At 71.0% G+C, this 111,513-nt stretch carries 109 protein-coding genes and 5 pseudogenes (2 of these 114 cut by a window edge); 64 read left to right on the top strand and 50 right to left on the bottom strand.

Annotated elements, in window-relative coordinates:
- A protein-coding gene (locus tag ACR68M_RS34840; protein ID WP_441248172.1) for an AfsR/SARP family transcriptional regulator crosses the window boundary here: on the bottom strand, positions 1-1,141 show its beginning. The gene continues 2,105 nt to the left of window position 1, outside the view; the window shows 1,141 of its 3,246 coding nt (coding positions 1-1,141); the start codon lies at positions 1,139-1,141; its stop codon lies off the left edge, out of view.
- Positions 1,142-1,286: 145 nt separating this feature from the next.
- Here ACR68M_RS34840 and ACR68M_RS34835 point away from each other — a divergent pair, with 145 nt between their 5' ends.
- From ACR68M_RS34835 to ACR68M_RS34795, 9 genes are all read left to right on the top strand, one after another.
- On the top strand, positions 1,287-2,003 hold the full coding sequence (locus tag ACR68M_RS34835) for a LuxR C-terminal-related transcriptional regulator (protein WP_441248171.1): 717 nt from the start codon (positions 1,287-1,289) through the stop codon (positions 2,001-2,003).
- A gap of 217 nt (positions 2,004-2,220) precedes the next feature.
- Positions 2,221-3,063: a tyrosine-type recombinase/integrase gene (locus ACR68M_RS34830; RefSeq protein WP_441248170.1), complete on the top strand. Its 843-nt coding sequence runs from the start codon at positions 2,221-2,223 to the stop codon at positions 3,061-3,063.
- 64 nt (positions 3,064-3,127) lie between these two features.
- Positions 3,128-4,261 carry a tyrosine-type recombinase/integrase gene (locus tag ACR68M_RS34825; RefSeq protein WP_441248169.1) on the top strand — a complete coding sequence of 378 codons (1,134 nt, stop codon included), beginning with the start codon at positions 3,128-3,130 and terminating at the stop codon, positions 4,259-4,261.
- Between the two features lie 62 nt (positions 4,262-4,323).
- On the top strand, positions 4,324-5,454 hold the full coding sequence (locus ACR68M_RS34820) for a tyrosine-type recombinase/integrase (protein WP_441248168.1): 1,131 nt from the start codon (positions 4,324-4,326) through the stop codon (positions 5,452-5,454).
- Positions 5,451-5,780 carry a helix-turn-helix domain-containing protein gene (locus ACR68M_RS34815; protein ID WP_363589644.1) on the top strand — a complete coding sequence of 110 codons (330 nt, stop codon included), beginning with the start codon at positions 5,451-5,453 and terminating at the stop codon, positions 5,778-5,780. The genes ACR68M_RS34820 and ACR68M_RS34815 overlap by 4 nt, the downstream gene beginning before the upstream one ends.
- A complete protein-coding gene (locus ACR68M_RS34810; protein ID WP_441248167.1) occupies positions 5,777-8,188 on the top strand; it encodes a site-specific integrase in 2,412 nt (803 codons plus the stop codon). The genes ACR68M_RS34815 and ACR68M_RS34810 overlap by 4 nt, the downstream gene beginning before the upstream one ends.
- Before the next feature lie 148 nt (positions 8,189-8,336).
- On the top strand, positions 8,337-8,906 hold the full coding sequence (locus ACR68M_RS34805; RefSeq protein ID WP_441248166.1) for an SMI1/KNR4 family protein: 570 nt from the start codon (positions 8,337-8,339) through the stop codon (positions 8,904-8,906).
- Between the two features lie 102 nt (positions 8,907-9,008).
- Complete coding sequence (locus ACR68M_RS34800; RefSeq protein WP_441248165.1) at positions 9,009-9,530, top strand: hypothetical protein; 522 nt, start codon at positions 9,009-9,011, stop codon at positions 9,528-9,530.
- 153 nt (positions 9,531-9,683) lie between these two features.
- Positions 9,684-10,025, top strand: coding sequence for a helix-turn-helix domain-containing protein (locus tag ACR68M_RS34795; protein WP_441248164.1), 342 nt, complete (start codon positions 9,684-9,686; stop codon positions 10,023-10,025).
- 392 nt (positions 10,026-10,417) lie between these two features.
- Here ACR68M_RS34795 and ACR68M_RS34790 read toward each other — a convergent pair whose 3' ends face one another.
- A complete protein-coding gene (locus ACR68M_RS34790) occupies positions 10,418-10,684 on the bottom strand; it encodes a hypothetical protein (protein ID WP_441248163.1) in 267 nt (88 codons plus the stop codon).
- Between the two features lie 213 nt (positions 10,685-10,897).
- Here ACR68M_RS34790 and ACR68M_RS34785 point away from each other — a divergent pair, with 213 nt between their 5' ends.
- The 9 genes from ACR68M_RS34785 (at position 10,898) to ACR68M_RS34745 (ending at position 19,782) form a co-directional block, all read left to right on the top strand.
- Complete coding sequence (locus ACR68M_RS34785) at positions 10,898-12,337, top strand: hypothetical protein (RefSeq protein WP_441248162.1); 1,440 nt, start codon at positions 10,898-10,900, stop codon at positions 12,335-12,337.
- Positions 12,334-13,170 carry an HAD family hydrolase gene (locus tag ACR68M_RS34780; RefSeq protein ID WP_441248161.1) on the top strand — a complete coding sequence of 279 codons (837 nt, stop codon included), beginning with the start codon at positions 12,334-12,336 and terminating at the stop codon, positions 13,168-13,170. The genes ACR68M_RS34785 and ACR68M_RS34780 overlap by 4 nt, the downstream gene beginning before the upstream one ends.
- 124 nt (positions 13,171-13,294) lie before the next feature.
- On the top strand, positions 13,295-14,164 hold the full coding sequence (locus ACR68M_RS34775) for an IS5 family transposase (RefSeq protein ID WP_441248160.1): 870 nt from the start codon (positions 13,295-13,297) through the stop codon (positions 14,162-14,164).
- Positions 14,165-14,379: 215 nt separating this feature from the next.
- Positions 14,380-16,107, top strand: coding sequence for an IS1634 family transposase (locus tag ACR68M_RS34770; RefSeq protein ID WP_441248159.1), 1,728 nt, complete (start codon positions 14,380-14,382; stop codon positions 16,105-16,107).
- Between the two features lie 702 nt (positions 16,108-16,809).
- The gene (locus ACR68M_RS34765; RefSeq protein WP_441248158.1) at positions 16,810-17,493 is read left to right on the top strand and encodes a hypothetical protein; all 684 of its coding nucleotides are present in this window, start codon (positions 16,810-16,812) and stop codon (positions 17,491-17,493) included.
- A gap of 241 nt (positions 17,494-17,734) precedes the next feature.
- Positions 17,735-18,025 (top strand): transposase, encoded by a 291-nt coding sequence (locus ACR68M_RS34760; protein WP_441251792.1) that lies wholly within the window; start codon positions 17,735-17,737, stop codon positions 18,023-18,025.
- Positions 18,018-18,425 (top strand): hypothetical protein, encoded by a 408-nt coding sequence (locus ACR68M_RS34755; protein WP_441248157.1) that lies wholly within the window; start codon positions 18,018-18,020, stop codon positions 18,423-18,425. The genes ACR68M_RS34760 and ACR68M_RS34755 overlap by 8 nt, the downstream gene beginning before the upstream one ends.
- Entirely contained in the window at positions 18,328-19,185 is an 858-nt protein-coding gene (locus ACR68M_RS34750) for a hypothetical protein (protein ID WP_441248156.1), read from the top strand. The genes ACR68M_RS34755 and ACR68M_RS34750 overlap by 98 nt, the downstream gene beginning before the upstream one ends.
- 219 nt (positions 19,186-19,404) lie before the next feature.
- A complete protein-coding gene (locus tag ACR68M_RS34745; RefSeq protein WP_441248155.1) occupies positions 19,405-19,782 on the top strand; it encodes a luciferase domain-containing protein in 378 nt (125 codons plus the stop codon).
- A 77-nt stretch (positions 19,783-19,859) separates the two neighbouring features.
- Here ACR68M_RS34745 and ACR68M_RS34740 read toward each other — a convergent pair.
- Positions 19,860-20,522, bottom strand: a pseudogene (locus ACR68M_RS34740) (alpha/beta fold hydrolase); the annotation flags it as partial.
- A gap of 222 nt (positions 20,523-20,744) precedes the next feature.
- Positions 20,745-21,194, bottom strand: a pseudogene (locus ACR68M_RS34735) (cupin domain-containing protein); the annotation flags it as partial.
- Between the two features lie 102 nt (positions 21,195-21,296).
- Between ACR68M_RS34735 and ACR68M_RS34730 the strand changes: the two are divergent.
- Complete coding sequence (locus ACR68M_RS34730; RefSeq protein ID WP_441248154.1) at positions 21,297-21,920, top strand: TetR/AcrR family transcriptional regulator; 624 nt, start codon at positions 21,297-21,299, stop codon at positions 21,918-21,920.
- Here the strand turns inward: ACR68M_RS34730 and ACR68M_RS34725 are convergent.
- From ACR68M_RS34725 to ACR68M_RS34710, 4 genes are all read right to left on the bottom strand, one after another.
- Positions 21,883-22,092, bottom strand: coding sequence for a hypothetical protein (locus ACR68M_RS34725; RefSeq protein ID WP_441248153.1), 210 nt, complete (start codon positions 22,090-22,092; stop codon positions 21,883-21,885). The genes ACR68M_RS34730 and ACR68M_RS34725 overlap by 38 nt on opposite strands.
- A 230-nt stretch (positions 22,093-22,322) precedes the next feature.
- Positions 22,323-22,595, bottom strand: a complete 273-nt coding sequence (locus tag ACR68M_RS34720; protein WP_441248152.1) for a hypothetical protein — start codon at positions 22,593-22,595, stop codon at positions 22,323-22,325.
- 76 nt (positions 22,596-22,671) lie between these two features.
- Positions 22,672-22,998: a hypothetical protein gene (locus tag ACR68M_RS34715; protein WP_441248151.1), complete on the bottom strand. Its 327-nt coding sequence runs from the start codon at positions 22,996-22,998 to the stop codon at positions 22,672-22,674.
- Between the two features lie 38 nt (positions 22,999-23,036).
- Positions 23,037-24,251: an RNA-guided endonuclease InsQ/TnpB family protein gene (locus ACR68M_RS34710; protein WP_441248150.1), complete on the bottom strand. Its 1,215-nt coding sequence runs from the start codon at positions 24,249-24,251 to the stop codon at positions 23,037-23,039.
- A 51-nt stretch (positions 24,252-24,302) separates the two neighbouring features.
- Between ACR68M_RS34710 and tnpA the strand changes: the two genes are divergently transcribed.
- Positions 24,303-24,731 carry an IS200/IS605 family transposase gene (gene tnpA, locus ACR68M_RS34705; RefSeq protein WP_441248149.1) on the top strand — a complete coding sequence of 143 codons (429 nt, stop codon included), beginning with the start codon at positions 24,303-24,305 and terminating at the stop codon, positions 24,729-24,731.
- Between the two features lie 97 nt (positions 24,732-24,828).
- Here tnpA and ACR68M_RS34700 read toward each other — a convergent pair whose 3' ends face one another.
- On the bottom strand, positions 24,829-25,218 hold the full coding sequence (locus tag ACR68M_RS34700; protein ID WP_441248148.1) for a hypothetical protein: 390 nt from the start codon (positions 25,216-25,218) through the stop codon (positions 24,829-24,831).
- Positions 25,219-25,615: 397 nt separating this feature from the next.
- Here ACR68M_RS34700 and ACR68M_RS34695 point away from each other — a divergent pair, with 397 nt between their 5' ends.
- Positions 25,616-25,852, top strand: a complete 237-nt coding sequence (locus ACR68M_RS34695; RefSeq protein ID WP_441248147.1) for a hypothetical protein — start codon at positions 25,616-25,618, stop codon at positions 25,850-25,852.
- A 320-nt stretch (positions 25,853-26,172) separates the two neighbouring features.
- Here ACR68M_RS34695 and dacB read toward each other — a convergent pair whose 3' ends face one another.
- The 4 genes from dacB to ACR68M_RS34675 all read right to left on the bottom strand — a co-directional run bounded on the left by dacB (position 26,173) and on the right by ACR68M_RS34675 (position 32,018).
- Positions 26,173-27,774 carry a D-alanyl-D-alanine carboxypeptidase/D-alanyl-D-alanine endopeptidase gene (gene dacB / locus ACR68M_RS34690; RefSeq protein WP_441248146.1) on the bottom strand — a complete coding sequence of 534 codons (1,602 nt, stop codon included), beginning with the start codon at positions 27,772-27,774 and terminating at the stop codon, positions 26,173-26,175.
- Positions 27,775-28,250: 476 nt separating this feature from the next.
- Complete coding sequence (locus tag ACR68M_RS34685; protein ID WP_441248145.1) at positions 28,251-29,420, bottom strand: hypothetical protein; 1,170 nt, start codon at positions 29,418-29,420, stop codon at positions 28,251-28,253.
- Between the two features lie 285 nt (positions 29,421-29,705).
- A complete protein-coding gene (locus ACR68M_RS34680; RefSeq protein WP_441248144.1) occupies positions 29,706-29,972 on the bottom strand; it encodes a hypothetical protein in 267 nt (88 codons plus the stop codon).
- Positions 29,973-30,551: 579 nt separating this feature from the next.
- A complete protein-coding gene (locus tag ACR68M_RS34675; RefSeq protein WP_441248143.1) occupies positions 30,552-32,018 on the bottom strand; it encodes an MFS transporter in 1,467 nt (488 codons plus the stop codon).
- Between the two features lie 194 nt (positions 32,019-32,212).
- Here ACR68M_RS34675 and ACR68M_RS34670 point away from each other — a divergent pair, with 194 nt between their 5' ends.
- The 3 genes from ACR68M_RS34670 (at position 32,213) to ACR68M_RS34660 (ending at position 34,120) form a co-directional block, all read left to right on the top strand.
- Positions 32,213-32,938, top strand: coding sequence for a TetR/AcrR family transcriptional regulator C-terminal domain-containing protein (locus ACR68M_RS34670; RefSeq protein ID WP_441248142.1), 726 nt, complete (start codon positions 32,213-32,215; stop codon positions 32,936-32,938).
- Positions 32,939-32,997: 59 nt separating this feature from the next.
- Positions 32,998-33,519: a class I SAM-dependent methyltransferase gene (locus ACR68M_RS34665; protein WP_441248141.1), complete on the top strand. Its 522-nt coding sequence runs from the start codon at positions 32,998-33,000 to the stop codon at positions 33,517-33,519.
- A gap of 172 nt (positions 33,520-33,691) precedes the next feature.
- Positions 33,692-34,120, top strand: coding sequence for an SUKH-4 family immunity protein (locus tag ACR68M_RS34660; protein ID WP_441248140.1), 429 nt, complete (start codon positions 33,692-33,694; stop codon positions 34,118-34,120).
- Between the two features lie 67 nt (positions 34,121-34,187).
- Here the strand turns inward: ACR68M_RS34660 and ACR68M_RS34655 are convergent.
- A protein-coding gene (locus ACR68M_RS34655; RefSeq protein WP_441248139.1) for an IS630 family transposase occupies positions 34,188-35,251 on the bottom strand; the annotation gives its coding sequence in 2 pieces (ribosomal slippage) (positions 34,188-34,795 and positions 34,795-35,251; 1,065 coding nt in all).
- A gap of 76 nt (positions 35,252-35,327) precedes the next feature.
- Between ACR68M_RS34655 and ACR68M_RS34650 the strand changes: the two genes are divergently transcribed.
- Entirely contained in the window at positions 35,328-35,495 is a 168-nt protein-coding gene (locus tag ACR68M_RS34650; RefSeq protein WP_441248138.1) for a hypothetical protein, read from the top strand.
- 61 nt (positions 35,496-35,556) lie between these two features.
- Here ACR68M_RS34650 and ACR68M_RS34645 read toward each other — a convergent pair whose 3' ends face one another.
- A complete protein-coding gene (locus tag ACR68M_RS34645; protein ID WP_441248137.1) occupies positions 35,557-36,666 on the bottom strand; it encodes a DNA gyrase subunit B in 1,110 nt (369 codons plus the stop codon).
- A 421-nt stretch (positions 36,667-37,087) separates the two neighbouring features.
- Between ACR68M_RS34645 and ACR68M_RS34640 the strand changes: the two genes are divergently transcribed.
- Positions 37,088-38,803 carry a hydroxysqualene dehydroxylase gene (locus ACR68M_RS34640; RefSeq protein ID WP_441248136.1) on the top strand — a complete coding sequence of 572 codons (1,716 nt, stop codon included), beginning with the start codon at positions 37,088-37,090 and terminating at the stop codon, positions 38,801-38,803.
- Between the two features lie 25 nt (positions 38,804-38,828).
- Here the strand turns inward: ACR68M_RS34640 and ACR68M_RS34635 are convergent, their stop codons facing one another.
- Both ACR68M_RS34635 and ACR68M_RS34630 read right to left on the bottom strand, forming a co-directional pair.
- Positions 38,829-39,887, bottom strand: a complete 1,059-nt coding sequence (locus ACR68M_RS34635; RefSeq protein WP_441248135.1) for a polyprenyl synthetase family protein — start codon at positions 39,885-39,887, stop codon at positions 38,829-38,831.
- A gap of 238 nt (positions 39,888-40,125) precedes the next feature.
- Complete coding sequence (locus ACR68M_RS34630; protein WP_441248134.1) at positions 40,126-40,989, bottom strand: alpha/beta fold hydrolase; 864 nt, start codon at positions 40,987-40,989, stop codon at positions 40,126-40,128.
- Between the two features lie 59 nt (positions 40,990-41,048).
- Between ACR68M_RS34630 and ACR68M_RS34625 the strand changes: the two genes are divergently transcribed.
- Positions 41,049-41,654 carry a TetR/AcrR family transcriptional regulator gene (locus ACR68M_RS34625; protein WP_441248133.1) on the top strand — a complete coding sequence of 202 codons (606 nt, stop codon included), beginning with the start codon at positions 41,049-41,051 and terminating at the stop codon, positions 41,652-41,654.
- Between the two features lie 39 nt (positions 41,655-41,693).
- Here ACR68M_RS34625 and ACR68M_RS34620 read toward each other — a convergent pair.
- Positions 41,694-41,966, bottom strand: a pseudogene (locus ACR68M_RS34620) (glyoxalase); the annotation flags it as partial.
- Between the two features lie 141 nt (positions 41,967-42,107).
- Between ACR68M_RS34620 and ACR68M_RS34615 the strand changes: the two are divergent.
- Complete coding sequence (locus ACR68M_RS34615) at positions 42,108-43,322, top strand: RNA-guided endonuclease InsQ/TnpB family protein (protein WP_441248132.1); 1,215 nt, start codon at positions 42,108-42,110, stop codon at positions 43,320-43,322.
- A gap of 114 nt (positions 43,323-43,436) precedes the next feature.
- Here the strand turns inward: ACR68M_RS34615 and ACR68M_RS34610 are convergent, their stop codons facing one another.
- From ACR68M_RS34610 to bla, 4 genes are all read right to left on the bottom strand, one after another.
- Positions 43,437-43,844 carry an SMI1/KNR4 family protein gene (locus tag ACR68M_RS34610; protein WP_441248131.1) on the bottom strand — a complete coding sequence of 136 codons (408 nt, stop codon included), beginning with the start codon at positions 43,842-43,844 and terminating at the stop codon, positions 43,437-43,439.
- 201 nt (positions 43,845-44,045) lie between these two features.
- Positions 44,046-45,044 carry a hypothetical protein gene (locus ACR68M_RS34605; RefSeq protein WP_441248130.1) on the bottom strand — a complete coding sequence of 333 codons (999 nt, stop codon included), beginning with the start codon at positions 45,042-45,044 and terminating at the stop codon, positions 44,046-44,048.
- A 28-nt stretch (positions 45,045-45,072) separates the two neighbouring features.
- On the bottom strand, positions 45,073-46,320 hold the full coding sequence (locus tag ACR68M_RS34600) for an RNA-guided endonuclease InsQ/TnpB family protein (protein ID WP_441248129.1): 1,248 nt from the start codon (positions 46,318-46,320) through the stop codon (positions 45,073-45,075).
- Positions 46,321-46,511: 191 nt separating this feature from the next.
- A complete protein-coding gene (bla, locus tag ACR68M_RS34595) occupies positions 46,512-47,405 on the bottom strand; it encodes a class A beta-lactamase (RefSeq protein WP_441248128.1) in 894 nt (297 codons plus the stop codon).
- A 130-nt stretch (positions 47,406-47,535) separates the two neighbouring features.
- On the opposite strand from bla, the gene ACR68M_RS34590 reads away from it, so the two are divergent.
- Positions 47,536-47,715 (top strand): hypothetical protein, encoded by a 180-nt coding sequence (locus ACR68M_RS34590; protein WP_441248127.1) that lies wholly within the window; start codon positions 47,536-47,538, stop codon positions 47,713-47,715.
- A 67-nt stretch (positions 47,716-47,782) separates the two neighbouring features.
- Here the strand turns inward: ACR68M_RS34590 and ACR68M_RS34585 are convergent, their stop codons facing one another.
- Positions 47,783-47,953 (bottom strand): hydrophobic protein, encoded by a 171-nt coding sequence (locus ACR68M_RS34585; protein WP_441248126.1) that lies wholly within the window; start codon positions 47,951-47,953, stop codon positions 47,783-47,785.
- A 250-nt stretch (positions 47,954-48,203) separates the two neighbouring features.
- On the opposite strand from ACR68M_RS34585, the gene ACR68M_RS34580 reads away from it, so the two are divergent.
- From ACR68M_RS34580 to ACR68M_RS34560, 5 genes are all read left to right on the top strand, one after another.
- Positions 48,204-48,650 carry an ATP-binding protein gene (locus ACR68M_RS34580; RefSeq protein WP_441248125.1) on the top strand — a complete coding sequence of 149 codons (447 nt, stop codon included), beginning with the start codon at positions 48,204-48,206 and terminating at the stop codon, positions 48,648-48,650.
- Positions 48,651-48,765: 115 nt separating this feature from the next.
- Positions 48,766-49,065, top strand: a complete 300-nt coding sequence (locus ACR68M_RS34575; protein ID WP_441248124.1) for a WhiB family transcriptional regulator — start codon at positions 48,766-48,768, stop codon at positions 49,063-49,065.
- Positions 49,066-49,338: 273 nt separating this feature from the next.
- Positions 49,339-53,958, top strand: a complete 4,620-nt coding sequence (locus ACR68M_RS34570; RefSeq protein ID WP_441248123.1) for a HAMP domain-containing protein — start codon at positions 49,339-49,341, stop codon at positions 53,956-53,958.
- Between the two features lie 42 nt (positions 53,959-54,000).
- The gene (locus ACR68M_RS34565; protein ID WP_441248122.1) at positions 54,001-56,379 is read left to right on the top strand and encodes a SpoIIE family protein phosphatase; all 2,379 of its coding nucleotides are present in this window, start codon (positions 54,001-54,003) and stop codon (positions 56,377-56,379) included.
- A 96-nt stretch (positions 56,380-56,475) separates the two neighbouring features.
- Entirely contained in the window at positions 56,476-56,697 is a 222-nt protein-coding gene (locus ACR68M_RS34560) for a DUF6458 family protein (protein WP_441248121.1), read from the top strand.
- 121 nt (positions 56,698-56,818) lie between these two features.
- Here ACR68M_RS34560 and ACR68M_RS34555 read toward each other — a convergent pair whose 3' ends face one another.
- Positions 56,819-57,757, bottom strand: coding sequence for an RNA polymerase sigma factor SigF (locus ACR68M_RS34555; protein WP_441248120.1), 939 nt, complete (start codon positions 57,755-57,757; stop codon positions 56,819-56,821).
- Between the two features lie 256 nt (positions 57,758-58,013).
- Between ACR68M_RS34555 and ACR68M_RS34550 the strand changes: the two genes are divergently transcribed.
- Positions 58,014-58,451: an STAS domain-containing protein gene (locus ACR68M_RS34550; protein ID WP_441248119.1), complete on the top strand. Its 438-nt coding sequence runs from the start codon at positions 58,014-58,016 to the stop codon at positions 58,449-58,451.
- A gap of 111 nt (positions 58,452-58,562) precedes the next feature.
- The gene (locus tag ACR68M_RS34545) at positions 58,563-59,033 is read left to right on the top strand and encodes an ATP-binding protein (protein WP_441248118.1); all 471 of its coding nucleotides are present in this window, start codon (positions 58,563-58,565) and stop codon (positions 59,031-59,033) included.
- A gap of 130 nt (positions 59,034-59,163) precedes the next feature.
- Here the strand turns inward: ACR68M_RS34545 and ACR68M_RS34540 are convergent, their stop codons facing one another.
- Positions 59,164-60,378, bottom strand: a complete 1,215-nt coding sequence (locus tag ACR68M_RS34540; RefSeq protein WP_441248117.1) for an RNA-guided endonuclease InsQ/TnpB family protein — start codon at positions 60,376-60,378, stop codon at positions 59,164-59,166.
- A 360-nt stretch (positions 60,379-60,738) separates the two neighbouring features.
- Between ACR68M_RS34540 and ACR68M_RS34535 the strand changes: the two genes are divergently transcribed.
- Positions 60,739-61,404 (top strand): hypothetical protein, encoded by a 666-nt coding sequence (locus ACR68M_RS34535; protein ID WP_441248116.1) that lies wholly within the window; start codon positions 60,739-60,741, stop codon positions 61,402-61,404.
- A 242-nt stretch (positions 61,405-61,646) separates the two neighbouring features.
- Entirely contained in the window at positions 61,647-62,621 is a 975-nt protein-coding gene (locus ACR68M_RS34530) for a YihY/virulence factor BrkB family protein (protein ID WP_441248115.1), read from the top strand.
- A 39-nt stretch (positions 62,622-62,660) separates the two neighbouring features.
- Here ACR68M_RS34530 and ACR68M_RS34525 read toward each other — a convergent pair whose 3' ends face one another.
- From ACR68M_RS34525 to ACR68M_RS34515, 3 genes are all read right to left on the bottom strand, one after another.
- Positions 62,661-63,698 carry a mechanosensitive ion channel family protein gene (locus ACR68M_RS34525; RefSeq protein ID WP_441248114.1) on the bottom strand — a complete coding sequence of 346 codons (1,038 nt, stop codon included), beginning with the start codon at positions 63,696-63,698 and terminating at the stop codon, positions 62,661-62,663.
- Positions 63,699-63,753: 55 nt separating this feature from the next.
- Complete coding sequence (locus ACR68M_RS34520; RefSeq protein WP_441248113.1) at positions 63,754-64,182, bottom strand: SsgA family sporulation/cell division regulator; 429 nt, start codon at positions 64,180-64,182, stop codon at positions 63,754-63,756.
- Positions 64,183-64,298: 116 nt separating this feature from the next.
- Complete coding sequence (locus ACR68M_RS34515) at positions 64,299-65,519, bottom strand: alpha/beta hydrolase family protein (RefSeq protein ID WP_441248112.1); 1,221 nt, start codon at positions 65,517-65,519, stop codon at positions 64,299-64,301.
- Positions 65,520-65,704: 185 nt separating this feature from the next.
- On the opposite strand from ACR68M_RS34515, the gene ACR68M_RS34510 reads away from it, so the two are divergent.
- Positions 65,705-67,282: a phytoene desaturase family protein gene (locus tag ACR68M_RS34510; RefSeq protein ID WP_441248111.1), complete on the top strand. Its 1,578-nt coding sequence runs from the start codon at positions 65,705-65,707 to the stop codon at positions 67,280-67,282.
- Between the two features lie 101 nt (positions 67,283-67,383).
- Positions 67,384-68,991 carry a ricin-type beta-trefoil lectin domain protein gene (locus ACR68M_RS34505; RefSeq protein WP_441248110.1) on the top strand — a complete coding sequence of 536 codons (1,608 nt, stop codon included), beginning with the start codon at positions 67,384-67,386 and terminating at the stop codon, positions 68,989-68,991.
- Positions 68,992-69,054: 63 nt separating this feature from the next.
- Here ACR68M_RS34505 and ACR68M_RS34500 read toward each other — a convergent pair whose 3' ends face one another.
- Positions 69,055-69,465 carry a VOC family protein gene (locus ACR68M_RS34500; protein ID WP_441248109.1) on the bottom strand — a complete coding sequence of 137 codons (411 nt, stop codon included), beginning with the start codon at positions 69,463-69,465 and terminating at the stop codon, positions 69,055-69,057.
- A 7-nt stretch (positions 69,466-69,472) separates the two neighbouring features.
- The gene (locus ACR68M_RS34495) at positions 69,473-70,210 is read right to left on the bottom strand and encodes an NUDIX domain-containing protein (RefSeq protein WP_441248108.1); all 738 of its coding nucleotides are present in this window, start codon (positions 70,208-70,210) and stop codon (positions 69,473-69,475) included.
- Positions 70,211-70,259: 49 nt separating this feature from the next.
- Between ACR68M_RS34495 and ACR68M_RS34490 the strand changes: the two genes are divergently transcribed.
- Both ACR68M_RS34490 and ACR68M_RS34485 read left to right on the top strand, forming a co-directional pair.
- Positions 70,260-71,018 carry a DeoR/GlpR family DNA-binding transcription regulator gene (locus ACR68M_RS34490; protein WP_441248107.1) on the top strand — a complete coding sequence of 253 codons (759 nt, stop codon included), beginning with the start codon at positions 70,260-70,262 and terminating at the stop codon, positions 71,016-71,018.
- Positions 71,019-71,072: 54 nt separating this feature from the next.
- Positions 71,073-71,543, top strand: coding sequence for a hypothetical protein (locus ACR68M_RS34485; RefSeq protein WP_441248106.1), 471 nt, complete (start codon positions 71,073-71,075; stop codon positions 71,541-71,543).
- Between the two features lie 47 nt (positions 71,544-71,590).
- Here the strand turns inward: ACR68M_RS34485 and ACR68M_RS34480 are convergent, their stop codons facing one another.
- The 3 genes from ACR68M_RS34480 to ACR68M_RS34470 form a co-directional block, all read right to left on the bottom strand.
- Entirely contained in the window at positions 71,591-72,790 is a 1,200-nt protein-coding gene (locus ACR68M_RS34480; RefSeq protein WP_441248105.1) for an RNA polymerase sigma factor, read from the bottom strand.
- A 69-nt stretch (positions 72,791-72,859) separates the two neighbouring features.
- On the bottom strand, positions 72,860-73,252 hold the full coding sequence (locus ACR68M_RS34475; protein ID WP_441251791.1) for a YciI family protein: 393 nt from the start codon (positions 73,250-73,252) through the stop codon (positions 72,860-72,862).
- Between the two features lie 199 nt (positions 73,253-73,451).
- Positions 73,452-74,105, bottom strand: a complete 654-nt coding sequence (locus ACR68M_RS34470; RefSeq protein WP_441248104.1) for a YbhB/YbcL family Raf kinase inhibitor-like protein — start codon at positions 74,103-74,105, stop codon at positions 73,452-73,454.
- Positions 74,106-74,251: 146 nt separating this feature from the next.
- Between ACR68M_RS34470 and ACR68M_RS34465 the strand changes: the two genes are divergently transcribed.
- The 5 genes from ACR68M_RS34465 to ACR68M_RS34445 all read left to right on the top strand — a co-directional run bounded on the left by ACR68M_RS34465 (position 74,252) and on the right by ACR68M_RS34445 (position 80,591).
- Entirely contained in the window at positions 74,252-75,199 is a 948-nt protein-coding gene (locus ACR68M_RS34465) for a helix-turn-helix transcriptional regulator (RefSeq protein WP_441248103.1), read from the top strand.
- 236 nt (positions 75,200-75,435) lie between these two features.
- Complete coding sequence (locus ACR68M_RS34460; RefSeq protein WP_441248102.1) at positions 75,436-76,626, top strand: N-acetylmuramoyl-L-alanine amidase; 1,191 nt, start codon at positions 75,436-75,438, stop codon at positions 76,624-76,626.
- Positions 76,627-76,783: 157 nt separating this feature from the next.
- Complete coding sequence (locus ACR68M_RS34455) at positions 76,784-77,608, top strand: SDR family oxidoreductase (protein ID WP_441248101.1); 825 nt, start codon at positions 76,784-76,786, stop codon at positions 77,606-77,608.
- Between the two features lie 133 nt (positions 77,609-77,741).
- Positions 77,742-78,404 carry an NADPH-dependent F420 reductase gene (locus tag ACR68M_RS34450; protein ID WP_441248100.1) on the top strand — a complete coding sequence of 221 codons (663 nt, stop codon included), beginning with the start codon at positions 77,742-77,744 and terminating at the stop codon, positions 78,402-78,404.
- A 144-nt stretch (positions 78,405-78,548) separates the two neighbouring features.
- Entirely contained in the window at positions 78,549-80,591 is a 2,043-nt protein-coding gene (locus tag ACR68M_RS34445) for a protein kinase domain-containing protein (protein WP_441248099.1), read from the top strand.
- Between the two features lie 87 nt (positions 80,592-80,678).
- On the opposite strand, the gene ACR68M_RS34440 is transcribed toward ACR68M_RS34445, so the two are convergent.
- Positions 80,679-81,260 carry a S1 RNA-binding domain-containing protein gene (locus ACR68M_RS34440; protein ID WP_441248098.1) on the bottom strand — a complete coding sequence of 194 codons (582 nt, stop codon included), beginning with the start codon at positions 81,258-81,260 and terminating at the stop codon, positions 80,679-80,681.
- A gap of 345 nt (positions 81,261-81,605) precedes the next feature.
- Between ACR68M_RS34440 and ACR68M_RS34435 the strand changes: the two genes are divergently transcribed.
- The 6 genes from ACR68M_RS34435 (at position 81,606) to ACR68M_RS34410 (ending at position 84,408) form a co-directional block, all read left to right on the top strand.
- Positions 81,606-82,043 (top strand): VOC family protein, encoded by a 438-nt coding sequence (locus tag ACR68M_RS34435; protein WP_441248097.1) that lies wholly within the window; start codon positions 81,606-81,608, stop codon positions 82,041-82,043.
- A gap of 412 nt (positions 82,044-82,455) precedes the next feature.
- Complete coding sequence (locus ACR68M_RS34430) at positions 82,456-82,902, top strand: nitroreductase family deazaflavin-dependent oxidoreductase (protein WP_441248096.1); 447 nt, start codon at positions 82,456-82,458, stop codon at positions 82,900-82,902.
- Positions 82,903-83,103: 201 nt separating this feature from the next.
- On the top strand, positions 83,104-83,460 hold the full coding sequence (locus ACR68M_RS34425; protein ID WP_441248095.1) for a cyclic-phosphate processing receiver domain-containing protein: 357 nt from the start codon (positions 83,104-83,106) through the stop codon (positions 83,458-83,460).
- 24 nt (positions 83,461-83,484) lie between these two features.
- On the top strand, positions 83,485-84,054 hold the full coding sequence (locus ACR68M_RS34420; protein WP_441248094.1) for a hypothetical protein: 570 nt from the start codon (positions 83,485-83,487) through the stop codon (positions 84,052-84,054).
- A 41-nt stretch (positions 84,055-84,095) separates the two neighbouring features.
- Positions 84,096-84,257 (top strand): hypothetical protein, encoded by a 162-nt coding sequence (locus ACR68M_RS34415; RefSeq protein ID WP_441248093.1) that lies wholly within the window; start codon positions 84,096-84,098, stop codon positions 84,255-84,257.
- A 25-nt stretch (positions 84,258-84,282) separates the two neighbouring features.
- On the top strand, positions 84,283-84,408 hold the full coding sequence (locus ACR68M_RS34410) for a hypothetical protein (protein ID WP_441248092.1): 126 nt from the start codon (positions 84,283-84,285) through the stop codon (positions 84,406-84,408).
- Between the two features lie 30 nt (positions 84,409-84,438).
- Here the strand turns inward: ACR68M_RS34410 and ACR68M_RS34405 are convergent, their stop codons facing one another.
- Entirely contained in the window at positions 84,439-85,449 is a 1,011-nt protein-coding gene (locus tag ACR68M_RS34405; RefSeq protein ID WP_441248091.1) for an NADP-dependent oxidoreductase, read from the bottom strand.
- On the opposite strand from ACR68M_RS34405, the pseudogene ACR68M_RS34400 reads away from it, so the two are divergent.
- The 10 genes and pseudogenes from ACR68M_RS34400 to ACR68M_RS34355 form a co-directional block, all read left to right on the top strand.
- Positions 85,448-86,287 (top strand): annotated as a pseudogene (locus ACR68M_RS34400) (hypothetical protein); the annotation flags it as partial. The gene ACR68M_RS34405 and the pseudogene ACR68M_RS34400 sit on opposite strands and share 2 nt — an antisense overlap.
- A gap of 258 nt (positions 86,288-86,545) precedes the next feature.
- Positions 86,546-87,262, top strand: a pseudogene (locus tag ACR68M_RS34395) (putative Ig domain-containing protein); the annotation flags it as partial.
- Between the two features lie 247 nt (positions 87,263-87,509).
- Positions 87,510-88,667 carry a hypothetical protein gene (locus ACR68M_RS34390; protein WP_441248090.1) on the top strand — a complete coding sequence of 386 codons (1,158 nt, stop codon included), beginning with the start codon at positions 87,510-87,512 and terminating at the stop codon, positions 88,665-88,667.
- Between the two features lie 43 nt (positions 88,668-88,710).
- The gene (locus tag ACR68M_RS34385; RefSeq protein WP_441248089.1) at positions 88,711-89,064 is read left to right on the top strand and encodes a cupin domain-containing protein; all 354 of its coding nucleotides are present in this window, start codon (positions 88,711-88,713) and stop codon (positions 89,062-89,064) included.
- 71 nt (positions 89,065-89,135) lie between these two features.
- Positions 89,136-90,791, top strand: coding sequence for a methionine--tRNA ligase (locus ACR68M_RS34380; protein WP_441248088.1), 1,656 nt, complete (start codon positions 89,136-89,138; stop codon positions 90,789-90,791).
- A 1-nt stretch (position 90,792) separates the two neighbouring features.
- Entirely contained in the window at positions 90,793-91,989 is a 1,197-nt protein-coding gene (locus tag ACR68M_RS34375; RefSeq protein WP_441248087.1) for an NAD(P)/FAD-dependent oxidoreductase, read from the top strand.
- Positions 91,986-93,284 (top strand): DUF4178 domain-containing protein, encoded by a 1,299-nt coding sequence (locus tag ACR68M_RS34370; protein WP_441248086.1) that lies wholly within the window; start codon positions 91,986-91,988, stop codon positions 93,282-93,284. Before ACR68M_RS34375 ends, ACR68M_RS34370 begins: the two co-directional genes overlap by 4 nt.
- Before the next feature lie 43 nt (positions 93,285-93,327).
- Positions 93,328-94,335 (top strand): SIS domain-containing protein, encoded by a 1,008-nt coding sequence (locus tag ACR68M_RS34365; RefSeq protein ID WP_441248085.1) that lies wholly within the window; start codon positions 93,328-93,330, stop codon positions 94,333-94,335.
- A gap of 56 nt (positions 94,336-94,391) precedes the next feature.
- Entirely contained in the window at positions 94,392-95,318 is a 927-nt protein-coding gene (locus tag ACR68M_RS34360; protein ID WP_441248084.1) for a DMT family transporter, read from the top strand.
- 136 nt (positions 95,319-95,454) lie between these two features.
- The gene (locus ACR68M_RS34355) at positions 95,455-96,669 is read left to right on the top strand and encodes an FAD-dependent oxidoreductase (RefSeq protein ID WP_441248083.1); all 1,215 of its coding nucleotides are present in this window, start codon (positions 95,455-95,457) and stop codon (positions 96,667-96,669) included.
- A gap of 6 nt (positions 96,670-96,675) precedes the next feature.
- Here the strand turns inward: ACR68M_RS34355 and ACR68M_RS34350 are convergent, their stop codons facing one another.
- Positions 96,676-97,611 (bottom strand): NADP-dependent oxidoreductase, encoded by a 936-nt coding sequence (locus ACR68M_RS34350; protein WP_441248082.1) that lies wholly within the window; start codon positions 97,609-97,611, stop codon positions 96,676-96,678.
- 192 nt (positions 97,612-97,803) lie between these two features.
- Here ACR68M_RS34350 and ACR68M_RS34345 point away from each other — a divergent pair, with 192 nt between their 5' ends.
- Positions 97,804-99,027 carry an FUSC family protein gene (locus ACR68M_RS34345; protein WP_441248081.1) on the top strand — a complete coding sequence of 408 codons (1,224 nt, stop codon included), beginning with the start codon at positions 97,804-97,806 and terminating at the stop codon, positions 99,025-99,027.
- Between the two features lie 27 nt (positions 99,028-99,054).
- Here ACR68M_RS34345 and hypE read toward each other — a convergent pair whose 3' ends face one another.
- The 14 genes from hypE to ACR68M_RS34275 all read right to left on the bottom strand — a co-directional run.
- Positions 99,055-100,149, bottom strand: coding sequence for a hydrogenase expression/formation protein HypE (gene hypE, locus ACR68M_RS34340; protein WP_441248080.1), 1,095 nt, complete (start codon positions 100,147-100,149; stop codon positions 99,055-99,057).
- A complete protein-coding gene (gene hypD / locus ACR68M_RS34335) occupies positions 100,142-101,266 on the bottom strand; it encodes a hydrogenase formation protein HypD (RefSeq protein ID WP_441248079.1) in 1,125 nt (374 codons plus the stop codon). Before hypD ends, hypE begins: the two co-directional genes overlap by 8 nt.
- The gene (locus ACR68M_RS34330) at positions 101,263-101,568 is read right to left on the bottom strand and encodes a HypC/HybG/HupF family hydrogenase formation chaperone (protein WP_441248078.1); all 306 of its coding nucleotides are present in this window, start codon (positions 101,566-101,568) and stop codon (positions 101,263-101,265) included. Before ACR68M_RS34330 ends, hypD begins: the two co-directional genes overlap by 4 nt.
- 54 nt (positions 101,569-101,622) lie before the next feature.
- Positions 101,623-103,968, bottom strand: a complete 2,346-nt coding sequence (hypF, locus tag ACR68M_RS34325; protein WP_441248077.1) for a carbamoyltransferase HypF — start codon at positions 103,966-103,968, stop codon at positions 101,623-101,625.
- Positions 103,965-104,777: a hydrogenase nickel incorporation protein HypB gene (gene hypB, locus ACR68M_RS34320; protein ID WP_441248076.1), complete on the bottom strand. Its 813-nt coding sequence runs from the start codon at positions 104,775-104,777 to the stop codon at positions 103,965-103,967. The genes hypF and hypB overlap by 4 nt, the downstream gene beginning before the upstream one ends.
- A gap of 3 nt (positions 104,778-104,780) precedes the next feature.
- On the bottom strand, positions 104,781-105,179 hold the full coding sequence (gene hypA / locus ACR68M_RS34315) for a hydrogenase maturation nickel metallochaperone HypA (protein WP_441248075.1): 399 nt from the start codon (positions 105,177-105,179) through the stop codon (positions 104,781-104,783).
- A 173-nt stretch (positions 105,180-105,352) separates the two neighbouring features.
- Positions 105,353-105,454, bottom strand: coding sequence for a DUF6893 family small protein (locus tag ACR68M_RS34310; RefSeq protein ID WP_441248074.1), 102 nt, complete (start codon positions 105,452-105,454; stop codon positions 105,353-105,355).
- Positions 105,439-106,023 (bottom strand): hydrogenase maturation protease, encoded by a 585-nt coding sequence (locus tag ACR68M_RS34305; protein ID WP_441248073.1) that lies wholly within the window; start codon positions 106,021-106,023, stop codon positions 105,439-105,441. Before ACR68M_RS34305 ends, ACR68M_RS34310 begins: the two co-directional genes overlap by 16 nt.
- Positions 106,020-107,438: a hypothetical protein gene (locus ACR68M_RS34300; protein WP_441248072.1), complete on the bottom strand. Its 1,419-nt coding sequence runs from the start codon at positions 107,436-107,438 to the stop codon at positions 106,020-106,022. The genes ACR68M_RS34305 and ACR68M_RS34300 overlap by 4 nt, the downstream gene beginning before the upstream one ends.
- Complete coding sequence (locus ACR68M_RS34295; protein WP_441248071.1) at positions 107,435-108,121, bottom strand: DUF6084 family protein; 687 nt, start codon at positions 108,119-108,121, stop codon at positions 107,435-107,437. The genes ACR68M_RS34300 and ACR68M_RS34295 overlap by 4 nt, the downstream gene beginning before the upstream one ends.
- Positions 108,118-108,750, bottom strand: coding sequence for a DUF5947 family protein (locus tag ACR68M_RS34290; RefSeq protein ID WP_441248070.1), 633 nt, complete (start codon positions 108,748-108,750; stop codon positions 108,118-108,120). The genes ACR68M_RS34295 and ACR68M_RS34290 overlap by 4 nt, the downstream gene beginning before the upstream one ends.
- Entirely contained in the window at positions 108,747-109,313 is a 567-nt protein-coding gene (locus ACR68M_RS34285; RefSeq protein ID WP_441248069.1) for a hypothetical protein, read from the bottom strand. The genes ACR68M_RS34290 and ACR68M_RS34285 overlap by 4 nt, the downstream gene beginning before the upstream one ends.
- Positions 109,310-111,088: a nickel-dependent hydrogenase large subunit gene (locus tag ACR68M_RS34280; RefSeq protein ID WP_441248068.1), complete on the bottom strand. Its 1,779-nt coding sequence runs from the start codon at positions 111,086-111,088 to the stop codon at positions 109,310-109,312. The genes ACR68M_RS34285 and ACR68M_RS34280 overlap by 4 nt, the downstream gene beginning before the upstream one ends.
- 76 nt (positions 111,089-111,164) lie before the next feature.
- A protein-coding gene (locus ACR68M_RS34275; RefSeq protein WP_441248067.1) for a hydrogenase expression protein HypE crosses the window boundary here: on the bottom strand, positions 111,165-111,513 show its final stretch. Its footprint extends 740 nt past the window's final position; the window shows 349 of its 1,089 coding nt (coding positions 741-1,089); its start codon lies beyond the right edge, outside the window — the gene reads right to left on this strand; it ends in the stop codon at positions 111,165-111,167.

The following is a 111,513-nucleotide window of genomic DNA, read 5'->3' as shown; positions in this document are numbered from 1 at the left end:
AGAGGCCTACGGCGCGGTCGAGGACGCCCGGGATGCTGTCGTAGGGCACGCCCAGGGCGTAGAGAAAAGCTGTGAGGGCTTCGAGGGGAGCGACCGGCCGAGAGGTCGAGTATCCGCGCAGATCGATGTAGAGCTGACCGTCCGGAAACCTCGCGCGGGCCGCATGCCCCCAGTGCACCGCGAGCGCGGTCTTGCCCACGCCTCCGCGCCCGTCGATCGCCGTGATGACCACCGGAGCGCTGACACCGTGGTCGTCGGCCCACTCGTCCAGCATCCGCAGCTGGTCTCGGCGGCCAGTGAAGTGCTGGGAGTCAGCCGGGAGTTGTCTGGGTACGAGCACCCGCTCGGCACCGTCCACCAGTGCACCGTCCTCGACCGCGGCCACCGCGGGCGCCCTGAGGTCCGGGCTGTCCGCGAGGATCGCACGTTCCATCTCCCCGAGTTCCGGACCCGGTTCCAGACCGAGCTCGCGCACGAAGACGCGGCGCCCCTGCCGGTAGACATCGAGCGCGTCGGCACGCCGGTTGGCACGGTAGAGCGCCAGCATGTACTGCGCCCGCAGCCGCTCCCTGAGCGGCTCGCGTTCGAGCTCTCGCCGCATCTCACCCAACAGGGCGGCGTGACGGCCCAGCCGGAGATCGACGTCCATCAGCCCCTCGAAGGCCGAGCGCCGCGCCTCGTCGAGGCGGGGTGCCTCCACCTCCGCGAGATAGCGGGAGGCCGTCCCCTCCAGCGCCCTGCCGCGCCAGAGCTGCAGGGCCCGGCGCAGCAGGTCGGAGGCGGCCTCCAGGTCCCCCGCCGTCTGCGCGCCGTCGGCCCGCTTCACCAGTTCCTCGAAGATGTGGACGTCGAGCCGGTGCGACTCCAGCAGCAGCGAGTACCCGCCGGGCCTGGTGCGCAGGATGTCGGCCCCACGTTCCCCGAGGATCCTCCGCAGCCGGCGGATGTAGTTGTGCAGCGTGGTCCTGGCGGTCTTAGGGGGGGTCGTCCCCCAGAGTCCGTCGATCAGGTCCTCGGTCGAGACGACCCAGTCGGACCGCAGGAGGAGCATGCTCAACACGGCTCGGTGCTTGGCCGCCGATATCGGGACGACCTGCTCCCCGCACAGCACTTCCTCCGGTCCGAGCAGCCGGAACTCCAACGGTCCTCCCCTCGCGGCACCAGCCGGGTTCCCCGCCGCCACCGGCGCTAGTCGCGCGATAGCGCTTCGCGATCATGCTAGGTCAAGACACCGGACAAGCCTAAGGGGATAACCAGTGACGCCGACGCCGAGCAAGCCGGTCCGGGTGTTCCTCGTCGAGGGCAACCCGCTCATACGGATCGGCATCGCCACGGTGTTGACGGACAGCGCGGTTCTCCTGGTGGGCGAGGCCGCGGACGGCGAGGCGTGCCTGGAACGGATCGGAGACACCGGCCCGGACGTCGTGCTCCTGGATCTCGACAGGCCGTGGGAGGCCGGACTCGCCGCGATCCGGTCCCTGGTGCGCCGCTTCCCCGCCGTGGGCGTCGTGGCGACCTGGTCGGACCGGAACGGGGATAGCGAGTTCGCACTGGCAGCCCTGGCGGCCGGCGCCCGGGGACTCCTGCGGAAGGACCTGGAGCCGGCCATGATCCTCGACGCCGTCCGACTCGTCCAGGGCGGCGGAGTGGTGCTCAGCCCCGGTGTCAGCGGCGTGCTCTCGTCACTCCTCGCCTCGGCGGCCGAGGCCCCGAGCAGATGCGCTCTCACCGCCCTGACTGCCCGTGAGCACGATGTGCTCCGTCTCATCGCCTGCGGCTTCGACAACCGGCGGATCGCCAGGGAGCTGATCCTCTCGGACAAGACCGTGCGCAACTACGTCTCGGCCGTGTTGACCAAACTGGGAGCCGGCAGCCGCAGTGAGGCCATCGTGACCGCACGTACGGCGGGGATCGGGCATACCCCACGGAGTGGAAGCCCGATCCGGCCGGCTTCCCGCTCCACACGGCATATCCAGTCGCCGCCACGCCACCGGCCTGCTTGAAGGGGCACTACCGCGCGATGCCGCCCACACCGGTGACTCCACCCCTCTCAGCGGCATTCCTGATCACGTCGCACCGAGCTGGGCCGGGTACCTGGGGAGCGGGGATGAATCGCAGGGTGAGCTGAGATCGGGTGACCCTTCTGGTTCTCGCGTCGTTCGGCTGAGTCACCTTGGTGCCGACGCAGATCAGCGGGTTCTGGCTCAACTTCCGGGCCCTGTGGTCTTCGGCAAGTTGCGCCTGGAGGAGCTCGCCCACGACCACATCGCCGCCTACACCCACCAGCCACTCGAAGCCGGCCGCGGACGCCAGGCCGTCTACCACTGCCTCGCTACGCTCTCCAGCGCCCTCGGCACCGCCGTCCGCACCCACCACCTCCCCTTCAACGCCGCCCAGCCCCTGCCCATGCGCAGGCCCCGCCCCGACGAACGCGTCCCCTGGAGCGCGGAGCAGGCCGTCACCTTCCTCGCCCACTGCCGCGAAGTCGACCCCGCCTTCGCCGACCTCTTCGAGGTCATCATCGGCACCGGCCTGCGCAAAGGCGAGGCACTCGGCCTCCAGCGCCCGTGCGTGCGGCTGGACGACCGCGTCATGTACATCCGCCACACCCTCTCCGCGATCGACAACCACGAACTCGTCCTCACCGCACCGAAGACCAAGAAGAGCCGCAACTGGGTGCCCCTGTCCGACCGCGTCGCCGCCGCCCTCCAGCGCGCCATGACCCGAAGCACCCCCACCATCAACAACCACATCTTCCAAGGCCCTGACGGCAAGCCCCTCCACCCCGCCGCCGTCCGTAAACGCTTCCACGAACTGCGCGAACAGGCCGGGCTCCCCCACGTCACCATCCACGACCTGCGCCACCTCGCCGCCACCCTCGCCCTGGAGGGCAACGTGCCCATGGCCGTCATCTCCAAGACCCTGCGGCACTCCACCCTGTCGACCACCGCGAACATCTACAGCAACCCTCGGGAATTGCATCTGATGGGCGAGAAGCCGCAGGTCACGAGGTCAGGACAGCGTCCGGCAAGGTCTCCATCCTCCTACAATTTGGCGGCCTGAGCTGGGAGTTTGGCGACAAGATCCCATCTGATGCAAGATTTGCCCTCTGGAAGGGAGGGCGGAAGTGGGTCTACAGCGACGTGCCGACCTGGCTGGGGCAGCTCATCTGGAGCTGGTTTCCGGGGTGGTCCAGCTGCGTCCGCAGGACGCGATGGTCGAGGCGATGCTGCGGGGCCGGCGGGCTCAGCAGGCAGCTCGTGGGCTCCGCGAGGACACGGTCACTCCTCGGGAACGGCTCGTGCGCCGGTTTCTGGAGTACACCAACGAGTACCCGTGGGCCTGGACGCCCGGCCATGTGGATGAGTGGTCGCTGTGGCTGACCAGTGAGAAGCACCTCGCCCCGTCCACGATCCGCAGTTATCAGGGCGGCCTACGCTTGTTCAGCGAGTTCCTGATCGACGGCCGTTACGGCTGGACGGTGGCCTGCGAGGACGCCTTCGGCACCCACCCGGTGGCCATCTGCCATGAGTGGAACACCATCGCCCACCTCAACGACTATGAGGGTCGTCCCGAGGCGAGGCCGTTCACCCGCGAGGAGATCCAGCGCTTCCTCGACTACGCCGACGACCAGGTCGAACGGGCGGTCCGGGCCAAGCGCAAGGGAGCCCTCGCCGCCTACCGCGACGCCACGCTCTTCAAGGTCATCTACGGGTGGGGGCTCCGCCGCACCGAGACGTCGAAGCTGGATGTGGTCGACTTCGGTCGGAATCCGAAGGCTCCGCAGTTCGGCCGGTACGGCACGCTCAACGTCCGCTATGGCAAGGCGAAAAAGGGTCAGCCTCCACGTCGTCGGAACGTGCTGTCGGTGATGGACTGGGCGGTGGAGGCGGTCGCCGACTATGTGGAGAACGTACGTCCCCGGTTCGGCTGCGAGGACCACCCCGCGTTGTGGGTGACCGAGCGGGGCGGCCGGGTCAAGCCGGCGGAGATCAACGCCCGGTTCGTCGCCTACCGCGACGCCCTGAAGCTCCCGAAGGAGCTGACCGTCCACTCCGTTCGCCACGCCTACGTCACACACCTCACCGAGGACGGGGTTGACCGGCGGTTTCTGCAGCAGCAAGTCGGTCACGAGAATGACAGCTCCACTGCCATCTACACCAACTCTCAGGAATTGCATCAGATGGGTGCGAAGCTGCAGGTCGCGAGGTCACGGCGGGGGTCCACCAGCGTCCGGCGAGATGTCATGTTGACTGCCTGAACTGGGAGTTTGTCGTCATCATCCCGTCTGATGCATGATTTGCCCTTCGAGAGGGAGGGCGAGTGGGGCAGCAGAGGCGGGTAGATCTGGCTGGCGCGGCTCATCTGGAGCTGGTTTCCGGGGTGGCCCAGTTGCGCCCGGAGGACGCGATGGTCGAGGCGATGCTGCGGGGGTGGCGAGCCCAGCAGGCCGCCCGAGGGCTGCAGGAGGACACGATCACCGCGCGCGAACGACTGGTCCGGCGGTTCGTGGACTTCACCAACGAGTACCCGTGGACCTGGGGGCCGGGCCATGTCGATGAGTGGTCGCTGTCGCTGACCGGCGAGACGCACCTGGCGCCGTCCACGATCCGCAGCTACCAGGGCGGACTACGGCTGTTCAGCGAGTTCCTGATCGACGGGCCTTACGGCTGGTCGGTGGCCTGTGAGGATGCCTTCGGGACGCATCCGGTGGCGATCTGCCATGAGTGGAACACCATCGCGCACCTCAACGATTACGAGGGCAGTCCCGAGGCGAGGCCGTTCACCCGCGAGGAGATCCAGCAATTCCTGGACTACGCCGACGATCAGGTCGACCGCGCGGTGCGGGCCAAGCGCAAGGGCGCCCTGGCTGCCTACCGGGACGCCACCTTGTTCAAGGTCATCTACGGATGGGGCCTGCGCCGCACCGAGACCTCCAAGCTCGACCTTGTGGACTTCGGCCGCAACGCGTCGGCTCCGCAGTTCGGCCGGTACGGCACGCTCAACGTCCGCTACGGCAAGGCAAAGAGAGGCCAGCCACCACGGCGCCGGAACGTGCTGTCGGTGATGGACTGGGCGGTGGAGGCGGTCGCTGACTACGTCGAGAACGTCCGACCGCGCTTTGGCTGCGAGAACCACCCCGCGCTGTGGGTGACCGAGCGCGGCGGCCGGATCAAGCCGGCGGAGATCAACGCCCGGTTCGTCGCCTACCGGGACGCGCTGAAGCTGCCGAGGGAGCTCGTCGTCCATTCCGTCCGCCACAGCTATGTCACGCATCTGACCGAGGACGGGGTCGACCGACGCTTCATCCAATCCCAAGTAGGACACGAATGTGACAGCTCAACGGCCGTATACACCCATGTCAGCAGCGACTTCATGAACACGGCCCTGCTCAAGGCGCTCACTCCCGCGCTCGCCGCGGAGCCCGCGACGACCAGGAGGGACCGCCGATGACAGGCAAGCTCGACTACCAGTGGCATCTGCGGCAGGTCATGGCGACGCGCGGCATGTTCTCGACCACTGACATCACCCCGCTGCTGGCCGAGCGTGGCATCGAACTGTCCTCCAGTCAGGTCTACCGGCTCGTCGTTGAACGCCCTGAACGTCTGAGCCTGAAGATCCTCATGGCCCTGCTGGACATCCTGGACTGCACCATGGACGACCTCATCGAGCCGACGGCCGTGGCCGGAACCACCATGAAGCGGAAGGCGGTCGGCTCTGACACGGGCGTCGGAACATTGCGTCCGAAGCGGGCCCGCATCACCCCGGTCGACGAATGACGCCGCTACCGGACCCCATCCGCGATCCGGCCGGCACCGTCGTGGACCTGGTCATGACGGCCGATCCCGATCTCGACCGGAACACCGTCCTGCGGATCGTCGAGCAGACCGGCGGCGGACGCGCCAAGCGCCGCAGGCTCGCGGCGGCCCTGGTCGAGAACCCCTCGGTCCTCACCTCAGGCCGGTCGCCCGCACCGAAGAGCGTCGGTGACCTCCTCCTCGCGTTGCGGCAGTCCGGGGCAGCCGGGATCGCTCTGCCGCGGTGCGCGGAGTGCGACCGCGAGGTCACCTCAATACAGCGACGCTCGGAACACTGGTACTGCCCACCGTGCTTCGTCCGACCCCAGCAGTGCTCCGCCTGCGGCCACGAACGGCAGGTCGCCTTCCGCGACCGCCTCGGCCGGCCGCGCTGCGGCCAGTGCCCGAACCAGGACGACCCCGACCCGGCATCCACCCTGGTCGCCCTGATCACCGGGATCGACCCGGAGCTGTCGGCCCACACGGTCTCGGTGTCGCTGGACACTATGGTCACCAAGCGCGCCCACCTGCACAAACTCGCCTGGATCCTGCGCGATGCCCCGGAACTGCTGACCGGCGATGGAGCGAAGGCCCCCGTCCCCATGCTGCTGAGGCTCATCGACACCCTGGTCGACGCGGGCACCACCGCGATCCGGCGGCCGCCGTGCCCCCACTGCCGCCGCATCGTGCCGCTCACGAAACAACGCGACGGAATGAGGGTCTGCCGCACCTGCTACGCGCGCGCCCGCACGGTCGCCTGCTTCCGCTGCGGAACGCTCCGCGAACCGGCGGCCCGTGACGCGCAGGGTCGACCACTGTGTCCATTCTGCCTGATCAGCGACCCGGACAACCTCGAAGACTGCCTCCAGTACGGGCGCCGCCAACGCGTCAGCACCCGCACAACCGACGGCCCGTTGTGTCCGACCTGCCGACCGCAGCGCATCTTGACCTGCACCATCTGCGCGAGAACCGTCCCCTGCCTCATCGCCAAGGTCACCGGCCAGCCCTGGTGTCCGGCCTGCGCTCGTCTTCGCACGACGTGCTCAGCCTGCGGGCGCATGGACATCGTCCGCGGCGGGACGCGCCAGGCACCGCTGTGCGGCACCTGCCTCGTCCCGGACGCCGCCTTCTGGAAGACCTGCCCCCACTGCGGCGCCGGCGGACGGCTCACCTCCGGCGCCTGCGCCCGCTGCCACCTCCACGAAAAGCTCCGCAGCATGCTGCACCACAGCACTGACGCCCTGCGGCCCGAACTGGAGCCACTGCACCAGGCCCTGGCCGACACCGACCGGCCGGCAACCGCGCTCGGCTGGCTGTCCCGCCCAGCCGTCGCGGACCTCCTGACCAGCCTTGTCGCCACCGGCGGCCCCCTGACGCACGCCGCGCTCGATGACCTTGAACCGAGCAAGACCCTGACCCACCTACGAAGCGCCCTGGTCGCCACCGGCGGCCTGCCCCGACGGGACGAGCACCTCGCTCAGCTCGAACGATGGACGACCCGGAAGATCGCCGCACGCCCCGACCCGGAGGAACGGAAGATCCTTCACCAGTACGGCACCTGGCACGTGGTGCGTCGCCTGCGCCAACGGTCCCGCGAGGCGACGACCGCGAACCAGGCAGCCGTCGCCCGTCGCCACCTCAGTGCGGCGACGAGCTTCCTGGACTGGCTCACCGCGCACGACCTCACCCTCGCGACAGCCGGACAAGGTGACCTGGACCGGTGGGCCGCCGAGGCGACCACCAGTAACCTCTCCAACACCGGGCACTTCCTCCGCTGGGCCAGGGGCCAGAAGCTGACCCGGCTCGACCTGCCCGCACTGCGCTGGACCGGCCCGATGGGCGCCATCGACACCGAGACCCGGTGGGAACAGGCACGCCGGCTCCTCGGCGACAGCACCCTCAAACCCGAGGACCGACTCGCCGGCCTCCTGGTCCTCCTCTACGCCCAGCGTCCCGCCGCGATCAGCCGACTCACCCTGGACCACGTGCACCGCGAAGACCAGCGCGTTCGGCTCCAGCTCGGGAGCGTGCCGGTCGTGCTGCCCGACCCCCTGGCCGACCTCGTCCTCCACGTGGTTGCAGACCGCCGGGGGCACGCGTCACTCGGTGCCCCCGACACGTCGCCGTGGCTGTTCCCCGGCGGACGACCAGGGCACCCGATCAGTTCCTTCCGGCTCGCCGAGCGGCTCCGCGCCATCGGCGTCCTCCCGGGCCAATCTCGCACTGCGGCGCTGTTCCAGCTCGCCGAGGAACTCCCGGCCGCACTGCTCGCACGCATGCTCGGAATCCACATCAGCGTCGCCGTCCAATGGCAGCGAGCCGCAGCCGGAGACTGGGCCACCTACGCCGCGGACGTCAGCCGTCGCACCAACCGACCTGACCCGACCTGACGAGGAGGGGCAGCTCAGACGCTTCTTCGGCTACTTGCGAATCACGCTCAGCCCACCTGGGCGAGGCGTCATGTCGGAGCCGCTCAGTATGATCGCGCCGCTCCTCTGATCCCCCTGCGACTGCTGCCTCCAAGAAAGGTCCGACCCCATGTCCGACCACCTTCTGACCGTCTTCGCCATGCTGGGACCGGGGGGCCGCCGCTTCGCTGACCCGCAAAGCTGGGCACGCCTTGAAGCGGAGATCGGAACGCAACTTCCGCCCGAGTACAAGGAGTTCATCGACGAGTACGCGCCGATCCGAGTCAACAGCCACCTCTCCTTCGATCACCCAGCGACAGAACGATGGAACCTCCTGGAAGCGATCCGGCAGACCGAGCAGGCCTTCCGTGACGCCGACTGGGACGGCCTTCCGCATCCCGACACCGGAGCCGACGGAGTCCTGATCCCCGCGCTGTCGACCGACTTCGGCTTCCACGTCTTCCTCCGCCGTAGCCCGGGGACGCCCGACTGGAGCGTGGTGGTACACGACCGGGACGAGGGCGGGTACTGGGAGCACGCCATGGGCTTCGCAGAGTGGCTCCACCGGCATCTCATCGGCGAGGAAGTCATCCACCCGAACGGAACGTACTTCTATCCCGGGCCGGTCAAGCTCGAACACCTCCCCATGAGCCCGAGCGAACGCCCAGTCCCCTGGCACGGCCCCGAGCGCGGGATGTGACACCCAGCCAGGTACCTACGCCAATGAAGAGTGTCAGCGCCAACCCGGCAAGCTGACCGCCGGACCCGCAGACGACGCAGACGACGCAGACCAGGACACCTGATGACCGTCTCCACCGTTTCCGCGGGCCGGCTCTTGGCCTGGCACCGCGAGATCACCAGCGCACTGGACGAAACTCTCAGCCTCTTCGAGAGTACCTACGGTTACCCGCCAGGCAGCAATGACGTTCTTCTAGCCAGCGAAGAAAGCCGGTCCGAAGCCGCACAGTTGGAGGGGACCACCGAGATCCCGCCAGCTCTGATCGTTTTCTACACCACGATCGCTGAGCTTCGCCTGCCTGACGTCGACCACGGGTACTTCATCCACTCGCCCGTCCACGTGCTCAACGATCTCGCCGCTTACGGACCCGTCCACGTCACTGAGCACGCCACCGGCATCGTGTTCGGCAGCGATGGCGGAGGCATCCTGTTTGCTCTCGGTCATGACGGGAGAGTCCACCGGTCCACCACAGCATCCTGGTTCGTTGACTTCGAGATGGCTGCCCCGAGCCTGGGTCACTTCCTTGATCACCTGCACCGCGCGGTCGCGGACTTCGCAGCCAACGGCCGTGCCGAGCATCTCTGATTCGTCCCACCATCGGTCACCGCATCAGCAGGCATTCAGACAGTTCCAATACCCGACGTCACCATTACACGTCAGCGACGACTTCATGAACACCATGCTCCACCAGGCACTTGCTCCCGCGCTCGCCCCGACCTCCGCAGACAAGGACCGCTGATGACCGCCAAGCTCGACTACCAATGGCACCTGCGCAAGGTCATGGCCGACCGCGGGATGTTCTCCACTACCGACCTCATCCCATTGCTGGACGAACGCGGCATCACCTTGTCGTCCAGCCAGATCTACCGGCTCGTCGTCGAGCGCCCCGAACGGCTCAGCCTGAAGATCCTCATGGCCCTGCTCGACATCCTCGACTGCACCATGGACGACCTCATCGAGCCCGTCGCCGCAACCGGCGCCGCATCAACTACCCGCACGAGGATGGCTGTTGGTGCTGACTCCGGTGTCGGTGACCTGCGTCCCAAGCGGGCCCGCATCCGCGGTCTCGAGCGGTCGTGACCGCACCTGGGCATCCCGAGCAGTCCGTCTCCGAACCGATCGGGATGATCGTGGACCTGGTTATGGCCGTCGAACACCGACTGGAGCCCGACCGGATCCGCGCCGTGGTCGTCAGCGTCGCGGGCGGCCGCGCGAAGTCACGCCGCCTCGCGACGCATCTGGCCGAGCATCACAGCGTGCTGAGCGACGGCCGCTCGCCGGCACCCAGGGCCGTCGGAGACCTTCTCATCGCCCTGCGTGAGGCCGGAGCCCAGGCCATCTCACCGCCGTGTTGCGCCGAGTGCGGCAGAGAAATGCGAACCCTTCAGCGCCGTGGTCAGGACTGGTACTGCTCGGTCTGTGGACCACAACCCGAGACGTGTGCTGCCTGCGGGAACACCCGCCGGGTCGCGTCACGAGACCGGGCCGGGCAGCCACGATGCGGCAAGTGCCCCGACACCGACGGACGCGACCCCGTCGCGGTGATCGGCGCCCTGATCGCCGAACTGGATCAGCAGGCCGGGCAGGAAGTGATCGCTGACGCGGTCCGCCGATCGGCACCCCGTCCCTCTTACCAGCAGAAACTCGCCTGGGCTTTGGAATCCAACCCCGCCTTGCTGACCGGCGACGGCCACCTCGCGCCCCACCGCGCGATCCTCCGGTTGATCGACCTGCTGCACGAGGCTGGCGTCGCCGGGATCGTCCGGCCGTCCTGTCCGGGCTGTCGCAGAGTCGTACGCATCGACAAGCCCCTGGACGGACAGCGGGTCTGCCGCACCTGCATCTCCCACTCCCGCATCGAGGAGTGCTCGGGGTGCGGAGCCCGCCGAGAGCCGGCCACCCGCGACGACCAGGGCCGACCGCTCTGCCCGAGCTGCCCATCCCTCCCCACTATGACTTGCAGTATCTGCGGCGAGAAGGAGCCCTGCGGCACCTCCCGGACCACGGGTCGACCGTGGTGCCCGGACTGTCAGCGCCGCTCAGCCTCGTGCTCAGCCTGCGGAGACATCGCCTCGATCGTCTCCGGCACCCTCGACCAGCCCCTTTGCGCTGGCTGCACCGCCCCTGAGGTCTGGCACATCTGCCCCACCTGCACCGACCCCGACTACCCGCACCCCGGTCAGTGCGCTCGCTGCCTCATCAACCGGCGCCTCAACGAGCTGCTGGGCCCTCCGTCCGATGCCCTCCACCCCGGCCTCGAAGTCCTCCGGCACAACATCGCCACCACCGAGCACCCCATCACCGCCAGGCGGTGGCTGAACAAACCGTCCGTCTCCCCGGTCCTGTCTGACCTCGCGGCCGGCCGACGGGCCCTGACCCACGAGGCCCTCGATGAACTGCCCGACAGCCCGCCCCTCGCCCATCTCCGCCAAGTCCTAGTCGGCGTCGGCGCCCTGCCCGAGCGGGACGAATACATGGTCCGACTCGAACGCTTCCTCACCGGCCTCCTCGCCTCCCAGCAGGACCCCGAACAACGCAAGGTCCTGCACCAGTATGCGATTTGGCACCTGGTCCGGCGGCTTCGCCAGCGCAACAACGGCCGCCCGCTTACCCCGCAGCAGTTCATATCCGCACGTCAACGCACCCACGCGGCCGTCGCCTTCCTGAACTGGCTGACGGCCCACCACCTCATCCTGGAGACCTTTCAGCAGGCCGACCTCGACCGGTGGCTCACCGACGACTCCGCCACCTACCGCCAGACGGCCGGGCACTTCATCCGCTGGGCCCGCACCAACAAGCTCACCACCGTCCACGTCCCCGCCGTCCGCTGGAACGGCCCCACTCAGCCACTCAACGACGAAAATCGCTGGAATGTCGCACGTCGGCTCCTGCACGACGACACCCTCAAACCCGAAGACCGCCTGGCTGGGCTCCTTCTCGTCCTCTATGCCCAAGGGCCGTCGGCGATCCACCGGTTGACCACCAAGGACGTCGAGGTTGGCGCTCAGGAAGTACGTCTCCACCTCGGCAATGCACCCGTCCAGCTGCCCGAGCCCGTCGCCGAACTGGCCCGCACTGTCGCCGCGAACCGCAAGGGGCATGCGACCATCGGCGCCCTGGCGCCGTCTCCATGGCTCTTCCCCGGCGGCCAGCCCGGACGGCCGATCAGCACCACACAGCTGACACAGCGACTGAACAAACTCGGCATCCGCCCCAACCAGGCCCGCAGCACCGCGCTCTTCCAGCTCGCCACCGAGATCCCCGCCGCGATCCTCGCCCGCACCCTCGGCATCCACACCGACGTCGCCGTCGCCTGGCAACGGCTCTCCGCGGGCGACTGGACCACCTACGCCGCCGATGTTAGCCGCCGCACCACCTCACAAAGGACATGAGCAACGTGCCATCTCTCCCCATTGAAGCTGTGCTGTTCGATCTGGACGGAACGCTTGTCGACCATGACGCCGCTGCCGAAGAAGCAGTTGCCGCCAGCTTCCTCTCCCCCTTCGCCCCGTCTTCTCTCGAACGAGATCGAGTCGTCCGCCGCTGGCGGGAGCTGGAAGCATGGGCGATGGACCGTTACCTGGCTGGTGAACTGACCTTCCACGAGCAACGTCGCCTGCGCATCACACGTCTCGCCGACGAGTTCGGCCTCGGCGCATGGTCAGACGAGAAGGCGGATGACTGGTTCGCTCAGTACCTGAGTCGCTACGAGGCCGCCTGGCAGACCTACAACGACGTGACCCCAGCCCTGGCCGTCCTGACGGCCGAGCCCCGACAGCTTCGGCTCGGCGTCATCACCAACGGAGACGCTGACCAGCAACGCCGCAAGCTCCAACACGTCGGTCTCACCAGCCTGCTGCAGCATGCCACCATCTCCAGCGAGGCAGGCGCCGCCAAACCCGACGCGAAGATCTTCCGGACCGCATGCAGCGAGCTTCAGCTCCAACCTTCACAGGTGGTCTACGTCGGAGACCGACTCCAGACGGACGCAGAAGCGGCCATCGCCGCCGGGCTGCACGGGATCTGGCTCGACCGGCGCGACATCGCCTCCGTCACATCGGTCCCACGCATCAGGACACTGACCGAACTCGCCCCCCTTCTCACACAGCTTATGAGAGGTCGTTTTCATCTGTTCCACCCGCATATAGGTCAATTCTCGGAGAGCGTGGGCGTGGTGCGGAAGAGGCGGCAGGTGTGGCTGGGGTATGGGGGTCGGACGGGGTGACAGTTGGGGCAGAACGCGGTTTGCGCCTGTCTCATCCCAAGACGTCCGGCCTTCGTGACTGCGTGCTTCTGGTGCCATCGACGCACGCCTGGGCGCACTCGGTCCGCGGCGGTACGCCGAAAGCATGCCGACGCGACGCCCGTATCCGAGTGATCTGTCCGATGCCCGCTGGGAGTTGATCGAGCCGGTCCTGTCCGCCTGGCGCTTCGAGCGCCGCGGCCGGGCACTGGACTTCGGCCGGCCACCGGAGCACGACCTGCGCGACATCATGGACGCGATCCTGTACGTGGACCGCACCGGCGTCCAGTGGCGCTACCTCCCACACGACTTCCCGCACTGGAACACGGTCTACGGCTACTTCGCGAAGTGGCAGCAGGAAGGCGTGTTCACCCAGCTCAACGGCCTGCTCAGGCAACTGTTGCGACAGAAGGAGGGCCGGGACGGCGAACCGTCGGCCTGCGTGATCGACGCCCAGAGCGTCAAGACCTCCACCAGCGTCCACGCCTCCACCCAGGGCATCGACGCCGGAAAGAAGATCGTGGGCAGGAAACGCAGCATCGTCGTCGACACACTCGGCCTCCTGCTCGCGGTACGGGTCACCGCGGCCAGCGTCCAGGACTCCGTCGCCGGCACCCGGCTCCTCGACCAGGTCGCGGCCGAACACCCCGGCATCCGCAAGGTGTGGGTCGACGGCGGCTACCGCCAATACCTCGTCGAACATGCCGCCACCCTTGGCATCGACCTGGAAATCACCACACGCACCCCGGGGACCAGGGGATTCACCCCGATACCGAAGCGTTGGGCAGTAGAGCGAACCTACGGATGGCTCATGCTCCACCGCCGCCTGGCCCGCGACTACGAAACCCTCCCAGCCCGCTCCGAAGCCATGATCCACCTCGCCATGACCGACCTCATGGCCCGCCGCCTCACCGGCGAGAACACCATCTCCTGGCGCGACCCGACACCACAGACCAAACAGCTGATACCGGGATAAAACATGGGGAGAAAACGACCTCTGAGCGTCCGGGGCAAGGCATTCGGACAGTTCCAATAGCCCGGGTTCGACAGTCTGCGGGCACACGACCGGGTCTGATCGATTGTCTTCGCTGGTCAGCGTGATCTGAGTGGTCTAGAGCAGATCTGGGGTGCGGACATGCGGGTTTGCTGATTTAGCTGCCGTGAGCTGGGGTTCTGTCGCATCCTGCGGGCATGTACGTGCGGAAGACCCAGCGCCGGAACCGGGACGGCAGTGTGGTGCGCTATGTGCAGCTGGCGACGAACCGGCGCGTCGGCGGCACGACACAGGCCGATGTGCTGCTCAACCTGGGTCGGGAGGACAGGCTCGACCTGGACTCCCTGCGGCGGCTGGTCGACTCTCTCAACCGCTATCTCGGCGACGGGGACGCGGATGTGGCCGCGCCGCTGGGCCTGGAAGGCGGCCCGCTCGCGGTGGAGTCATCCCGGCCGATCGGGACGGTGTGGCTGCTGGACGGCCTGTGGAAGCTGCTGGGCATCGACCAGGCGCTCGCGAAGGTACTGGACGCGCGGCAGTTCCGCACCGATGTGGAACGCGCTCTGTTCGCACTGGTCGCCAACCGCGCCGTCGCCCCGAGCTCCAAGCGGGCCGCCGCTGAGTGGGCCGGCAAGGACGCGGTCGTGCCCGGCATCGAGGAACTCGCCGAGCAACACGCCTACCGAGCCATGGACCTGCTGGTCGACGAACACACCCAAGCCGCTGTCCAGGAAGCGGTGTTCTTCGCCGCCGCGAACCTCCTCGACCTCGAAGTCGACCTGATCTTCTTCGACACCACCAGCACCTACTTCGAACGGGACGAGGCCGACGACAGCGACGACGCGCTTCGCCGCTACGGACACTCCAAGGACCACCGCAAGGACCTGCCGCAGATCGTGATCGGACTGGCCGTCACCCGCGAAGGCATCCCGGTGCGGATCTGGACCTGGCCCGGCAACACCAACGACCAGACGGTCATCACCCAGGTCAAGGCCGACCTGCGGGCCTGGCGGCTGGGGCGGGTGGTGACCGTCACCGACTCCGGCTTCTCCGGCGAATCCAACCTCGCCTGCCTCAAGAAGGCCGGCGGCCACTACATCACCGGCGTCAAGATGCGTGAGGGATCGACGAAGGCCACCGAGGCCCTCGCCCGACAGGGCCGCTACCAGCAGGTCCGCGACAACCTGCGGGTCAGGGAGGTCCGCCTGGACTCCGACCCCGGCCGACGCTGGATCATCTGCCACAACCCCGCCGAAGCCGAACGAGACGCCCGACGCCGCGAGGAACAACTCACCGCGATCACCGAAGAGCTGGCACGCATCGCCACCGCCCGCGCCCAGGACGCGAAGAGGGCGAAGGACAAGGCCGCCAAGGCGGGCCTCAAGCGCGCCGTCCCACCGCCGGACACCGTGCACCGCAAGGCCGAGTGCGCACTTCGCGACCATCCCTCGCTCGGCCGATGGCTCAAGCAGTCCCAGACCGGCCGGCTCTCCATCGACCGCGCCAAGGTCAAGACCGAGGCCAACCTCGACGGCAAGTACCTCCTGGCGACCTCCGACCCGGACCTGACCGCCGAGGACGTCGCCCTCGGCTACAAGAACCTCCTGGAAGCCGAACGGGCCTTCCGCACCATGAAGTCGACCTTGTATCTGCGACCGGTCTACCACCGCGTGGACGACCGGATCCGCGCCCACGTGCTGCTGTGCTGGCTGGCCCTGCTGCTGATCCGCGTGGCCGAACGCCGCACCGACACCACCTGGCGGTCCATCAGAACCGAACTCCAGAGGCTCCACCAGGTCACCCTCGCCGGGCCCGCCGGACGCCTCCGGCAGACCACCGACACCACCGAGGCCCAGGCCCGGATCTTCCGGGACTGCGGCGTCCCGATGCCACCAAAGATGAGCGGCCTCACGCCTGCCGAATAGCCCCTGAACTGGGCAAACATCCACTGGAGCCGTGGACACACGACCCCGGCGCGCTGTCATGCCGGAACCCGCAGGTCACCCCCGATATCCGGCCCAGTTATGTGCCCACACACTGTCGAACTCGGGAATAGCCGACGTCACCATTACACCTGACCTGGGACGTCGCCAGGGCCGCCGTGAACACCATCGAAACCAGGCTCCACCTCGCCCAGTCCCGCACCCACTGCGGCACCGACGCCCTCGCCAGCCCCTTGCCAAACCCGCTGTTCAGTCACGCGGCCTGACACAACCGCACAGCTACAGCCACCCCGGTCCACTAGGCCGCCCAGAACGCGGCAAGGACCAGCCAAACGGTCGGCCCCTGCCGGTCCATCACTGACACCCGCTCAGCCCCGGAGCCACCACCACACCTGACGCCGCGGGCTCCACAGGCACGCCCACTTCCGGGAAACCACGCCCGCTTCGACACCGGGGAGAAGCCCATTCGAAGACCGGCTACGCGGCCTGTGTCGAACGCGACCTCATCCCAGCCTTCGGTCGCCTACGGCTGCTCGACCTTCGGCCCAAGCACATCGACGAGTGGATCGTCGCCCAGCTGGAAGCCGGGCAGGGCCGGGTCACCGTCTACAAGGCCGCATCCACCCTGCGCAACGCGCTGAACGCCGCCGTCCGTCCGGCCTGGTGTTCAAGATCCAGGCGAACATGGACCCCGCCCATCGCGACCGGATCGCCTTCGTCCGAGTCTGCTCCGGCGTCTTCGAGCGCAGCATGCACGTCACCCGGGCGGCCAGCGGCCGCTCGTTCGCAACCAAGTACGCGCACACCGTCTTCGGAGCCGAGCGCACCGTGGTCGACACCGCGTACCCCGGCGATGTGGTCGGCCTGATCAACGCGAGCGCGCTGCGGGTCGGCGACACCCTCTTCACCGGCAAGAAGACCGAGTTTCCCCCGCTGCCCGCCTTCGCCCCCGAGTACTTCGCGGTGGCACGGCCCAAGGACATCAGCCGGTCCAAGCAGTTCCGCAAGGGCGTCGCCCAACTCGATGAGGAAGGCGTGATCCAGGTGCTCGTCTCCGACCGGCGTGGCGACCAGGCGCCGGTCATGGCCGCAGTCGGCCCGATGCAGTTCGATGTGATCCTGCACCGGATGGAGCACGAGTTCTCTTCCCCAATCGCCCTCGACCAGCTCTCCTACCGCGTGGCCCGGATCACTGACGCCGACGGCGCCGCTGCCCTGGCCAAAGCCCGCCTGATCAACGGCGAGGTGCTCACCCGCCGCTCGGACGACGTGCTGCTGGCCTTGTTCGCCGACAAGTGGCAGCTGAACGCCTTCCAGCGCGCCCAACCCGACATACTGCTCCAGCCGCTCATCGCCACGGCGGACTGATCGCGGACCTCTCGGCCCGGCGGCGCCGCTTAGCACGGCGGACGACGGACGGCGCACGTGCGGCCCCTGCCGAGAGTCCTCCGGGGAGTGTCAGCTTCTTGGCTCTGTCCCGTATTCGGGATGCTGTTGGTGATCTTCACTGGCGAGAGTGAGGTTGCCGTAGTTCGGCTGATTGCGCCCGTGCTTGTCTGCTGTCCTGGCCTGGAGATTGGGCTGGTCAGAGGGGTGGACTGCGGTGGCGATGGGTTCATGGTCGGGGCGGGAGATCCCGCCGCTGACCACGCGGATGGCGCGGGCGAGCAATCCTCGGGGCACGGCTGCGATGTGGGTGCGGGATCATCTGGATGGTCTGTTCACGGACGAGGATTTCGCCGACTGGTATCCCGCTGACGGACGTCGTGGTCTGTCACCGGCGCGACTGGCGTTGGTGTCGGTGCTGCAGTACGCGCAGAACCTCACCGATCGTCAGGCTGCCGAGGCCGTCCGGTGTCGTCTGGACTGGAAATTACTGCCTGGGACTGGAGTTGGATGATCCGGGCTTCGATTTCTCGGTGCTCAGCGAGTTCCGTGACCGGATGGCCGAGGGCGACCGAGCGGACCGGTTGCTGACGGTGATGGTGGAACGGCTGGTGGAGGCGGGGCTGGTCAAACGGCGGGGACGACAGCGGACCGACTCCACCCACGTCCTGGCGGCGGTGCGGCGCCTGGACCGGACCGAGCTCGTCGGTGAGACCCTGCGGGCGGCCCTGGAGGAGTTGACTGCCGCCGACGAGGACTGGGTGTCTGCGCTGGTCACTGATGAGTGGGCCCGGCGTTACAGCCGGCCGGCGCGCTATGAACGGCTGCCTGCGGGAGGCGAAGGAACGCGAGCAGTACGCGCTCACGGTCGGCGAGGACGGGATGCGCCTGTTCCGCGCTCTTCTCGCCCCTGACGCTCCGGCCCGGCTCCGGCGGCTGCCCAAGGTAGAGGTGATGCGACAGGTCTGGGTCCAGCAGTACTGGTACGACGAACACGGTGACCTGTGCTGGCGCGGGCCCAAGCAGACCCGCGACCGGCTCAGCCGGCGCACGACAGGCAGGCGGGCTGCTTCCGGGGCGGCCGCTGCCGGTGGGAGCCCGGATCCCGCTTCGGCCACCACGCCCTGGTCGTCGGTGGAGATCGTCTCCCCGCACGACCCGCGGGCGCGCTTCAGCCACAAGCCCGGCAAGGCCGAGTGGGTTGGCTGCAAGGACCACCAGACAGAGACCTGCGACGAGGGCCTGCCGAACGTCATCGTTCACGTCGCCACCACACCGGCGCCCGAGCAGGACATCGACGCCCTGGAGAAGATCCACGCCGACCTCGCGACGCGCGGCCATGCCCCGGCCGAGCACCTCGTCGACGGCGGCTACGTCACCCCGTCCACCATCCACCGGGCCAGGGCCGAGCACGGGATCGACCTGGTCGGCCCGGTCAGGCTCGTACCCAGAACCGCACTGCCGGGCTTCAACAAGGAGGACTCCCACCCCAACTGGGATGACAAGACGCTGACTTGCCCGAACGGAGCAACCAGTCCGCCCTGGAAGCCGACACTCGCCGACGGGCAGCGGTTCGGCTACCCGACGTTCCCGAACGCCACCCACCTCATGCACACACACGACCCGCGACTGTACGTCGAGGCCCTGCGCGGCTGGGCCTCGACACTCGATTGACAGGCACGCCCGCCGTAGTGGTTCCGCCCCGGAGAATCCGTTGCTCCATGCCCGCGAATGCGGCACCGGATCGCGGGCCGGTCATCGGCATCAGGCCTGCCTCGCTCATGCCGCCGCGCGGAGGTTCCCACCGGCTTGGCGTTGCCGTTCGACAACTCGAGCGCGGGAACGGCGCGGCAGGAGCTGGTGGCTCACTCGGAGCAAGCCCATGATGTCAGCGTGAACGATGCCGAATATGCCCTGGAACAGCTCCTGTCCTGGCCCGACCTACAGCCCGCTCCGCCGAGCTGCGGCATCGGCCAGGCGCTCGTCGCCGGGAGCAGCGAGATCGTCCATATCTACTCCTCCCAGAGCGCCGACGTGAACCTGACCGCCTCGGTCATCCGTCGGCTGGGCGAGGAGCTGGAGCACTCGCCGGGGGTCCGGCTGCAGGACGGCTCCCCCTGGGGCACCGTCCGGCTCGGGTCCGCGTCGGACGCCCGGCTGCTGCTCACCCTCACCAGCCTCGCTCTCCACGCCCACGGGCAGCGCGGCGGTGACCCCGCTCCGGCCGCGCCGTGCAGCGCTGCAAGCGGCCGGACCCCGCCGGCCGAGTAGCCCGACGACAGTGGTTTCTGCCTCCATGCCTGCCAGGCCGCAGCGGTCCCCCCGGAGCGCGGTCACGGTCGCGGATGTCACTCGCCGTCGGGCTTGACCAGGCTGTCGACAAAGTCACCTATGGAGGCCATGACCGAGGCGGGCTGCTCGAGGTGGGGGAAGTGCCCGGCCTCGGCAATGGGCCGGAAGGTGGCCCGGGGGAATGCCCCGGCCAGCTGCCGCTCGTACTCCAGCGGCACGATGCCGTCCTGCTCGCCCGCGATCACCAGGACCGGGACCGTCACTCGGTGCAACCGGCCGCGGAGCTTGGGGTCGTGGCAGAACGGGGCCCCGGCGTACACCGCCAGGGCGCGCTGATTGGCGGCCATGGCGGTCTTCTGCTGCTCGCTGAGCGCGGCGGGGTCGAGGCGCAGCGCAGGGTTGTGGAAGGCCAGTTCGCCGGTGCGGACCGGGCCGAGCTCGGCAGGGTCGGCAATAGCCAGCGGCGGCTCGGGGGTGATGCCCGTGGAGCCGAGCAGGACCAGTGCGCCGATCCGGCCCCGGGTGTCGCGCAGTGCCATCTCGGCGGCGATCCAGCCGCCGACCGAGCTGCCGGCCACCAGCACTCCATCCAGGCCGAGTTCGTCGAGGAGGTCGAGGTAGGCGCAGGCCAGGTCGGCGACCGTGTCGACGTTCTCGGGACGGGCTGTGCCGTCGAAGCCTGGGTGGGTGGGCACGACGACGTGGGCATGCTCGGACAGGGCAGCTGCGAACCCGGCCATCGACCGGGGCCCGGCGCCGCCGTGGAGCACCAGCACGGCGGCGCCGTCGCGGTGCTCGCCGAACTCCTGCACGGTCACGCCGAGGCCGTGGCGCAGGTCTATGGTGCGGGACGTGCTGGTGGGAGCGGTGACGCCCATGGGTTCGGCTTCCTTCTGCTCGGCCGCGGGTGAGGTGTGCGCGGGTGCGGTGTGCGGGAGACCGGTGACCGCCGTCGTGGCGTAACGCGCCATGACCTGGGCGAGATTCTGCGGGGTCATGGGTCGGCCGTCGGCGATCATGTCGCGCAGGTCCTGGAAGTACCGGACGTACAGGTCCGGGGTGAAGGTGTTGACCATGACCAGGGGCTGGCCACCGGGGTTGGCGAAGGTGTGCGGGGCTCCCGGCGGGACCATGACGAACGTTCCGGCGGGAGCCTCGTGCACATCGTGGCCGACGGTGAAGCGGGCGGTTCCGGAGACCACGTAGAAGCCCTCGTCGTGCTCGGCGTGGCGGTGCTGGGGCGGCCCCTCGGCGCGGGGCGGGATGGTGATCTCGGCGACCCCGAGCCGGTGCGCGGTGCCGGTGCCGTCCTCCAGGACGCGGATCCGCGCCCGCCCGAGGTCGATCACCTCACCGCCGCCGGGGGCGACGACTGAGACGTCAGTGTCCATGAACGATCCTTCGTGAGAGCTAACTCTCACGACTGTAGGACTGTCGCGCGCGTTCATGCAAGTGCTCTCTCATCATTGGGGTCCACTTGCTAGAGTGGCCTCATGCAGGAGGAAGCGAACACCCCCCGTAACGCGAACGGCCGCGCCAACCAGAAGCTGCGCACCCGCGCGGCAATCGTGTCGGCCGCAGCCGAACTGATGCGCACCGGGGGCGAGGTGACCATGCCGGAGGTCGCCCGGCGGGCCCTGGTCTCCGAGGCCACCGCCTACCGCTACTTCCCCGACCTGGCCACCCTGCTCCGGGAGTCGATGGCCGGCGCGTGGCCCTCGCCTGAGCAGGCGCTGCGCCTGGTCGCCGACTCCACCGACCCCGTCGTACGCATCGCCGCCGCGACCGAGCACCTGCTGCGGCAGGTCCTCGCCTACCAGGGCGCCACCCGGGCCATGATCGCGGCCACCATCACCCGCCCCGAGGCCGCCGCCACCCGCCCGGCCCTGCGGCTCGGCCTCATCGACCACGCGCTCGCACCCGTGACGGACGTCGCCGGCGTCGACCCGGCCGCGGTGGCCCAGCTGAAACGGGACCTCGCCGTGGTCATCAGCGCCGAGTCCCTGTTCACCCTCACCGACCTGCTCCATCTCGACGACGAGGAGGCGATCGCCAGCGCGGTGCGCACGGCCACCACGCTCACCCGCGCCACCCTCGGCGACGCCGGACGGCGCTGATCCCTGGCCTTACCGTTCCGGCGCGGGCCGAGGCCTGTCCCACCGGGCGGTGCCCGTGGTCAGCCGAGTCGCGCACGGCGGCGAAGCCGTAGCCGCGCACCTCCTCCTCGTAGGCGTGCAGCACCTCCGCGATCGGCCGGCCTGCGGCCGCCTCGGTCAGCTGGCCGGTCAATACGCGGGCGTCGCGCAGCGCGGTGTCGGCACCGACGCCGATGGCGGGCTCTCACGTGGACGGCGTCGCCCAGCAGCGTGACCGCGCTGGACGGCCAGGCCGCGACGAAGACGTTGATTCGCATCTCGTACCTGGCCCGGGAAGATCGAGGCCGGGTCCTGTCGGGCAACGATCCCGACCGGCCGGGGGGGTGCCAGCCGTCCACCAGGGCGAGCGTCAGCGAGCGCAGGTCAGCGCCGTCCATCGCGGACAACTCCGGTCAGCGTACGGGCACTGCTCGCGGCGCGCGCCGAAAACGCAGGCGAGGTGGTCGCTGTGAACGCTTCGCCCAGCTCGTCCGCGAAACCGCCGCTCACCACCGCGACCGCCTCACCTGACCGGGCAAGGACCGCTCCAAGCTGGTGCCGGCGCTGCGGGCGATCTACGGCGCGCCGACCGAGCAGGCCGCCGAGCGGGCCCTGGACGAGTTCGCCGCCTCCGAGCTGGCGGATCTTCTTGGACATCATCGGTGTTTCCCATCCGGGTCCGGGCAGCGTCCAGCGGCACGTCGGCAGCGTGGACACGCCCTCGTGGCAGAGGTCAGCAGCGACCGCAGGCGGACCGCGCCCGGCAGCCTTCGCGGCCCGTCCGCCCACGCGCCCGGCACCGGCCCGCAGCACAGCCCGCCCCGCCGCCCAGGGCCGCGACGGCGAGCGCCACCGCGATCCCGAGCGCAGCTGTACGTGCCAGCCCGACGGTCCGCGCCACCTTGGCCGAATGCCGCACCAGTCGCCACACGGCGGCCTCACCACGACGCAGCCACCACCCGGCGGCCAACCCGGCGGCCAGCTGCGCGCCGAGCATCGCCGGGCTCAGCCCGAGGAACAGCGCATGCCCCCCAGACGGCCACGTGGGGCGTAGCAGCAACCGTGACTCCTCCCCGGCGTGAACGCCGGGGCTTCTCGTTAAGCCGGTTGGGCTTCGCGACGGACCAGCCCGGCCCGTAGAACGTTGACGGCGCCCACCGTGTCTGCGTGCGCGTGGTGGCCGCAGGCGACGCAGTGGAACTGTGCCTGTGTGGTCCGGTTGTCCGCGCTGGTGTGCCCGCACTGGGGGCATTGGCGGGACGTGTTGCGGGGGTCCACGGCGATCACTTCGCGCCCGGCGCTTTCAGCCTTGCTCGCGAGGATCGTGAGGAACACCCCCCATCCGGCATCCTGGATCGAGCGGTTGAGTCCGGTCTTCGCTGCCGCGCCGTTGGGCAGGAACGCGCCCGGCTGGTCGAGGTCGGGCCTGGGTTCGGCGGTGCGCAGCATGGTGTGGATCGTCAGGTTCTCGTGCGCGATGAAGTCGTGCTCGCGGACCAGGGTGAGGGCGGTCTTGTGTGCGTGGTCCAGGCGTTGACGGCGGACCTTGCCGTGGAGCTTGGCGACCTTCTCGACCGCCCGGCGGTGGTTGGCGGTCCGTTTGTCCCGCCGCACGCGCGGGAAGTTGCTCAGGGACTGCTGGGCGGCTTCGAGGCGGTCGGCGTTGCTGCGGCCGTGGCGGGGGTTGGGGACGAATCCGCCGTTGCTGTCGGCGAGGAAGTTGGCTATGCCCAGGTCGATGCCGACCATGATGCCGGTCGGCGGGAGCGGTTCGGGCTGGTCCTGTTCGGCGGTCAGCACGACGAACCACTTACGGCCCTCGCGCTTGACGCTGACCGTCTTCACCCGGCCGACCACCGGGCGGTGCTGGTGCACCTTGACGTGTCCGACTCCTTGCAGGCGGACGCGGGTCACCGGGTCGTGCGGGGTGGCGTCCCAGCGGCATCCGTCGCCGTCCTTCGGGAACTCCACCGTGTCGAACCAGCTCACCCCGCGAAAGCGCGGATAACCGGGCGTCTCACCGGACTTGACCCGGCGAAAGAACGCCACGAATGCCTTGTCCAGACGGCGCAGCGTCGCCTGCTGCGAAGAGAACGACCAACGTCCCTGACGCTCCGGGTCGAACGCCCGGATCTCCTTCAGCTGCGCGGACTGCATCCCGTACCTGACACTCGTCCTCGACGGGTGCCGGTAGGCGTCACGGCGCTCCTGCAACGCCCCGTTGTACAGGGAGCAGTGATCACGCAACATCTCGCCCAAAGCCTGCGCCTGACCCACCGTGGGCCGCATGAGGAACTTGTACGCACGGATCATCAGGCCCACCCCCTTCCAGGTCAGTTCGCATGAACATACTACACTTGGTGCATGTCACCACGCTGGGAACCAGACCCCGACATCCGACGCGGAAACCACGTCATCTACGACCTTCACGCTCACTTGGTGTTCGTCACCAAGTGCCGGCGGGGCATCTTCGATGACGACATGCTGACCCGCTGCGAGGCGATCATGCGGGACGTGTGCGAGAGCTTCGGTGCGGAGCTGCGCGAGTTCAACGGCGGAGGCGATCACGTGCACCTGCTGGTGCACTACCCGCCGAAGGTGTCCATCTCCAAGCTGGTCAACAGCCTCAAGGGCGTCAGCTCCCGGTACCTGCGCGCCGAGTACACCGGCCGCATCAACCGGATCGGTATGGGTTCCGTCTTCTGGGCACCTTCGTACTTCGCGGGGTCCTGCGGTGGTGCACCGATGAGCATCGTCAAGGAGTACATCGAGAACCAGAAGCGGCCCGTCTGACCGTCACCCCGGAGCCGCAGAGAACTCCGCCGCTTCGCGGCTCCAGGCCAAGGATCGCATTCCCGCCCGGCCTAAAGACCGGGATTCCCTGCGAAGATCAGGGGATGGCGTGCGGCCCCGACCTGGCAGGCTCGGCCATCGCCATACCGGGCATCCCCGGCATGGCCGGCTTCCCCGGCCCGCCACCCCCGCCGCGCGGCGTGGTCCGCGCAGCCTGAAAGAGCAGGCGCAGCACCATCTGGCCAACCGTGCCACCAATGGTGATTGCCCGAAGCGAGCGTTCGCGCCCAGCCAGCGCCACCGCAGGCACGCACACCGCAATCCACCCGAGCAGCAGGACGGCAACCGGCACCTGGCAGCCGGAAGCCACCGCATGCCCGGTGGCGGACAGCACGAAGCACACCGTCGCGAAGGGCACCGCCCGCAGTACGCGAAGGTCGAGCGCCGCCTGCTCGGGCAGCGTCACAGAGGTGGACACCATGGACATGGCGGGGTCACCCTGCCACCCGCAGCCCGTCCTTCGGCTGCTCGGGACAATATCGAACCGCGCAAGCCTGCCGCACCGGTCCGGCCAGGTCGTGCTGGACACCCACGGCCTCGGGCGAGGGCGCACGCCGCACGGCTTTCGTCGATCCCAGCCGGCGCCAAGGTCCCCGGCCCACCGCCCGTCCGTCATGTCCGGCGGGGTATCACCGCGGCCCGGCCAGCAGATCGGCCGCGCTCCCGGGGCCTGCCCACTGCTTCGGAAGGCCCGCCAGCAGGCCCGAGGCCGCGAACCTCTCAGTCGGTCAAGGTCGTGCCGCGCTTTGGGTTCGCCGAACATCAGCACGTACAGCGCAGGGTTGGCGAGTCCGCACTCAACGCTCGAGGCGATCCTGGTCGCCGTGAACCACAATCCGGGCCCCCGCCTCGCCGCCCGCGCTGCCGTCGACGCCGTCGCCTGGACCCTCGCCAACGCCGACCGCGTCCTCCTCGGCCGACCCACCTGCAGAGCGAACCGCCCCTGGCGCCAGCACCCACGCCCCCACCGGCAACTGCCCGCCTACCAGCAGACCCGAACAGACGAACCATCCACGTCCTGGCCGATGTGGCCCGGCGACCACCATGCGACCACCAGCTGACGCAACAACAAGAAGGGCCGGCACCTGGATTCCCAAGTACCGGCCCTCACAAGCGACTTCACAGTCGGGACGACAGGATTTGAAGCTGCGACCCCCTGACCCCCAGCGGCTGCGCCGAGCGCGAGCAGCAGTCCGGCAACGGTGGGAGTCCGGCGGAGTCGGGTCTTCTCGTTCATGATGCGTCATCCTCCCGAGGGTGCAGCCCGGTGCTGCGCCACTTCGACGTGGCCCGGAGGAGATCGGTTCCGTTGACCGGAGGCCGGCACGGGATGACCGAGGTGACGGAACCGGACGTGGTGGTGAGCCACGTCCGGTGGGCGTTACTTCCTGGTGCGGTGCGAGTGCTGGGAGGCCTGCTCCTGCATCAGCGCGGAGATCTGGTTGACGTCGTTGAAGATGCTGAGGAAGCTCTGCAGGTCAGCGCTGGAGGCGCTGTTGACGCCGATGTAGAAGAGGTGCAGGCAGCCGTCGTCGGTCTGCAGGTAGCCGGCCTCCTCCTGGGCGCCGACCTCGATCCGTTGGTTGAGCAGGTCCTCGCCGAGGATGGTGCCGGGTTTGGCGAAGACCTTGCCCTTGGCCGGGCAGTCGGTGATGCAGTCGATCCCGTTGCTGCCGTCGACCCCCAGGATCGGCAGGGACAGCCGGAAGGCGTCCGCGTCGGGGGTGCCCAGCCAGTAGGCGAGGATCTGGTCCAGGCCCATCGGGGTGGCCCGGTCGGACGGCACACCGCCGCGTCCGTCGGCGATCTGGAACTGGGTCGGGTCGATGTGCGCGACGTTGGCGAGGAAGTCGTGCTCGATCGGGAAGGCGTCGAAGCAGTCCTTGCTGCCTTGCAGCACGGCCATGTTGCACAGCGCCAGGTTGGCGCCGAGGTTGTGACTGACCTTCAGGATCAGCTTGGCGTACTGGCTGTAGGGCGGGGAGACGTACGCCGCCACCTGCGGGTCGTCGCCGTAGGAGGCGGGCAGCGCGTCCTGCGGGTTGGGGCCGGTCGGGTCGGCGGTGACGGTGACGCCGGCGCGGGCGAGCGCCTCGATCAGCGCGGTGCGGCCGAAGGCGTTGGGGTCCTGGATGTTGGAAATCTGCAGCAGGGGCTGGGCATCGGCGGCGATTGTGCCGGACAGCGTGATCTGAGTGCCGTCCGGGGAGGCCGCGACCTGGACCTTCGTCGGACCGCCCGGCGGCACCGTCTGGACGGTGGAGGTCACCTGGTACGGGGCGACCTGCGGGCGCCAGGTCAGCTGGGCGGGCTGGCCCGGAGCGGTGGGAGTGGTCAGCAGGTCGATCAGGTTGTCGTTGATGATCAGCGGAGTGGGCTGCGGGTCCAGCGCCGGGAGCTTGAACAGCCGGGGGTCGACGATGACATCGCCGTTGACCTGGGTGATGCCCGCGTCGTGCACCTGCTGGGCGATCTGGTTCAGGCCGGCGAGCGGATTCTCGGGGGTGAGGGTCGCCCCGGGCAGACTGGCCTCGGTGTGGTCGATGTTCGTGTAGTCCACCGAGCCGTCGGGCTTGGTGCGCCCGCCCATCGTCAGGTCGCCCTGGGCAACCAGTGCCAGGTTCCCGTTCAGGGTCGCGCCGTCGCGGGTGCCGGTGGCCATCACGGGGGTGGTGAAGCGGTGGTCCGGGCCCAGGGTGTGCCAGGCCGAGGAGATGGTCACCAGCTTGGTGGTCGAGCCCGGGATGAGGAACTGGTTCGCGTTCCGGGAGTGGATGGTCCTCCCGGTCGCGGTGTCGATCTCCAGCACGCCCCACTGCGAGTGTTCGTACTCGGGCTTGTGCATGATCGCTTCGATGGCGGGCCCGAGGTCGTCGTCGTTCGCCGTCGCCACGGGAGCGCCGGCGGCCGAGCCGGCCACGGCCAGGAGTGTCGCTGCGACAGCGGCCCAGGCGTGCAGCCGGCCGCGGATCGTCGGTCTCATGCGGTTCCACCGTCTCTGGAGTCGGAGCCCGTCGCACGGTGCGCGCCGGGTGCTCTCCGCCGCATCGTAGGAAGCCGCACCGCCGGTTTCCGGGCATCCGGTGCCGCACCGACGGCGTGTGATGCGAAAGTCATCCGATCGGTCGATCGGCAGCGGGCGCCAACTGGTGTCGCGAACGGGATGCGCAGGGTGTGGTGCAGGCCGGGTGCGCGTGCCCCCCCACCCCCGGATGCCGGGCGGAGCCTCGGTCCGGGGGGGGGAGGGCACGCGCACCGAGTACCGGCCGATCTTCCGTGCCGAGTGGTCGGCTTCCCCGTTCGGGGCCACGCCCCCCTGCAGCCGCCGGACCCGCGATCGGGGTCGGCGAGCAGCGCTTCCGCGAACCCCGGAGGCAGCCGGCCGACATGGGGCTGGAGGGCGGCCGTCGCCTGGCGGAGCATGCACACGGACGGATCGCGAAGTCGTGGCAGCGTGGCCTACACCGCAACGATGTCCAGCGCCCGCAAGGTCCGCGACGCGGCGGCGCGGACCTTCGCACGCGGGTGCGCCAGCAGGGCCTCCAGCAGACCGCTGTCCGTCCGGTCGCCGATGTCCGCCAGGCCCGCGATCGCGCCCGGCGAGGGCATCGCCTCCCGAAGTGCGGCGCGGTAGTGCGCCGACACGTCTGCACCACTTCGGCGGATGGCCTCGTGGGCGACCTCGCGCACGTTCTTCGCGGGATCGTCGAAGTGCGCGATGACTTCCTCGATCCGTCCGGCGCGCAGCCATCCGGTGAGGGCAACGGCGCGGACCTCCGGCGCGCGGCCGGCGGCGAGCCGACGCACCAGATCGTGCCGCTCGGTCCACACGGCGTCCCGGACGGCGCCCTCTGCGGCGAGTTCACGCACCCGCCGGTCACCGTCGGTCTCGGCGAGCGCGACAAGCCGTTCGGCGGGGAGTCGACGGGCCATCAGTGCGGCTGAGAGGGTGAACCGTCGCAGTCGGCGGTCCGGTGAGCCGAGGAGCCGGTCGAAGTGGGCCGTCCCGGGCAGCGCGAGCAGTGCGGTGAGGACCTGCTGGTGGGCGAAGTCCCCGCGCAGGCGTCGCTCCGTCCGGATCGTGACCCGTGCTGCGGCTTCCACCAGGCCCGTCGGAGCTGCGTCCAGCACGAGCGACAGCGCCGCCCGCGCCATGTCTCGCACCGGGGCCGCCCAGTCGGTGGTGCGCAGCACCAGGAACGGAAGCAGGTCGAGCGCCGGTGGGCTGTTCCGTGTCCGGTTCAGGAGCAGGCGCACGACCCGGGCACGCACCTGCCCATCGGGGTGGCAGGAGGCTAGGGCGACGGTGATCGGGCCGGCCGTGGTCATCGAGTCGATCACCTGGAGCCGGGCGACGGTCGCCGTGAACCGGTACGAGCACCTGTGCACCTCCCGCACATGTGCGTCCAGACGCAACACGACCTGGGGATCTGCCGTCAGCAGGCTCAGCGCGGTGGCGGCATCGCCGGGGTGTCCGGCATCTTCGACGTCCAACAGCGCCTCGATGAGGTCTTTCCCGGCCCGGGTATTGAGCATGTCGGCTGCCACACACATCAGCGCGGCCTGGACGCGGGCAAGGGATGCGGATCGCACGCCGGACGTGTGCGGCGGCTCGGGTTCGTCGGACATGAGGTCATGGTGTCTGCCGAGCCGCCACACGCGCCACGGAATATCCTGTCTGCCGGGCCGCCGGAACTTGCCTCCGATTCACAGGACTTCGGGATCCGGAGGACTGTCACCATGGCCGCGGGACGCCCTCCGGCGTCGGCAGGGCCGACTCGGCCCAGACCGTCCGCCGTCCGCCGGGCGACGGAACACGGGCCCTGCCACGCGCCAACCGCCGCCGAGGCACCATACGAGTCAAGATCAGCTGCGAGAGGATGCCGACGGCGGGATCGGGCTGCCCCCTGGGGGTCAGCCCTGGCGTTCGGGCTGGGAGAACACCAAGCGGTCGCTGGAGGGGACGTGTCGGGCCGGGCGCGGCGCGGGGATGTCGTCCTCGGCGGGCGGTGACAGGAACATCGCGGTGTGCTCGACCGGCAGCAGCCGACGCCGGCCGGGCTGGCCGGGCAGCCCATCGGGGCCGGCGCTGGTGGCGCCGAGGGTGGCAGTGGCGGGTTCGTCGGCGGGAGGCGCGGTGAAGAGGGGCGCCCCGACGGGACGCTGTTGCGGAGGGGTCATGATCGCCAGTGTGGCAGCAACCCAGGACAGTCGGCGCCACCGGTGTGCCGGCAGACCCCCTTCCCTCATCATCCAGGCCGCCTCGCCGGCCGTCGGCAGGCTGTGGCCAGCCGTTGGCGAAGGCCCGATCGCCTGGGAGACCGGCCCTCCCACGCGGTAGGTCCCCCCGGGTCGATGGGGCAGGCCCTGACCACGGGGAACTGCGGATCAGCCGCACGGTTGCAGTCGGCTCACCGGCATTCGGTACAGCAAACCCACGCCTGTGGAGCCCAGCAGGGCGAGTTCGCGCTCGACGTGCCCCACGGTGACGCGGCCACGAGCCAGGTACCGGTGGGGCCGCCCGGGGTGCCGCCGTCGCGAGATGCGTTGCTGCTGGCGGTGGCCGTCCGGCCCAGTGAGCACATCGCGCCGCAACGACCAGGAATGAGCGCCGCCGTTAACGCCGTCACCTGCACCCCGTCGTATCACGCTCCTCGACTTCGAATCCGTCCTCGCCCGCTCCGGAACACCGTTGCGACGCGGCGCCGGTCGGCACGGCTGTGTCGGTAGCCGACCAGCGAGGAGGGACGGTCGTCGGCGTCAGACGGCGACCTTCTCTGCCGGGGCGTCGGCGTCGGTGACCGGGGCGTCGGCGTCGGCCGGCTCCTGCGGCCGGGCGTGCTTGGGCAGGAGGAAGACGGCGAGGAAGACGACGACGAGCATGGCGATCTCGAAGCCGAGGGTGAACTGCTCGGCCCGCAGGAAGTTGCCCGTCTTGACGCGCTCGAAGAAGACCGTGCCGAGGATCGCGGTGCCGAGCGCGGCGCCGAGCTGCTGCACGGAGGTGAGCGTGCCGGAGGCCGAGCCCGTCTCGTGGTTCTCGACCGAGGCCAGGACCGTGTCGAAGAACGGCGCCATCACGAATCCCATGCCGAGACCGGTGACGGCCAGGGCCGGGGCCAGCTGCCACGGCGTGACGGTCTCGCCCGCCAGGCCCAGGGTGAGGATGACCCCGCCGACACCCGCTGCCATGGCGATCAGGCCGCCGTGTATCACCTTGCGGCCGTACTTCACCAGGCTCTGCGAGGCGACGAAGGCGACCACCATGCCGATCGACGACGGGATGCCCGCCAGCCCGGCCTTGAACGGCGAGTAGTGCAGGCCGATCTGGGTGTAGAGGCTGAAGGTGAGCCAGAAGCCGGTCATCGCGGAGAAGAAGAACAGCCCGAGCACCATGCCGCCGCTGAAGCCGCGCTTGCGGAAGAGACTCGGTTCGACGAGCGGATCCCGGCCGCCACGGCTGATCCGGTTCTCGTACCAGGCGAAGACCGCGAAGACCGCGACGGCGAGGCCGATCAGCGCGAACGCCCAGGCGGGCCAGCCGTGCTCACGACCCTGCACCAGCGGGAAGATGATCAGCGCGGAGCCGGCCGCGGCCAGCAGCGCCCCGACGAGGTCGAGCCGGACGGCGCGGGCGCTCTTCCACTCCGGTAGGAAGGCCAGGCCGCCGGCGACCGCGAAGAGGCCGAGCGGGATGTTGATCAGGAAGATCATGCGCCAGCCGGTGCCCCACAGGTCTGCCCCGACGAGCCAGCCCGCCAGGATCGGGCCGCCGACCGTCGAGAGGCCCATGACCGGGCCGAACAGGCCGAACGCCTTGGCCTGCTCCTTCTCGGAGAACATCTCCTTGAGCATGCCGAAGCCCTGGGGCAGCATGACCGCACCGAGCAGGCCCTGGACGGCGCGGGCGGCGATCAGCTGCTCGGGCCCCTGGGCGAGGCCGCAGGCGATCGAGCCGAGGGTGAAGCCGACCGCGCCGACGAGGTACATCCGACGGCGGCCGAAGATGTCGCCGAGCCGGCCGCCGGTGATCAGGCCGATCGCCATGGCGAGCGTGTAGGCGGCGCCGAGCCACTGGATGGTGCTCTCGCCGCCACCGATGTCGGCGCGGATGGCCGGAGCGGCCACGTTGGTGACGAGCGAGTCGAGGAGGTCCATGACCTCGGCGGCGAGGATCACGGCCAGCGCGACCCACCGCCATCGGTACGGGGCTGCGGGATCGGTCATAGGAGACTCCGAATCTGGAACGGTGTTTTTCGAACGAACACTGTTCTACTGAGCGATCTGCGTTCCGTCAAACCCGTTCCGGCTGCGCGGCCGAACATCGTTCGTCAGAGGTACGATGTTCGTCGCCCGCTGTGACGGACCCCGGGCTCTCGGTGCGCGGTGCCCGCGGCCGGCACCCCACGAAGGAGGCCCGTGTGACCCCGGACGCCGTTCCCGACATCCCGGACATGCCGGCCGTGCCCTGGCACAAGCCCCGCAAGGCCGACCACCGGCAGCCGCTCACCCGCGACGCCATCGTCGACGCGGGCCTCGCCATCCTCGACCGCGAGGGCCTCGCGGGCGTCACCATGCGCCGGGTCGCCCAGGAGCTCGGCACCGGCCCCGCCTCGCTCTACGCCCACGTCTCCAACAAGGACGAACTGCTCGAACTGATGCTGGAGGAGATCTCCGGCGAGATCGTCCTGCCCGCCGAGCCCGACCCGGCCCGCTGGAAGGAACAGATCAAGCAGATCTGCATCGAGGCCCAGCGTGTCTACACCGCCCACCGGGACATCACCCTGGTCTCCCTCGGCAGCATGCCCGTCGGCCCCAACAAGCTGCTGCCGGCCGAGTTCATGCTCGACCTGATGATCCGCGCCGGTATCCCCGAACGGGTCGCCGCCTGGGCGCTCGACGGCCTCGGCCAGCTCATCGACGTCGACGCGTACGAGGCCTTCGTCTATGGCCTCAAAGCCGGCAGCGGAATCGACCTGGAGGCGTACTTCCTCGAGGTCGGGCAGTACTTCCGTCAGCTCCCGAAGAACCGGTTCCCCCGGATCAGCGCGATGGCGGAGACCATGACGACCGGCGACGGCGACGAGCGCTTCGCCTTCAAGGTCGAGCTGTTCCTGCGCGGCCTGGAGTCCTACATCGAACCCTGACACCGTCGGGCGGACCACCGGCGGCAGACCCGAGGCGCGAGGCCCAAGGCCATGGCAACATGATCACCTTCGCCGAGCCGCCGATGGAGGCATCAGCCATGTCCGACCTTGACAGCCAGACCGCCTACTGGGACGCCGCCGCGACGCGGAAGACGTTCACGCATCCGTTGCACCTGCCGTGGCTGGACGGCATCGACCGCAGCGCCGTGGTCCTCGACTACGGCTGCGGATACGGCCGGACCATGGAGGCGCTCGGACAGCACGGCTTTGACAACCTGTCAGGCGTCGACACGTCGTCGGGGATGGTGGCCCGCTCCCGCGAGTTGCACCCGTCGATGCGCTTCGCAGTACTGGACGCACCGCCGGCACTCCCCCGCCCGGACGCGAGCGTCGACCTGGTCATCCTCTTCGCCGTGCTGACCTGCATTCCCGGCGACAAGGCCCAGCGAGGGCTGATCGGCGAGCTGAGCCGCGTACTGAAGCCGGGCGGCATGCTCTACGTCAGCGATCTGCTGCTGCAGGAGGACGAGCGCAACCGCGACCGCTACGCGAGGTTCGCCGACCACTACGGCAGCTACTGAACTTGAATTGGTGATGTCGGGCTCGGGTGCCCGGCATCAGTCGCTACACCCGCAAGAGGCGTCCGGGTGTTGCCAGGGTCGTGCAGCAGGGGAAGATCCTCACGTGAGCCAACCCCTGCCCAAGTTGCCGAAGCCCAGGTTCGCCTTGATCCGAGTCCGTCCCCCTACCGGAGTGCCCGCCCCAATCGCTGTCGATCTCGGTGAGACGGGCATCCCGTGCGGACTGATCGGCTACGAGTACCGACCCCTGAGCACACCGGTGTTCCTGACAGGGAGCGGCGAGCGGGGACTGGTGGTCATCGCGACAAGTGGCCTGTTCCAACGCGTCGCGGTCGATGTGGCCACCGGTCGCGTGCTGCAGATTCACGCCGACGAGGCAGCGATGGCCAACCACGTGAATGGCAACCTCCGCTCCTTCAACCGCTGCGTTGCGGCCGTGATCGCGCGCTTCCCGTTCCGCCCTGACGGTGATGAGGAGGAGGCGGAGGAACTTCGCGGCCTCCTCGTCGGAATCGATGAAACCGCACTCGCTCATAACGGGTTCTGGGAGACGTTCTGTGACGACGTGGCGATGGGAAACTATGCGGACTGGGACGTGTGACCTGCTCAACCGGCTGGAGAGCGAAGGCCAACGGCTGGGCCGACGGCTCTGGGACGTTCAGCGGCGATCACAGCGACAGGGCCAGACCCGTGCCGGCCAAGCAGCCGTCGACGACCTCTGGCCGGTACTGAAGCATCTTGAGCTTGCGTTTCACGGCGCGGGTGATCTGGCTCAGGTCGGCGGCGGCGAGGTTGCCGATGTCGCGTTTGACCAGCGACCAGATGCCCTCCTGCGGGTTGAGGTCTGGGGCGTAGGTCGGTAGCTGGAACACGGTGAGCCAGTCGGCGTTGGCGTCGAAGAACTCCCTTAGCGGCGCGACCAGGTGCATGCGCAGGTTGTCCCGCACCAGGACGATCGGGCCCCCGAGCTGGGTGTGGGCGCGGATGATCAGGTCGCGGTAGTCCTTCCAGCCGAAGCCCTTCGGCTCGTCCTTGCGGCCCCGGTACTCGCGGATCGCGTAGATCAGACGGGACCGCTCGCCGGTTTTGTAGCAGGTCATTCCCGCCATGGAGACGCGGCCCGAGCCGCGTCCGCGCACGCGAACGACCGGGGTGACGCCCTTGCGGCCCCAGGTCCTGGCGCGCGGCGGTGTCATCGACTGGCCGGCCTCGTCCTCGAAGACCACCCAGGCGTTGTTCACCGCCGCGGTGCTCTTACCCGCGGCCAGACCTCCCGTTTCCACAGCTCCACCGCGTCGTCATCGCGTTCGATGGCGCGCCGGGCGGGCTGCTGCCAGGACCAGCTGTGCCGCCGCAGCAGCCGCCACGTGCCCTCCAGCGTGTAGGAGACATGGAACAGTCGGCCGATCATCGTCTTCACCCGGGCCAACGTCCACCGCTGGTCGGTCCACCCATGAGCCAGCGGTCCGCACTCCAACGCCCGTTCCAGCCGCGTTATCTGTGTGTCCGACAGGCGGGGCCGACCAGGGGATCCCTTCGATGCCACCCCGGCCATGCCCTCCTCGCGCCACTGGCGCCGCCAACGCTCCACCGAGCGCTCCGAGACACGGAGCGCAGCAGCGATCTCCCGGTTCTTATCGCCAGCCTCGAATCCGGCCACGGCCTGGAGTCGGACCTGCTCTCGCGCGGTCCTCTCGGCGTCGGTCAAGCCGCCACCCTGCGGATATCTCACCCCACCAGGACGACCGAGGCCACCCGGACGCTGTCCGGCGAACGGCCCGACATCACCCGATCAAGTTCAGTACGGCGTGTTCGAGACCAGCGACGGCGCCGTCTGCCGTCACCACTCGGCGGAGTGGTTCCCGTCGTTGCTCGCCGGGTTCGAGACTGTCGACACCCGTCAGATCCTGGTGGCCACCATGAACGGACACGCATCAGCGGGGGTCCAGATCCTGGCCCGCAAGCCCGCCGCCTGACCCCCCGGTGACCGCCCCGCCGGGCCGTTTGCCGGGTGCCGGGAGGGCGGTCCGTTGGTGGTCAGACTCGGCGAGCCCCTTGGACGATCCGGCCGACGACGGCTGCGGCCTGTTCCGGGTGCTCCTCCAGCCACCTGCCGAGGTGTTCCTGGACGGCCTGTCCGACGCAGCCGCGCACTGCGACGTTGCCCAGCACGCCGCGCGTGGCGCCTACGAGTTCGGGATGATCCAGCTTCACCGAAACGATCGCTGTCAGGCCCTCACTGATCCGGTCGGTGTCGAGACCGGGGTCTGTCTCTGTCAACAGCTTCTGCTGTCGCGCGTACGCGTTGACTGCGGCGGCCACCCCGTCGCGGAAGCCCTCTTCGTGCGTGCCGCCGCCGGGGGTGGGCAAGCTGTTGGCGAAGCTCCGGACCCGCTCCGCGCCGGAGCCGCGCCACTGGAAGGCCACCTCCATCGCCCCCGCCATCCGCTCGTCCTCCCGCACGAAGCCGATGACCTCCGGGCCAGCGGGTGCACCCGCCTGCACGTCGAGGAAAGCCACGAAGTCCCGTGCCCCGCCCGGGGACCGGAACCGAGCCGACCGGGGCTCGGCCGGGCGCCGCAAGTCGGTGAGCGAGATGTGCAAACCCCGGTTGAGGAAGGCCAGTTCCCTGAAGCGCTCCGCCAGCTCGTCGAACGAGCACTCCGCCGTCCCGAAGATGTCGGAGTCCGGCCAGAAGGTGATGGTGGTGCCGGTGCCGGCCGTCGGCCCCGTGTCGGTGGGTGGCGTGACCGCGACGGCGCGCGCGAACTCCTGGACCCAGCGGACCCCCTCGCGCCGGACCTCGGCCGTCAGGCGGCTCGACAGGCCATTTGTGACGGAGAGTTCGATGTACGAGTGGCTGAGCAGCGGGGTGCGGCGGCTGAACGGCATCCCCCCCCCCCCCCCCCCCGCGCGCGCGCGTGCAGGCAGGCAGGTGAGCAGGGCTTCGAGACCGCCACCGCCGCTGCCCTCCGAGCCCTGGAAGGGGACGCCGGGCCCGTCGTCGGCGACGCGGACGCCGCCGTCGGGCGTGAGAGTCACCTCCACGCAACCGGCGCGGCCGGTCAGAACCTCGTTCACCGGCCGGTCGGCGACCGCGAACACCAGCTGGTGCAGACCACGCCCATCCGCCGAGCCGACGTACATCCCGGGCCGCTTCCTGACGGCGTCCAACCCCTGCAGCACCTCGATCTGGCTGGAGTCGTACCTGGTGGATTTCTGGCTCATGATGTCCCCTCCGAATGATGTCCGGCAGAACTCCCGAGCCTAGGCGAATTCCAGAAAAACACCAGGTCACGGCAGGTATGTCGAGGGCGCGGGCAGCCTGGTGGGCGCCTTCCGCAAGGCTGTCGGCCCAGGGGTTGCGGACCGCCTCCCGAGTACGTTCGCGGCCCTGCCGGGGCCGCGTACGATGCCGTTCCCGGCGGCCCCGAGGTCCCCAATTCAATGTTTTCGAAGGCCGGCCCGGAGCGCCCTCCCGAGGAGGTCGGCAAGCTCGAGGAGACGGGCCCGGTAGGGTCGGGCCGCGTGCGGGCCGGGGCCTGGCCGACTTTGCGATGGGGGGCGGATGTCTCGGCGGGTGGCGGTGCTGGGCGGGGGTGTGGCCGGGCTGACGGCGGCGATGGAGCTTGTGGAGCGCGGGTTCGAGGTGCTGGTGGTGGAGGCCGGTGCGCTGGGTGGGAAGGCGCGCAGCATTCCCGTGCCGGGCACGGCGCGTGGTGGTCGGCGTGATCTGCCGGGTGAGCACGGCTTCCGGTTCTTTCCCGGCTTCTACCTGAATCTGCCGAGGACGATGAGCCGCATTCCCTTCCCTGGCAACCCGGCCGGGGTGGGGGTGAGGGCGGGGGTGGCGGGGAACCTCGTGGAGACCCGCGAGGTGCTGCACGCGCGCGCCGACGGCAGGGACGGGCTGGTGCTGGGGGTCTCCGGCAGCAGTGGGCAGCGTGACGTGGAGGCGACCCTGCGCGGCTTGGGGTCCTTCCTGGCGCAGGCGGACGGCCTGTCCGCGGCTGAGGCCCGGTACTTCGCCAACCGCCTGCTCGTCCACGCCACCAGCAGCGACGAGCGGCGGGCCGCCCAGTGGGAGCACACCTCGTGGTGGGACTACGCGGGAGCCGTCGGCGCCTCCGAGGAGTACCGCCGACTGTGCGTCATCGGGCCGAGCCGGAGCCTGGTGGCGGCCAAGGCCGAGGTGGCGAGCGCGGATTCGATCGCGCGGACGCAGACCGAGTTCTGGTACGGCCTGCTGGGGCGCAAGCAGTACGCGGCGGCGGACCGGGTCCTGAACGCGCCCACCAACGAGGCCTGGATCGATCCGTGGGTGCGACACCTGGAGGGGCTGGGCGTGCGGTTCGAACTCGGCCGGTCGGTACGGAAGTTGGAGGTCCGGGATGGCCGGGTGCGCGCTGCGGTGACCGCTGGTGCGGACGGCGTGCTGCGCCGGGTGGAGGCGGACTGGTTCGTCTGCGCGGTGCCGGCGGAGCGGGCCGTGCACCTGCTGGACGCCGACGTGTTGGACGCGGACCCGGGCCTTGCGGGGATCGCCAGGCTGGAGACGGACTGGATGACCGGCATCCAGTTCTATCTGCGCCGCCGTACGCCGATCGCCCAGGGTCACGCCATCTACCTGGACTCCCCGTGGGCCCTCACCTCCGTCAGCCAGGCGCAGTTCTGGACGGGGGTCGACCTCGCCGCCGCCTACGAGGACGGCACGGTCGCGGACTGCCTCTCCGTCGACATCTCCGCCTGGGACGTGCCCGGCCCGCTCTACGGCAAGGCGGCCTGGGACTGCACCAGCCGGGAGGTCGCGGCCGAGGTGTGGCACCAGCTGTGCCAGGCCCTGAACCGTCCGGGCGCCGAGCAGTTGACGGACGACCTCCTCCACTCGTGGTTCCTCGACCCCGCCGTCACCGGCCTGGACGGGCCAGGTCGGGCCCGCAACAGCGAGCCGCTGCTCATCACCACGGCGGGCTCGACCCAGCACCGGCCGCGCGCCGCGACCGCGCTGCCGAATCTCTTCCTCGCCGGGGACTGGGTGCTCAACGACCTGAACCTGGCCACGATGGAAGCTGCGGACCAGACGGGCAAGGCGGCGGCCAACGCCCTGCTGGCGGCCGCCGGTTCGCAGGCCGACTCCTGTGAGATCCGCACCATCGAGACCCCTCCGGAGCTCGCCGAACTGCACCGGATCGACGCACAGTTGCACCGCGCCGGCCTGCCCAACATGTTCGACCTGCCCGAGCCGTGGGCGACCGACGGCCGCAGCAACTCCCGTACGGGGTAACGGTCGCGGCACAGCGGGCGACCGTTCAGCGGGTGCGTACGGCGAGGTACCCGGCCAGCGCGGCCAGGTCGTCACAGGCGGCGCGGACGGCCGGGCCGGCCGTGCACCGTACCTCGTCGAGGAAGCGTACGGCGCTCGCGAGATACGCGTCCGCCTCGGCCAACGCGGCTTTCCGTCCGCCGAGTTGCTCGATCAGGGTGAGGAGCTCGGCGGTGTCGGACGGGCCGAGGCTGTCTGCCGGGTGCGCGTAGGCGGCGGCCAGCCGGGCCGAGTCCGGCGAGTCGGCGGCCAGGGCGACGGCGACCGGGAAGGACTTCTTGCGGGCCCGGAGGTCCGAGCCCGCCGGTTTGCCGGTCACCGCAGCGTCCCCCCAGAGCCCCAGGATGTCGTCGACTATCTGGAACGCCATGCCCAGATCCTCCCCGAGCTGGGTGAACCCCGCCGTACGGCCCCGGTCGGCGCCGGCCAGCAGTGCGCCCAGCCCGCACGCGCAGGCCATCAGTGAGGCCGTCTTGTCGGCGATCATCAGCCGGCACTCCTCGACGCTCACCCTCGGACGCCGCTCGAAGTCCAGGTCCATCGCCTGCCCCAGGGCCAGCCGCACCACGGCCTCCCCCAGCGCAGCCGCAGCCGCCCCCGCCACCGCGAGCCCGACCGGCGGGTCGAAGAGCCGGGCCACCACGTACGGGAGCAGCGCGGCGGCTGCCCGTTCGGCGGGCCGGCGCCCGAACACGCGCCACGCCGACGGCCGGGCCCGCCGCACCGCGTCCCGGTCCATCGCGTCGTCGTACAACAGCGAGAGTGTGTGCAGGAGTTCGACGGCCCCGGCACCACGCAGCGCCTCCCGGGGGTCGCCGCCCGCAGCCCGTGCACAGCTCAGGGTCAGGGCTGCCCGCACCCACTTGCCACCGCCGCCCGCACCCGGCCGTCCGTCGGCATCCCACAACCCGAGCTGGTAGCCGATGATCCGCTCGTCCTCCGGTTCCATCCCGGAGAGCCAGCGGGCGGCCTCCCCCGTGACCACCTCACCGGCCCCGGCCAGCAGCCCGGCCACCCGGTCCGCCGGAGCGACCGCACTTCGCACCACTCTCATCCCCCCGCTACATGCCTCCTTGTGCTGTCGCAATCGTAGGAGCCGTGGCACCGACCATAGGCGCGAGATACGTGGATTCAGGGGTGGTGCGGGCATGGACGAGTTCTGGACGACCTGGACCTGGCGATTCGGCCAGGCCCGCCTGGCACCGTCACGTTGGAGCAGGTCGGCCAGGTCGTGGTGTGCGCTCGGCTGCGAGCCTGCGCGGGAAGCACCGACACGAACGCGCTTACCGCCCGGCGGCGTCGAGGATGCGTTCGGCCACCAGGGCCGGCTGGTCCGTGGGCAGTGCGTGGCCGGTGCCGGGCACGATCTCCACCCGGGCGGAGGGCACGAGCCTGCCAAGGCGGTCGGCGACCTCGCTGGAGTCGTGCAGGGCGCTGCGCGCGCCGAGGAGGAACAGCGTGGGGACGCTCAGGCGTCGCAGTTCGTCGTCGGAGAGGACCTGGGCCGGCGGGAGTGCGCGGCGGAATCCCATCGACGCGCGCATCATTCCCATCAGTTCGTACTCCAGGATCGCACTGTTCCCGACCAGGCGGGCCAGGCGCGGGCGGAGGGGGCGCGGCGCCATCGCGGCGAGCCCGCCGGCGATCACCCAGGTGTAGAAGCGGCGGCCGGGCACGGCGAAGCCCGCGGGATCCACCAGGGTGAGGGAGGCCGTCCGGCCTGGGCGGTGGATCTGGTGGCTGAGCGCCAACCAGCCGCCGTACGAGCAGCCGACGACATGACCCGCCGTCACCTCCAGGGCGGCCAGGAGCTCGTCGAGCCAGACCGCGCCGTCCCGGCCGTCGCCGACCGGCGCGGTCTGCATGCTCGCGCCCGGCTCGCCGATCGTGTCCACGGTGATGACCGTGCGGTGCTGGGCCAGCGGAGCGATGTACCGATGCCACATCAGGGAATTGCCGCCCGCCCCGGGCAGCAGCACGATCGGCTCGCCGCTCTGCGGCCCGGCCCGGTGGACGCGGGTGACTCCGAACGAGGTCGGGATGTCGAGCGCCGTCCGCGGCCCCTGCCAGAGTTCGGCCAGGGTCCGGTCGTAGGCGACCTGGAATCGGTCCCTGGCCTGAGCGTTCTTGAACTCGCCAATTCGCATGATACGTGTGTATCACAGCATGATACGGATGTACCAGGAGAGGGAGAGAGGTCGAAATCATGGCCGCGCAGGTCGACCACGAGGAGCGCAGACGGCAGATCGCCGAGGCGCTGCTGCGCATCGCCGACACCCAGGGCCTGCAGTCGGCCAGCATGCGGGCGGTCGCCGCCGAAGCCGGTGTCTCCCTACGGTTGGTGCAGTACTACTTCACGACCAAGGAGGGGCTGCTACTGGACGCACTGGCCAGGCTCGGCACCCAGCTCCAGGCCCGGATGGTGAAGTGGATCAGCGCGGCGGGCTCCGCGCCCACGCCACGCGGCCTGGTGACCGCAGTCCTGTCGTGCATCCTGCCGACCGATCCGGAGAGCCGCCGGATCACCCGGACGTACGCCGCGTACTACACGCTGGTGCTCAGCGATCCCGCACTGGTGGAGAAGCACGGAACCCCCCAGCCCGACCTACTGGAGAGCTTCCTCGCCAAGCAGCTCCGCGCGGCCCAACAGGCAGGGGAGATCGGCTCCGACCGGAACCCCGAGATGACGGCGGCCGGGCTGCTGGCCATGGTCAACGGCCTGGGCTCGAGCGTGCTGGGCGGCCAGCGCACCGGCGACGCCGCGCTGGCGATCCTCACCCACCACCTGGACGAGCTCTTCGGGGCACCGTGAGCGGCCGCGACGGCTCGGCTCGGCTCGGCTTCGGATGCGTCAGAGCACGGGCGCGGGTGCGTGCGCCGCGGCCTCCCAGGCGAAGCCGTCCGGGTCGGTGAACGGGCCGGCACCACCGCCGATCGCGAGCCGGTGCGAACCGGTGCGAACCGGTGCCTGCGGAAGAGACGCCGGCGTCCTTGGCCAGGGCACGGCGCCGGTACAGCGCCAGCTTGACGTACCTCTCTTCGGCGGCGAACTCGACGTACGCCGGGCCGAAGCTCTTCGCACAGCAAGGCCCTGAGCGACGTAAAACCGCTTGCTCGCGGCCATCCCTTGATCTTTGTAGGGAATCCCGGCCTTCAGGCCGGGCGGGAATGCGATCCTTGGCCCGGAGCCGCGCAGCGGCGGAGTTCGCTCGGTTGTCGGTGGCGTGCATTAGCTTGATCGCGTTGACCGGAGGGGGTGGGTCGGGTGATCAGGGCGTACAAGTACCTCATGCGACCCACGGTGGGTCAGACGCAGGCGCTGGGCGAGATGCTCCGCGATCACTGCTCGCTGTACAACGGGGCGTTGCAGGAGCGTCGGGACGCCTACCGGCATCCGTCGAGGACGAGCATCAGGTACGGGATGCAGTCCGCTCAGCTGAAGGAGATCCGGGCGTTCGACCCGGAGCGTCAGGGACGTTGGTCGTTCTCCTCGCAGCAGGCGACGCTGCGCCGTCTGGACAAGGCATTCGTGGCGTTCTTTCGCCGGGTCAAGTCCGGTGAGACGCCCGGCTACCCGCGCTTTCGGGGGGTCAACTGGTTCGACACGGTGGAGTTCCCGAAGGACGGGGACGGCTGCCGATGGGACGCCACCCCGCACGACCCGGTGACCCGCGTCCGGTTCCAGGGCGTGGGCTGCGTCAAGGTGCACCAGCACCGCCCAGTGGTTGGCAAGGTCAAGACGATCTCGGTCAAGCGCGAGGGCCGTAAGTGGTTCGTCGTGCTGACCGCCGAACAAGACCGGCCCGAGCCGCTGCCGCCGACCGGCAGTGTGGTCGGCATCGACCTCGGGATTGCGAACTTCCTCGCCGACTCGAACGGTGGATTCGTCCCCAACCCGCGCCACGGGCGCGGCAACGCCGCCAGGCACGAAGCCGCACAACAGAGCCTCGCCCGGTTCCCGCGTGTCCGCCGGGACAAGCGCACCGCCAACCACCGCCGGGCGGTCGAGAAAGTCGCGAAGCTCCACAGCAAGGTCCGCCGCCAGCGCCTCGACCACGCACACAAGACCGCCCTCACCCTGGTCCGTGAGCACGACTTCATCGCGCACGAGAACCTGACGATCCGCACCATGGTCCGAACCGCCGCACCCAAGCCCGACCCCGACCGACCGGGCGCGTTCCTGCCGAACGGCGCGGCGGCGAAGACCGGACTCAACCGCTCGATCCAGGATGCCGGATGGGGGGTGTTCCTCACGATCCTCGCGAGCAAGGCTGAAAGCGCCGGGCGCGAAGTGATCGCCGTGGACCCCCGCAACACGTCCCGCCAATGCCCCCAGTGCGGGCACACCAGCGCGGACAACCGGACCACACAGGCAAAGTTCCACTGCGTCGTCTGCGGCCACCACGCGCACGCAGACACGGTGGGAGCCGTCAACGTTCTACGGGCCGGGCTGGTCCGTCGCAACGCCCAGCAGGGTTAGCGAGAAGCCCCCGGCCTCAGCCAGGGGAGGAGTCACGTCCGCGACTCCCAGCAGGAGCACGATCTCGTCGATCTGCCCGAACCAGCCGAGACCCAGAACTGGCTCGGGCAGCAGTCAGGCCGTCGTCAGCCATGCCGAGTACCAGTCCCGAAAGTCCGCTCCCGGCGTCAGGCCGCCCCAGTCAGGGTCGTCGAGCCAGACCTGGCCGGCGTTCGCCCCCGTGGTGATCAAGCGGCGGAACATGCCGCAACCGGACTCCCCGATGACCAGACTCCCTTCGACGGAGTAGCCGGCGTCGCCCCCCTTGCCTGGCCCCGGCCATCCGCCGGCGTGCGGGAACGGCGTGGAGAGGAAGCCAGCGCGTCGACCCTCTTCTCGAAGGTCGTGCAGAGCCTCTTCCTCGTCCACAGCCTCTGTAAGACCTAGGAGCCCGTAGTCCGGGCCCGCTCCTCCGTCGGCGACCTCCCTGAGGAAGCTGCGGTAGGAAGCAGGGAGCCGGACACCGTGCTGCTGCTCGAACACCCGGATCGTCTCCTCTGCCAGAGGAGGCCGAAGTCGATATCCATGGTGCGAGGACCCGAAGCGCCGACGCCCCAGGTCTTCGTGGGCCATGGCTGCGACACGGGCACGGACCGAAGTACCGTCCCAGGACCTGCTTCGGTCGAGGTTGTCACTGGTCACGCCAGCACTGTACTGGCGTTCTGCCACGTCACCTCAGGCGGATCAGCGGCTTGGGGCCAGGCCGACCGGCGCGTCGGAGTAAGCCAGCGTCCTGGCGAGTTGCTCGACACCGAATCCGCTGATCAGTAGGCGTTCCTTTCGGTTGCCGGTGAAGAGCTGGCTCCAGTCGACGAAGCCCCCGTCGCCGACTTCCACTTGCTCGTCTTGGATGCTGGTGCAGACCTTGAAGCACAGGCCGGTGTAGTAGCCGCGTCCCGTCGTTCGGTCGGGGTCCTCGACGACGGAAACTCCGGGAAGTGGGGCGAGGTCAGCACTCATCCGTTCGGCGATCGGGCCGCTCGCTTCCTCCAGGCAGGTGAGCCGGATCTGCGTGTGCTGCGCCCCTGCGGCGGCCAGCGCCCGCGCGGCGAACTGCAGGTGTTCGCTCAGCTGCTGGTACTCGAAGGCGCGGTTGCCGGTGTCTCGGCCGGCGGTCACCAGGCCGAAGAGCTGGAAGTGGGCGAGCATGCCTGGGCTCTGGAAGTGTTGTGCGCGCGTGACTCGCTGACTGGCCGCCAGTCGTACCGGCAGACATGAACGAGGCTCGGAGGCCAGAGCCAGCGAACGTCGCACGGATGCCTCCAGAGCCAATGCGCTCGTCGGGTCGGCGGCGACCTCGCTCCCGCGGACCGTCGCGATCACCTTGCGCGGATCGACGGTGGCGACGGCGGAGTGTGCTGCCAGGGGCAGGACCGGGGCGAGCACGAGGGTCTCGAAGCCGTCGGGCAGAGCGGACACCAAGGCGTCTTCGGCGCGGCGTAGTGCGGTGAGGCTGATCGGTGCGGGCGCCACGAATCGATCACTGCGGTAGCGCCGCATGACCTCGGCCGGCGAGAGCCGGTCGGCTCGGCGCCGGAACACCTCAAGCAGCAGGGTGGTCAGATCGCTGCCGGACATGCCGTCAGTCAGCGTGTCCAGCAGCTCCTGCCCGCCGGGCCGGGCCAGGACTCGCTGCAATGCCGGGTTGACCAGCACCTCCGGTTGGAGCTCATCGCGCTTCATGAACACGGAGTTTGACTTCCTCCCCGCCCTAAAGGACGGGGATTCCGGCCGCGCGTTCCGCGCGAGGGCTTCGCCCCGTGCGTTTGCGCGTCGCCGGTGGTTGGCGCTTCACAGACCGGGCAACCCCGAGGTCTCCACGCCCTGAGACCGCCTGCCCGGCGGCCTTGATGTTCTTCGCAGCGTTCACGTCAGCATGCGCGCAGTGTCCGCAAGCAGTGCACTCGAAGTCGGCTTGGCTCTCGCGTGACTTCGGGTCCACGTGCTTGCACGCGTGGCACGTCTGGGAGGTGTACGCCGCCGGAACCAGCACGACCTGCGTTCCAGTGGAGCGCGCCGCGTTGCGGAGCGCGAGTTCGAGCATGTGCCATCCCTTGTCCAGGACGGCCCGGTTCAGACCCCGCTTCTGCGCCACGTTCACGCCGGGCCGCTCGACCGTGCCCCTCGCGGACGCGGTCATGTTGCGCGTCCGCAGATCTTCCAGCACCACGACGGCATTCATCGCGGTCAGGGTGGCTGCGGTCTGCGCACAGAAGTCCGCGCGCCGGTCGCGGACACGGCCGGCGACAGCGTTGATCGCCGTCACCGTAGCCGCACGCCGGGCGCTCCCACGCTTCTGCCGGGACTGCTTCCGCTGCAACCGGCGAAGCCGTGCAGCCTCACCCGTCGTGACGTACGGCCGGTCAAGGAACTCGCCGTTGGAGGTGGTCGCGGCGACCTTCACGCCCCGGTCGATCCCGATGACGGTGTACGGCATCGCGTGCCGTTCCGGCGTCGCGATACCGGTCTCGACCAGGAACGACACGAACCAGGACCGTCCCTGACGGACAACGGTCGCGGACCGCACCGCGCCACCGAGCGGACGCGACCAGCGGAACCGGACCCATCCCAGCTTCGGGAGCTTCGCCCTGCCCCACTTGCGGCCGATCCGCTCGACCGTGATCAGATTCCCGGCAGGGAACCGGAACGACGGCGCCCAACGCGCCTTCGACCGCCACCGCACCCCGAACGTCCCATGATCCCTACACGCCCGGTCCAAGTCCCTCAAGGTCTGCTGCAACACGTGCGAGGGGGCATCGGCGAGCCACGGGAACTCACGCTTCGCATCCGCCAGCTCGCCGGCCTGCGGCACGTAGTTCATCCACGCCCCACGCCGCCGGTACTCCCGGCGCTGCTCAAGACCGGTGTTCCACACCGACCGGCATATGTCACCGAACGTCAGACACAACACGCCCTGATCATCAGTCAGTTCAAGCCGATACCTGCGGCCTTGCAGCACGGAACACCCCCCTTCGAGCTGATGTTGATCACCCTAGTACGGGCCACTGACAACGCAGAGACCTACGCCGCTGCGCGACTCCGGGCCAAGGACCGCCTTGTCCCCGGCGTAAACGCCGGGGTTTACGGCGAAGAATCAAACCGGGATCACCTGGTCGGTCCGCCTTGACGAGGGATTCTCGTACGAGGGCCTCAGGCCAGGGCTGCTGCCAGGACGGAGGCGGTGGCGGCGATCAGTGGCTCGTCGGCGGGTGCGGCGGCGTCGGGCTTGGTGGACAGGACGGCGAGCACGATCGGTCCCCGGCCGGGCGGCCAGGTGATGCCGACGTCGTTGGTGGTGCCGTAGGCGCCGGTGCCGGTCTTGTCCGCGACGGTCCAGTCGGCGGGCAGTCCTGCGCGGAGGCGGTTGCCGCCGGTCGTGTTGGCCAGGAGCCAACCGGTCAGCCGTCGGCGGTCCTGCGGTCCGAGGGCGGTGCCCAGGGCGAGGCGGGCGTAGGTCCGGCCGATCGCGTGGGGGCTGGAGGTGTCCGTCACGCGCCCCGGCTCCGCCGAGTTCAGTGCGGGCTCCCACCGGTCGAGGCGGGTCACCTCGTCGCCGAGGGAACGGCAGAAGCGGGTGACCGCGGCGGGGCCGCCCAGCTCGCGTAGCAGGAGGTTCGCCGCGGTGTTGTCGCTGTACTCGATGGCAGCCGCGCACAGGGCCGCGACGGTCATGCCGTCGGCGAGGTTGCCGGGCAGCCCGGTGATCGGCGCGTAGCCCGACTCCGTGACGTCCTTCTCTGTGTAGCGGATGCACTTGGCGAGGAACTCGCCGCCCCGGTCGAGGTCCCTCAGGACCGCAGCGACCGCGATCGTCTTGAACGTCGAGCACATCGGGAACAGCTCGTCCGCGCGGTACAGCACGGTCCGGCCCGTGATCGCGTCTCGGGCGAAGACCCCCAGCCGCGCGGAGTGCGCCTGCTCGAGGGCCCGCAGCTGCCCGGCGACCCCCTCCGCGAAAGCCCTTCCCCCGGCGGGGAGAACGCTGGTGAGAGTCACCGCGGCAGCCCCGGCAAGAACCCCACGCCGACCCGGACGCAGTGCCATGACCACTCCCCCTCTGTTCGTACAGCCACCGGTCATCACACTCTCCCCCATTCGGCCCGCCGATCGGCGCATTCGAGGGCGAAGTGCGGGCAGGCGCCCCGGGACCTAGTCTCGTCCCAGGAGGCCGATCATGATCGCGTTCGCCCTGCTGATACCCCCCGGGCTGCTTGCCGCGGTGATCCTGCTGGCCCGCTTCGAGGAGCGCATGTTCGCCCCGCCCCGGGCCCCCCAGCCTCAGCCGCCATTGCGGCTGCTCACCGAGAAGGCCGACCAGGACAGCGCGCTGCTTCCGGGCAAGCGCGCAGCCTGACCGCCGTCCGGCGGCGGCAGGGCGGCGGCAGGAACGGCCCGGGTGCGCGCTGTCAGCGCCGGCAGCCCTACCAGCGGTACCAACGGCCGCGGGAGGCGCCGGCGCTCGAGCCGCGGAAGACGAACCCCAGCAGCCAGAGTGCGAGGACGATCAGCGCGATCCACCAGAGGACGTGGATGGCGAATCCCAGACCGCCCAGGACCAGGGCGAGAAGCAGAACGAGTACGACGGGAAGCATAGGAGGACCTCTTTCCGAGTGTCGGGCTGGTCATCGCACGTGCGGTCGGCTCGGCGCCGGCCGGTGCCGGGAGCGGACATGAACTCCAGGCCCGCTTCTTCGGCTACCCCTGGTCAGCGATCTCACACCGCGTCGGCGGCAACCCTGCGACCAGGCGAAAGGCGCGCCCTTCGCCGTCCGGGCCCTTAGGAGCGCCCTGCCGGGGTACGCGGATGACGTGAACCTCACCAGCTGGACGCGGAGGCGGGCTATGGGTCGACGGTCGATGAGAGCCACCGGATGGGCTCGATCCTTCCCGGCCAGCCACGGCGTGCGGGCGGCGCGGCACTGGACTCGCGGACACCTGGAGGGCCTGGGGTGGGCGTCCGAGGCGCCGGGAATCGTGGACGACGTACTCCTGACGGTGTCGGAGCTGATCACCAACGCGCATGTCCACGCACACAGCAGCGCCCAGCTCGTCCTGCTGTGGGACAACCGGGCCCTGCACGTCAGCATCCACGACTCCTCCGCGGAGCTCCCGAGCCCGCGCTCCCCCGATGCCGACCGGCCCAACGGGCGGGGTCTCGCCATCGTCGACACCGTCGCCGACAGCTGGCTGGCCTACCGGCAGGCCGACGGGAAGACCATCAGCGCCTGCTTCCACCCGCCGGGCCACCCCGACACGGACGCCGACACGGACGCCGAGAGCGGAGGCTGACCGCAGGAACCCCCGGAGAGCCCGCGTCCGCGTGAATGTTCTCTCCGATCCGGGCTATACGAGCGAGTGGTCAGCGTTCATCGACATCGGAATCGACATCGGAAGGACCCTTGCCATGGCGAACGTCTCTCACTTGCCCGGAGCCTTCGACCACTGCTGGAGCTGGCAGCTGCGCGGCGCCTGCCGCGAGGCCGACAACCGGCTCTTCTTCCATCCGGCGGGCGAGCGCGGCGAAGCCCACGACTCCCGCGAGGACGCCGCCAAGGCCGTCTGCGCGGAGTGCCCCGTCAGGATCGAGTGCCGGCGCTACGCGCTGGAGGCCCGTGAACGCTACGGCGTGTGGGGCGGTCTGACGGAGGACGAGCGCTACCGCCTGCTCGCCGGCAGCACCCGGCGCATGAGGTCGGCCGCCTGACGCGACGGGAAGAGAGCGGCCGGAGACTGGCCGGAGGTTAGCCGCAGACGCGCAGTGGTGCGGGCTCTTCGCAGCGATCGCCGTCGCGGAGGCCGGGCTCGCCCGGAGGGTCGCGTGCGGTGAAAGGGCTGGGGTAGCCTCCTCGGCGGTGCGTTCACGTGCCGGGTGGTGCCGGTGCCGTGACGGTGCCCGCCGAGCGATGCGATGTGCGTCACGGGTGGAGCAGCCGAGGCGGCGGCCGACAGGCCCGGCGTTCTACGGAGGCGACATTCGATGGCTGGCTCGACGAAGTCCAACACCGTTCCGGAGCGGCGGAGGCCGCAGGGTGCGGGCCCGGCCCAGGTCGGCGAGCCGGAGCTGCGCCGGCTGCTGGCGGGCCTCACGGCGGTGCGGGACGGCGACTTCGGCACCCGGTTGCCGGGCGACGCCGACGGCCTGCTGGGCGAGATCGCCACGGTGTTCAACGGGATGGTCGACCAGCTCTCGCTCTTCACCTCCGAGGTGACCCGGGTCGCCCGGGAGGTCGGCACCGACGGACGGCTGGGCGGCCAGGCGGACGTGCCGGGTGTCTCGGGCACCTGGAAGGACCTGACCGACTCGGTCAACGCGATGGCCGGCAACCTCACCACGCAGGTCCGGGACATCGCCCAGGTCGCCACGGCGGTGGCGAAGGGCGACCTGTCGCAGAAGATCGATGTCGCGGCCCGGGGCGAGATCCTGGAGCTCAAGGACACCGTCAACACGATGGTCGACCAGCTGAGCGCCTTCGCGGACGAGGTGACCCGGGTCGCCCGCGAGGTCGGCAGCGAGGGACGGCTCGGCGGGCAGGCGCAGGTGCCCGGGGTCGGCGGCACCTGGCGGGATCTGACCGACTCGGTCAACTTCATGGCGGGCAACCTCACCGACCAGGTCCGCAACATCGCCCAGGTGACCACGGCCGTCGCCAAGGGCGACCTCTCGCAGAAGATCACTGTGGACGCCCGGGGCGAGATCCTGGAACTGAAGAACACCGTCAACACGATGGTCGACCAGCTGAGCGCCTTCGCCGGTGAGGTCACCCGGATGGCCCGCGAGGTCGGCACCGAGGGACGGCTCGGCGGCCAGGCCGACGTACGCGACGTGTCGGGCACCTGGCGCGACCTCACCGACTCGGTCAACTTCATGGCGGGCAACCTCACCGCGCAGGTGCGCTCGATCGCCCAGGTCGCCACCGCCGTCGCCAAGGGCGACCTCTCGCAGAAGATCAACGTGGACGCCCGGGGCGAGATCCTGGAGCTCAAGGACACCATCAACACGATGGTCGACCAGCTGAGCGCCTTCGCCGGGGAGGTCACCCGGGTCGCCCGCGAGGTCGGCACCGAGGGTCGGCTCGGCGGCCAGGCCGACGTACGCGACGTGTCGGGCACCTGGCGCGACCTCACCGAATCGGTCAACGTGATGGCCGACAACCTGACGGCGCAGGTCCGCTCGATCGCGGAGGTGACCACCGCCGTCGCCAAGGGTGATCTGTCGCAGAAGATCCGGGTGGACGCGCGGGGCGAGATCCTGGAGCTGAAGGAGACCATCAACACGATGGTCGACCAGCTGAGCGCCTTCGCGGACGAGGTGACCCGAGTCGCCCGCGAGGTCGGCACCGAGGGCAATCTCGGCGGCCAGGCCACCGTCCGGGGCGCCTCCGGCACCTGGAAGGACCTGACCGACAACGTCAACGTGATGGCCTCCAACCTCACCGGTCAGGTGCGGTCGATCGCCCAGGTCGCGACCGCCGTCGCCAAGGGCGACCTGTCGCAGCAGATCAACGTCGAGGCCAAGGGCGAGGTCGCCGCGCTGGCCGGTGTGATCAACACCATGGTCGACACGCTCTCCGCGTTCGCCGACGAGGTGACTCGAGTCGCCCGCGAGGTCGGCACCGAGGGCACCCTCGGCGGGCAGGCCCGGGTGCCGAACGTCGCCGGGACGTGGAAGGACCTCACCGACAACGTCAACTTCATGGCGCACAACCTGACCAGCCAGGTGCGCAACATCGCCCAGGTGACCACCGCCGTCGCCAACGGCGACCTGACCCGGAAGATCGACGTCGACGCACGGGGCGAGATCCTGGAGCTGAAGACCACCATCAACACGATGGTCGACCAGCTCTCCTCGTTCGCCGCCGAGGTGACCCGGGTCGCGCGCGAGGTCGGCAGCGAGGGGCGCCTCGGCGGGCAGGCCGAGGTCGAGGGCGTGTCGGGCACCTGGAAGCGGCTGACCGAGAACGTGAACGAGCTGGCCGGCAACCTCACCCGCCAGGTCCGCGCGATCGCCGAGGTCACCAGCGCGGTCGCGGCCGACGACCTGACCCGCTCGATCACCGTCGACGCCTCCGGAGAGGTCGCCGACCTCAAGGACAACATCAACTTCATGGTCGAGTCCCTGCGCCGGACCACCCGCGCCAACGAGGAACAGAACTGGCTGAAGTCCAACCTCGCCCGCATCTCCGGCCTGATGCAGGGCCGCCGCGACCTAGCGGTCGTCGCCGAACTGATCATGGACGAACTCACGCCCCTGGTCTCCGCCCAGTACGGCGCCTTCTACCTCGCCGAGGAGACCGCCGAGACCACCTACCTCAACCTGATCAGCTCCTACGCCCGCCCGGAGGAGGCCACCGGGACGCGCTTCGAGCTCGGGCAGTCCTTCGTCGGCCAGGCGGCGCGCAGCCAGCGCACCATCGCCGTCGACCGGCTCCCGGCCGGATACGTGAAGGTCTCCTCCGGGCTCGGACACACCGAGCCGGTCTCCCTGGTCGTGCTGCCCCTCGTGGTCGAGGGACAGGTGCTCGGCGTCATCGAGTTCGCCACCGTGCACGCCTTCACGCAGGTGCACCGCGACTTCCTGGAGCAGCTGCGGGAGGCGATCGGTGTCAACGTCAACACCATCGTCGCCAACGCCCGCACCGACGAACTGCTCGGCGAATCCCAGCGCCTGACCGCCGAACTCCGCACACGGTCGGAGGAACTGCAGGCCCGCCAGGAGGAGTTGCAGTCCTCGAACGCCGAGCTGGAGGACAAGGCCGAGCTGCTCGCCGCCCAGAACCGCGACATCGAGACCAAGAACCTGGAGATCGAGCAGGCCCGCCAGGAGCTGGAGGACCGTGCGCACCAGCTCTCGCTCGCCTCGACGTACAAGTCCGAATTCCTGGCCAACATGAGCCACGAGCTGCGCACCCCGCTCAACAGCCTTCTGATCCTCGCCCAGTTGCTCGCCCAGAACCCGGGGCGGAACCTGACGGCCAAGCAGGTCGAGTACGCCGGGATCATCCACTCCGCGGGCTCGGACCTGCTCCAGCTGATCAACGACATCCTCGACCTCTCGAAGGTCGAGGCCGGGAAGATGGACGTCAGCCCCGAACGCATCCCGATGCACCAGCTGCTCGACTACGTGGAGGCCACCTTCCGGCCGCTGACCAGCCAGAAGAGCCTCGCCTTCGCCGTCCGGACGGCCTCCGACGTACCGGCGGAGCTGCTCACCGACGACTACCGGCTGCGCCAGGTGCTGCGCAACCTGCTCTCCAACGCGGTGAAGTTCACCGAGCGGGGCAGCGTCGAACTGCGCATCGAGATGGTCGAGGAGTCGCGGGCGCCCGAGGCCGCCCGGCGTGGTGGGCCGGTCGTCGCGTTCGGCGTGGTGGACACCGGCATCGGCATCGCCCCGCAGCATCTGGAGACTGTCTTCAGCGCCTTCCAGCAGGCCGACGGCACGACCAGCCGCAAGTACGGCGGCACCGGGCTGGGCCTGTCGATCAGCCGCGAGATCGCCCTGCTGCTCGGCGGCGCCGTCACCGCCGAGAGCACGCCGGGGCAGGGCAGCGTGTTCACGCTCTACCTGCCCGTCGCCCGGCCCGACTTCGCCGAGCTGAGCACGCAGAGCACTCAGAGCGCTCAGAGCGGCCGGGCGGTGCCGGAGACCACGCCGGCCGAGGTGGTCACCGCCGAAGCGGGCGGGCACGATCCACGCCGGGGCGCCGAGGTCGTGGGCGATCCGGTGCAGGCCAAGCGGCTGCTGGTCGTCGAGGAGCGTCCGCACGGGTTGCTCTCGCTCGTCGCGGAGAGCGCCGTCGCCGATCTGACCGGCCACGCGGAGCTCAGCGGGCTGCGCGGGCCGGTCGAGATCATCACCGCGATCGGGGCGCAGGAGGCGGCCGGGGCCCTGGCCACCACGCCGTGCCACTGCATGGTCCTCGAACTCGACCTGCCCGACGGCGCCGCCCTCGGCCTCCTGGAGGAGATGGCCCGGGACGCGGCGCTGAACGGGGTGACGGTGCTGGCGCACAACAACCGCCGACTGGGCACCGAGCAGGAGCGGGCCTTGCAGGAGCTCGCCGCCGGACGGCCCCTGGAGCTCATCTCCAGTCTCGACGAGCTGCGCGAGCGGATCGCCCTCCACCTGAGCGCCGAGCAGCCCGGCGACGTACTTCCGCTGGTCCGCGCCGAGGAGTCGGCCACGGCCGAGCGCGCGGTCGGCCAGGGCGTCGACAGCGCGCTCGCGGGCCGCACCGTGCTGGTGGTCGACGACGACGACCGCAACCTCTACGCCATCACCGGCATCCTCGAACTCCACGGAGTGCGGGTGCTGCAGGCCGAGAACGGCCGTGCCGCTCTCGACGCGCTCGCCGAGCACGACGAGATCGACGCGATCCTGATGGACGTCATGATGCCGGAGATGGACGGGTACGCGGCCACCTCCGCCATCCGCGCGATGCCCGCCCACGCCATGCTCCCGATCATCGCCGTCACCGCGAAGGCCATGATCGGGGACCGTGAGAAGAGCCTGGCCTCCGGCGCCTCCGACTACGTCACCAAGCCGGTGGACGCGAGCGATCTGATCGCCCGGATCAAGCGGCAGCTGGGCTTGTAGCGACTGCCGAACCGTTCAACCGTCGACCGATGAGGAGCGAACGTGGTGCTCGGCACCGACGAATCCGGGGGCCCGGAAGGCCCGACCGTCCGGCTGGCCGACAGTGTCGAGCGGCTTCGCGGCGAGCTCCGGCAGGCCCAGGCGGCGGCGGACGGCCGGGCGCTGATCGACCTCGCCAGGGGCATCCTGGTCGAGCGGCTGGGCTGCAGCCCGACGGAGGCGGCCCGACAGCTGGAGAGCCTGGCCGTCCAGGCCGGCGGAGCGCCCCTCGAACTGGCCGCGGATCTGGTCAACCAGGCCTCCCGCGACCGGATCGCCGAGATCACCCCGGGCTTCGTCGCCGCGACGGCCGGGCTCTCTTCCCCCTCGGTGGGCCTGCGGCTGCGCAGCGCGGAGGCGGGCGCCCTGGGCGGCGGCGACGCCCGTACGGTGGCGCACTCGATCCTGGAGCACGCGCTGCGGCCGCTCGGTGCGAGGGCGGTCGCCATCTGGGCGGCCCACCCCGACCAGTCCCTGTCGCTGGCCGGAAGTGCCGGCTTCGCCGACGAGGAGCCCGAGCGCTGGCGGCACGTGCCGCCCGGCGTCCCCACGCCAGCCCGGCAGGCCCTCGACAACCGGGCCACCACGGGCTACGACACGCTCGTGAGCGCCGCGCTCCCGTCGATCGGGCAGCGGGAACTGGGCGGCGGGCGGCTGGCGGTGCCGGCCGGCACCGGCGGCCGGGTCATCGGGGTCCTGGAGATCTGCTGGGCCGGCCCGCTCCCCGCTCAACCTCAGCCCGTGCAACGCCAGTTCGAGGTGCTGGCCGCACTGTGCGCCACCGTGCTGGAGGCCCGGCCCGCGTCGGCCTACGGCAGCACGGCCGAGCAGGGGGCCGAGCAGGCAGCCGATCCGCACCTCGCCGAGCTGTTGGAGCTCACCGACGGGCTCAACGACCCCTGCCTGGTGCTGCGGCCGCTCCTCGACGAGACACAGACCCTGGCCGACTTCCTCGTCCGGCACGTCAACGCGGGCTTCGTCGACTTCGCAGGGCGGCCGCGGAACGTCATCACCGGCGCCCGCTTCCTGGACGCGTACCCGCTGGCCGCCGAGCCGGGCGGGCTGTTCGAGAAGGTGGAGCACGTCCTTGCGACCGGTGAACCGTTCCGCACCGACCGGATGCGGCTGGCGGCGCTGGTCGACGGCGTGCCGCTGGCGACCCAGGCCAGGGTGAGCGTCAGCCGGTCGGGTGAGCACGTCGTGGTCGTCTGGAAGCTGGAGGACAGCGCCCCGAAGGTGGCCAGTCTGCTGCAGCATGCCCAGCGGCTGGGCCGGATCGGCGGGTTCGAGGAGAACCTGCTCACCCGTGAGATCGCCTGGAACGACACCCTCTTCGAGCTGCACGGCCTGCCGCCCACCGCGCAGCCCGTCGCCCTGGAGCAGTTGGCCGCCCGCGCCCACCCGGACGACGAGCACGCCATCGGCCGCTTCCTGCGCAGCCTGCTGCACCACCAGCGCCCCGCGTCGACCGCCTTCCGGTTGCAGCGCGCCGACGGCATAGCCCGCCACATCCGGGTGGTCGCCGAACCCGTCCTGGACGACAACTCGCGCATCACGGCCGTCCGGGGCGCGTACCAGGACGTCTCGGCGCAGCACTGGACGGAGGTCGCCCTGGCGGCCACCCGCGACCAACTCGCCCAGACCGAACAGCAGTCCGCCGAGCGCAGCCGCCTCGCCCTCCAGCTCCAGCACGCCATCATGCCGCCCAGCCGCGGCCCGCTGGACCTCCACGACCTGCACGTCGCGGTGCGCTACCGCCCGGCGGAGGAGGATCACCTGGTCGGCGGCGACTGGTACGACGCGGTGGAGCTGCCCAGCGGTGAGGTGCTGCTGTGCGTCGGGGACGTGGCCGGTCACGGCATCGAGGCCGCCACCGGCATGGTCGCCCTGCGCAATGCCCTGCGCGGCCTGGCGGCCACCGGCGCCGGCCCGGCCCAGCTCCTGGCGTGGCTCAACAGCGTCACCCACCACCTGACGGACAGCGTCACCGCCACCGCCGTCTGCGGCCTCTACCACCCCGGGACGCGCCGGCTCCGCTGGGCGCGGGCCGGGCATCTCCCGCCGGTTCTGCTGCGTGACGGTCAGGCGAGCACCCTTCCCATGCTCGGCGGCATCCTGCTCGGTGCCGTCGACCGGACCGACTACGAGGAGGGTGAGGCCCAGTTGGAGGCCGGCGACATGCTGATGATGTACACCGACGGACTGATCGAGCGTCGGGACCGCTCCGTGGAGGACTCCCTCGACAACCTGCTGGCCGTCGCCCGGATGCCCAACCTGTCCGGGGAGCCGACCGACCTGGAGCAGCGGCTCGACCTCCTGCTGCGGCACACCAACGCGGACACCGACGACGACACCTGCCTGATCGGCGTACGGGTGCGCTGAACCGTGCGGATCCGGCCGTGGTGGCGGCCGGTCAGGTGTCGTTCCCCGAATCGGGGGCAGCCGAACTCCAGTCCCTGCGAAGAGGAGTGGAGAGATATGGGTATCGGAGGCTGCGTCCTGCTGTTCGCCGTCGGTGCTGTGCTGGCCTTCGGGGTCGACTGGCATGTGTCCGGTGTGAACGTGCACGTGGTGGGCTGGATCGTGATGGCGGCCGGACTGCTCGGCCTGTTCACGTACGCAAGTGTCCTGAGGCGCCGACGGTTCACGGGCCGGACCGGACCGGACGAGGTCGTCGAGGAACGGCGCTACTACGACTAGCCCCGGCTGGGCCGGTGGGCAGACGAGCGGCGCCGGTCTCCGGGAGATGTTCTCGGAGACCGGCGCTTCGGCAGCTTCGGGGCGGGCGGTGCGCGCTTCGGGGCGGGCGGTGGGCGGGCGGTCAGCTCTCGGCGAGCAGCGCCTCGCGCAGACCGGCCAGGACGCGGCTCAGGAGGCGGGAGACGTGCATCTGCGAGACGCCGAGCCGGCGGCCGATCTCGGCCTGGGTCAGTTCGGCACCGAAGCGCAGGTCGAGGATCGTCCGGTCGCGCTCGGGCAGTGCCGCGATCAGCGGCTTGAGGGTCTCCAGGCAGAGCACTGTCTCGAAGGCCCACTCCTCCTTGGCCAGCCGGTCGGCGAGCACCGGGCCGCCGCCTGCCGCGTCCTCGCCCGGTATCGGTGCGTCGAGCGAGGAGGCGCTCTGGGCCTGCGACGCGATCAGGCCCTCCCGTACTTCGGCTTCGGTCAGATCGAGGTGTGCTGCCAGCTCCGCCGGGGTGGGCAGCCTGTCCCACTCCTGCTCCATCGCGTCCGATGCCTTCGCGAGCATCAGGCGCAGCTCCTGCATCCGGCGCGGCACGTGCACCATCCAGCCGGTGTCGCGGAAGAAGCGCTTGATCTCACCGCTGATGGTCGGCAGCGCGAACGTGGAGAACTCCACGTCGTACCCGGGGTCGAAACGGTCGATGGCCTTGATCAGGCCGATCGTGCCGACCTGGACGATGTCCTCGACCGGCTCCTTACGGTGGCCGAACCGGCTCGCCGCGAACCTGACCAGCGCCATGTTCAACTCGACCAGCGTGCCGCGCACATAGGAGTACTCGGCCGAGCCCTCCTCCGCTGCGCGCAGTCGGACGAAGAGCACCTTCGACAGCTGGCGGGCGTCGGCCGGGCAGACCCGCGACGGGTCCTCCGCGTTGATCCCCAGCTCAATGGCGAGGCCGGCGAGGTCGGCCGGTCCGGTCAGCTCCCCGGCCGACGGGCCGACGGGCCCGCTCCCTACGGGTCGAACGCCCTCGGTGCGGGCAGGGGCCGACGGGCGGAACGCGGTGGTCAGCATGTTCTCTCCTCTACCGGTAGTCGTTCGTTGATGGCAACGGGGGTTCGTGTGCCCCGTCATGCCGCGGTCAGACCTCCGTTCACCAGATGGGCACCAACTGCTCACGGCTCCTCCCGGTGGTCCGGCGGTGTCGGGGCCTCTCTCCCCGCCGCGTGGCCTCCCGCCGTATGGTCGTATCGGTGTGCTGTGCGCTGGACGAGGCAGCTTCCCGACGACGGCTCGACCGAACTCGACCGAACTCGACCGAAGGAGTGCGATGCGCGACAATCTCGCCCGACCCGGGCCGCCCCCCTCCCCGAACACCGGGCGGCTCACCGTCGCCCTGCGGACCGACGGCGGCACGGTCGTGGTGTCCCCGGCCGGTGAGCTCGACTACGACAGCGCGGACCTCCTGCGCGAGCGACTGCGCGAGGCGGTCGGACTCGCCGCGGAACGGGTCGTGCTGGACTGCCGCGACCTCTCGTTCTGCGACTCCACCGGGCTCAACCTTCTGCTCGGCGCCCGGCTCGATGCTGCGGAGGCACGGGTGACGCTGATCCTCGCCGGGTTGCAGGCCTCCGTCGCCAGGGTCTTCGAGATCACCGGCACCGACGCTGTCTTCGACATCCGCCCTGATGTCACGGCAGCGGCCGTCGGACTGCATACCGCCCGCACTCGGCCGGCCGACGGCCGCGACACCGGGGAAGACGAGTGACAGCTGGCACCCAGGAGACCGGTGTCTGCTGCGCCACAGCGGGCAGAGGAGCACACAACAGGGCGACGGCCCGCCGTTGGCCGAACCAGACCGCCGTCGGAGCGAGGACAGATGAGTGCCAGTGAATCCCGGACCGCCGACGGTCCCGTGCTGTCCGGGGTGCCCGCGACGGGCCAGACCCGCCGGCTGACCCTCGCCGGTGTCACCGGCACCGTCGGACGCTGCCGGGACCACGCCCGGCTGGCGCTGGAGGACTGGGGTTGGCTGCCCACCAGCGACCCGGACCGGCAGGCGCGCGCCGACGACGTCCTCCTCGTGGTCTCCGAACTCGCCACCAACGCCTGCCAGCACGCCGACGGCGTGGACCAGCTGGTCATGTCGGCCACCAGCCGCCGACTGCGGGTCGAGGTGCTGGACCGCGCCGACGCCCAGCCGCAGCCCCGCGTGCCGCACACCCCCGGCCGGCCGGGTGGCCACGGCCTGCACACTGTCGCACTGCTCGCCAGCCGCTGGGGGCACACCCCGCGGACCGACGGCCCGGGGAAGGCCGTCTGGGCGGAGATCGACATGCCGAGCTCCTGACTCCGGCGGTGCGGTCGGCCGATCCGGCGGCTGCCGACCTGTCCTGGCAGGTCGTCACGGCCGGGCACGGCCAGCTCGTGGCAGAGGCTCACGCGTGACTCCTCCCCTGGCTGAGGCCGGGGGCTTCTCGCTAACCCTGCTGGGCGTTGCGACGGACCAGCCCGGCCCGTAGAACGTTGACGGCTCCCACCGTGTCTGCGTGCGCGTGGTGGCCGCAGACGACGCAGTGGAACTTTGCCTGTGTGGTCCGGTTGTCCGCGCTGGTGTGCCCGCACTGCGGGCACCGGCGGGACGTGTTGCGGGGGTCCACGGCGATCACTTCGCGCCCGGCGCTTGCAGCCTTGGAGTGGAGGATCGTGAGGAACACCCCCCATCCGGCATCCTGGATCGAGCGGTTGAGTCCGGTCTTCGCCGCCGCGCCGTTCGGCAGGAACGCGCCCGGTCGGTCGGGGTCGGGCTTGGGTGCGGCGGTTCGGACCATGGTGCGGATCGTCAGGTTCTCGTGCGCGATGAAGTCGTGCTCACGGACCAGGGTGAGGGCAGTCTTGTGTGCGTGGTCGAGGCGCTGGCGGCGCACCTTGCCATGGAGCTTCGCGACTTTCTCCACCGCCCGGCGGTGGTTCGCGGTGCGCTTGTCCCGGCGGACACGCGGGAACCGGGCGAGGCTCTGTTGTGCGGCTTCGTGCCTGTCGGCGTTGCCGCGCCCGTGGCGCGGGTTGGGGACGAACCGGCCGTTCGAGTCGGCGAGGAAGTTCGCAATCCCGAGGTCGATGCCGACCACACTGCCGGTCGGCGGCAGCGGCTCGGGCCGGTCTTGTTCGGCGGTCAGCACGACGAACCACTTACGGCCCTCGCGCTTGACCGAGATCGTCTTGACCTTGCCAACCACTGGGCGGTGCTGGTGCACCTTGACGCAGCCCACGCCCTGGAACCGGACGCGGGTCACCGGGTCGTGCGGGGTGGCGTCCCATCGGCAGCCGTCCCCGTCCTTCGGGAACTCCACCGTGTCGAACCAGTTGACCCCGCGAAAGCGCGGGTAGCCGGGCGTCTCACCGGACTTGACCCGGCGAAAGAACGCCACGAATGCCTTGTCCAGACGGCGCAGCGTCGCCTGCTGCGAGGAGAACGACCAACGTCCCTGACGCTCCGGGTCGAACGCCCGGATCTCCTTCAGCTGAGCGGACTGCATCCCGTACCTGATGCTCGTCCTCGACGGATGCCGGTAGGCGTCCCGACGCTCCTGCAACGCCCCGTTGTACAGCGAGCAGTGATCGCGGAGCATCTCGCCCAGCGCCTGCGTCTGACCCACCGTGGGTCGCATGAGGAACTTGTACGCCCTGATCACCCGACCCACCCCCTCCGGTCAACGCGATCAAGCTAACGCACGCCACCGACAACCCAGCGAACTCCGCCGCTGCGCGGCTCCGGGCCAAGAACCGTTCCCGCCCGGCCTGAAGGCCGGGATTCCCTACGAAGATCAAGGGATGGCAGCGGCATCGGCGGGTAGTCGCGCCCCTGAGGGCGCCGCCGACATCCGGCGGCGCACAGGCGTCAGAGACGGGAGGCCGGATCCGTGTTCCGGAACAACCCGCCGGCGAGCGATGTCGAGCACCACCGTGATCTCGTCGCCGCCGGCGGGGTTCCGGTCGCACGCTGAGCAGTCGCCGGGAATCGGGACGGAGCCGGACCTCAGGAGGGAACAGGCATGAGTACGACGGTGCAGTACGCGATCGGAGCGGACGTCCACTGCGAGGACGGCCGATACGGGCGGCTGGAACGTGTGGTGATCGACCCGGTGGCGCGCAGGGTCACTCATCTCGTGGTGGGCGGCCGTGCGGCGGACCGCCTGGTGCCGGTGTCCATGGTCGACGAGCACCCGGCCGGGAGCGGGGAGGACGGCGACGGCGGGAGTGTCCACCTGCGCGGCCGCATCGACGACGTGCAGCGGTTGGACTCGGCCGAGGAGACGGAGTTCCTGCCCGGGGTCACCGACCAACTGGGCTACGCCCCCGGGCAGGCGATGCTCTTCCCGTACTACGGCCTGGGCGTCGGCCGGATCGGCCTGATGATGTCCGACGGCGGGCGGCGGATGACGACGCACGAACGGGTGCCCGTCGGTGAGGTGCAGATCCGCCACGGCGACCAGGTCGAAGCCACCGACGGTGACATCGGCCGGGTCCAGGGCCTGGTGATCGACCCCCGGGACTACGGTGTGACACACGTGCTGCTGCAGGAGGGGCACCTGTGGGGCAGGAAGACCGTGGCCATCCCCATCAGCGAGACGGACTGGCGGTACGGCGTCGTCCGGGTCCGCCTGAGCAGGGCGCAGCTCGGCGATCTGCCCCCGGTGGAACTGGACTCCGACGGCTGACCTGGCCGCACCGCACGACCGCTCCCCGGAGGCGCCCTGCCCCGGGGAGCAGTCGTGCGCGCGGACCTGCTGTGCGCGGCGGCCGCGTTCGTACGGGGTCACCGGCGGCCCGGACGTGAACCAATCGCCGTGCGGCGCCGTGGAGCCTCCTGCGCGTGCGCGCCGGCGGGAGGCCGCCGGGTGTGACTCCCGGTATCACGGGCAGACGCCCAGCCCCGACAACCCGCACCCAGGAGGTGGCCGTGAACGCCGCGGAACGGACGGTCCGGGCCCTGGACCGCATGCAGCAGCGCCGCACCGCCCCGGGCTTCGTCGTCGGCGTGGTGCGCAAGTACGGTGACGACCGCGGCGGCCTCCTGGCCGCGCTGATCACCTACTACGCGTTCACCGCCGTCTTTCCGTTGCTGCTTCTGCTCACCACGATCCTCGGCTACGTACTGCACGACAGCCCGGGGGCGCAGCACGCGGTGCTGAACTCCGCCCTGGCCGACTTCCCCATCATCGGCAGCCAGCTCAGCCAGAATGTCTCGTCGTTGCAGGGCAGCGGCCTGGCGCTGGTCGTCGGGCTGGTCGGGCTGCTGTACGGCTCGCTCGGCGTCACGCAGGTGCTGCAGTTCGCGATGGCGCAGGTGTGGGCCGTCCCGGGCGTGCGTCGGCCGGGGTTCCTTCCCCGGCTGGGCCGTGGTCTGCTGCTGCTCGGTGTGCTCGGTCTCGGGCTGGTGCTGAGCGCTGCGGGCGCCGCCGTGGTGGGCGGGGTGGCAGGTGGCGGCATCGGCCGGGTGCTGGGGCTGCTGGGCTCGGCGGTGCTGAACATCGGCCTCTTCCTCGTCTCCTTCCGGATTCTGACGCCTGCGCAGGCCGACACCCGGTCCCTGCTGCCGGGCTGCCTGCTGGCGGGCCCCGCGTGGACGGCCCTGCAGGCGTTCGGCGGCTATCTGGTCACGCACGAGCTGCGGCACGCGACGGCCGTCTTCGGCTTCTTCGGCACCGTGCTGGGGCTCCTGTGGTGGCTGTACCTGAGCGCGCAGGTGACCGTGTACGCCGCCGAGGTCAACGTCGTCCGGGCCCGCCGGCTCTGGCCGCGCAGCCTGCTGCAGCCACCGCTGACGGCGGCCGACCAGCAGGTCCTCGATGCCATCGCCGAACAGGAGGAGCGGCGTCCCGAGCAGCGGGTGAGCAGCCGCTTCCCGCGCCGGGCCCGCCGCCGCCCGAAGTGAGCGGGCCCGGCGCGGGACGGGGACGGGGACGGGGACGGGTCAGTCCGCTTCCGTACGGTGGGATACGCCTATGTGCGGCAGCGACTCCGGGGCGTGCTCGCAGAGGAAGGCGATGAGCCCTTCCCGGACCCAGCAGCGCAGTTCGAATGCGTCGGACGCGCTGCGCGCGGTCATCAGCGCGCGGACGACGATGGTGGTGGGGGTTGTGTCGACCAGTTGGAGCGCGCTGCCTGCGCCGTCCCACCAGGGGGTCTCCTTGAGCAGCCGGTCGAATTCCGTCCGGAGCCGGGCCATCGGCGTCCGGTGGTCGAGATGGAGCAGGGCCGTCCCGGTGATCGCGGGGTCGCGCCGGGACCAGTTCTCGAACGGCTTGCCGACGAAGTACGAGACCGGCATCACGATCCGCCGCTGGTCCCAGGTCGTGATCACCACATAGGTCAGCGTGATCTCCTCGACCGTGCCCCAGTCACCCGCCACCACGACCTCGTCGCCGAGCCGCACCATGTCGCCGAACGCCAACTGGATGCCCGCGAAGATGTTGGCGAGGGTGCTCTGCGCGGCGACTCCGACCAGCAGCCCGGCGATCCCCGCCGAGGCGAGCAGGCTGGCGCCGACGGCACGGACCTGCGGGAAGGTCATCAGCGCCGCCGCGAGGCCCAGCACGGCGATGGCGGCGCCGGCGAGTCGGCGCAGCATCACCGTCTGGGTCCGCACCCGGCGCAGCTGGGCCGGGTCGCGGCGCTCGCGTGCGTAGTGCGCCATCGAGCCGTCGATCAGCAGCGTCACGAGCCGGGTGGCGAGCCAGGCTCCGACGGCCAGTACGACGAGAAGCAGCGTGTGCCGCATCGGCCCCCGTGCGCGGGCGGTGAGTCCGATGCCGGGCTCGGCCGCGAGCAGCAGCAGCGAGCCGAGCGTCAGCAGTGTCGGCAGGCGGCAGTCGCGCAGCAGGCGGAGCGGCTGCGAATCCGGCAGCCGCCCCGCGAGCCGACGGGACGTCAGCAGCACCAGGCGGTCCGCCGCGAGGACAGCCAGCACCACCGCGCCGACCACCCCGATCGGCCTGAGCACGCTCCACACGGATGTCCTCCTCTCTGCCGGAGCTGTCGCCCGTCGGTCGACCCCCGGCGTTGCTTCAGGCGGGCTGGACGGTCTTCAGCCACCGGTCGAGTTCCTCCGCGCAGCGCTCGGCTCCGCCCGGCACCTCGGCGAAGGTGCTGTTGAGGAAGCCGTGCAGCGAGGCCTGTTCGCACCGCAGGACGGCCGCGCCACCGCTGCCGCACAGCATGAGCAGCACACGGCGGTGCCCCAGCTCGGGCGCGAGGGCCACGTCGCCGTCGCCCGAGGGCACGTCCAGGCCGGCCGCCAGCAGGTCGCGGGCGAAGGTCCAGCGCGTCGCTCCGTCGAACGGGAGCCGGAAGTCGACGTGGACGGCGAACGGATCGCGCGGGTCGTAGCTCCAGAGGGCGGACAGCTGGACCTGGCCTCCCGGCATCGGCCCGAACAGCTCGACCTGGATCTCGGCGCTCGTGGTGCCGTCCGCTCTGGTGTCGTCCCGGCTCATGGTGTGTCCGCCTCCCGTCGGAGAGGCGCGCTGCCCGGCGCCTCGCGGGCAGCGTCTTCCCGCACTCCGACCGACCAAACAGCGGCGTTGCCCTGCCGGACAGTCAACTGGCGGTGCTACGGGAGGAACTTCACCTCCGGGAAGGCCCGGGACGGCCCGTCGAGGAGGTGGCCGTCGTGGTGGCGCAGGTGGAGGTCGAAGAAGGCGGGCGGGTAGGCCTGCTGGATCCGTACCGCGCGGGCCGGGTCGAGGGTGCCGATCCACGCCTTGAGCTGCTCGTCGGTCATGCCGAGGATCTTCGCCGCTTGCGGGATGAGCACCTGGTTGTCGCCGTACGAGCTGTGGACGGCGCCGTCGGCCTGGACGTTGAGCCGCCAGCCCCGCAGGTGCGGCCAGAACTCGGCGACGTCCGGCTGGTCGGCCCGGGTGAACTCGGCGGTCATCATCATGAACGGCCGGTCGAGGTCTGCGGTGATGGTCGGCTGCATCGGGCCGTCGAGGCTCAGCCCGGCGCGGACCCGCTGGTCGGCGAGCATGGTCAGGGCGGTCGCCGTGCCGCCCTTCGACCAGCCGAACATGCCGATGCGGTGCGGGTCGAGGGCGTGGAGCAGGCCTGCGGGCAGCGGTCGGCGGTCGGCGTCGGGGTTGCGCCCGGCGGCGAGGTCCTCGACGCAGTCGAGGAGGAAGCGGATGTCCGCGGCGAAGTCCTTCGGCCCCATCGGGTGTTCGCCGCCCCTGAGCGGGACGAGGACCCGGCCGTCGGGGAACTCGGTGAACGCGTCGTAGGTGTGGTCGACGGTGACCACGACGTAGCCGTGGCTGGCGAGTTCCTGGACCATGACGGTGTGGTCGGCGCGGTGGCTGTGCGCGCCGTGCGAGTACACCACCACGGGCAGGCGGTGGCCCGAGCGGTGGACGGGGGCGCCCACGTGGCCGGAGGTGAGCGGGCCGAGTGCGGGGTCGATGGTGAAGCCCGTGTCCGTGAGGAACGCCCGCAGCGCGCCGTCGGCCATCCAGGGCGCGGGTGCGTGGCCGTCGACGTGCCCGGCCGGGTACCAAACACTGGCCATCAGCTCGCGGTGACGGCCGGGGCCCGCCACCGGGTCCGGACGGGAGGCGTCGAGGAGGTGCAGCGCGACGGTGCCCACCGGGTGCGGCCCCGTGGGCTGCGGAAGGGTCAGCCGCGCCGGGCCTGCGGGGGCGGCCGGGGCTGTGACCGGGGCCGCCCAGGCGGCGCCGGAGAGGCTGAGCGGTGCGGCGGCTCCGACCGCCAGTGCGGCGCCCAGCATACGACGGCGCGTCAGTGTGTTCCGGCCCTTGAACGGTGAGGTCTTCATGCCCCGAACACTGTCACCGGGCCCGTCCCGGACACATCCGACCACCGTCTGACCCCGCCTGTCGGCTATTAGCCCCGAGGCTTACATCCCCGGTCTGACGGCAGGCAGCTGACGAACAGTGGGCCCGCGTGCAGTAGGCCCGCGTGCCTCTTTCCCGGGGTGGTGGGGTGCCGTAGCGTGGCCGCGTGGATGCGAACTCGCGGGCTCGGTACGACGTGGTGATCGTCGGTGGCGGACACAACGGGCTGGTGGCGGCGGCGTACCTGGCGCGGGCCGGGCACCGGGTGCTGGTGCTCGAGCGGCTGGCCCGGGTGGGTGGGGCGGCAGTGTCGGACTTCGCGTTCGCGGGGGTCGACGCCCGGCTCTCGCGCTACTCGTACCTGGTGAGCCTGCTGCCGCACAAGGTCGTCCGGGAGCTCGGGCTCCGGCTGGAGCTGCGGCGTCGGCGGATCTCCTCGTACACGCCCACCGCCCTGGACGGGAAGCCCACCGGGCTGCTGGTGGATGCGGCCGACCCGGGCCGGACCCGGGAGTCGTTCCGGGCGCTGACCGGCTCGGAGCGGGAGTGGGAGGCCTGGCAGCGCTTCTACGGGACGACCGGGCAGGTCGCCCGGCGGGTGTTCCCGTCGCTCACCGAGCCGCTGCCCACCAGGGCCGAGCTGCGTCGGCGGGTCGCGGACGACGCCGCGTGGGAGGCGCTGTTCGAGCGGCCGCTGGGCGAGGCCGTCGAGCGGGACTTCGCCGACGACCTGGTGCGCGGCGTGGTGCTGACGGACGCGCTGATCGGCACCTTCACCCATGCCCACGACCTCTCGCTGCTGCAGAACCGCTGCTTCCTCTACCACGTGATCGGCAACGGGACGGGCGACTGGGACGTGCCGGTCGGCGGGATGGGCGCGGTGACGGGTGCGCTGGCGGAGGCGGCGTTGGCGGCGGGCGCGGAGATCCGTACCGACTGCGAGGTCACGGCCATCGCCACCGACGGCGTCGGGCCCGCCGAGGTGTCGTACCGCCACCGTGACGGCGAGGTGTTGGTGGCGGGCCGCCGGGTGCTGGTGAACGCCGCTCCGGCGACGCTCGCGCGGCTGATGGGCGAGGATCCCGGCCCCGCGCCGGAGGGCGCCCAGCTGAAGGTCAACATGGTGCTGCGGCGGCTGCCACGGCTCCGGGACACCGCCGCCGATCCGCGCGAGGCCTTCGCCGGGACGTTCCACATCGCCGAGGGCTACCGGCAGTTGGAGGCGGCCTACGCCGAGGCGGCGGCGGGCGTACTGCCGTCGGCGCCGCCGTCGGAGATCTACTGCCACACCCTCACCGACCCGTCGATCCTGGGCCCCGAGGCCGTCCGGCAGGGGTTCCAAACGCTCACCCTGTTCGGACTGCACATGCCCGCACGGCTGTTCACCGACCCGGCGGCGAAGGAGCGTGCGCTGGCGGCGAGTCTGGCGCAGCTCGACCTGGTGCTGGCCGAGCCCGTCGCCGACTGCCTGGCGGCGGACGCCGACGGACGGCCCTGCGTGGAGGCGAAGACGCCGCTGGACCTGGAGCGGGAGGTCGGCCTGCCGGGCGGTCACATCTTCCACCAGGACCTCTCCTTCCCGTTCGCCACCGGGCCGTTGGACGGCGCTGCGGCCCGCTGGGGCGTCGCGACGGCGTACCCGAACGTGCTGCTGTGCGGCGCCGGGGCCGTGCGCGGTGGCGGGGTCAGCGGCATCCCGGGCCACAACGCGGCCCAGGCCGTCCTGGAGGAGCTGCCCCGGTAGCGGTCCGCACGAGTGCACGAACGGGTGTGCGATCGGCGGCGGCGTGCCCGCTACAGTCTGATCTTGTCGGACACGCCCGTCTCTCCCAGGGGGAAGCACACTTGAAGCTCCATCACCTTCTCGACCGCTCCGGCCACAGTTCGCTCCGACGGCAGGCGCGCGCCGTTCTCGTGGCCCTCGCACTGGTCGGCGGCGTGCAGGGCGGATTCGCCGGAGCGGCGCAGGCCGACCAGCCGGTGTCGCTGTGCACCTCCGCCAACGGCCCGTACGGTTCGGCGGCCGTGGGCGGTGGCCGGTACCTGATCATGCCGGACGAGTGGAACTCCTCGGCCGAGGTCTGCATGAGCAGCGACGGGGGCGCGAACTTCACCGTCGCCACCAGCGCGCTCACCAGCGCCACCAACACCCGGCCCGGCGCCCCCGGCGCGTACACCCGCATCGAGTACCTCCCCCGCACCGGTGAACTCCCCACGCCCGTGGCCACCATGGGCGACACGCTGACCAGCTGGCGGACCACCACCGGCGTCGCGGGGCAGTACGACACCTCCTACGACATCTGGTACGCGGACACCGCCGGCGGCTGCGGCGCCACCACCTCGCACGAGCTGATGCTCTGGCTCAACCGGCAGGGCGGGCCCGTCCCGTTGGGCACCGCCACCCAGCAGGTCACCCTCGGCGGCCGGACGTACCAGGTCTACCAGTACCAGGACACCGGCACCGGCAAGCAGGTCATCAGCTACCTGATGACCACGCCGACCACCTCCGTCTACGACCTGAACCTGCGCACCGTCACCTCCGACGCCGTGGTCCGTGGCTTCGTCCCCGCCACCGGTCAACTCTGCTCCGTACAGGCTGGTTTCGAGATCTGGAACGGCGGCGCCGGGCTCGCCACCACCTCGTTCTCCTACCAGCCGGCCATCGGGCTACCGACCGGCAACCTGACCTCCGGCCTCCCCGGCAAGTGCCTCGACGCCGGTAACAACGGTGCGAAAACCGGCAGTTGGAGCATGCCGGCCGACATCTGGGACTGCGCCGCGACCCCGGGCCAGACCTGGACGATCGGCAACGACGGCACCGTCCAGGCCCTCGGCAAGTGCCTAGATGTCACCAGCGGCGGCACCACCAACGGCACCCCCGTCCAGCTCTACCCCTGCAACGGCACCGGCTCTCAGGTGTGGACGCAGAACGCCAAGGGCCTGCTGAACCCGCAGTCCGGCCTCTGCCTGGCCGACCCGGCCTCCTCGACCACCAACGGCACCCAGCTGATCCTGTGGAGCTGCGGCGCGGACGGCCAGGACTGGCGCTACCCCTACGGCGGCCAGCCGATCTGGAGCGCCTTCACCAACAAGGCGGCCAACCTCTGCCTCAGCGGCGCGGTCGAGAACGCCGGCTCGGTCAGCCTCCACGGCTGCAGCTCCACCCCCACCCCGCCGCAGAACTGGCAGCTCGTCAAGGACGGCACCCTCCGCGTCTCCACCGGCGCCTGCCTGGACGCCGGCCCCACCGGCGCCGTCGGCAGCCCCGTCCAGCTCGCCCCCTGCTCCGGCTCAGCCGCCCAGCAGTGGCTGCTCTCCCCCACCGGCTACCTGCTGAACCCGACCTCCGGCAAGTGCCTCGACGACCCGAGGTCCACCGGCACCCCGGGCGTCCCGCTGGACCTGTGGACCTGCAACGGCACCAACGCCCAGATCTGGTACTCGGCAGCCTGACCCCCTCCCAGGAGGCGGCGCCGCACGGCCCCAGCAGGTGGGAGGCAACAACCTGCTGCTCCGTCAGCTCTGCTCCCGCAGGCGGTCCCGATGCAGCTGGATCAGGTCCCAGCGGTTGCCGTACAGGTCACGGAAGACGGCGACCAGGCCGTACTGCTCTGCGCGTGGCTCCTCCTCGAAGGTGACCCCGGCCGCCTTCATGCGCGCATGGTCGCGGGCGAAGTCGTCGGTGTTCAGGAACCAGCCGACGCGTCCTCCGGTCTGGTCCCCGATGTGGGCGTACTGTTCGCCGGTCGCGGCTCTGGCCAGGAGGACACCCGTCTCCTGCGCTCCCGGCGGCCGGACCACCACCCACCGCTTGCCGCCGCCCACCGGAGTGTCCTCCATCAGGTCGAAGCCGAGGACGTCCACGTAGAACGCGATCGCCTCGTCGTAGTCCCGCACGACGACGGCAACCAGTCCGAGATGAGCCATCCCCCCATCATCCCCGAATCGCGACGCCCTGCCCGCTCGTGCAGGGCGCGGCGGGGGCGAAGGGTCCGTCCAGGGCGGCCCATTGGAGGAGCATGATGGTCTTGCCGTCGGCGATGCGGCCGTCGCAGATCATGGCGAGGGTGTCGGCGAAGGGCAGTTCGAGCACCTCGATGTCCTCGCCCTCGCCCTCCAGCCCGCCGCCGTCCCCTGTGCGGTCGGCCGGCGTGTAGGGGGCCGCGTAGCAGTGCAGGCGTTCGGTGACCGAGCCGGGGCTCATGTAGGCGTCGAAGACGTGGGTGAGCGGGCCGAGCGCGACGCCGAGCTCCTCGGCGGCCTCGCGCCGGACTGCGGCGAGCGGGTCGTCGCCGTCGAGCAGCCCTGCCGCGGCCTCGACGAGCATGCCGTCCGGGTGGTCGTTGACGTAGGCCGGGTAGCGGAACTGGCGGGTGAGCAGCACGCATCCGCGCTGGACGTCGTACGGCAGGACGACCGCGCCGTTGCCGCGGTCGTACGTCTCGTGCTGCTGGGTGGCCCAGCGTCCGTCGCGGCGCCGGTGGTCGAAGGTGGTGCGGCGCAGGACGTGCCAGCCCTGCGAGGTGAGCTCCACGTCGCGGACCACGACGTCGGGGTTGCGGTGCAGGTCGCGCCCGACCTGGTCGAGGCCGGTGCGGCCACGGTGGTCAGGGGTGTCGATGCCGGGGCGGTGGGGCTCGGTGGTGCGGGCGGGCGGCGGCTTGTCGGTCATGATCCGGTACGATACATGCAGAAACGTGCAAGAACAGGAGAGAACACGGATGCTGGCTGCCGAACGACGCGACCACCTGCTCGGCCTACTGGCCCGCGAGGGCAAGATCGTCGCCAAGGACGTCGCCGTCGAGCTGGGCATCTCCGAGGACAGCGTGCGGCGCGACCTCCGCGACCTCGCCACCGAGGGGCTCTGCCACCGGGTCTACGGCGGAGCACTCCCGGTCTCCCCCGCCGTGGCGGACTACACCGCCCGGCAGGCCGTCACCCCCGACGGCAAGCGGAAGGTCGCCGCAGCGGCCGCCGCGCTCGTACGGCCGGGCAGCGCCCTGATCCTGGACGGCGGCACCACGGCCCTGGCCGTTGCCCGTGCACTCCCGCCGGACCTGGCCTGCACCGTGATCACCCACAGCCCCACGATCGCCGCCGCACTGCTCGACCACCCGCAGGCCGAGCTCTTCCTGCTCGGCGGCCGCGTCTTCAAGCACTCGGCGGTCACCTGCGGCGCCGCCGCGGTGGAGGCCGCCCAGAACGTCTCCGCCGACCTCTGCCTGCTCGGCGTCACCGGCGTCCACCCCGAGGCCGGGCTGACCACCGGCGACGTCGAGGAGGCCGCGATGAAGCGCGCCCTCGCCGCACGGGCCGCAGACACCTACGTCCTCGCCTCGTCCGAAAAGATCGGCGCAGCCTCACGGTTCCGCGTCCTGCCCTGGGAGGAGATCAGCGGGCTGATCACCGACGCCGACCCCCACCACCCGGTCGTCGAGCAGCTCGCGGCGCGCGGCGTGGCGGTCCTGACCGCCTACTGACCGCTATGGGAGGCGTCTTCCCCGAATGGTCCGAGCTGTGCTCAACTCCTGGACGTGGACACAGTTCTCGCCAGCCTGGTGGCCGTCGTCGGCACGCTGATCGGCTCTCTCAGCACCTACCTGTTCCAGCGGCGTACGGCGGAGCGGGCCGAGGCCATCAGCCGTGACGAGCGGCTGCGGCAGGAACGCCTCGCCGCGTACAGCGAGTATGCGAGCGCGGTGACCGAGCTGAAGCGCGGCGCGATCACGCTCTGGTTCCGCGGCCGGGAGTCACCGCGCGACGAAGATGCTTTCAGGGCCGCCCGGTTGGAGCGCGACCGGCTGGGCGCGCGTGCCGAGACTGCCCGGTTCAAGCTGCAACTGGTCAGCGAGGATGTCGAGTTGCAGCGGCTCGCCGAGGCGGCGTTCGCTGCGACCGGTGAGGTCTTCAAGGCGGTCGACCGCCGGGAGGTGGTGCGTATGGAACGAGAATTCGAGGCAGCAGTGGGGGCGTTCATAGCGGCTGCGGCCGGCCAGGTGCGCTGACGCCCCAGCGGCGCGCCCAACGGCAGCTGGGCGGCCTCGCGGGCCGGTCACTCCGTCGGTGCCGCCGCGTCGAGCCGGGCCGCGTGCAGGGTGAGGTAGTGCCGTTCCGGCAGGCTGGCAGTGCGTTCGGCCGCCGCGCGGAGCTGCCTTGCGGCGCCCGTACGGTCGCCCGACTGCTCCAACAGGTGGGCCCGCACCACGGACACCCGGTAGTGGTCGGCCAGCCGCCCGTCCGCCTCCAGCGCCGCCAGGGCGTCGAAACCGGCCGCCGGGCCGTGCACCATGGACGCCGCGACCGCCCGGTTCAGGGCGACCACCGGGCTGCCCGAAGCGCGCTCCAGCACCTCGTACAGCGCGAGGATCTGCGGCCAGTCGGTCTCCCCGGCGCTCGGCGCCTCGTCGTGGACGGCGGCGATGGCCGCCTGGAGCTGGTACGGGCCGACTGGTCCGCGCGGCAGGGCAGCGGTGACCAGGGCCACGCCTTCGGCGATCGCGGGGGCGTCCCACCGGCTCCGGTCCTGCTCGGCGAGCGGCACGAGTTCTCCGTCCGGGCCCGTCCGGGCAGCGCTGCGGGCATGGGTCAGCAGCATCAGCGCCAGCAGCCCCGCGGCCTCGCCGTCGTGCGGGAGCAGCGCGTGCACGGTCCTCGCGAGCCGGATCGCCTCGTGGGAGAGCTCGGTGCGTTGGAGGCCGGGCCCGGTGGTGCTGCTGTAGCCCTCGTTGAAGATCAGGTAGAGCACGTGCAGCACGGCGTCGAGGCGCTCCGCCCGCTCCTCGGGCTCCGGCATCCGGAACGGCACGCCAGATGCCTTGATCCGCTGCTTGGCCCGGCTGATCCGCTGCCCCATGGTCGGCTCCGGCACCAGGAAGGCGCGGGCGATCTCGCCGGTGCTCAGGCCGCCGACCGAGCGCAGGGTGAGTGCGACGGCCGCTGCGGGCGACAGCGAGGGGTGGCAGCAGAGGAAGAGCAGGGTGAGGGTGTCGTCCTGCCCACCCTGGTCGACCTCGTCGGCGGGCGGCGCGCTGTGGCGGTCCGCCGGGAGTTCGCGGGCCGAGCGGTCCTCGCGTCGGCGCCGGGCCTGCTCCGCCCGCACCTGTTCGATCAGGCGGCGGGAGGCGACCTGGACCAGCCACCCGTACGGGTTGCCGGGCGTGCCCTCCTGCGGCCACTGGACGGCGGCGGCGAGCAGCGCCTCCTGGACGGCGTCCTCCGCGCTGTCGAAGTCACCGAAGCGCCGGGTGAGCACCCCGACGACCCGCGGCGCCAGAGTGCGCAGCAGGTCGTCGGGGGTCTGGTCGGTGCCGGGCAGAGCTGCTCAGAGCTCCGTCGGCGGGCCGGACATCACTTCGCGCACCTCGATGGGCATGTTCAGCGGGTCGCCCTTCGGGCCGGGTGCGGCGGAGACCTCGGCGGCGATCTGCACCGCCCGCTCGGGGCTCTCGCAGTCGACGATCCACCAGCCGGCCAGGAATTCCTTGGTCTCGGCGAACGGCCCCTCGGTGATCAGCGGTGTCCCGCCCGCGTGCGAGCGGACGATCTTCGCGGTGGCGGGCATCGCCAGCCCCTGCGCGTCGACCAGCTCGCCCGTGCCGGTGAGTCGGGTGTTGGTGTCCTTCATGAACCCGATGTGCGCCCGGATCTCCTCCTGCGTCCACTCGGTGATCGGCGCGAAATCCGTACCCCGCTCGCTGAACTGCATCAACAGCATGTACTTCACGGCCCTGCTCCTCACGATCCCGGGCCCCCTTCGCGGGGCCTTCACCCATAGGTAGAGACAGGCTTCGCGATTTCGACACCCGTGGCGGACTTGCTCGGGAAAAACTTATCGGGCCGTTGCGGCGGCCGACGGGCACGGCTCGCCGTCGTACGGCCGGAAGCGCAGGGCCGGCCGGGCCGGGCCTGGCTGATCAGCGGCGGGCGGTGGCCGTCATCCGCGCGTAGCCGAGGATGTGTCCGCTCATGGTGAAGGTCGTGACGGAGGGCGGTGTGGCGGCGGGCAGCCCCAGGCTGGGCACGTCCAGGGCGTAGACGGTGATCTGGTACCGGTGCGTGATGTCGCCCACCGGTGGGCACGGGCCGAGGTAGCCGGCCCGCCCGGCGTCGTTGGTGCCGACGACGGAACCGGCGGGCGGGGTCGCCCCCAGGGCGGTGGCGGTCGAAGGGACGTCCCAGGTCAGCCAGTGCCAGAACCCGGCGCCGGTCGGCGCGTCCGGGTCGTACATGGTCACCGCGTAGCTGCGGGTGTTGGCGGGGGCACCGTGCCAGGCCAGCCGCAGCTGGCCGTTGCCGCCGGAGCAGCCGAAGTTGTCGGCCCAGGAGCCCGGCGGGACTGCGCCACCCTCGCGGACGTCGGGGCTGCTCACGGTGAAGCGGGCGGCGGCGGTCGGTACGCCCTGCCGGACGGCCTGGTAGCCGTAGCCGCCGGTCGACGACTTGGCCGGGTGCAGCGCGTCCGCCACGGCCCCCGTCCCGGTCAGTGCCAGGCCCAGCGTCGCAGCCGCGGCGGTCAGGGCCACGGTCAGGGCGGCGGCGGTGCGGTTCAGTCGGTTCGGTCGGTTCACGGTGAATCCCTGGTGATCGGCGGCAGTTGGTGCGGTCACCACCCTGCCGCCGCCCACCGAGCTGCGGGAAGGCTCTCCCGAGCCTGGTACGCGGCGTGCCACCCTCGCGGCTGGACAGCACTCGGGCCCCTGCCGATCATGAGTTCATGGCGAGTCAGCACAGCACGCGTGGGCCCGAACTGGCGCAGTTCCTCCGGGCGATGCGGGCGCGCCTGCAACCGGAGCAGGTCGGCCTGCCCCCGTTGGGGCAGCGCCGGACGCCGGGGCTTCGGCGCCAGGAGGTGGCCCAGCTCGCCGCGGTCAGCATCGACTGGTACATCCGCCTCGAACAGGGCCGGGTCGGCACCCCGGGCGCTGCCGTCCTGGACGCGCTCGCCACGGCGCTGCTGCTCTCCCCCTCCGAGCACCGGCACCTGCACCTCATCGCCCGGGGCGAGTTGCCGGTGCTCCCGCCACGGCCGGCGCCGCTCGGCGGTTCGCTGCGGGTGCTGCTGGACGGCATGCCGCTCTGGCCCGCGTACGTGATCGACCACCGCTTCGACGTGCAGGCCCACAACGCTGCGGCGAGCGCCCTGTTCGGTGCCGGATTCGGCAGCGGGGACGCCGCCAACGCGGCCCGGCTGCTGTTCCGTTCGCCCGCCACGCGGGAGAGTCAACTGGACTGGGACCGGATCGCCCGGGAGACCGTCGGCAATCTGCGGGCCAATCTGGCACGCCACCGGAGCGACCCTTCGCTGCTCGCCCTGATCGACGAACTGCGCTCCCAGAGCGCGGAGTTCGCCGCCTGGTGGGAGGACCAGACCGTCCGCGAGCGCGCCCACGGCTCCAAGCGCATCCTGCACCCTGCCGTGGGCCAACTCACCGTCTGCTACGACACGCTGGCCGTCCTCCAGAGCCCCGACCACTCCCTGGTCGTCCTCACCCCGGCCGACGCCCCCTCCGAGCAGGCCCTCCGCACCCTGGTCGCCGCCCACACGGCCACCCGGACCGCCACCCGGACCCACCCGCACATCCACGCCCTGCCGGCCCCCGCGGATCCGGCGGTCGCGCACTCCCCGCAGCCCCTCTCCCCCGCCTCCGGCAGCCACGCGTAGGCCCGGGTGAGGCCCGGGTGAGGCTCGGGTGAGGCTCGGGTGAGCTCCGGATGAGCTCCGGATGAGCCTGCCCGATCGGGCAACTCGCGGGGTGGGATGCGGCCGATGGAAGCGATCGCAGACGATCGGTCGTGTACATTTCCGAGGACAGATCAGCAGGTCAGCGGGGGGCGCTGGAGCCGGAGCGTGTGGTCGCCCCCCGTTGTTCCGCCCCCGACGCCCCGAACTGGACACCCATGCCGAACGCACGACCCGCCGTCTCCCGACGCACCCTCATCGGAGCGCTTGGCGCGACCGCCGCGACGCTCGCCGTCGCCCCCGGCGGCACCGCCTCCGCAGCGCCGCTCACCGCATCCGGAGCCACCGCGCCGGGGACGGCCCCGGCCGCCGGTGCCCGTACCGTCAACGTCCCCACCACCCGGGCGCGGTCGCTCGCGGGTTCGGAGGCCACCTCCGTCCGGACCGACTTCCCGATCCGCTACGTCGGGGTGAGCTGGGACGGCCCGAAGCGTGGCGCCGCCATCCGCCTGCACGACGACGACGGCAAGCCGGGCAGTTGGAAGCCGCTCCCGGCCGGCTGCGCGGGCGGCCCGGACCAGGCCTCGCCGGGCGCCAGGACCGCCGGCACCGCCACCGCCGACACCGCCGCCACGGCGCTGGTTGCCGCCGGTGGCGCGCACGGCTACGAGCTGCGGCTGCCCGACGGCGCGGTCAACGTCCGCTCCGCCGCGATCGACACCGTCCACGGGCCGACCCGGCTGGCGGCGGTCTCGCCCACCACGCCCGTCACCATCGGCGGCGTCGAGTACCTGTCCCGGGCCGCCTGGGGCGCCGACGAGACCAAGCGCTTCAATAACGGCGTCGAGAACTCGCCGCCCAAGTACTACCCCGTACAGACCTTGACGGTGCATCACACCGACACCCCGAACGCCGACGCCGACCCGGCGGCCACCGTCCGCGCCATCTACCAGTACCACGCGATCACCAACGACTGGGGTGACATCGGCTACCACTTCCTGATCGACGAGGCCGGTCGCATCTACGAGGGCCGCTGGTCCGGCGACGACGGCATCCCGGCGCACGACGCCGCAGGCAACGGCGTGACCGCCTTCCACACCGCCGGCTTCAACTCGGGCAACCTCGGTATCGCCCTGCTCGGCACCCTCACCGACCAGGCCCCGACCGACGCCGCCCGCAAGTCGCTCACCGCGCTGCTCGCCGTGCTCGCCGCCGCCCACAAGCTCGACCCGCAGGCGCACGTGACCTTCGTGAACCCGGTCAACGGCGTGACCAAGCCGGTCGACCTGATCAGCGGCCACCGCGACTGGCTCGCCACCGACTGCCCCGGCGGCACGATGTACGCCTCCCTCCCGGCCCTGCGCGCCGACGTGGCCGGTCTCGGCGACTCCGGCGCAGCCGCCAACTGACCCAGCTCCCGTACGGCGGCGACCACCTCAACACTGCCGCCGAACCTGCGAGTTGGGCCGAACCACGGGCGCGCCGGGTGCAGCCTCTTCTAGTGTGGAGCCTTGCTCCCGGCCGGACGGCGGCCGGGAGCCGGCAGGACACACCCAGGGAGAGACCATGACACGCCGCTGGCTGGTGACGGGATGTTCCTCCGGGCTCGGGGCGGCCCTGGCCAAGGCGGTGGCCGCCTCCGGCGACACCGTGCTCGCCACCGCTCGTAAGCCCGCCACCCTGGACGCACTGGCCACCGCCCACCCCGACATGGTCCGCGTCGCCGCCCTCGACGTCCGCGACCCCGACAGCTGTGCAGCCGCCGTCCGCGCCGCCGAGGAGCAGCTCGGCGGCATCGACGTGCTGGTCAACAACGCCGCCACCGGCCTGCTCGGCGCCGTCGAGGAGGTCTCGGACGAGGAGCTGCGCGAGCAGCTGGAGATCCTGGTGGTGGCGCCGTGGCGGCTCGCCCGGCTGGCGCTGCCCGGCATGCGGGCGCGCGGCAGCGGCCACATCGTCAACGTCTCCTCCCTCGCCGGGCGGGTGTCGTTCCCCGGCATGGGCGCATACGTCGCCGGCAAGCACGCCCTGGAGGGCATGACCCAGGCCCTGGCGGCCGAGGTCGAGCCGTTCGGCATCCGGGTCACCGCGCTGGAGCCCGGCGGCTTCGCCACCCGCTACGGCGTGACGGCCGCCGACACCGCCGTCCGGATCCCCGCCTACCGTGGCGCGGCCGTGGACGAAACCCGGGACGGCGTACGGGGGATGACGGACAATCCCGTCCTCGGTCGGCCCGAGGACTTCGCCGCCCTGGTCCTGCGTCTGGTCGCGACCCCGGACACCCCTCAGCGCGTGCCGGTCGGCGCCGACGCCTACCAGTACCTGGAGGCGATCCACGGCCACAGCGGCACGGAGCTGGCCACCGCCAGAGCCTTCGCCGAAGGCGCCTGACCCACCGGCCCGCAGCCCGGCAGTCCCGCAGTCCCGCAGTCCCGCACAATCAGCGGCTCCAGGGCGGAATGCCGCGCCTCCCGGCGGAGTTCGGACAGACACGACACCCGAATCCGCACGTACAGGAGCAGTCATGAAGATCGGCATCATCGGCGCCGGCAACATCGGTGGCAACCTCACCCGTCGGCTCGCCTCGCTCGGCCACGAGGTGTCGGTGGCCAACTCCCGTGGGCCCGAGACCCTGACGGACCTCGCCGAGGAGACCGGAGCCACCCCCGTCACGGTGGCCGAGGCAGCGCGCGGCGCGGAGCTCGTCGTGGTCACCGTCCCGCTGAAGAACGTGCCCGACCTGCCGGGCGGCCTCTTCGACGGCGCCGCCGAAGGCTTCACCGTGATCGACACCAACAACTACTACCCGCAGCAGCGCGACGGCCGGATCGCCGCCATCGAGGACGACGGCCAGCCCGAGAGCCGTTGGGTCGAGACCCACCTCGGGCACCCGGTGATCAAGGCCTTCAACGGCACCTTCGCCCAGGACATTCTCGATCGGCCCCTCCCCGCCGGTCACCCCGACCGGATGGCCCTGCCGGTCGCGGGCGACGACAAGGCGGCGAAGAAGACCGTACGCGCCCTCATCGACCAGCTCGGCTTCGACTCCGTGGACGCGGGCGGCCTGGACGACTCCTGGCGCCAGCAGCCCGGCACCCCGGTCTACGGTCTGCGCGAGGGCGTCGACGCGGTCACCAAGGCGCTGGCCGAAGCCTCCCCGGAGCGCCCGGCGGACTTCCGCGGCTGACCGGGCGCGGCTGACCGGCACCACCTTTCGGCTACGGCCTCCGGCTCCGCAGTACAGTCGTGCTGCGGAGCCGGTGCGACCGCGGCCTTCGGGCCGGGGGTCGGACGGCCGGGCGGAATGCGGGGGGCCTTGAACGCTGCGGGGATGTACATCGACCACCGGCACCGGCTGGAGCGGCTGCTCGGACGAGGCGGCATGGGCGAGGTCTGGCGCGCTCACGACCTCAGACTCGGCCGCCCGGTCGCGATCAAGTTCCTTCCCCCGCAGCAGTCCGGCGGCGGCCGCGCCCTGGCCCGGTTCGAGCGGGAGGCCACCGTCACGGCCGGGCTCCGGCACCCCGGCATCACCGAGGTCTTCGACTACGGGGTCCAGGACGGGCAGCCCTACGTCGTCATGGAACTGCTCGACGGGCGGGACCTCGCCGCCGTGCTCGACGAGCACGAATCCGGCCTTCCCGTCGCGCAGACGCTGGACATCGGCGCGCAGGTCGCCGACGCACTCTCGTACGCCCATCAGGCCCACATCGTCCACCGGGACATCAAGCCCGCCAATCTCATGCTGCTCGCCGACGGCAGGATCAAGGTCTGCGACTTCGGAGTCGCCGGGCTCATGCACGCCAACTCCGACCTCACCCGCGAGGGCAGTGCCGTGGGCACGCCCGCCTACATGGCCCCCGAGCAGTGCGACGGGCAGCGAGTCGACGGGCGGGCCGATCTGTACGCGCTGGGCTGCGTGCTGTTCGCGCTGCTCACCGGGCGGCCGCCGTTCCAGTCCTACGGGGACTACCGGGCCGTGATGCTGCATCACATCCGCACACCGCCGCCGCTCCTGGCCTCGCTGCGCCCCGGGCTCCCGGACGGGCTCCAGCAACTGGTCTCGGCCCTGCTCAGCAAAGACCCAGCCGCACGGCCGACGTACGCCGGGGTCGTCGCCGACCGGCTCCGCGAGCTCGGCCGGCCCCGGCCGGGGCCCACCGCGCCGGGAACGACCGCGTCGCGCGAGCCCGCCGTGGCGTACCCACCCACCGTGCCGGACGGTACGACCGTGCTCGCCGAGCACTCGGCGACGGCAGCTGCGACGCCGGGTTCGGGCATCGGCGTCGAGGTGTTTCAGGACCAGTACCTCACGCCGGACGCGACCGTCGCCCACGCCATCCTGACCGTGCTCGGCGCGGAGGCCGACTCGCACAACCTAGCGGCGGCGGCGCCGCGTTCGCTGGTCTTCCTGGTCGGGCTGTCGGACGGGCTACCGGAGGCGGACTTCGAAGCCGTCCGGCAGTGCGTCGTCGAGGCCGTCGACAGCCTGGACGAGGGCGTCGCCTTCGCCGTGGTGGCCGGATCGGAGTACGCGCGCATGCTCTACCCCGACACCATGCGGCTGGTCCGGGCGAGCGCGGCGACCAAGGCCGAGGCGCAGGCTGCACTGACCGGGCTCGCCCCGGTCTCGGCAGCGGCCTTCGGACGCTGGATCAGGCTCGCCGACCGGCTGTTCGCCGCGCACCCCGACACGGTCCGCACCTCGATCCTCCTGACCGACCTGGAGGCGACGGCCGAGACCACCGAGGAGCTGGCGGCAGCCCTCGCTGCCTCGACCGGCCGCTTCTCCTGCCACGCGCGCGGCATCGGAGTCAACTGGTCGGTCAGTCAACTCAGATCGGTCACGACCGCACTGAGCGGTACCGTGGACATCGTCGCCACCCCTTCCACGCCCACCGCAGACGGGAGCCTGGCCCGCGAGCTGGTCTCGATCATCGACCGCACCCGCCAGGCCTTCGCGCGGAACCTCGCCCTGCGGATCACCATGCCGGCGGGCGTACAGGTCCAGTCCTTGAAGCAGACCTCACCCAGCGTGGAGGAGCTGAGCGGACGCGCGGAGCCGGTCGGTCCCGGCGCCTTCGAGTACCCCGTCACCGTCCCCGGCAACACCGCGTGCGACTTCCACCTGTCCCTGGCCATCCCGCCCGGCCGGGCGGGGGACGCCTTCCGGGCGGCCGACCTCGACGTCGTCCTGCTGCCACCGGCCGGTGACGGCCAGTCACTCGCGACGGCCTCGGTCAAGGTGGTCCGCGGCGACGATCTCTCTGCCCCGACCCGAATCAACCCCTCAGTGGCGCACTACACCAGCCAGGCGGAGCTGGCACAGGCGATCACCGAGGGCCTTGCCGCCTTCCGCCGTACTGAGCCGTGACCTCACAGCGTCGAGCACCGGCGGACGAGCCCACCGCTTCGGATCGGCCGGGAGAGCTCGGTGGTCGCGGGCCAGGCGCCGGTAGGTTCATCGGCCGGGCTCCCGCCATCGATGACCGGACGGAGCACAGGCATCGTTCGACTGCTCATCACCGATCACCAGAGTGAGCCGGATCCGGCGCCGTGCCGGTTCTACGCCGGCGATCCGCACCGTCATCTCGTCGCCGACCCGGTAGTGCTCGCCGGGATGCGGCAGCTGGGAGACGTGAACCAGGCCATCCATGCCGTCATCGACTCGGACGAAGACTCCGAACGGGACCGCCTTCGTGACACGGCTGGTCAGGACACTACCGACCCGATCGACCCAGGCCAACCAGGGGTTCGGCTGCAGAGCGATCACGGACAGGACGACCTGCCCTCGCATCTCGGCCTCCACCCCCAGGACCTCGGCAGTGACCCGCTGGCCTACTGTCAGGGTCTCCTGCGGAGGGATCCACTTCCACGACACCTCCGGCAGCGGAATGATCCCCACCGAGTACTCGGGCGCCTCATCGAGATCAACAAGTACGCCGTACTGCTCGATCGAGACAACGGCCCCCGACCGCACCTCACCCCGACGAAGCGTCGACAGGAACTCTCTCAGGGCCGGGGAGGGCAGCGGATGGGTCACCAGAGCGACCCTACGCCAACTCTCGGAATGAGCGACATCAAAACTCGTCGATGCTGATCACCCAGAGACCGCGACACGACTCCCGAAGCTGTCGACCCGTGGCTCACCGCGTGCTCGTCGCGGTCTCGCTCAGCTCCTGCACCTGATCCAAGGTCAGGCGTCGGACGTCCCGAATGAGGCCAGCCACATCGACAGCGGCCTCTGACGGGGGCCGGTTTCGTCCGGCAGGTTCTGTGCGGTGTCGTGCAGGGGCAGCTTTCGCAGGCCGGTGCGGTACTGCCGGTCGAGACGGTCCGCGTCCTTGCCGGAAGCACCCGATCGGCCTCGCTCGGTAGCATGCAACGCATGGCCATCAAACTCGAGAACGTCGGCATCGCCGTTCGCGACCTCGAAGCAGCGATCTCCTTCTTCGCCGACCTCGGCCTCACGGTCGTCGGCCGTCACACGGTCAGTGGTGAGTGGACCGACACCGCCGTCGGCCTTGACGGCAATCACGCCAAGATTGCGATGCTCCAGACGCCAGACGGTCACGGTCGCCTTGAACTCTTCGAGTACATCCACCCCGAAGCGATCGAGTCGAAGCCCACTCGTCCCAACGAGATTGGCATGCATCGCGTCGCCTTCTCGGTCGACGACATCGACAAAGCCCTTGAGACAGCCGCAAAGCACGGCTGCCATCCGCTTCGCGGTGTGGCGACCTACGAGGACATCTACAAGCTCACGTACGTCCGCGGTCCCAGTGGCATCCTCGTGATGTTCGCCGAGGAGCTGAAGAAGAACTGACCGGCCCCGCGCCGTGGCCGCGATCCGTCGCGCGCGGGCGGAAGTCCGCAGCCGGGTCTGGAAGTTGGCACAACGCTGTTCAGAACCGCATCTGCCTGGAATTCACCCAGCTCGCCCTCGACCTGCTCGCCTGGATACGACGCTCGCCGCTGGGAGCCCAAGCGCCTGCGACTGTGGCTGCTCTGCCAAACCCTTCTGACCAGCGACAACAATCCGCCTCGACAAGTAGATCGAGGTTGGTCCAGGTGGTCAGGTCGGGACCGCCCCGGCCTGCGAGACCACCCGAACGGCCACCGCGCCCGACACGAACACGCGGGTAGTGCCCGATAGGTTTTTCACCTGGGAGGCGCCTCCGACCGGAGTGGGAACAAGGGCCTTCACAATTCACATTCTTGACGATGAGGTGGATGCGATGCCTCTTGAGGGCGAGTACGGGCCGAGTCCGGTGCAGTGGGTGCGCGATCAGGTCGAGCTGTACGAGAGTTCGGGCGGCGCGCAGGGATCGACGCTCTGGGACACGGGCCTGCCCGTCGTGATTCTCACGACGCGCGGCGTGAAGAGCGGCAAGATCCGCAAGATCCCGTTGATGCGTGTGGAGCACGGAGGACGGTACGCGGCCGTGGCCTCGAACGGCGGCTTCCCACGTCACCCGGTCTGGTACTTCAACGTCAAGTCCGACCCGCACGTAGAGCTCCAGGACGGGCCCGAACGCCGAGGCATGACGGCCCGTGAGATCACCGGGAACGAGAAGGCCGAGTGGTGGGAGCGCGCGGTCGCCGCGTATCCGCCGTACGTCGAATATCAGGCGAAGGCCGACCGTGTGATCCCCGTCTTCGTGCTGGAGCCCGCTCCCAGGTAGGACTCAAAATTCAAGACCGCCGCCACCGATCACTTCGCGTCGAACTCGCCGAAGCCCCCGAGAGCCCCTGCCGTTCCAAAAGGCGACCCGGGAACGTCCGGGTGACAGCCGCTGTCGTTGCGCCAGCACGGAGTAGGCATGCAGTGCGCGTGTCTGGAATACCCCGCGGTCATCTCGTCCGCCTACTGTGACAATGATCCGATGAACGAAGCCCCCACTGCGCCGATGCCCGTCGTCCTCGGTATAGACGATCTCCGGCCGCTCCCCAGGACCACGCGGATTGCCCGCACCAGCCGCGAAGGCACCCAGCTTCTGGAGGAGCACCGCGCCGGCTTCATCGACGAGTTGTGGCTCGACCACGATCTCGGCGGCGACGACACCATCATGCCGGTGGTGACCCTCTTGGAGGAGGCCGCCTTCAACGGCCGACCTTTCCAGATCGGAGCGGTCTTCGTTCACAGCGCCAACCCCATCGGCGCCGAAACCGTCGTCCGGTCACTTACACGCTGGAGCTACCGTGTGCAGCGGGCGACAGCCCCGACTTCGACGGCCGAGTAGTTCGGGAGCGGAGGCGGGGGTGTCATGAGTCGGCCTTTACTGTTCCTCGACGTCGACGGTCCCCTGAATCCCTACGCGGCGGAGCCTGCGAAGCAACCCGAGGGCTACACAACTCTCTGCATTCCACAAGAGCCCGGCATTGCCGACGAGTTCGGGAGTTATCGAAGTCATCGGCGGCCGCCCCGGGTCTGGCTCAACCCCGACCACGGGCGAGCGTTGATGGCTCTCGACTACGAGTTGTGCTGGGCCACGACCTGGATGAGTGACGCCAACAGGTGGATCGGGCCCGCAATCGGTCTGCCCGAGTTGCCGTACGTCGATTTCGGCGATTCTCTGCTCAACGAGCGTCCGGACGGGGTGCATTGGAAGTCAGCGGCGTTGCTGACGTACGCCAACGGCCGGCCTTTCGCCTGGGTGGACGACGAACAGGGCGACGCCGATCACGCATACATGGCCGCCAGTTACAAGATTCCCGCCCTTCTCCACCATGTCAATCCCCGGATTGGACTCCAGGACGACGACTTCGCAGCTCTCGCCGCCTTCGCGGGCTCCCTTGCCCAGTTCTCCACCCTTGGGGGACCTGGTGGGGCGTAGCTCCATCCACCAGCAGTCCGGCCGCTCAGGGCGACCTGAATATGTCCGCCATCACCTCAGGCCCGCTCAACCTCAGCGACGCCGGTTACGGAGTCCTCCTCAGCTCCGTCGGGGTCGGGACCGCCATCGGCTCGTTGACCGCCCCCCGCGCGAAACGGCGCTTCGGGAACGCGCCGGTGCTCTGCGCCATGCGCCTGGGCTAGGGGCTGATGTTCGCCGTGCCTGCCCATGCCCGCCGGCGCAGCGCTCGGCGCACTGCTGCAGCACAGCCTGGGGACCCCCAACACCTTCCTGCTCTTCGGCGCGAGCATGGCGCTGCTGGCGATCCCCGTCTACCGGACCGTCACGACCTGAGCCCGCCGCCGTGGGGGCAGGATCTGGTGGTCAGGAGAGTTCGAGGACGAGCTTGCCGGTGTTCTCACCCCGGAAGAGCATCTGGAGGGTCTGCGGGAAGTCGTCCACGGTGCCGCTGACCACGTGCTCCAGCACCCTGACCTGGCCGGACGCGATCCAGCCGGCGATCTCGCGCGCCGCACCGGCGTAGTGCGAGACGTAGTCGAAGACCACGAAGCCCTCCATCCTGGCCCGGCGGACCAGCAGCGACAGGTAGTTCGACGGGCCCTGGACTCCGCTGGTGGCGTTGTACTGGCTGATCGCGCCGCAGATCACCACGCGGGCGTGCATCGCGAGACAGGCCAGGGCCGCGTCCAGGATCTCGCCGCCGACGTTGTCGAAGTAGACGTCGATGCCGGTCGGGGCGTGGACCCGCAGGGCCTTCCGTACGTCCTCGGCGCGGTAGTCGATGGCGGCGTCGAAGCCGAGCTCGCCGGTCAGCAGCGCGCACTTCTCGGCGCCGCCCGCGATGCCGATGACCCGGCAGCCCTTCGCCTTGGCGATCTGGCCGACCATCGTGCCGACGGCGCCCGCCGCGCCGGACACCACCACCGTCTCGCCCTCCTTGAGCGCGCCGACCTCCAGCAGCCCGAAGTAGGCGGTCATGCCGGGCATGCCGAGCGCGCCCAGGTAGACCGACGGCGCGGCGGCGGTTCCGTCGATCTTCAGCGCGCCCCTGCCGTCGGAGACGACGTGCTCCTGGACGCCGAAGGTGCCGACGACCAGGTCGCCGACCTGGAAGCCGGGGTGGTTCGACTCGGTGACCTCGACCACCGATCCGGCCCGCATCACCTCGCCGAGGCCGACGGGCGGCAGGTAGGAGGGCCGGTCGTCGAGCCAGCCGCGCATCGCCGGGTCGAGCGAGATGAAGCGGGTACGGCCCGCGAACCGGCCCTCCCCGGGCGCCTCGGCGGGCACGCTGGCGTGCTCCCAGCACTCGGGCCCGACGTCGCCCACGGGGCGGGCGGCAAGGCGGATCTGGCGGTTCTCTGCGGATGGCATGGCGTCTCCCGGTGGCTGGGCAGCTGCTCGGTTCCTTCGAGCCGACGCCCCTGATTCTAAGCAAGCGCTTAGTCATAACGCCAGGCCTGCCTGTGCGACCCGCGCAACGTCACCCCACAGGCGGCACGGGCGACCTCACGCAGTCCTCAGGAACTCAACCGCGAATTCGGTCCGAACAGTTGACGGTATTGAAGTGGCCATGGCAGCTTCAAGCGGCCCGGATGTGCGCAACAGGTCGCACACCCGGCAATCCCCCACAAGGAGAACCATGTTGAAGGCTCTTGCCGCCACGCTCGGCGCAGCCGCCGTCGTCGCCGGCACGATGACCGCCGCCGTCCCCGCACAGGCCGTACAGGCGGGCGGCGATCTGACCTCCACCATCGCGCTGGACGACTGCTCCGCCTCGCTCGTGCGCTACCCGGTCTCGGTCGACACCGACCGCGCGATGATGCTCACCAACGGGCACTGCCTGCCCACCATGCCCACCGCCGGCCAGGTGATCCAGAACGTCAGCGCCAGCCGCAGCGGCACGCTGCTCAGCTCCTCCGGCGCCTCGCTCGGCACCGTCCAGGCCGACAAGGTGCTCTACGCGACCATGACGGGCACCGACGTCACCCTGTACGAGCTCACCGACACCTTCGCCTCCATCACCAGCAAGTACGGGGCCACCGCGCTGACGCTCAGCGACACGCACCCGGTCGACGGCTCCTCGATGTTCATACCGTCGTCGTACTGGAAGCAGGTCTGGAACTGCTCCGTCAACGGCTTCGTCGGCACCCTGCGCGAGGACCAGTGGACCTGGCACGACTCGCTCCGCTACAGCTCGGGCTGCAACACCACGCACGGCACCTCGGGCTCGCCGATCGTCGACGCCACGACCAAGAAGATCGTCGGCATCAACAACACCGGCAACGACAACGGCGAGATGTGCACCCTCGACAACCCGTGCGAGGTGGCGGCCGACGGCACCACCACGGCCACCAAGGGCCAGAGTTACGGTGAGGAGACCTACTGGTTCACCACCTGCGTCGGCGCGAACCACGCCATCGACCTCAACGTCAGCGGCTGCCTGCTCACCAAGCCGGCCGGCAGCGGCACGGTCTCGGTGACCAACCCCGGTAACCAGACCACCGCCCTGAACGGCGCCGCGAGCCTCCAGCTCTCGGCGACCGGCGGCACCGCTCCGCTGACCTTCTCGGCCACCGGCCTGCCGACCGGCCTGTCGATCAGCAGCAGCGGCAAGATCACCGGCACCGCCACCGCCGCGGGCAGCTACAACGTCACGGTCACTGCCAAGGACGCCGCCAACAAGACCGGCTCCACCAGCTTCACCTGGACCGTCACCGGTGGCGGCGGCAGCTGCACCCCGGCCCAACTCCTCGGCAACGCGGGCTTCGAGACCGGCACCGCCGCCCCGTGGACCACCACCTCCGGCGTGGTCGACAACAGCGCCTCGCAGGCCGCCCACTCGGGCTCCTGGAAGGCGTGGATGAACGGCTACGGCTCCGCGCACACCGACTCCATCTCGCAGACCGTCACCATCCCGGCCGGCTGCAAGGCGACACTGAGCTTCTGGCTGCACATCGACACCGCCGAGACCGGTACCACGGCCTACGACAAGCTGACCGTCACCGCCAACGGCACCAGCGTGGCGTCGTACTCGAACGTCAACGCGGCCACCGGCTACGCGCAGAAGTCGGTCGACCTGTCCGCCTACGCGGGCCAGAGCGTCACGATCAAGTTCAACGGTGTCGAGGACTCCTCGCTCCAGACCAGCTTCGTGATCGACGACACCGCGGTGCAGACCAGCTGAACGAGCTGAACAGCTGAAGCGGCCCCGGGGTCTCACCGCCATCACGGCGGCGAGACCTCGGGGCCGCTGCTTTCGGCGGGAGATTCCGTACTTGTCGGACTCCGCCCGGTCTCTGGCGGACTGTCAGTTGCACTGTGGCAGATTCAAGATCACGTTCTTTCCAGGGTGAACCCTGGCCCTAAACGATCAGTCGCACACATAATGAGTCGGCAGTCGGCAGCACGCTCTTTCGTATCGGGGGAACGCAATGAGGCGACCGGCCCATGACACAACCAGTGCCTGTCAGGAGTCCTTCGCCGGGCTGCTGGAGGCACTTCCGCAGCAGCCGCCGGGCACCGGACACGGCGTGGACATCGACGCGGCCAACGAGGTACTCCTGGACGGCACCGCGTCGGCGCAACAGAAGCGGGAGGCGCTGCTCGGGTGGCTCCGGCGCTCCCAGCCCTGCCTGTTCGGGCGGCTCGCGGCGCGGGCCGAGCAGGGGGCGGCAGTCTCGAAGGGCCTGAGTTTCGAGCTCTGCTGGATCGACGACGGCGATCTCGACCATGGTCCGGCCCACATCACGGCCAAGGTGCAGGCGGCCAGGCGCGCCTGGAAGCAGCGCGCCGCCACGGGCGAGAGCAGCGCGTTCCTGATCGTCTTCAACAGTGCGCGGATCGCGCACGCCGTGCCCGGCCCCGAGCTGGCCGACCTGTGCCTCGCGCTCGCCGACACCTACCTGGTCGAGCATGCGCCCGTGGCCTACGACACCGTGTACACGGAGGCCGTACCGCTGCAACTCCGCGACGGCAGCAGCGTCCTGTTCAAGGCCAGCACCCAACTCTTCTACACAGGCGCCCACCTGCACCGCAACCACGACCGCCGCATCCCGGGCGGCCTGGTGATCTCGGTGAACGCCCCCGGGCACTACGCACACTCCCTGGTCGAGCGCGGCCTGGTGCCCGATCTGGACGCCGCCATCGCGTTCGTCCGCGACAACGCCCTGCTCACCATCGGCAACGGCGGCATCGGGCACCCCGACCGGCTGAGCAGCAGCTGGCACAACCCGCTGCCCGCCGACGCGACTTGCCCACGCGAGGCCGACTCCATCCGGGAGACCACGGTCGCGCGGGAGGCTGCAGTCGCGCGGCAGGCTGCGGTCGACCCGGACACCTTCTCGGCCGTCTACCAGATCGACGTGCTGGTGCAGAAGGAACTCGTCACCGACCCGGGCGAGCGCCACGGCGAGCATCTGGCGGAGGAGGTCTGGCCGTCGCTTCGCCTGGACTACATCACCACCGACGAGTTCCCGGTGGACGACCCGGACTTCGGCTGGTCCAACGGCCGCCCGGTCGACGACGGCGCGCGGTTCGACAACCCCTGGGAGCCGGTGGTCGCCGCCAACACTCCCGACTTCAACTACTGATCCCTCAGCCGTCCCTGCCCGTCCACGAGAGGACGCGAGCCGCATGATCGTCCGAGATCTGAGCGACAGCCAACTGACCGACGAGTACGGCATCCGCTACCAGCAGGTGTACCCCTTCGGCGGCGACCACCTCGCCGACTGGGGCGTCGGGCGGGCGGTCGTCGCGCCCGGCGGCGAGACCGAGCCGCACGAGCACCACGAGGAGCACGAGGTCTTCATCATCCTCCAGGGCTCCGGAGTGATGGTGATCGGCAGCGAGGAGCGCGCGGTCGCCGCCCAGTCGGCGGTGCTCATCCCGAACGGGGAGCGGCACCAGCTGCGCAACGCCAGCGCGACCGAGCAGCTGGTGTTCATGTCCGTGTACTGGCCGCCCACGATGGGCCGGATCGACCTCTGAGTCTCCCCGCCGAAAACCCGCCAGCAGCCGCCAACAGCCGCCCCCACCCGGAGACCCGGAGACCCGCACCCATGCCCACCCGCACCCTCGTCACCGCCGCACCGCCGACGCCCAACGGCGACCTGCACCTCGGGCACCTGTCCGGCCCGTACTCGGGGGCGGACATGTACACCCGCGCCCAGCGCCTGCGCGGGGCCCCGGCGCTCTACCTGACCGGCTCCGACGTCCACCAGAGCTATGTGCCGCTCAAGGCCCGCGCCCTGGGTCGTGATCCGCTCCAACTTGCCGACCAGTACGCCGACGTGGTGGCCGCGATCTTCGCGGCGGCCTCGTTCGACGCGGACACCTACGTACGCCCGCAGCACTCGAAGCTGCACACCGAAGCGGTGCAGGAGTTCGTGGCGGCCCTGCACCGGGCCGGCCGGATCGTGCCGCGCACCGAGGAGTGCCTGTACTGCGAGGCGTGCGAGCGCTACCTCTTCGAGGGCCACGTGACCGGCGCGTGCCCGCGCTGCGCGGCGGAGAGCGACGGCAACTCCTGCGAGGAGTGCGCCTGGCCGAACGTCTGCACCGACCTGGTCGACCCGGTGTGCAACGGCTGCGGCGCGGCGCCGGGGCGCCGCAGCTTCGAGCGGCTGGTCTTCCCGCTCGCCGAGTACGCCGAGCGGCTGCGCGGCTTCCACGGCTCGGTGTCGATGAGCCCGCAACTCGAGTCGCTCTGCGCTGAACTGACTGCATGTCAGTTGCCGGACATACCCGTGACGCACCCGACCGACTGGGGCATCCCCGTCCCGGTGGCGGGCTTCGAGGACCAGCGGGTCTACGTCTGGGCGGAGATGGTCCCGGGCTACTTCGTCGAGCTGATGGAGGCTCTGCAGGCCCGCGGCGAGGACCCGGCCGGATGGCGTGGGGCCTGGAACGACTCCGAGATCGTCCAGTTCTTCGGGTTCGACAACGGGTACTTCCACACCGTGCTCTTCCCCGCGCTGATGATGGCGTACGACCCTGAACTGCGTCTTCCTGACGCCTTCCTGACGAACGAGTTCTTCCAGCTGGACGACTCGAAGTTCTCCAAGAGCCGGGGCCACGCGATCTGGGCGGACGCGCTGCTCGCCCACGTGCCCGCGAGCGTGGTGCGGTACGCACTTGCGCACGACCGCCCCGAGACCGCCCGGACCTCCTTCACCTGGGACCGGTTGCGCAGCCTGGCGGACGGCGAGCTGGCCGGCACCTGGCAGGGCTGGCTGGACGGCCTCTTCGGCCGGATCGGCACCGTCGGCGGGGGCCAGGTGCCCGCCGTAGTCGACCCCGGGCCTGCCCAACTGCGGTTCGCGGCCGCACTCGACGCGCTCGCCGCGGACTGCCTGGCCGCGTACGAGGCCGCCGCCTTCTCCCCGCAGCGGGCCGTCCGCTGCCTCAACGAGCTGGTCCGGCTGGCGAGTGCGTTCGCGGGCGGGCAGGCCCGTCTCTGCGCCGACCGGCCCGATTCCGTCCGGGCCCGTACCGCCGTGGCACTGGAGGCGAGGGCGGCGACGCTGCTCGCCGCCCTCGCCTACCCGGTGATGCCGGACTTCGGCCGGCAGCTCTGGTCGGCCCTGGGCCTGCCCGGTACCCCGGGGTGGGAGAGCGCGAGCGCGGCCCGCGACGGCCGACCGGTCGTGCCGGGCGGGCACGTCTTCTTCGCCCCGCTCCCGGAGGACGTGGACGTCCGCGTCATGGGTGCGTGACGTGTCCGAGCCGGTGAGGCACGGGCGGCGGGCGCTGGTGGTGGGCGCAGGTGTCTTCGGCCTGTCCGTCGCCCGCGAGTTGGCCGGCCGGGGCTGGCGGGTCACCGTGGTCGACCGGCACCCGCCGGGCACCGTCGGCCCGTCCACGGCCGAGTCCCGGATCCTGCGCTGCGCCCACGGCGAGGACGAGTGGTACGCCCGGTCGACGGCCGAAGCCCTGGCCGGGTGGCAGGAGTTGGCGGCCGAGCTGCGGCAGGAGCTGTTCGTGGAGAGCGGGGTGCTGCACTTCGCCGACGCGGCGGACCCGGACGGCCAGGCCTGGGCGCGGGCCGGGATGGCCGTGCTGGCCCGGCTGGGCGTGCCGACCGAGTGCATCCCGGGCGGGGAGCTGGCGGCAAGGTTCCCCGGCTTCGCCGGAACCGGCCTGGCCTTCGCCGTCCACGAGCCCCGGGCCGGGGTCCTGCTGGCCCGCCGGGCCGTCCTGGCCCTGGCCGAGTCGGCCCGGCGTCGCGGCGTCCGCATCCGGCAGGGCGAGGCCCGGCCGGGCGGGGCTGCGGGCGAGGCAGGCCGGGGCAGCGTGCTCGTGGACGGCGGGACGGCGGAGGCGGATCTCGTCGTCTGGGCGGTGGGGGCCGCGCTTCCGGGCCTCTTCCCCGGGCTGACCGGGGTGGTGGCGGAGCAGCAGACCAGCTACTTCCTGACCGTCCCGGCCGCCGTCGCGCCATCCTCCGGGACGGCGGCGCCCGCCTGGATCGACCTCAGCCGGGAGGTCTACGGCGTGCCTGCCGTCGGTTCGGCGGGGGTGAAGGTCGTCCTGGACGAGGCGGTGGCCCCGGACGCCGCCGCGCGGCCCGAGCTGCCCGACCGCCTCCGGGCGTACCTGCGCGAGCGGCTGCCCGGCCTCGCCGACGCCCCGGTCTCGCACCGGGAGGAGTGCACGTACGCCTGGTCGCCGGACGGGCACTTCCTGCTGGACCGCCTCCCCGGCAGCAGCGGGGCGTGGCTGGTGGGCGGCGACTCGGGTCACGGGTTCAAGCACGGCCCGGCCTGGGGCCGTTACGTCTGCGACGTGCTGGAGGGCCGGGCCGAGGTGGAGCCCCGGTTCGCGCTCACCGCGAAGGCGCCCCGCGTGTCGGCGGCCGCACCGATCGCCCCGAACGAGAGAGTTCCGAACGAGATGACCGAGGAGTACCGATGACGACGACCGAGGACGCGGGCCCCGGTGCCTGGTCGCGCGCGTGCGCGGCGTTCATGGAGCAGGTGCGGGTCGGCGCGACCGTGCGGCTCCGGGAGGAGTCCTGGACGGTGGTGGGCCGTGTGCTGGCCACCGATCACGAGGAGACCTGGGCCGAGTGCCTGCTGCGCAGCGGCGCCGCCGAGGCGTGGCTCGCGGTGGAGACTCGGACGGGGGTGCCGGTGCTGTCGCTCTGGCGCCGGGGCCCGGCCGCCGAGATGGGGTTCGACCCGGTAACGGAGCGGCTGGGCGGCGCAGCGCTGCGCCAGACGGGGCAGGGCCGGGCGGACTACGTGATCGAGGGCGACTGCGACGTCCTGGGCGAGGAGCTGCCGTCGTCCGGCGAGCTCACCTACCGCGAGTACGTCGACGAGGAGTCGGGCGGCCGGGTGGCCGCGACCGCGTTCGGTCCGGCGGGAGTCCTGCTCGTCGGCTGCGGCAGCGGGCTCCGGGCTGACGAGTTCCAGCCGGAGGGCGGCGACGACTGGTGGTCGGAGTTCTTCGGCGCCATCTACACCGACTCCGACATCGAGTACCAGGACCCGGTGCTGACGGAGGCGATGGTCGCGTGCGTCGGCAGGCTCGTCCCCGTGGGCGGGCACCCCCGGCTGCTGGATCTGGCCTGCGGCACCGGCCGCCACGCCGTGCCGCTGGCTGCCGCCGGCTACCGCGTCACGGGCGCAGACCTGTCCGCCGACTATCTTCGGCAGGCCGGGGCGCGCGCGGCTGCGGCGGGCCGGGCGGTGGATCTCGTCCGCACCGACATGCGTGATCTGAGCGTCTTCCCGGACGGGTCGTTCGACGCCGTGACCAACCTCCACACCAGCTTCGGCTTCTTCCACGACGCGGCCGACGACCAGCGGGTGCTGGACGAGGTGCGGCGGGTGCTCGCGCCGGGCGGGCGGCTGCTGATCGACGTGATCAACCGTGACGCCTTCCTCCGCCAGACCAGCGAGGTCTTCGGCGTGCCGGAGGACCAGTTCACGATCCGCACCTTCGACACCTCCACCGGGCGGACCTTCCTGCACGAGGAGGTCTTCGACCCGCTGACCAGCCGCATCCGGTGGACCGTCACCGAGCCCGGCCCCGGCGGCCGTAGCTCGACCGCCGACTACCGGGTGTTCAGCGCCCACGAGTTGCTCGCCATGGTGCGGGCGGCGGGCCTGGTGGTGGAGTCCGTCCACGGGGACTACGAGCTCTCCCCCTTCACCGTCCACTCCCCCAGCATCGTCTGCCTGGCCTCCGCGCCGACCGGCTGATCCCGTCCCTCCCACTTCCCGTACCTGTTCAAGGAGACCCACCATGTCGACGACCAGCTCCACCGCCCTGCTCCGGATGATCCAGCAGCAGGCCGACGCCCTGGACCGGGCCGCCGAGCTCGACCTGTCCGAGCAGGCCGCCACTCTGGCCTCGGCCGGCCGGGTGCTCGTCCTCGGCACCGGCACCAGCCAGCACGCCGCCGAGCTGGGCGCGGCGATGCTCGAACAGGCAGGGCTGGACGCCCGTCCCGTCTCGGCCGTGCAGTGGTCCCGCTGGGGTGCCGCGCCGCGTCCGGGTGACGCGCTCGTGGTGATCACCCACACCGCCGAGACCGCCTACGCCGTCCGCTCCCGTGCCGCCGCGCAGCAGGCGGGCATCCCGTTCGTGTCGATCACGGGCCAGGGTCGGGGCTGGCCGGAGGCGATCGAGACCGTCGCGCCGGAGGAGTCGGAGACGTACACCGTCAGCTACACCGCCGCGTTGGGTGTGCTGGCGAACCTCGCCCACCGGCTCGGCTGGGCCGAGGGCGGCCCGGCGGAGCTGCGGCGTGCCGCGGAGCAGGTCCGGGAGGTGTGTGCGGGCTCCGAGGCCGAGCACGTCCCGGTCCCGGCGCGCAGCCTGGCGATCATCGGCTGCGGGCCCTGGGGCGTCACCGCCCGGGAGGGTGCGCTCAAGATCCGCGAGGGTGCCCGGATGCTCGCCGAGGGCTTCGACTCCGACCGCTTCCTGCACGGTTCGGCCGTGCCGTACACCGCCGCCGACGGCCTGATCGTGCTGGAGCCCGATGCGGACGTGGACGGCCTCACCGCCGCGCTGGCCGCTGCCGCCGTCGAGGAGGGCATCCCGACTGTCACGCTCCGCGCCCCGGAGTCGGACGACGCCCCCGCTCTGCACCCGCTGCTCGCCCAACTCCCCATGACCGTCCGCCTCCAGCTGCTGGCCGAGCGCTACGCCCGCCTGCGCGGCCAGGACCCGGACGTCGCCATCGTCGGCGCCTGGGGCGAGAGCAAGCTGTGGCGGATCGGCACCCCCGCCGAGCTCCTCGGCTGAGCCCCCGCCGTCGCGCCCGCCCCACCCCAGCCGCTCGCCCTACCAGGAGATCCACCGTGAAGATATCGGTCCACCAGGTCTCGCTGGTGCTGGCGGCGCTGTGCTGGGGCGGCTCCGCGACGTTCACCAAGTTCGCCCTCGACGGGCTGCCGCCGATGCTGCTGCTGACGGCCCAACTCGGCGCCGCCGTAGCCGTCCTGTGGACGGCCCTGCTCGTACGGGGCTTCCGGCGCACGCCCGTCACCGCGCGGCTCGTCCTGCTGGGGCTCTTCGAACCGGGCCTGGCCTACGCCTTCTTCACCTTCGGCCTGGCTCGGACGACGGCGGCCAACGCCTCGCTGCTCACCGGCCTGGAGTCCTTCTTCGCCATCGCGATGGCCTGCGTCTTCCTGCGCGAACGGCTCACCGCGCGTGGGTCGTTCGCCCTCCTGCTCGCCCTGGCCGGGGTGGCGACCCTGGAGGGCGCGGGCACCGGCCTCGCCCTGCACCTGGGCGACGTGCTCGTCCTGGTGGGCGTCCTGTGTGCGGCCTCGTACGTCGTCTACGCCTCCCGCGTCGCCGACGAGGTGGACGCGCTCACCATGACGACGTACCAGTTCACCTTCGGCCTGCTCTTCACCGCGCCGGTCGCGCTGGCCTGCTGGCTCAGCGGGGCGGAGCGCCTCCCGAGCCAGGTCTCGGCCGCCTCCTGGGGCGCGGCGCTGCTCTCCGGCGTCGTCGGGTACGCCCTGAGCTTCCTGCTCTACAACTTCGCCATCAGGTCCGTACCGGCCACCACCGCGTCGGCGGCCCTCAACCTCATCCCGGTCTTCGGCCTCGCCTGCGCGGTCGGCCTGCTCGGCGAGCGCCTGACCGTGCCTCAGGGTCTCGGCGCCGCCCTGATCATCGGCTCGGTCCTCCTCTTCCCCGCCGAACAGGCCGACCCGGCCAAACAGGCAGACCCAGCCGACCCGGTGGATGCGCTGGAGACCGTCGCCGACTGAGCACCCGTGGGCCGGGTCGGCGGGTTTTCGGCCAGGTACGGCCGTCCGGTCCGGGGTGCGGCCGGGCCGGGGCTACGGTGGGTGGGACATCGTCAGCCCCGGGTCGCGGCGCGGGGCCGGAGCCGGAGGGGCCGAGTTGGCTGAGATCATGGTCATCGGCGCGGGGATCGCCGGGGCGGCGGCGGCGCTCGGGCTGCACAAGGCGGGTTTCGACGTCACCGTCCACGAGGCGCACCCGGACGGCGGCGAGGACATCGGCGCCTTCCTCACGCTGGCGAGCAACGGCATGCGGGCGCTTGCGCAGTTGGACGCCGCCTCGGCGGTCGCCAGGCACGGTTTCGCCCTCACCACCATGAACGTGCTGGACGAGGCAGGGCAGGAGCTGGCCGCCCTGCCGCTCGGGGAGGGCGACCACCCGCTGACCAGCTACCGGTGTCTGCGGCGGGCCGCGCTCGGTGCGGCGCTGCGGCACGAGGTGCGCCGCCGTGGGATCGCCGTCCGGCACGGCGCGCGGCTCACCGGGCTCGCGGAGGGCGCGGACGGCGTCACCGCGACGTTCGCGGACGGGAGCTCGGCGACGGCCGGTCTGCTGGTGGGCGCCGACGGGCTGCACTCGGCGGTGCGTTCCCAGCTCACCCCGGCCGCTCCGGGCCCGGAGTACGCGGGCCAGCGCGTCTTCTACGGCTACACCGACGACGCGGAGGCGCCGCCGGACAGCCGCAGTGACCGGATCACGATGGTCCGGGGCAGCGGCGCCGCCTTCGGGTACGCGTTCTCCCCGGCCGGGGAGGCGTACTGGTTCGCCCGGGTGGCCGGCCCGCCGGTGACGGCTGCGGAGGCCGACGCCACCGGCCCGGCCGGGTGGCGAGAGCAGCTGCTGCGGGTGCTGCGGCCCGACGCCACGCCCGCCGCCGACATCGTCGCGGCGACGACGGACCAGCTGATGGTGACCAACGCCCGCCAGCTGCGTCCCGGCGGCCACTGGCGGGGGCGCCGCACCGTCCTGCTGGGGGACGCCGCGCACGCCGCCTCCCCCGCGACCGGTCAGGGTGCGTCGATGGCGCTGGAGGACGCGGTGGTGCTCGCCAAGGCGCTGCGCGAGGCGGCGGACACGCCGGAGGCCCGAGACGCCGCGCTGGAGCTGTACGAGCAGCTGCGCCGCCCCCGGGTGGAGCAGAACATCGCGGTGAGTGCCCAGCTCACCGCGAGCCGGTCGGCCGGCGCTGCTGCCGGCGGCGCGAGCGAGCCGTCGCCACCACGCGACTCCGCCCGCCCGGCTCAGCACGTCGACGAGGAGCTGCTCCGGCTCCTGGACTGGGACAGCCCCCTGCCTGCTCCGGACCGGCCCTGAGGCCGCTCACGGCACGGTGACGACGATCTTGCCCCGGGTGTGCTTGCCCGCGAAGTCGGCGACCGCCGTCACCGCGTCGACGAGCGGGTAGACCGCCCCGACCTCGATCTGGAGGAGCCCCTCGGCGGCCCGCGCGGCGAGGCCCGCGAGGTCGCCGGGCTCTGCGGTGAAGGTCCCGATGTAGACGCCCTTGACCTCCCGGCCGAGGTCGTCCGGGCCGAAGAGCGGGCTGACGAGCCGTCCGCCGGGGCGGGCTGCGCGCGCGGTGGCCGCCAGGCCGTCGCCCCGGTTGATCAGGTCGACCACGACGTCCACCCCGCCGGGGACCAGCCGCAGGGTCTCCTCCACCACGTCCCCGGCGCGGTAGTCGACCGTCCCGGCGGCGCCGAGCTCGCGGACGTACTGGGCGTCCGCCTCGGTGGCGGTGGCGATCACCTGCGCGCCGAGCGAGGAGGCGAGCTGGACGGCGTACAGGCCGATGCCACCGGTCGCCCCGACCACCAGCACGCTCTCGCCCGGCGCCACGCCGACGGTCCGCAGCAGGCAGACGGCCGTCAGGCCGGACTCGGGGATGGCGGCGGCCTGGACGGCGGAGAGACCGGCGGGCCGCTTGGCCAGCAGCGGGCCGGGCGTGGCCAGGGTGTATTCGGCGACGGCTCCGGCCTGGCCCGTGAAGGCGACCACCACGTCACCGAGCGCGTAGTCGGTGACCTGATCGCCCACCTGCGCGACCGTCCCGGCGACGTCCATGCCGACCACCAGCGGGTGCTGGACGGGGAACGCCTCCTTCATCGCCCCCGTGATCAGCGCCAGGTCGAGGGGGTTCAGCGCAGCCGCCGCGACCTTCACCAGCACCTCGCCCGGCCCAGGGACGGGTGTGGGGTGGTCCGTGACGGCAAGCTGGTCGAGCGGTCCGTAATCGGTGGCCACGAGCGCCTTCATCTGCGAACTCCAGTCGGCTAGGGGTTGCCCGGCACGGCACGCCGTACCGCCTCGCGCCGCCGTCACCTTTCTACGCCGCCCCCACCGGCCCCGCATGCCGCCGGGCCGCCTGGGTCAGCCGGAGTACCGCCAGGCAGCCGGTTGTGCGCGGTAGTGAGGGTGTCGCGGCGCCGGAGCGGGAAGGAGAAGGGAATGCCAGGTGCACAGGACACGGTGGTCGAGGGGCTCCGGCGGTGGCTGAGGGAGCCCGTCGTCGTGCAGACGTTCCGCGCGACGGTCGCGGCGACCCTCGCGTACGCCGTCGCCGTGCACCTGAGCAGCGAACCGGCGCCGCTGACCGCGCCGCTCACGGCCCTGCTGGTCGTGCAGGTGACGCTCTACTCCACGCTGACCACCAGCGTCCGCCGGGTGAACTCGGTGGTGGTCGGGGTGCTGATCGCCATCGGCTTCAGCTCGGTGGTGGGGCTCTCCTGGTGGAGTCTGGGCCTGATCATCCTGGCCTCGCTGACCGTCGGGCACTTCGTGCGGGTCGACGAGTTCGTCAACGAGGTCGCGATCAGCGCGATGCTGGTGCTCGGGGTGACGCGGCTCGCGTCGCAGGCCTGGGACCGGGTGCTGGAGACGCTGATCGGGGCGGGCGTCGGTCTGCTCTTCAACTTCCTCTTCGCGCCCCCGGTGTGGGTCGACACGGCGGGCGGGTCGATCGAGGACCTCGCCCGGCGGGCTCGCCACCTGCTGCTGCGGATCTCGGACGAGCTGGGCGGCCCCACACCGGTCTCCAGCGCCGCCGCCCGGCTGCACGAGGCGCGCCGCCTCGACCACGCGATCGCCGACGTCGACGCCGCGCTGCGGCAGGCGGAGGACAGCCTGCGCCTCAACCCGCGCATCAAGGAGGGCCGGCTCTCCCGGCTGGTGCTGCGGACGGGGCTGGACACGCTGGAGATCTGCGTCGTCGTCGTACGCGTGCTGGCCCGCTCGCTCACCGACCTCGCCAAGCAGCGCGGCCCGGAGGAGCAGCTCTTCCCACCCCAGGTGGCACTGGCCCTGGAGGAGCTGCTCGCGCACATCGGCGGGGCGCTGGTCAGCTTCGCCGTGCTGGTGACGACGCAGGTGAGCCGGAGCGCCGAGGAGGCGGAGGCTCGGCTGACCGCCGAGCTCTCCGCCGCCTGGGTCAGCCGGGAGAACGTGGCCCAGATGCTGCTGCGGGAGGTGCAGCAGCATCCGCACGCCTGGCAGCTGTACGGCTCCCTGCTCGCCGAGATCGACCGCATCCTGGACGAGCTGAACCTCGAACACCGCTCCCGGCGCCTGATGGAGGAGCTGGACCGGGCCTCGGCCGCGCGGCGGGAGCGGTTCACCTGGCTCGGCCGGCTCAGGCGCCTCGCCCGTGGCGAGCGCCTGCGCCGCCGCCGCTGAGCCACCTGGCTACCTTGCTGCCGCGCCTCAGCAGATCCGGGGCAGCTGCTCCCCGATCGGGAGGTCGACGACCCGGGTGCCGCCCAGGGCGGTACGGGCCACGACCATGCCGGGGTGGTCCTCGACGCACTCGCCGATCACCACCGCACCCGCGCCGAGCGGGTGCGCGCGCATCGCGGCCAGCACCTGGTCGGCGTGCTCGCGAGGCACGAACGCGACCAGCTTGCCCTCGTTGGCGACGTACATCGGGTCCAGGCCGAGGATGGCGCAGGCGTTGGCGACCGGCGCGGGCACCGGGACACTGCGCTCCTGGACGACCACGCCGACCCCGGCGGCGGCCGCGATCTCGTTCAGCGAGGCGGCCAGGCCGCCCCGGGTGGGGTCGCGCAGCACGTGCAGGTCGGGCGTGACGGCGAGCATCGCCGCGACCAGGCCGCCGAGCGCGGCGCAGTCGCTCTCGATCTCCACGCCGAACTCCAGGCCCTCCCGGACGCTCATCACCGCGACGCCGTGCACGCCGATGTCACCGCTGACGATCACCACGTCGCCCGGGGCGGCCCGCTGGGCGCGCAGGTCGACACCGGGCGGGATGAGCCCGATCCCGGCGGTGTTGAGGTAGATGCCGTCCCCGTGGCCGGATTCGACCACCTTGGTGTCGCCGGTCACCACCTCGACCCCCGCCGCCCGCGCGGCCGCGCCGATCGCCTGCGCGACCCGGGCGACGGTCGCCATCTCGACGCCCTCCTCCAGGATGAAGGCGCAGGAGAGGTACGCGGCGCGGGCCCCGCTCATCGCCAGGTCGTTGACCGTGCCGTTGACGGCGAGGTCGCCGATGCTGCCGCCGGGGAAGAACAGCGGGCGGACGACGAAGGAGTCGGTCGAGAAGGCCAGCCGTGCGCCGCCCAGGGTGAGGGCCGCCGAGTCACCGAGCGTGGCGAGCGCGGGGCCGCCGAAGGCCGGGACGAAGATGTGCTCCACCAGCTCGGCCGACATCGCACCGCCGCCGCCGTGGCCCATCACCACCCGGGGGTGGTCCCGCAGCGGCAGCGGGCAGCTCCAGTTCGCCGGGTTGAGCGTGGGCCCGCCCTGGGGGGCGGTGAGCGTTCCGGTGGTGTCATGCAACGGGAGTCGCCTCCAGGGGCTTCGGCGTCACACCGAGTCGGCGGTACAGGTAGTAGGCGGCGCAGGCTCCCTCGCTGGAGACCATGGTCGCGCCGAGCGGGTTGCGCGGTGTGCAGGTGGTGCCGAAGGCCTCGCACTGGTTCGGCTTCAGCAGCCCCTGGAGCACCTCGCCGCTGCGGCACTGGGCGGGCTCGCAGGTGCGGATGCCGGTGACCTCGAAGCGGTGCTCGGCGTCGTACTCGCGGTACCGGGGCGAGAGCCGCCAGCCGCTCTGCGGGATGACACCGATGCCGCGCCAGGCCCGGTCGGTGACCTCGAAGACGTCGGCGAGCATCGCGCGGGCGGCGGGGTTGCCCTCGGGGCGCACCGCCCGCTCGTAGGCGTTGTCGACCGTGTGCTCGCCGCGCTCCAGCTGGCGGACGGTGCGCCGGATGCCCTCCAGGATGTCCAAAGGCTCGAATCCGGTGACCACGATAGGGACTTGGTACCGCCGCGCGAGCGCCGGGTACTCCTCGGTGCCCATCACGCTGCACACGTGACCGGCCGCCAGGAAGCCCTGCACCCGGCAGTCCGGCGACTGCATGATCGCCTCGATCGCGGGCGGCACCCGGACGTGCGAGACCAGCAGGCTGAAGTTCCGGATGCCGAGCTTGCGGGCCTGGTGGACGGTCATCGCGTTCGGCGGCGCCGTGGTCTCGAAGCCGATCCCGAAGAACACCACCTCCCGGTCCGGGTTCTGCTGCGCGATGCGCAGCGCGTCCAGCGGCGAGTACACCACCCGTACGTCGCCGCCCTCGCCCCGGACCTGGAAGAGGTCGCGGTCCGTGCCGGGGACGCGCAGCATGTCACCGAAGGAGCAGAAGATCACCCCGGGCCGGGCCGCGATCGCCAGCGCCTTGTCGATCACCTCCAGCGGCGTCACACACACCGGGCAGCCCGGCCCGTGGATCAACTCCACCTCGTCCGGCAGCAGTTGGTCGATTCCGTGTCGGATGATGGTGTGCGTCTGCCCGCCGCAGACCTCCATCAGCGCCCACGGCCTGGTCACCGTCGCCCGGATGTCGTCGAGCAGGCGGCGGGCCACCTCAGGGTTCTGGAACTCCTCCAGGTACTTCACGACAGGCTCCCGTCCACCACGGCGGTCTCGTCCGGTCGCCCGGAGAGGGATTCCAGGGGGTCGCCGAACTCCTCCTGCAGCAGGCCGAGTTCCTCGAACAGCCGCAGGGTCTTCAGTGCGGACTCCTCGTCCAGCTTCTGAAGGGCGAAGCCGACGTGCACGATGGCGTACTCCCCCACCCGGAGATCCGGCAGGTACTCCAGGCAGACGTCCTTCACCACGCCGCCGAAGTCGACGACGGCCATCCGGGTGCCGTCACGCTCCTCGATCTCCACGACTCTTCCGGGTACTGCCAGGCACATCGGGCTCTCCTCACGCTGTCCGCACACGATTCTGATTGCTCGTCACATCCGAGGTCACGTCACCTGTCGGGCCGCCACCATCACCTGGCCGAGGGCCAGCCCGCCGTCGTTGGGCGGCACCCGGCGGTGCCGCAGGACCTCGAAGCCGTCCTCGACCAGCCCGCTCGAACACCCGGACGACAGCAGCGCGTTGGCGAATACCCCGCCCGACAGGACGACCGTCCCCACCCCCTCGCGCTCCTGCACCTGCCCGCAGGCCTGGCGTACCAGCCCGGCCACGGCGGCGTGGAAGCGGGCCGCGATCACGCCCGGCCCGACGCCCGCCCGCAGATCGGCCACCACGGCGGCCAGCACCGGCGCCGGGTCGGCGACCGACTCGGCCCCGCCCCGGGCCGGGTCTCCCGGGCCGAGCCCGAACGAGTAGCCGGCCCCGGCATCGGCCCGGTACGCGGCCGCCTCCAGCTCGATAGCGGCCTGCGCCTCGTACCCGGCCAGGTGGCACACCCCGGCCAGCGATGAGACGGCGTCGAAGAGCCGGCCCATGCTCGAGGTCGGGACGCAGTTGAGGCCCCGCTCCAACTGGCGTGCCAGCAGCTCCCGTTCCTTCGGCGGACAGGCGCCGACGCACGGCAGGTCGGCCGCCCAGTCCAGCCCGGCGGCGTGCAGATGGGCCAGCGCCATCCGGTACGGACGGCGGACGGCCGCGTCGCCGCCAGGCAGTGGGACGTAACGGAGTTGGACCAGGCGGCGGAAGCCCGCGTAGTCGGCGAGCAGCACCTCACCGCCCCACACCGCGCCGTCGTCGCCGTAGCCCGTCCCATCGAAGGCGACGCCGATCACCGGCCGGCTGCCGTCCAGCCCGTGCTCGGCCATCGCCGAGGCGATGTGCGCGTGGTGGTGCTGGACGCGCAGCACCGGCCGCCCGGCGGCGGCCCGCTCCGCCCACCGGGCCGAGCGGTAGCCGGGGTGGCGGTCGGCGGCGAGCAGTTCGGGCCGTACGCCGGTGATGCTCCCCAACTGCCCTACCGCGCGGTCGAAGGCGCGCAGCGTCGCGAGGTCGTCCATGTCCCCGACGTGCCCGGACAGCCAGGCGCGGTCCCCGTCGGCCAGGCAGAAGGTGTTCTTCAGGTCTCCGCCGACGGCCAGCACGGGCCGTACCGGCAGCGGGAGTTGCACCGGGAGCGGTGCGTAGCCCCGGGAGCGGCGGACGAGCAACGGCTCGCCGTCGCAGATGCGTACCACCGAGTCGTCGCAGGGCACGTGGATCGGGCGGTCGTGCGTCAGCCAGCCGTCGGCGAGCGGCGCGAGGCGCTCCAGTGCGGCGGTGTCGTCGGTGACGATCGGCTCGCCCGCGAGGTTGCCGCTGGTCATCACGAGCAGCCGGGGGCCGGGCGGGTCGCCCGGCAGGCCCAGCAGCAGGTGGTGCAGCGGCGTGTAGGCGAGCATCACGCCCAGGTCCGGGCAGCGCGGGGCGACGGCCTCGGCCACGCCCCGGGCGCCGGGCCTGCGCCGCAGCAGGACGATCGGCCGGACGGCTCCGGTCAGCAGCTCCTCCTCCGCCCGGTTGAGTTCCACGAGCGGGGCGATGTCGGCGGGCTGCTGGGCCAGCACGGCGAACGGCTTGTCCCCACGGGCCTTGCGCCGCCGTAGCAGCGCGACCGCCTCGGGGTTCGCGGCGTCGCAGGCGAGGTGGTAGCCGCCGATCCCCTTGACCGCCAGGACGGCGCCGTCCGCCAGCAGGCGGCGGGCCCGCGCCATCGCCTCGCTGCCCTGACCGGCCGCGACGGGCCTGCCCTCCTGTGCGACCAGGAGGCTCAGTCGCGGTCCGCAGGCGTGGCAGGCCACGGGCTGGGCGTGGAAGCGCCGGTCCGCCGGGTCTGCGTACTCGCGTGCGCACTCGGCGCACATCGGGAAGGCGGCCATGGTGGTGGCCGCCCGGTCGTACGGGAGGCCGGTGACGATGGTGAAGCGCGGGCCGCAGTTGGTGCAGGTGATGAAGGGGTGCCGGTGGCGGCGGTCGGCGGGGTCGGCCAGCTCGGCGAGGCAGTCGGCACAGGTCGCGGTGTCGGGCGGGATGAGCGCCCGGCCGAGGCCGCCCGGCCGGGACGGGAGGATGGTGAAGTCGGAGCTGCCGGTGACAGCCAGCTCCTCGTGCGCGACGGACTGGACGTCGGCCAGCGGCGGGGCCTGGCTGGCGACCCGGGCGCAGAACGCCCCGAGGGCCTCCGGGGTGCCCTCGATCTCGACCACGACGCCGTCGCCGGTGTTCAGCACCTCGCCGGAGAGCCCGAGTTCGGCGGCCAGGGTGGAGACGAACGGCCGGAAGCCGACGCCCTGCACCACACCACGGATGAGCACCCGCAGCCGCTGCCGCCCGGCCGTCTCCAGCCCGACGGTCAAGACCGGCGCTCCGTCAGCGCAGGCGCGTGCTGGTGCTCGTGCCCGTGTTCGTGCCCGTGTTCGTGGCTGTGCTCATGCCCGTGCTCATGCCCGGGACCGTGACTGTGCCCGTGCCCGCCGGCCTGGCCGGCCATCACCGGCCGGTGCGGCGCCGCGCCGTCCAGCACCGCGACCGCCCGGTCGAGCAGCAGGCCGGCACCCAGCCCCGTCCGGGCCGAGGTGAGCACCACCTCCACGCCGGGGTTGACCCGCTCGACGTTGGCGCGGAAGGCGGCCTCGTCGAACTCGACCGCCGCCGCCAGGTCGGTCTTGGTCACCACGACCAGCTGGGCCAGCCCGAAGGCCGTCGGGTACTTCAGCGGCTTGTCCTCCCCCTCGGTCACCGAGGCGAGCGCCACCCTCAGCGACTCCCCCAGGTCGTAGGAGGCGGGGCAGACCAGGTTGCCGACGTTCTCGACGAACAGCAGTCGCGTCCCGTCGGGGAGCCATCCGGCCAGGTGGCCGCGCAGCATGCCCGCCTCCAGGTGGCACAGGCCGTCGGTGAGCACCTGCTTGACCGGCGCGCCCGAACGGGCCAGCCGCAGTGCGTCGTTCTCGGTCGCGAGGTCGGCGGTGAGGGCCGCGACCGGCAGGCCGCGCTCCCGGGCGAGCCCGAGCTCCGCCTCCAGCAGCGCGGTCTTCCCGCTGCCGGGGCTGGAGAGCAGGTTGACGGCGATCGCCCCGCGCCGCGCGAGCGCGGTGCGCAACTCCTGGGCGCCCGCGTCGTTCTTCGCGAGCACCGCCTGCCGCAGATCGGTGGTCCTGCACATGGCTCAGCCTTCCTGGTCGACTCGGGCGGCGCCCCCGGCGGGGGCGGGCTCCGGACGACCGGCCCACCGGACGCCCCTGATCAGCAACTCCCTCCCGGCCAGCAGCTCGACCTCGGAGCCCGCGCAGCGCGGGCAGGTCAGCTCCGGCGGCATTCCGACGCCCCACTCCTGGGCGCACGGCCGGCACCGGGCGAGGCCGGGGATCTCCTCGGTGACGAGTGCGGCACCCTGCAACACCGTCCCCTCGCAGGCGAGTTCGAAGGAGAAGGCGAGTGCCTCGGCCACCACCCCGGCGAGTTGGCCGACCTGGAGGTGGACGGCCTCGACGCCCGTCGCCCCCTCGGCCACTGCGGCCTGCTCCACCTGCTCCACGACGGCCATCGCGAGCGACATCTCGTGCATCGGCCTCACTCCCGTACGTGGTCACCGAGTTGGACCGCTCGCCGGGTGGGGCGGGCGGTCCGATCGGCTCCATTACAGGGCGCGCCACCGCCGGGGGCGGGCAGCCGCGCCGACGGTGCACCCGGGGCTAAGCCATTCGCCGCAATGCAGACCTACGGCCGGGCGGGCCCGGCTCACATCGCGCGGATCCGCAGGTAGCGCTTGATGTCGGGCAGGTTCTGGTACAGCACGGCGACAGCGCACCCGCCCAGCCCGATGATCAGGATCTTCCACATCGTGATGCCCCGCTCTCTTCTCGTCCTCCGGCCCGGTCGCCGGCCACTTCCGCCATCCGTCCTGGACGGTCGGCGAGTTCGTCCCGCAGCACCTGGAGGATCATCGCGACGGCCTCCTCGACGGCGGCGGCCACCGGCTCGCTGAGCCCGATGCCCTCCTCCAGCGAGAGCGGCTCGCAGCCGACCACCAGGACGCGTTCGGGCGCCGTGCCGCCGGTGCCCGCGCTCAGCGTGTCCAGCAGGGCCAGCACGGCGTCGGGCCCCATCCGGTGCCCGTCCAGCGCGGGTGCCTCCAGCTCGACTGAGCCTGGTGCGGCGGCCTCGATCAGATAGACCGTCCCGGGTGGCCCGCCCCGGGAGGTGGCGTCCACCAGGACCAACGCGCGGTAGCCGTCCAGCAGTTGGTAGGCGAGGTGCACGCCGCGCACCCCGACGTCGAGGGTCTCGACGTCCGCCGGCAGCGGGTGCCCGGCCAGCCGTCGTACGGTCTCGACGCCGAAGCCATCGTCACCGAGGAAGATGTTGCCGACCCCGGCGATCAGGACGCGCCCGGCCTTCGGCGTGCTCACTCCCCCTCCAGCGGGGTGACCTCGTCCGGCTGGAAGTAGAGGAAGCGGCCCTGGTCGCGCCAGAGGTCGGCCCCCGGGTCGTCCTCGACGGTCACGGCCAGGTGGGTCGTCCCGTCGACGTCGTGGACGACCGCCTCCACCAGGGCCGTGCGGCCGTGCAGGAAGAAGTCCTGCGCGTCGGTGCGGCGGCTGCCCGGCTTCAGCCGGACACGGCTGCCCGCGCCGACCGAGCGGCCGTCGATCTCGATCCGGTCCTGCCCCGGGTCGACGGCGGCGTCACTCGCCGGGTCCCACCAGGGCTTGTCCGGTTGCAGGTCGGGGGCGGCGGGGGCGGTCACGGCGACGGGGATCGGCTCCGGCTCGGTGATGTCGCGCAGTGAGCGGACCGCGCCGTGCAGCCGTTCCCACATCTCGGGGGGCATCGAGTCGGCGAGGTCGATCACGGCGCCCGCGCGGGCGTCGGTGCCGCGCGCCTCCCGCTTCTCCTGATCGGTGAGGGCCGTGGTGCGCAGCGCGAGGATCTCGTCGATCTCGGTCGCGTCGTAGAGCGCGCCGGGGCTCTCGGGGGCGACGGCGGGGTGGTCCTCCAGGATGATCGGCGAGGAGAGCAGCACGTCGGACCGGCCGGGCTCGCCCGCCAGCACCGGCCAGGTGTGCAGGTTGCGGCATTCGGCAGCGGCGCCCTTGGCCCACTCCGGCGGGTCGGTCATCGAGAGAAAGGTGCCCGCGTCGAGCCCGAGCAGCAGGTGGGCGGAGACGAGCGAGCGCGGCAGGGCCGCGTCGCGGTCGGCGCCGTCGGTGGGCGGCGTCCAGCTGCAGGCGTTCTCCAGCTCGACGGTGAGCCGCTGGACGGCGTACGGGCCGGGGACGTCGGTGCTGCGCGCCCGGACCAGGCCGTCGACGCGCTCCCGGCGCAGCAGCAGCCGCCCGGCCGGGCGGTCGCCGTCGTGGACGGGCTCGGTCTGCTGCTGGGCCGGCCGGCTGAACGGGACGACGACGCCTTCCCCGGACAACTCGTCGACGGAGAAGGAGAGTTCGACGCGCTCCTCGACGCCCTCGTCCCAGGGTACGAGTACCCGGTCGGGCAGCTCCAGCGCCTCGGTGGTCTCGAACTCCCCGTCGGGAAGTGCTTGTTGCACCGTCCGCCGCTGGGCTCGCAGGAAGCGGACCTCGACGTGCAGCCGTGCTCCGGCGCGCGGCTCCATCAGGCACTCGGTGCGCTGGGCGGAGTGCTCCCCCTGGTCCGCCCCCCAGGACGGCGGGACGAGGACGCCGAACTGCCAGCGCAGCCGGTTCTTGGCGGCCGACGCCCGGTAGGGGTAGAGGACGTAGCCCTCGAAGAGGACGGCGTCGGCGATCTGCCGGGCGGCGGCGAAGCGTGGTTCCACCGCAGCTGCGGCGGTGCTCGTGGTCACGGTGTGACCCCTTCGGTGGTCAGGAGGGCGGCAGCGCCGCCGAGGGTCAGGGGTTCGGCCCCGGCGGCGTCCAGCAGGGAGCGCAGGGTGGCCTCCCAGGAGGTGAGGGCGTGCCGGGAGCGGTAGGCGAGGAGTGCCTCCATCGTGCCGTGCGGCAGCCGGATCCAGCCGCAGCCGGGGAAGTGCTGCTCGATCATCTGCTGCCAGACGGCGACCGGCAGGCCGCAGCGCGCTTCGCGGTCCCAGGGCACCGGCTCGACCTGGAAGCCCCCGGCGCCGGTGAAGGCCGTGCCGGAGAAGAGGATCAGCAGCGGCGCCTCGCCGTCCTCAAGGGCGCCGAGGTAGCGGGAGGCGGCGATGTCGGTGTCGTAGGTGCACGGCACCACGAGATCGGCCTCCGTCTCCCCGGTGAAGCCGGGGACGGTCAGCGAGACCTGGGCGAACTGCACGGGGTTCAGCGTGCTGCCCCAGCGGGAGCGTTCGCCGAAGAGGTCGGCGAGCCGTCCGCCCTCCTGGGCGCCGTAGCGGCGGCGGGCCGGCTCGATCCGCAGCTGGCAGTGCAGGACGAGCGCGTGGACGCGGGCGGCGTCCCCGGCGGTGATCCGCAGCCGGAAGACCAGGGTCGGCCCGGCCGCATACGGGTCGGCTCGGACTCCGGTGCAGCTGAACGTCAGCTCCGTCACGGGTGCACCTCCGTCCGCACCGTCCGGGCCCGGGTGCGGACGCGGTCGAAGAAGGCCGCGAGCTCGGCGCGGGCCTCGGCACCGCCGTCGAAGCCCTGCCAGTACAGCCGCATCCGGCCGACCAGTTCGTAGCAGACGTCGATCGGCAGCAGGAAGCACTCGCCCTGCCCGGGAGAGCGGCGCAGCAGCAGGGCCTCGACGTCGGGTTCGAGCTCGGCGGCGAGGGCGCTGCGTCCGAGCACCGCCTCCCAGGTCTGCGGGTCCAGCTCGCTCTCGGTCGCCCCGGCCGGGCTCGGGTAGAGCGCGACCAGGCGGTCGAGCGCCGCGTTCCGGAAGAAGAAGGCGGTGCTGACCGGGATCTGGAGCTGCTCCCAGGCGCCGTCGTCGAGCACGTGCGCCGGGTCGACGAGGTAACGGTCGGGCACGGCACGGTACTTGCCGTGCCCGGCGCCGTCCTGGGCGAACAGCACGGTGCAGGCCTGGCAGGCGCAGGTGAGCGTCCGGGACTCGGTGTCCACCAGGTGCCGGTGCGGGTCGCCCAGCGGCTGCGCGCAGAGTTCGCAGCGCTCGGGGCGCGGCGGCGCGGGTGCGCGCAGCCGGCGCAGGGTGCCGAGGCCGGGGCCGGTCACCTGGCCTCCGCCGGGGCCTCGGTGCGCAGGCCCGGACGGTGGCCGATCTGGAGCAGTGCCGGGGCGGGGCGGGCGGGCTCCGGCGTGTCCAGTTCGAGTGAGGTCACCTCGGGGGCGAGGTGGCCGAGCGCCGCCTCGAGGCTCTGCCGGGCGGTCTGCGCGGTGCTCGCGCAGCCGCACCCCGAGCCGCCACCGCCTTCCAGCCGGAGCCGGAGCGCCCCGGTGGCCGGGTCGAAGTGCTCGACCCGGGCGGGGTGCGCGGGTACGGCGGCCAGTGCCCGTTCGATCCGGGCGGTCACCTCCTGCGGGTGCAGGTCGTGCAGCGCCAGCAGTGCGGAGACCAGCTCGTCGTCGGCCAGTCGCGCGAGCGCTTCGCCGTGCTGCGCTCCGAGCAGGGTGACGACCCGGGCGAGGCCCGCGCCGTAGAAGTCCATCAGGACGCGGACGAGTTCCTCGGCCGCCGCCTGGGCGGCCGGGTCGGTGGAGAGCCCGTCGAGGAGTTCCTCGACCCGGCGCCCGGTCTGCTCCGCGCTCACGGCGGTCCGTGCCGTCGCGGCGCTCATCCGCCCATCCCGCTCAGGCCGGTGGGGACGTGCATCTTCTGCACCGTGCGGCCGTCGCCGACGTACATGTGGACGCCGCAGGGCAGGCACGGGTCGAAGCTGCGGACGGCGCGCATGATGTCGATGCCCTTGAAGTTCTCGGGGCTGTTCTCCTCGAAGATCGGCGTGTTCTGCACCGCGTCCTCGTAGGGGCCGGGGGTGCCGTAGGTGTCGCGCACGCTGGCGTTCCACGGAGTCGGCGGGTACGGGTGGTAGTTGGCGATCTTGCCGTCGCGGATCACCATGTGGTGCGAGAGCACGCCGCGCACGGCCTCGGTGAAGCCGCAGCCGATGCCCTCGTCCGGCACCTCGAACTTCTCCCAGGTCTGGGTGCGGCCCGCCCGGACCTCACTGAGCGCCTTCTCCGCGAAGTGCAGGGCCGCGCCGGCGGCGTACGCCTGGAAGTACGTCCGGGCGCGGTTGCGCTCGATCGCGTTGCTCCACTGCGGGATCTTCCACTCGAAGCTGGTCTCCGGCTTGGTCATGGTGCGCGGCAGGTTGATCTGCACGCTGTGGCCGGTCGCCTTGACGTACCCGAAGTCGACCAGGCCGGAGAGCGCGGTCGACCAGAGCCGGGCGAGCGGGCCGCCGCCGGTGTCGAGGGCGAGGTAGTCCTTGCCGTCGTACCAGCGCGGGCTCATCACCCAGCTGTACTTGTCGTCGAAGTTGCGCTTCTGCGGGGCGGGGATGGTGTGCTGGTTCCACGGGTGGCGCGGGTCGACGGGGTTGCCGAGCGGGTCGTGCGTGACGAACTGCTCCTGGCCCTCCCAGTCCTGGTAGTACGAGCTGCCGAGCAGGATGCGGATGCCCAGGTTGATCTCGGTGAGGTCGTTGGTGACGAGCTTGCCGTCCACCACGACGCCCGGGGTGACGAACATCCGCCGGCCCCAGTCGGTCATGTTGCGGTACGTGAAGTCGCAGTGGTCGGGGTCGTTGAGGCTGCCCCAGCAGCCGAGCATGATGCGGCGGCGGCCGACCTCCTCGTAGCCGGGCAGCGCCTGGTAGAAGAAGTCGAAGAGGTCGTCGTGCAGCGGCACGACGCGCTTCATGAACTCGACGTACCGCATCAGGCGGCTCAGGTAGTCGGTGAAGAGCTGGACGGTGGCGACCGTGCCGACGCCGCCCGGGTAGAGGGTGGAGGGGTGCACGTGGCGGCCCTCCATCAGGCAGAACATCTCCCGGGTGTAGCGGCTGACTTGCAGCGCCTCGCGGTAGAACTCGCCCTCGATCGGGTTGAGCGAGCGCATGATGTCGGCGATCGTCTTGTAGCCGTGGTCGCCCGCGTGCGGCGCCTCGGTGCGCTCGGCCAGCTCCAGGACGCCGGGGTTGGTCTCGCGGACCATCTTCTCGCAGTAGTCGACCCCGACCAGGTTCTCCTGGAAGATGTTGTGGTCGAACATGTACTCGGCCGCCTCGCCGAGGTTGATGATCCACTCGGCCAGGTGCGGGGGCTTCACCCCGTACGCCATGTTCTGCGCGTACACCGAGCACGTCGCGTGGTTGTCGCCGCAGATGCCGCAGATCCTGCTGGTGATGAAGTGCGCGTCGCGCGGGTCCTTGCCGCGCATGAAGACGCTGTAGCCGCGGAAGACCGAGGAGGTGCTGTAGCACTCCGCGACCTTCTTCTGCTTGAAGTCGATCTTCGTGTGGATGCCCAGGCTGCCCACGATCCGGGTGATCGGGTCCCAGGACATCTCGGTGAGGCCGTCGCCGGCCGGCTTCGTCGTCGGTGCCATCGTCTCTGTACTGCCTCTCGTCGTTCGGGGGAGGTCACCGGGCGGGAAGGCCGGCCGGCTGCAAGGCGTCAGCGGATCACCACGGCGGGCGGTAACCCGTCGTCAGCTTCTGGCCGGTGCGGCGCCACTTGGGCTCCTTGTCCACCGTCTTCGCCGTGATCGAACGCAGCCTGCGGATCACCGTGCCGTAGGCCGCACTGGCGGTGCTGGAGACCTTGCCGCCGGGCGGCTCGTCCATGAACGGCATGAACTTGTCGGGGAAGCCCGGCATCGTGCAGGCGATGCAGATGCCGCCGACATTCGGGCAGCCGCCGACGCCGTTGATCCAGCCCCGCTTGGGGACGTTGCACTTGACCACCGGGCCCCAGCAGCCGAGCTTCACCAGACACTGCGGGGAGCCGTACTCGGTGGCGAACTGGCCCTGC

The sequence above is a fragment of the Kitasatospora sp. McL0602 genome (genome assembly GCF_052076145.1).
Classification (GTDB): domain Bacteria; phylum Actinomycetota; class Actinomycetes; order Streptomycetales; family Streptomycetaceae; genus Kitasatospora.
The sequence above is the reverse complement of the archived record's forward strand: the minus strand, read 5'-3'. Positions and strand labels throughout refer to the sequence as shown.

What these genes read in the sequence shown, in the direction of transcription:
- ACR68M_RS34815 (WP_363589644.1), top strand. Translation starts at nt 5,451, where the DNA reads ATGACAGGCAAGCTCGACTACCAGTGGCATCTGCGGCAGGTCATGGCG.
- ACR68M_RS34810 (WP_441248167.1), top strand. Translation starts at nt 5,777, where the DNA reads ATGACGCCGCTACCGGACCCCATCCGCGATCCGGCCGGCACCGTCGTG.
- ACR68M_RS34805 (WP_441248166.1), top strand. Translation starts at nt 8,337, where the DNA reads ATGTCCGACCACCTTCTGACCGTCTTCGCCATGCTGGGACCGGGGGGC.
- ACR68M_RS34800 (WP_441248165.1), top strand. Translation starts at nt 9,009, where the DNA reads ATGACCGTCTCCACCGTTTCCGCGGGCCGGCTCTTGGCCTGGCACCGC.
- ACR68M_RS34795 (WP_441248164.1), top strand. Translation starts at nt 9,684, where the DNA reads ATGACCGCCAAGCTCGACTACCAATGGCACCTGCGCAAGGTCATGGCC.
- ACR68M_RS34785 (WP_441248162.1), top strand. Translation starts at nt 10,898, where the DNA reads ATGACTTGCAGTATCTGCGGCGAGAAGGAGCCCTGCGGCACCTCCCGG.
- ACR68M_RS34780 (WP_441248161.1), top strand. Translation starts at nt 12,334, where the DNA reads ATGAGCAACGTGCCATCTCTCCCCATTGAAGCTGTGCTGTTCGATCTG.
- ACR68M_RS34775 (WP_441248160.1), top strand. Translation starts at nt 13,295, where the DNA reads ATGCCGACGCGACGCCCGTATCCGAGTGATCTGTCCGATGCCCGCTGG.
- ACR68M_RS34770 (WP_441248159.1), top strand. Translation starts at nt 14,380, where the DNA reads ATGTACGTGCGGAAGACCCAGCGCCGGAACCGGGACGGCAGTGTGGTG.
- ACR68M_RS34765 (WP_441248158.1), top strand. Translation starts at nt 16,810, where the DNA reads ATGGACCCCGCCCATCGCGACCGGATCGCCTTCGTCCGAGTCTGCTCC.
- ACR68M_RS34760 (WP_441251792.1), top strand. Translation starts at nt 17,735, where the DNA reads ATGGGTTCATGGTCGGGGCGGGAGATCCCGCCGCTGACCACGCGGATG.
- ACR68M_RS34750 (WP_441248156.1), top strand. Translation starts at nt 18,328, where the DNA reads ATGAACGGCTGCCTGCGGGAGGCGAAGGAACGCGAGCAGTACGCGCTC.
- ACR68M_RS34730 (WP_441248154.1), top strand. Translation starts at nt 21,297, where the DNA reads ATGCAGGAGGAAGCGAACACCCCCCGTAACGCGAACGGCCGCGCCAAC.
- ACR68M_RS34720 (WP_441248152.1), bottom strand. Translation starts at nt 22,595, where the DNA reads ATGTCCAAGAAGATCCGCCAGCTCGGAGGCGGCGAACTCGTCCAGGGC.
- ACR68M_RS34710 (WP_441248150.1), bottom strand. Translation starts at nt 24,251, where the DNA reads ATGATCCGTGCGTACAAGTTCCTCATGCGGCCCACGGTGGGTCAGGCG.
- tnpA (WP_441248149.1), top strand. Translation starts at nt 24,303, where the DNA reads ATGTCACCACGCTGGGAACCAGACCCCGACATCCGACGCGGAAACCAC.
- ACR68M_RS34700 (WP_441248148.1), bottom strand. Translation starts at nt 25,218, where the DNA reads ATGTCCATGGTGTCCACCTCTGTGACGCTGCCCGAGCAGGCGGCGCTC.
- dacB (WP_441248146.1), bottom strand. Translation starts at nt 27,774, where the DNA reads ATGAGACCGACGATCCGCGGCCGGCTGCACGCCTGGGCCGCTGTCGCA.
- ACR68M_RS34685 (WP_441248145.1), bottom strand. Translation starts at nt 29,420, where the DNA reads ATGTCCGACGAACCCGAGCCGCCGCACACGTCCGGCGTGCGATCCGCA.
- ACR68M_RS34680 (WP_441248144.1), bottom strand. Translation starts at nt 29,972, where the DNA reads ATGACCCCTCCGCAACAGCGTCCCGTCGGGGCGCCCCTCTTCACCGCG.
- ACR68M_RS34675 (WP_441248143.1), bottom strand. Translation starts at nt 32,018, where the DNA reads ATGACCGATCCCGCAGCCCCGTACCGATGGCGGTGGGTCGCGCTGGCC.
- ACR68M_RS34665 (WP_441248141.1), top strand. Translation starts at nt 32,998, where the DNA reads ATGATCACCTTCGCCGAGCCGCCGATGGAGGCATCAGCCATGTCCGAC.
- ACR68M_RS34645 (WP_441248137.1), bottom strand. Translation starts at nt 36,666, where the DNA reads ATGTACGTCGGCTCGGCGGATGGGCGTGGTCTGCACCAGCTGGTGTTC.
- ACR68M_RS34640 (WP_441248136.1), top strand. Translation starts at nt 37,088, where the DNA reads ATGTCTCGGCGGGTGGCGGTGCTGGGCGGGGGTGTGGCCGGGCTGACG.
- ACR68M_RS34630 (WP_441248134.1), bottom strand. Translation starts at nt 40,989, where the DNA reads ATGCGAATTGGCGAGTTCAAGAACGCTCAGGCCAGGGACCGATTCCAG.
- ACR68M_RS34625 (WP_441248133.1), top strand. Translation starts at nt 41,049, where the DNA reads ATGGCCGCGCAGGTCGACCACGAGGAGCGCAGACGGCAGATCGCCGAG.
- ACR68M_RS34605 (WP_441248130.1), bottom strand. Translation starts at nt 45,044, where the DNA reads ATGAAGCGCGATGAGCTCCAACCGGAGGTGCTGGTCAACCCGGCATTG.
- bla (WP_441248128.1), bottom strand. Translation starts at nt 47,405, where the DNA reads ATGGCACTGCGTCCGGGTCGGCGTGGGGTTCTTGCCGGGGCTGCCGCG.
- ACR68M_RS34590 (WP_441248127.1), top strand. Translation starts at nt 47,536, where the DNA reads ATGATCGCGTTCGCCCTGCTGATACCCCCCGGGCTGCTTGCCGCGGTG.
- ACR68M_RS34585 (WP_441248126.1), bottom strand. Translation starts at nt 47,953, where the DNA reads ATGCTTCCCGTCGTACTCGTTCTGCTTCTCGCCCTGGTCCTGGGCGGT.
- ACR68M_RS34580 (WP_441248125.1), top strand. Translation starts at nt 48,204, where the DNA reads ATGGGTCGACGGTCGATGAGAGCCACCGGATGGGCTCGATCCTTCCCG.
- ACR68M_RS34575 (WP_441248124.1), top strand. Translation starts at nt 48,766, where the DNA reads ATGGCGAACGTCTCTCACTTGCCCGGAGCCTTCGACCACTGCTGGAGC.
- ACR68M_RS34570 (WP_441248123.1), top strand. Translation starts at nt 49,339, where the DNA reads ATGGCTGGCTCGACGAAGTCCAACACCGTTCCGGAGCGGCGGAGGCCG.
- ACR68M_RS34560 (WP_441248121.1), top strand. Translation starts at nt 56,476, where the DNA reads ATGGGTATCGGAGGCTGCGTCCTGCTGTTCGCCGTCGGTGCTGTGCTG.
- ACR68M_RS34555 (WP_441248120.1), bottom strand. Translation starts at nt 57,757, where the DNA reads ATGCTGACCACCGCGTTCCGCCCGTCGGCCCCTGCCCGCACCGAGGGC.
- ACR68M_RS34550 (WP_441248119.1), top strand. Translation starts at nt 58,014, where the DNA reads ATGCGCGACAATCTCGCCCGACCCGGGCCGCCCCCCTCCCCGAACACC.
- ACR68M_RS34545 (WP_441248118.1), top strand. Translation starts at nt 58,563, where the DNA reads ATGAGTGCCAGTGAATCCCGGACCGCCGACGGTCCCGTGCTGTCCGGG.
- ACR68M_RS34535 (WP_441248116.1), top strand. Translation starts at nt 60,739, where the DNA reads ATGAGTACGACGGTGCAGTACGCGATCGGAGCGGACGTCCACTGCGAG.
- ACR68M_RS34520 (WP_441248113.1), bottom strand. Translation starts at nt 64,182, where the DNA reads ATGAGCCGGGACGACACCAGAGCGGACGGCACCACGAGCGCCGAGATC.
- ACR68M_RS34515 (WP_441248112.1), bottom strand. Translation starts at nt 65,519, where the DNA reads ATGAAGACCTCACCGTTCAAGGGCCGGAACACACTGACGCGCCGTCGT.
- ACR68M_RS34500 (WP_441248109.1), bottom strand. Translation starts at nt 69,465, where the DNA reads ATGGCTCATCTCGGACTGGTTGCCGTCGTCGTGCGGGACTACGACGAG.
- ACR68M_RS34495 (WP_441248108.1), bottom strand. Translation starts at nt 70,210, where the DNA reads ATGACCGACAAGCCGCCGCCCGCCCGCACCACCGAGCCCCACCGCCCC.
- ACR68M_RS34490 (WP_441248107.1), top strand. Translation starts at nt 70,260, where the DNA reads ATGCTGGCTGCCGAACGACGCGACCACCTGCTCGGCCTACTGGCCCGC.
- ACR68M_RS34475 (WP_441251791.1), bottom strand. Translation starts at nt 73,252, where the DNA reads ATGCTGTTGATGCAGTTCAGCGAGCGGGGTACGGATTTCGCGCCGATC.
- ACR68M_RS34465 (WP_441248103.1), top strand. Translation starts at nt 74,252, where the DNA reads ATGGCGAGTCAGCACAGCACGCGTGGGCCCGAACTGGCGCAGTTCCTC.
- ACR68M_RS34460 (WP_441248102.1), top strand. Translation starts at nt 75,436, where the DNA reads ATGCCGAACGCACGACCCGCCGTCTCCCGACGCACCCTCATCGGAGCG.
- ACR68M_RS34455 (WP_441248101.1), top strand. Translation starts at nt 76,784, where the DNA reads ATGACACGCCGCTGGCTGGTGACGGGATGTTCCTCCGGGCTCGGGGCG.
- ACR68M_RS34450 (WP_441248100.1), top strand. Translation starts at nt 77,742, where the DNA reads ATGAAGATCGGCATCATCGGCGCCGGCAACATCGGTGGCAACCTCACC.
- ACR68M_RS34445 (WP_441248099.1), top strand. Translation starts at nt 78,549, where the DNA reads ATGTACATCGACCACCGGCACCGGCTGGAGCGGCTGCTCGGACGAGGC.
- ACR68M_RS34435 (WP_441248097.1), top strand. Translation starts at nt 81,606, where the DNA reads ATGGCCATCAAACTCGAGAACGTCGGCATCGCCGTTCGCGACCTCGAA.
- ACR68M_RS34430 (WP_441248096.1), top strand. Translation starts at nt 82,456, where the DNA reads ATGCCTCTTGAGGGCGAGTACGGGCCGAGTCCGGTGCAGTGGGTGCGC.
- ACR68M_RS34425 (WP_441248095.1), top strand. Translation starts at nt 83,104, where the DNA reads ATGAACGAAGCCCCCACTGCGCCGATGCCCGTCGTCCTCGGTATAGAC.
- ACR68M_RS34420 (WP_441248094.1), top strand. Translation starts at nt 83,485, where the DNA reads ATGAGTCGGCCTTTACTGTTCCTCGACGTCGACGGTCCCCTGAATCCC.
- ACR68M_RS34415 (WP_441248093.1), top strand. Translation starts at nt 84,096, where the DNA reads ATGTCCGCCATCACCTCAGGCCCGCTCAACCTCAGCGACGCCGGTTAC.
- ACR68M_RS34410 (WP_441248092.1), top strand. Translation starts at nt 84,283, where the DNA reads ATGCCCGCCGGCGCAGCGCTCGGCGCACTGCTGCAGCACAGCCTGGGG.
- ACR68M_RS34405 (WP_441248091.1), bottom strand. Translation starts at nt 85,449, where the DNA reads ATGCCATCCGCAGAGAACCGCCAGATCCGCCTTGCCGCCCGCCCCGTG.
- ACR68M_RS34390 (WP_441248090.1), top strand. Translation starts at nt 87,510, where the DNA reads ATGAGGCGACCGGCCCATGACACAACCAGTGCCTGTCAGGAGTCCTTC.
- ACR68M_RS34385 (WP_441248089.1), top strand. Translation starts at nt 88,711, where the DNA reads ATGATCGTCCGAGATCTGAGCGACAGCCAACTGACCGACGAGTACGGC.
- ACR68M_RS34380 (WP_441248088.1), top strand. Translation starts at nt 89,136, where the DNA reads ATGCCCACCCGCACCCTCGTCACCGCCGCACCGCCGACGCCCAACGGC.
- ACR68M_RS34370 (WP_441248086.1), top strand. Translation starts at nt 91,986, where the DNA reads ATGACGACGACCGAGGACGCGGGCCCCGGTGCCTGGTCGCGCGCGTGC.
- ACR68M_RS34365 (WP_441248085.1), top strand. Translation starts at nt 93,328, where the DNA reads ATGTCGACGACCAGCTCCACCGCCCTGCTCCGGATGATCCAGCAGCAG.
- ACR68M_RS34350 (WP_441248082.1), bottom strand. Translation starts at nt 97,611, where the DNA reads ATGAAGGCGCTCGTGGCCACCGATTACGGACCGCTCGACCAGCTTGCC.
- ACR68M_RS34345 (WP_441248081.1), top strand. Translation starts at nt 97,804, where the DNA reads ATGCCAGGTGCACAGGACACGGTGGTCGAGGGGCTCCGGCGGTGGCTG.
- ACR68M_RS34330 (WP_441248078.1), bottom strand. Translation starts at nt 101,568, where the DNA reads ATGTGCCTGGCAGTACCCGGAAGAGTCGTGGAGATCGAGGAGCGTGAC.
- hypB (WP_441248076.1), bottom strand. Translation starts at nt 104,777, where the DNA reads ATGTGCAGGACCACCGATCTGCGGCAGGCGGTGCTCGCGAAGAACGAC.
- hypA (WP_441248075.1), bottom strand. Translation starts at nt 105,179, where the DNA reads ATGCACGAGATGTCGCTCGCGATGGCCGTCGTGGAGCAGGTGGAGCAG.
- ACR68M_RS34310 (WP_441248074.1), bottom strand. Translation starts at nt 105,454, where the DNA reads ATGTGGAAGATCCTGATCATCGGGCTGGGCGGGTGCGCTGTCGCCGTG.
- ACR68M_RS34285 (WP_441248069.1), bottom strand. Translation starts at nt 109,313, where the DNA reads ATGAGCGCCGCGACGGCACGGACCGCCGTGAGCGCGGAGCAGACCGGG.
- ACR68M_RS34280 (WP_441248068.1), bottom strand. Translation starts at nt 111,088, where the DNA reads ATGGCACCGACGACGAAGCCGGCCGGCGACGGCCTCACCGAGATGTCC.